80 protein-coding genes and 3 pseudogenes are annotated in these 99,671 nt (G+C 62.4%); 20 read left to right on the top strand and 63 right to left on the bottom strand.

Annotated features, from left to right (window positions below; all coding sequences use genetic code 11):
* Positions 1-604: 604 nt before the first annotated feature.
* Complete coding sequence (locus HDG32_RS30460; protein WP_184073014.1) at positions 605-1,027, bottom strand: hypothetical protein; 423 nt, start codon at positions 1,025-1,027, stop codon at positions 605-607.
* A gap of 189 nt (positions 1,028-1,216) precedes the next feature.
* On the opposite strand from HDG32_RS30460, the gene HDG32_RS30455 reads away from it, so the two are divergent.
* Together HDG32_RS30455 and HDG32_RS30450 are read left to right on the top strand one after the other, a co-directional pair.
* A complete protein-coding gene (locus HDG32_RS30455; RefSeq protein ID WP_184073012.1) occupies positions 1,217-1,495 on the top strand; it encodes a hypothetical protein in 279 nt (92 codons plus the stop codon).
* 235 nt (positions 1,496-1,730) lie between these two features.
* Positions 1,731-2,135 (top strand): helix-turn-helix domain-containing protein, encoded by a 405-nt coding sequence (locus tag HDG32_RS30450; protein ID WP_184073010.1) that lies wholly within the window; start codon positions 1,731-1,733, stop codon positions 2,133-2,135.
* 43 nt (positions 2,136-2,178) lie between these two features.
* Here the strand turns inward: HDG32_RS30450 and HDG32_RS30445 are convergent, their stop codons facing one another.
* Both HDG32_RS30445 and HDG32_RS30440 read right to left on the bottom strand, forming a co-directional pair.
* Positions 2,179-3,162 (bottom strand): pyridoxamine 5'-phosphate oxidase family protein, encoded by a 984-nt coding sequence (locus HDG32_RS30445; RefSeq protein ID WP_184073008.1) that lies wholly within the window; start codon positions 3,160-3,162, stop codon positions 2,179-2,181.
* Positions 3,163-3,205: 43 nt separating this feature from the next.
* Entirely contained in the window at positions 3,206-3,847 is a 642-nt protein-coding gene (locus HDG32_RS30440; RefSeq protein ID WP_184073006.1) for a glutathione S-transferase family protein, read from the bottom strand.
* Positions 3,848-3,956: 109 nt separating this feature from the next.
* On the opposite strand from HDG32_RS30440, the gene HDG32_RS30435 reads away from it, so the two are divergent.
* On the top strand, positions 3,957-4,871 hold the full coding sequence (locus HDG32_RS30435; RefSeq protein ID WP_184073004.1) for a LysR family transcriptional regulator: 915 nt from the start codon (positions 3,957-3,959) through the stop codon (positions 4,869-4,871).
* Positions 4,872-4,993: 122 nt separating this feature from the next.
* On the top strand, positions 4,994-5,284 hold the full coding sequence (locus HDG32_RS30430; RefSeq protein ID WP_260336650.1) for a formyltransferase family protein: 291 nt from the start codon (positions 4,994-4,996) through the stop codon (positions 5,282-5,284).
* 58 nt (positions 5,285-5,342) lie between these two features.
* Here HDG32_RS30430 and HDG32_RS30425 read toward each other — a convergent pair whose 3' ends face one another.
* The 10 genes from HDG32_RS30425 to HDG32_RS30380 form a co-directional block, all read right to left on the bottom strand.
* Complete coding sequence (locus tag HDG32_RS30425; protein WP_184038367.1) at positions 5,343-6,200, bottom strand: glycine betaine ABC transporter substrate-binding protein; 858 nt, start codon at positions 6,198-6,200, stop codon at positions 5,343-5,345.
* A 183-nt stretch (positions 6,201-6,383) separates the two neighbouring features.
* On the bottom strand, positions 6,384-7,574 hold the full coding sequence (locus tag HDG32_RS30420; RefSeq protein WP_184073002.1) for a hybrid-cluster NAD(P)-dependent oxidoreductase: 1,191 nt from the start codon (positions 7,572-7,574) through the stop codon (positions 6,384-6,386).
* Positions 7,575-7,608: 34 nt separating this feature from the next.
* Entirely contained in the window at positions 7,609-8,895 is a 1,287-nt protein-coding gene (locus tag HDG32_RS30415) for an SRPBCC family protein (RefSeq protein ID WP_184073000.1), read from the bottom strand.
* A gap of 73 nt (positions 8,896-8,968) precedes the next feature.
* A complete protein-coding gene (locus HDG32_RS30410; protein WP_184072998.1) occupies positions 8,969-9,748 on the bottom strand; it encodes an electron transfer flavoprotein subunit beta/FixA family protein in 780 nt (259 codons plus the stop codon).
* On the bottom strand, positions 9,745-10,929 hold the full coding sequence (locus HDG32_RS30405; protein WP_184073025.1) for an electron transfer flavoprotein subunit alpha/FixB family protein: 1,185 nt from the start codon (positions 10,927-10,929) through the stop codon (positions 9,745-9,747). Before HDG32_RS30405 ends, HDG32_RS30410 begins: the two co-directional genes overlap by 4 nt.
* A 7-nt stretch (positions 10,930-10,936) precedes the next feature.
* Complete coding sequence (locus HDG32_RS30400; RefSeq protein ID WP_184072996.1) at positions 10,937-12,862, bottom strand: (Fe-S)-binding protein; 1,926 nt, start codon at positions 12,860-12,862, stop codon at positions 10,937-10,939.
* Between the two features lie 2 nt (positions 12,863-12,864).
* Positions 12,865-14,928, bottom strand: a complete 2,064-nt coding sequence (locus HDG32_RS30395; protein WP_184072994.1) for an NADH:flavin oxidoreductase — start codon at positions 14,926-14,928, stop codon at positions 12,865-12,867.
* Positions 14,929-14,953: 25 nt separating this feature from the next.
* On the bottom strand, positions 14,954-15,493 hold the full coding sequence (locus tag HDG32_RS30390; protein ID WP_184072992.1) for a DUF5943 domain-containing protein: 540 nt from the start codon (positions 15,491-15,493) through the stop codon (positions 14,954-14,956).
* 45 nt (positions 15,494-15,538) lie between these two features.
* Positions 15,539-16,510: a dipeptidase gene (locus HDG32_RS30385; protein ID WP_184038348.1), complete on the bottom strand. Its 972-nt coding sequence runs from the start codon at positions 16,508-16,510 to the stop codon at positions 15,539-15,541.
* Positions 16,511-16,528: 18 nt separating this feature from the next.
* Positions 16,529-17,803, bottom strand: a complete 1,275-nt coding sequence (locus HDG32_RS30380) for a serine hydroxymethyltransferase (protein WP_184072990.1) — start codon at positions 17,801-17,803, stop codon at positions 16,529-16,531.
* Positions 17,804-18,221: 418 nt separating this feature from the next.
* On the opposite strand from HDG32_RS30380, the gene HDG32_RS30375 reads away from it, so the two are divergent.
* Positions 18,222-19,217 (top strand): GlxA family transcriptional regulator, encoded by a 996-nt coding sequence (locus HDG32_RS30375; RefSeq protein WP_184072988.1) that lies wholly within the window; start codon positions 18,222-18,224, stop codon positions 19,215-19,217.
* A gap of 151 nt (positions 19,218-19,368) precedes the next feature.
* On the opposite strand, the pseudogene HDG32_RS30370 reads toward HDG32_RS30375, so the two are convergent.
* A pseudogene (locus HDG32_RS30370) lies at positions 19,369-19,518 on the bottom strand (alcohol dehydrogenase catalytic domain-containing protein); the annotation flags it as partial.
* Positions 19,519-19,707: 189 nt separating this feature from the next.
* On the opposite strand from HDG32_RS30370, the gene ampC reads away from it, so the two are divergent.
* On the top strand, positions 19,708-20,889 hold the full coding sequence (gene ampC / locus HDG32_RS30365; RefSeq protein WP_184072986.1) for a class C beta-lactamase: 1,182 nt from the start codon (positions 19,708-19,710) through the stop codon (positions 20,887-20,889).
* Positions 20,890-20,901: 12 nt separating this feature from the next.
* On the opposite strand, the gene HDG32_RS30360 is transcribed toward ampC, so the two are convergent.
* The 6 genes from HDG32_RS30360 to HDG32_RS30335 are packed head-to-tail and all read right to left on the bottom strand — an operon-like array spanning position 20,902 to position 27,885.
* Complete coding sequence (locus HDG32_RS30360) at positions 20,902-21,165, bottom strand: hypothetical protein (RefSeq protein WP_184072984.1); 264 nt, start codon at positions 21,163-21,165, stop codon at positions 20,902-20,904.
* 31 nt (positions 21,166-21,196) lie between these two features.
* On the bottom strand, positions 21,197-21,853 hold the full coding sequence (locus HDG32_RS30355) for a sarcosine oxidase subunit gamma (RefSeq protein ID WP_184072982.1): 657 nt from the start codon (positions 21,851-21,853) through the stop codon (positions 21,197-21,199).
* A complete protein-coding gene (locus HDG32_RS30350; RefSeq protein ID WP_184072980.1) occupies positions 21,843-24,845 on the bottom strand; it encodes a sarcosine oxidase subunit alpha family protein in 3,003 nt (1,000 codons plus the stop codon). The genes HDG32_RS30355 and HDG32_RS30350 overlap by 11 nt, the downstream gene beginning before the upstream one ends.
* The gene (locus HDG32_RS30345) at positions 24,842-25,189 is read right to left on the bottom strand and encodes a sarcosine oxidase subunit delta (RefSeq protein ID WP_184072978.1); all 348 of its coding nucleotides are present in this window, start codon (positions 25,187-25,189) and stop codon (positions 24,842-24,844) included. Before HDG32_RS30345 ends, HDG32_RS30350 begins: the two co-directional genes overlap by 4 nt.
* 17 nt (positions 25,190-25,206) lie before the next feature.
* Positions 25,207-26,451 (bottom strand): sarcosine oxidase subunit beta family protein, encoded by a 1,245-nt coding sequence (locus HDG32_RS30340; RefSeq protein ID WP_184010042.1) that lies wholly within the window; start codon positions 26,449-26,451, stop codon positions 25,207-25,209.
* Between the two features lie 39 nt (positions 26,452-26,490).
* Entirely contained in the window at positions 26,491-27,885 is a 1,395-nt protein-coding gene (locus HDG32_RS30335; RefSeq protein ID WP_184072976.1) for an L-serine ammonia-lyase, read from the bottom strand.
* Between the two features lie 325 nt (positions 27,886-28,210).
* Here HDG32_RS30335 and HDG32_RS30330 point away from each other — a divergent pair, with 325 nt between their 5' ends.
* Positions 28,211-29,293, top strand: coding sequence for a GlxA family transcriptional regulator (locus HDG32_RS30330; RefSeq protein WP_184072974.1), 1,083 nt, complete (start codon positions 28,211-28,213; stop codon positions 29,291-29,293).
* 31 nt (positions 29,294-29,324) lie between these two features.
* Here HDG32_RS30330 and HDG32_RS30325 read toward each other — a convergent pair whose 3' ends face one another.
* The 5 genes from HDG32_RS30325 to HDG32_RS30305 form a co-directional block, all read right to left on the bottom strand.
* Positions 29,325-30,326, bottom strand: a complete 1,002-nt coding sequence (locus tag HDG32_RS30325; RefSeq protein ID WP_184072972.1) for a GlxA family transcriptional regulator — start codon at positions 30,324-30,326, stop codon at positions 29,325-29,327.
* A gap of 20 nt (positions 30,327-30,346) precedes the next feature.
* Positions 30,347-31,249: a choline ABC transporter permease subunit gene (gene choW / locus HDG32_RS30320; protein ID WP_184072970.1), complete on the bottom strand. Its 903-nt coding sequence runs from the start codon at positions 31,247-31,249 to the stop codon at positions 30,347-30,349.
* Positions 31,242-32,417, bottom strand: coding sequence for a glycine betaine/L-proline ABC transporter ATP-binding protein (locus HDG32_RS30315; protein ID WP_184072968.1), 1,176 nt, complete (start codon positions 32,415-32,417; stop codon positions 31,242-31,244). Before HDG32_RS30315 ends, choW begins: the two co-directional genes overlap by 8 nt.
* Before the next feature lie 272 nt (positions 32,418-32,689).
* The gene (locus HDG32_RS30310; RefSeq protein WP_184072966.1) at positions 32,690-33,817 is read right to left on the bottom strand and encodes a VIT1/CCC1 transporter family protein; all 1,128 of its coding nucleotides are present in this window, start codon (positions 33,815-33,817) and stop codon (positions 32,690-32,692) included.
* A 67-nt stretch (positions 33,818-33,884) separates the two neighbouring features.
* Positions 33,885-34,196, bottom strand: coding sequence for a hypothetical protein (locus tag HDG32_RS30305; RefSeq protein WP_184072964.1), 312 nt, complete (start codon positions 34,194-34,196; stop codon positions 33,885-33,887).
* Between the two features lie 527 nt (positions 34,197-34,723).
* On the opposite strand from HDG32_RS30305, the gene HDG32_RS30300 reads away from it, so the two are divergent.
* The 3 genes from HDG32_RS30300 to HDG32_RS30290 all read left to right on the top strand — a co-directional run bounded on the left by HDG32_RS30300 (position 34,724) and on the right by HDG32_RS30290 (position 36,971).
* Positions 34,724-35,929, top strand: a complete 1,206-nt coding sequence (locus HDG32_RS30300) for a DUF6402 family protein (RefSeq protein WP_184072962.1) — start codon at positions 34,724-34,726, stop codon at positions 35,927-35,929.
* The gene (locus HDG32_RS30295; protein WP_184072960.1) at positions 35,926-36,348 is read left to right on the top strand and encodes a hypothetical protein; all 423 of its coding nucleotides are present in this window, start codon (positions 35,926-35,928) and stop codon (positions 36,346-36,348) included. The genes HDG32_RS30300 and HDG32_RS30295 overlap by 4 nt, the downstream gene beginning before the upstream one ends.
* A 245-nt stretch (positions 36,349-36,593) precedes the next feature.
* On the top strand, positions 36,594-36,971 hold the full coding sequence (locus HDG32_RS30290; RefSeq protein ID WP_184072958.1) for a BON domain-containing protein: 378 nt from the start codon (positions 36,594-36,596) through the stop codon (positions 36,969-36,971).
* Positions 36,972-36,989: 18 nt separating this feature from the next.
* Here HDG32_RS30290 and HDG32_RS30285 read toward each other — a convergent pair whose 3' ends face one another.
* The 3 genes and pseudogenes from HDG32_RS30285 to HDG32_RS30275 all read right to left on the bottom strand — a co-directional run bounded on the left by HDG32_RS30285 (position 36,990) and on the right by HDG32_RS30275 (position 38,223).
* On the bottom strand, positions 36,990-37,559 hold the full coding sequence (locus HDG32_RS30285) for an XRE family transcriptional regulator (RefSeq protein ID WP_090805849.1): 570 nt from the start codon (positions 37,557-37,559) through the stop codon (positions 36,990-36,992).
* Positions 37,560-37,573: 14 nt separating this feature from the next.
* Positions 37,574-37,690: pseudogene (locus HDG32_RS36785) on the bottom strand (recombinase family protein); the annotation flags it as partial.
* A 242-nt stretch (positions 37,691-37,932) separates the two neighbouring features.
* On the bottom strand, positions 37,933-38,223 hold the full coding sequence (locus tag HDG32_RS30275) for a nucleotidyltransferase family protein (RefSeq protein WP_184010058.1): 291 nt from the start codon (positions 38,221-38,223) through the stop codon (positions 37,933-37,935).
* A 294-nt stretch (positions 38,224-38,517) separates the two neighbouring features.
* Here HDG32_RS30275 and HDG32_RS30270 point away from each other — a divergent pair, with 294 nt between their 5' ends.
* Positions 38,518-39,912, top strand: a complete 1,395-nt coding sequence (locus tag HDG32_RS30270; protein ID WP_184072956.1) for an LLM class flavin-dependent oxidoreductase — start codon at positions 38,518-38,520, stop codon at positions 39,910-39,912.
* A gap of 47 nt (positions 39,913-39,959) precedes the next feature.
* Entirely contained in the window at positions 39,960-40,523 is a 564-nt protein-coding gene (locus HDG32_RS30265) for a flavin reductase (RefSeq protein ID WP_184072953.1), read from the top strand.
* A gap of 222 nt (positions 40,524-40,745) precedes the next feature.
* Here HDG32_RS30265 and HDG32_RS30260 read toward each other — a convergent pair whose 3' ends face one another.
* The 6 genes and pseudogenes from HDG32_RS30260 to HDG32_RS30235 form a co-directional block, all read right to left on the bottom strand.
* Positions 40,746-41,894, bottom strand: a complete 1,149-nt coding sequence (locus HDG32_RS30260) for a DUF1501 domain-containing protein (protein WP_184072951.1) — start codon at positions 41,892-41,894, stop codon at positions 40,746-40,748.
* Positions 41,895-41,899: 5 nt separating this feature from the next.
* On the bottom strand, positions 41,900-43,396 hold the full coding sequence (locus HDG32_RS30255) for a DUF1800 family protein (RefSeq protein ID WP_184072949.1): 1,497 nt from the start codon (positions 43,394-43,396) through the stop codon (positions 41,900-41,902).
* Positions 43,397-43,478: 82 nt separating this feature from the next.
* Complete coding sequence (locus HDG32_RS30250) at positions 43,479-43,991, bottom strand: periplasmic heavy metal sensor (RefSeq protein WP_184072946.1); 513 nt, start codon at positions 43,989-43,991, stop codon at positions 43,479-43,481.
* On the bottom strand, positions 43,988-44,404 hold the full coding sequence (locus HDG32_RS30245; RefSeq protein ID WP_184072944.1) for a hypothetical protein: 417 nt from the start codon (positions 44,402-44,404) through the stop codon (positions 43,988-43,990). The genes HDG32_RS30250 and HDG32_RS30245 overlap by 4 nt, the downstream gene beginning before the upstream one ends.
* A pseudogene (locus HDG32_RS30240) lies at positions 44,401-44,991 on the bottom strand (RNA polymerase sigma factor); the annotation flags it as partial. The gene HDG32_RS30245 and the pseudogene HDG32_RS30240, both read right to left, overlap by 4 nt.
* A 244-nt stretch (positions 44,992-45,235) precedes the next feature.
* Positions 45,236-45,553 (bottom strand): YXWGXW repeat-containing protein, encoded by a 318-nt coding sequence (locus HDG32_RS30235; protein WP_184072939.1) that lies wholly within the window; start codon positions 45,551-45,553, stop codon positions 45,236-45,238.
* 289 nt (positions 45,554-45,842) lie between these two features.
* Between HDG32_RS30235 and HDG32_RS30230 the strand changes: the two genes are divergently transcribed.
* The 4 genes from HDG32_RS30230 to HDG32_RS30215 all read left to right on the top strand — a co-directional run bounded on the left by HDG32_RS30230 (position 45,843) and on the right by HDG32_RS30215 (position 50,428).
* Positions 45,843-47,570 (top strand): phospholipase C, encoded by a 1,728-nt coding sequence (locus HDG32_RS30230; protein ID WP_184072937.1) that lies wholly within the window; start codon positions 45,843-45,845, stop codon positions 47,568-47,570.
* Positions 47,571-47,732: 162 nt separating this feature from the next.
* Positions 47,733-49,178: a cytochrome-c peroxidase gene (locus tag HDG32_RS30225; RefSeq protein WP_184072935.1), complete on the top strand. Its 1,446-nt coding sequence runs from the start codon at positions 47,733-47,735 to the stop codon at positions 49,176-49,178.
* Positions 49,179-49,278: 100 nt separating this feature from the next.
* The gene (locus HDG32_RS30220; protein WP_184072933.1) at positions 49,279-49,965 is read left to right on the top strand and encodes an HAD family phosphatase; all 687 of its coding nucleotides are present in this window, start codon (positions 49,279-49,281) and stop codon (positions 49,963-49,965) included.
* Positions 49,966-50,173: 208 nt separating this feature from the next.
* Positions 50,174-50,428, top strand: coding sequence for a hypothetical protein (locus tag HDG32_RS30215; protein WP_184038248.1), 255 nt, complete (start codon positions 50,174-50,176; stop codon positions 50,426-50,428).
* Positions 50,429-50,523: 95 nt separating this feature from the next.
* On the opposite strand, the gene HDG32_RS30210 is transcribed toward HDG32_RS30215, so the two are convergent.
* From HDG32_RS30210 to HDG32_RS30170, 9 genes are all read right to left on the bottom strand, one after another.
* Positions 50,524-50,916, bottom strand: coding sequence for a carboxymuconolactone decarboxylase family protein (locus tag HDG32_RS30210; protein WP_184072931.1), 393 nt, complete (start codon positions 50,914-50,916; stop codon positions 50,524-50,526).
* A 94-nt stretch (positions 50,917-51,010) separates the two neighbouring features.
* A complete protein-coding gene (locus tag HDG32_RS30205; RefSeq protein ID WP_184072929.1) occupies positions 51,011-51,721 on the bottom strand; it encodes an N-acetyltransferase in 711 nt (236 codons plus the stop codon).
* A 99-nt stretch (positions 51,722-51,820) separates the two neighbouring features.
* The gene (locus tag HDG32_RS30200) at positions 51,821-53,296 is read right to left on the bottom strand and encodes a glycosyltransferase (protein ID WP_184072927.1); all 1,476 of its coding nucleotides are present in this window, start codon (positions 53,294-53,296) and stop codon (positions 51,821-51,823) included.
* Positions 53,297-53,309: 13 nt separating this feature from the next.
* Positions 53,310-54,395, bottom strand: coding sequence for a glycosyltransferase (locus HDG32_RS30195; RefSeq protein ID WP_184072925.1), 1,086 nt, complete (start codon positions 54,393-54,395; stop codon positions 53,310-53,312).
* A gap of 5 nt (positions 54,396-54,400) precedes the next feature.
* Complete coding sequence (locus HDG32_RS30190; RefSeq protein ID WP_184072923.1) at positions 54,401-55,714, bottom strand: glycosyltransferase family 4 protein; 1,314 nt, start codon at positions 55,712-55,714, stop codon at positions 54,401-54,403.
* Positions 55,711-56,682 carry a polysaccharide deacetylase gene (locus HDG32_RS30185; RefSeq protein WP_260334548.1) on the bottom strand — a complete coding sequence of 324 codons (972 nt, stop codon included), beginning with the start codon at positions 56,680-56,682 and terminating at the stop codon, positions 55,711-55,713. The genes HDG32_RS30190 and HDG32_RS30185 overlap by 4 nt, the downstream gene beginning before the upstream one ends.
* Before the next feature lie 5 nt (positions 56,683-56,687).
* Entirely contained in the window at positions 56,688-57,239 is a 552-nt protein-coding gene (locus tag HDG32_RS30180; RefSeq protein WP_184072921.1) for a hypothetical protein, read from the bottom strand.
* Complete coding sequence (locus HDG32_RS30175; protein WP_184072919.1) at positions 57,236-58,348, bottom strand: glycosyltransferase; 1,113 nt, start codon at positions 58,346-58,348, stop codon at positions 57,236-57,238. Before HDG32_RS30175 ends, HDG32_RS30180 begins: the two co-directional genes overlap by 4 nt.
* Positions 58,345-59,514 carry a nucleotide sugar dehydrogenase gene (locus tag HDG32_RS30170; RefSeq protein WP_184072917.1) on the bottom strand — a complete coding sequence of 390 codons (1,170 nt, stop codon included), beginning with the start codon at positions 59,512-59,514 and terminating at the stop codon, positions 58,345-58,347. The genes HDG32_RS30175 and HDG32_RS30170 overlap by 4 nt, the downstream gene beginning before the upstream one ends.
* 821 nt (positions 59,515-60,335) lie before the next feature.
* On the opposite strand from HDG32_RS30170, the gene HDG32_RS30165 reads away from it, so the two are divergent.
* Positions 60,336-61,013, top strand: a complete 678-nt coding sequence (locus tag HDG32_RS30165) for an acyltransferase (protein WP_184072915.1) — start codon at positions 60,336-60,338, stop codon at positions 61,011-61,013.
* A 113-nt stretch (positions 61,014-61,126) separates the two neighbouring features.
* Here HDG32_RS30165 and HDG32_RS30160 read toward each other — a convergent pair whose 3' ends face one another.
* The 20 genes from HDG32_RS30160 to HDG32_RS30065 all read right to left on the bottom strand — a co-directional run bounded on the left by HDG32_RS30160 (position 61,127) and on the right by HDG32_RS30065 (position 94,263).
* A complete protein-coding gene (locus HDG32_RS30160) occupies positions 61,127-62,209 on the bottom strand; it encodes an alginate lyase family protein (protein ID WP_184072913.1) in 1,083 nt (360 codons plus the stop codon).
* Positions 62,210-62,458: 249 nt separating this feature from the next.
* Positions 62,459-63,556 carry a UDP-galactopyranose mutase gene (gene glf, locus HDG32_RS30155; protein WP_184072911.1) on the bottom strand — a complete coding sequence of 366 codons (1,098 nt, stop codon included), beginning with the start codon at positions 63,554-63,556 and terminating at the stop codon, positions 62,459-62,461.
* Entirely contained in the window at positions 63,549-65,606 is a 2,058-nt protein-coding gene (locus tag HDG32_RS30150; protein ID WP_184072909.1) for a glycosyltransferase family 2 protein, read from the bottom strand. Before HDG32_RS30150 ends, glf begins: the two co-directional genes overlap by 8 nt.
* Positions 65,607-65,706: 100 nt before the next feature.
* Positions 65,707-68,043, bottom strand: a complete 2,337-nt coding sequence (locus tag HDG32_RS30145) for an FkbM family methyltransferase (protein WP_184072907.1) — start codon at positions 68,041-68,043, stop codon at positions 65,707-65,709.
* A complete protein-coding gene (wecC, locus tag HDG32_RS30140; protein ID WP_184073023.1) occupies positions 68,036-69,307 on the bottom strand; it encodes a UDP-N-acetyl-D-mannosamine dehydrogenase in 1,272 nt (423 codons plus the stop codon). Before wecC ends, HDG32_RS30145 begins: the two co-directional genes overlap by 8 nt.
* 161 nt (positions 69,308-69,468) lie before the next feature.
* Positions 69,469-70,641 carry a chain-length determining protein gene (locus HDG32_RS30135; RefSeq protein WP_260336649.1) on the bottom strand — a complete coding sequence of 391 codons (1,173 nt, stop codon included), beginning with the start codon at positions 70,639-70,641 and terminating at the stop codon, positions 69,469-69,471.
* Positions 70,638-71,300, bottom strand: coding sequence for an ABC transporter ATP-binding protein (locus HDG32_RS30130; RefSeq protein ID WP_184072905.1), 663 nt, complete (start codon positions 71,298-71,300; stop codon positions 70,638-70,640). Before HDG32_RS30130 ends, HDG32_RS30135 begins: the two co-directional genes overlap by 4 nt.
* The gene (locus HDG32_RS30125; RefSeq protein WP_184072903.1) at positions 71,297-72,115 is read right to left on the bottom strand and encodes an ABC transporter permease; all 819 of its coding nucleotides are present in this window, start codon (positions 72,113-72,115) and stop codon (positions 71,297-71,299) included. The genes HDG32_RS30130 and HDG32_RS30125 overlap by 4 nt, the downstream gene beginning before the upstream one ends.
* Before the next feature lie 6 nt (positions 72,116-72,121).
* Positions 72,122-73,291: a polysaccharide biosynthesis/export family protein gene (locus HDG32_RS30120; protein WP_184072901.1), complete on the bottom strand. Its 1,170-nt coding sequence runs from the start codon at positions 73,289-73,291 to the stop codon at positions 72,122-72,124.
* Between the two features lie 306 nt (positions 73,292-73,597).
* On the bottom strand, positions 73,598-74,929 hold the full coding sequence (locus HDG32_RS30115) for an aminotransferase class I/II-fold pyridoxal phosphate-dependent enzyme (RefSeq protein WP_184072899.1): 1,332 nt from the start codon (positions 74,927-74,929) through the stop codon (positions 73,598-73,600).
* Positions 74,930-74,966: 37 nt separating this feature from the next.
* Positions 74,967-75,893, bottom strand: coding sequence for a UDP-3-O-acyl N-acetylglycosamine deacetylase (locus HDG32_RS30110; protein WP_184073018.1), 927 nt, complete (start codon positions 75,891-75,893; stop codon positions 74,967-74,969).
* Positions 75,890-83,563, bottom strand: a complete 7,674-nt coding sequence (locus HDG32_RS30105) for a type I polyketide synthase (RefSeq protein ID WP_184073017.1) — start codon at positions 83,561-83,563, stop codon at positions 75,890-75,892. Before HDG32_RS30105 ends, HDG32_RS30110 begins: the two co-directional genes overlap by 4 nt.
* Before the next feature lie 2 nt (positions 83,564-83,565).
* On the bottom strand, positions 83,566-85,098 hold the full coding sequence (locus tag HDG32_RS30100) for an LTA synthase family protein (protein WP_184072897.1): 1,533 nt from the start codon (positions 85,096-85,098) through the stop codon (positions 83,566-83,568).
* Position 85,099: 1 nt separating this feature from the next.
* Entirely contained in the window at positions 85,100-85,885 is a 786-nt protein-coding gene (locus HDG32_RS30095; RefSeq protein ID WP_184073015.1) for an SDR family oxidoreductase, read from the bottom strand.
* A 1,497-nt stretch (positions 85,886-87,382) separates the two neighbouring features.
* Entirely contained in the window at positions 87,383-87,733 is a 351-nt protein-coding gene (locus HDG32_RS30090; RefSeq protein ID WP_184072895.1) for a hypothetical protein, read from the bottom strand.
* A 716-nt stretch (positions 87,734-88,449) separates the two neighbouring features.
* Entirely contained in the window at positions 88,450-88,791 is a 342-nt protein-coding gene (gene cyoD, locus HDG32_RS30085; RefSeq protein ID WP_184072893.1) for a cytochrome o ubiquinol oxidase subunit IV, read from the bottom strand.
* A complete protein-coding gene (cyoC, locus tag HDG32_RS30080) occupies positions 88,792-89,397 on the bottom strand; it encodes a cytochrome o ubiquinol oxidase subunit III (protein ID WP_018425052.1) in 606 nt (201 codons plus the stop codon).
* Positions 89,397-91,418 carry a cytochrome o ubiquinol oxidase subunit I gene (gene cyoB / locus HDG32_RS30075; protein WP_184072891.1) on the bottom strand — a complete coding sequence of 674 codons (2,022 nt, stop codon included), beginning with the start codon at positions 91,416-91,418 and terminating at the stop codon, positions 89,397-89,399. The genes cyoC and cyoB overlap by 1 nt, the downstream gene beginning before the upstream one ends.
* Before the next feature lie 3 nt (positions 91,419-91,421).
* A complete protein-coding gene (gene cyoA / locus HDG32_RS30070) occupies positions 91,422-92,315 on the bottom strand; it encodes a ubiquinol oxidase subunit II (RefSeq protein WP_184072889.1) in 894 nt (297 codons plus the stop codon).
* 391 nt (positions 92,316-92,706) lie between these two features.
* Positions 92,707-94,263 (bottom strand): NuoM family protein, encoded by a 1,557-nt coding sequence (locus tag HDG32_RS30065; RefSeq protein ID WP_184072887.1) that lies wholly within the window; start codon positions 94,261-94,263, stop codon positions 92,707-92,709.
* Between the two features lie 686 nt (positions 94,264-94,949).
* Here HDG32_RS30065 and HDG32_RS30060 point away from each other — a divergent pair.
* Genes HDG32_RS30060 through HDG32_RS30050 form a run of 3 tightly spaced genes read left to right on the top strand, consistent with a single transcriptional unit; the run spans position 94,950 to position 99,509 of the window.
* Positions 94,950-95,681 carry an ABC transporter ATP-binding protein gene (locus HDG32_RS30060; protein ID WP_184072885.1) on the top strand — a complete coding sequence of 244 codons (732 nt, stop codon included), beginning with the start codon at positions 94,950-94,952 and terminating at the stop codon, positions 95,679-95,681.
* The gene (locus HDG32_RS30055) at positions 95,671-98,250 is read left to right on the top strand and encodes an FtsX-like permease family protein (RefSeq protein WP_184072883.1); all 2,580 of its coding nucleotides are present in this window, start codon (positions 95,671-95,673) and stop codon (positions 98,248-98,250) included. The genes HDG32_RS30060 and HDG32_RS30055 overlap by 11 nt, the downstream gene beginning before the upstream one ends.
* 26 nt (positions 98,251-98,276) lie before the next feature.
* A complete protein-coding gene (locus HDG32_RS30050) occupies positions 98,277-99,509 on the top strand; it encodes a lipocalin-like domain-containing protein (RefSeq protein WP_409340060.1) in 1,233 nt (410 codons plus the stop codon).
* Positions 99,510-99,671: the final 162 nt, after the last annotated feature.

Below are 99,671 nucleotides of genomic sequence, written 5' to 3'. Positions count from 1 at the left end.
CCGGCGCTCCTTAAGGAATGCTGGCCACCAGCCTGAACCCGCAAACACGACATTTCAATTTAGCGGAAACGCGACATCTGAACTTTGGACTAACATCACAAATGTTGATAATTTATCTTATGTCAAATTGTGAATTCTTCGGAAAAGGCTTCCGCTACGCCCCGCACGGGCCACCGTAGATGCGCGTGCCGCGTGTCGGCCCTCCGCCACAAGCGATGCACACCGATGCCCGGTGGACGATCGCGAATCGTCCGAACCGAGGCTCTTTCGCCTGCCACAACTGACGCCGGGTGCAGCCCGATTCAGTGACCAACAAAACTGGCGCAGCAATTCAATTTCCAATTTTTATGGGTGGGCCCAATCAGAGCCCTCACGAATTAAGACGCGGCCATGCGTACAGATTAATTTGTGCGAGCCACATGCCGCAATTAGACAACTGTTAAATACAGCTTTGCGCACCATGAGAATAAGCTTTGTAGCGAAAGCCCATGCCGCTATCGCAGCTCGCGCGGATTTTTATCGTCGGCTATTGCCTTGTGGCTTAGAGACGTTTCGCATTTCTCTCAACCGGCGAGCGTGTCATCGTTGAGCGACTGTGAATGGGCTACGTGCATTTCGACGTGGCGTACGGGCGCAACGTGTTCGCCACCCTCCCACTTGCCTCGATCCGAGATGCATGTTCGAACACGCGCAGACGCTCGGCATCCGCAATCAGTCGCTTCTTCGTCATCGAGCGTCCCGCCGATCCGAAGCCCATCACCTTTTCGTACTCACGCGGCCTGCCGTGCCTGAAGCGATTAAAGAAGTCATCGCCCGGCAGGCCGTTGTCGAGGCTCATCAGGCAGCCATAGTCGAGCGACGCGCAATCGCTCAGTGAACGCGCCGCGTCCTCCAATGCGCGATAGCGGCTTTGCAACGGTTCGTTGCGACCGAAAAGCGCGTGCAGTTCCTGATAAGTCACGAGCCTTTTGCGTTTCGCGGCACGCAGTAGCATCGCGGCAATATCGCGGGTCCTATCCATGTTCATGTCGTTCTCCTTACCGCCTGCTTGCAAGCGCCCAATGGCAACCGATGAAAGCGCTGTCAGCTTTTATCGCGGTTATGCGTATCGAGTCGGAAACTGCCCGGCATAAAATATTTCCGGTATTGAACGACGCAGCTAAAATTAAGCGGGTGGTTACTGGATGCGGGCTTCACAACGCCACTCTGCGCGAATGTGCTGTTTACATATAATCCGCTGGAAAAACGCCGCGAAGGATTTTCAATCTTCAGCACCTTTTTCGCAGCTTTCCGGCGAATCGCCACCCTGCATCGAAAAATGCATTCCAATTACATTCGCAAAACAGGAATCCGTGCACTCAAACGGTTCAGTCTTCCGACCTGCCGCCCGCACTTAAAAGCGCCCGACGTCAAGCCGGATGCGGCCTGGCGGTATGCGGGCTGTCAGAGCGAGCCGAGCCGGATTGACGGCTTTGAATCACATCAATCAGGTTAGCAAACGTTAAATTCAATCGCAAGAGAGATATTTAAGATTTTAGAAAGAAAACATCGTGTAACCGCCTTACGGGAAGATTGCGTGATTTTCTATCAGAGGAAAGACGCGATTGATTTTTTATTCTTTTGGACACAGCGGGCGATTTTTCGATTATCTGTAGGTGGCGCGCCCTCCTCACTGTCTACCCCAGTAACCGATTGCAATCCGGTCAGCGACCCAACGGCGGAGTTCTCCGATGCATCGACCAAATGACGATTTGCCGACCGTCGCACGGCGTCTCACGGCGGGCCAGAAACTGCTCGACGGCGTCGCTGCGGCCGAGGTCGCGAGACAGATGGGCATGGCCAAGACCACCGTCGAGCGATATCGCAAGCTATTGGAGCAAGGTGGGCTCGAGGCGCTGAGAAACATGAGCGTCGGCGGCCGCCATTCCGCACTCGCGGTGGCGGATCTGGACTGGTTGGCCCAGGCGCTGAGGGCCTCGCCGCGGGACTACGGCTTCGACGCCGACGGCTGGAGCAATGCGCGCATGCGCGAGCTGATTAGCCGTCAGTTCGGCATTTCGTACTCGCGAGTCTATGTATGGCAACTGGCCACCAGACTCGGCGTGTCTTATCGGCTCGGCCGGAATGCGCAGTAAAACGGCGGCCGTACCCAGCTAAAGCACGCGCGTGCGCATCGGCTCAGGCGCTTTCTCGAATTTTTGGCAGAAACTGCGGCGCCAGTTCGACCTCCGACCATTGGAACGGCAACGCGCCGCGACCGCGCCGCACTTCGCTCACATGAAACCGCACGAGTCGCTGCGCGCCCGCAAATGCCGCGAGTTCGTCGCCGTCCCAGATGATCTCTGCTCGCACCGCCAGATAAAGCAGATCGCCGGTTGCGAAGTCGATAAACAGCAGACCCGCGCGCGGATCGTGCACGAGGTTGCCGATCGTGTTGAAAAAGCGGTTGCCGCTGTAGTCGGGCGTGGTCAGCGTAGTTGCGTCGTCCACGCGCACGAAGCCCGGCGCACCGCCGCGATGGGAAACGTCGATCCCCTTTCCCGGCCCCGCTTCCTCGCTCAGATTCGCGCTGGCGATAAAGAACGTGTCCGCGCTCGCGAGCAACTCGCGGTCGGCACTGCTCAGAGGCGTGGCGATCTCGGGCTGCGCGCGTGTCGCGGCCGCGTCCCGCTCGATGAAAGACGGCGCGCGGCTCTGGATATACTTCGGGCAATTGCCGAAGCTCTGCGTGACTTCGACCTGCAACGTGTCGCCTGCCACGGACCGGACGACGCCATTTGCCCGATTGCGCCGCCGCGTACGCGGCTCGATGCCCAGCGCAGCAAGCTGCGCGCCTTCGCGCCAACCCGCGGCGAGCGGATCGCCAGCCAATGTGCCACCTTCGATGCGCAATGTCCGCGCATCCGGTGCCGAGACGAAACCCGGCGCACCCGCACGCAGCGTCGCCCACGGCTGAGCGCTCGCATCGACGCCGCCAATCACGACGAACGGCTGCGCGGCAAAGAACTCGCGATGCTGCTCAGGCATGAATCGGCGAATGCCCCGACGTCCCATCGACTCGGCCACCTCCCGCACACCCGCGCGCTGCTGCGCATCCTGCTCGCCGGCATGAAACGGCGACGCGGCGCTTGCCCAGTTATTCAACGGGACGAACTCGGACATGATCGGACTCCTTTGCAAGATCTGACGCAGCCGTCAACGCGTATCACGCCGCCAGCAAGCCCGCCTTCGTCGAAGGCATCGCGATGAAACGCGGCAGTGCCTCCACGCGCTGCAGCCACGCGCGAATGTTCGGATACGGCTGCAACGACACGCCGCCCTCGGGCGCGTGAGCGATATACGTGTGCGCGGCGATATCGGCGATCGTGACGTGCGCGCCAGCCACGAACGGCTTACCGGCAAGCTCCTCGTCGATCACGTCGAACAGCTTGACGGCGATCTGCTTCGCACGTTGGTGGTCGAGCGGCGCGCCGAACACCGTCACGAGCCGCGCCGCGCACGGCCCGTAGGCGATCTGGCCAGCCGCGAGCGACAGCCAGCGCTGCACCGCCGCGGCGCCGCGCGGATCGTCCGGCAGCCACGATGCGTCGCCATAGCGCTTCGCCAGATAGACCAGAATCGCGTTCGAATCGAACAGCGTGAGCTCCCCGTCCTTAATCGTCGGCACCTGACCGAATGGGTTCAGCGCGAGGTACTCGGGCTTGCGGTTGTCGCCCGCCTTCATGTTCAGCTCGATGACCTCGAACGGCAGATCGAGCAGCGTCAGAAACAGCTTCACGCGATGACCGTGGCCTGAAAGCAGCGTCGTATACAGCTTGATAGGCTCGGCGGGTCTGGCAGCGGGCATGGATGGCTCCGGATACGTTGAATGACACGCCCAGCATAAGGCGTAGGCACTGTCGCGCGGAAGCCCGATAATCCGGGAAACACAGTCAAGCGAGAATGGACAATCGATCATGGCCGATGTGCGCAACGTGAACCTGAACCGCCTCGCGATCTTCGTCGCGGTCATCGACGCGGGCTCGCTGAGCGCCGCCGCGACGCGGCTCGGGCTCGCGAAGACGATGGTCAGCACGCACATGCAGAGGCTCGAGGCGGAGGTCGGCGCGAGCCTGCTGGTGCGTACCACCCGGCGGCTCGGCGTCACCGAGGCGGGCCGCGCGTTCTACGAGGCGAGCGTGAAGATTCTGCATGCCACCGAGGACGCGCTGAACGCGCTCGGCGGGGAAACCTCACCGGTGCGCGGCACGCTGCGCGTCAGTGCGCCGAACGACTACGGCACGCTCGTCGTCGCGCCCGCGCTGGTCGAATTGCGCCGCACGCATGCGCAGCTCGACGTCGAGCTGCTGAGCAGCGACCGCTACGTCGATCTGATCGCCGATGGCATCGATGTAGCGATCCGGCTTGGTCGCCTCGCGGATTCCAACTATCGCGCGGTGAAGCTCGGCAGCTTCGTCAAATGGCTCGTCGCGAGTCCGGAGTTCCTGCGGACGTGGGGCGTGCCGGGCACGCCGGCCGCGCTGGAGACGCTGCCCTATTGCGCGTTGTCGGTGCTGCCGCATCCGTTGACGCTCGATTTGCGGCACGTCGACGGCAAGATCGCGAGCGTGCGTTGCGCGTCCGCGTTGCGCGTCAACACGGCCGATGCCTGCCGCGCGGCGACGCTCGCGGGCGGCGGCATCGGTCTGTTGACGGATTTTTCGATCGCGGACGACGTCGCGGCGGGACGGCTGATCCGGCTGCTGCCCGAATGGGCGAGCGCACCGGCGAGCATTCAGGCCGTATTCCCGCCGACGAGTCACCCGCCGGCGAAGGTGCGCGCGTTGATCGATACGCTGAAGCGAAGGCTCGCGGCGGAGCCTGCGGATTAGCACGGCAGATCCTTCTGGCGCTCCATTCCAGCGCAACGGCGGTTAGCTTCTATCCGCGTTATCGCCCGATTTGCTCTACTGCGACGATGCGCGCCGCACCCCGCGGCCTCGCCTGATCGTCAATGTGGAGAGCTTATGTCCGCCATTTCCCGTCCTGCTCAAGGGGTTCTCAGCGTCGCGTGTCCGAGCGCGGCGTCAAGGTGATCGGCGCCACCGCGCATTTCGTCACCGACGATCTCGACGAAGGTCCGATCATCGAGCAGGGAGTCGAACCGGTCGATCACTCGTACAGCCCCGAACGGCTGCTGACGACCGGACGCGACGTCGAATGCATTACGCTCGCGCGCGCGGTCAAGGCTTTCGTCGAGCGGCGTGTGTTCATCAACGGCGAGCGCACCGTCGTGCTGCGGTAAACAGAAAAACGCCGCTGAAAAGCGGCGTTTTCGTGTGCTGCGCCGACGCCTGGCCGAGTTACTTCACCCAGCTATCCACCCGGTCCGCATGCGCGCTGACCCACGCGTCGGCCGCTGCAGCCGGCTTTTCGCCATTCTGCGTGGCCAGCATCACCGTGTCGATCTCGCCCGGCTTCCATTGGAACTTCTTCAGGAACGCGACCACTGTCGGCGCTTTTTTCTCGAGCTCGGGATTCACCACGCTATCCACGTGCTCGGCTTCACCGAATACCTTCTTCGGATCGTCGAGGAACTTCAGCTTGTACTTGGCGAACATCCAGTGCGGCTTCCATCCGGTCACGATGATCGGCTTGCTGGCCGCCTCCGAGCGCGCCAGTTCGGCGGTCATCGCGCTTCCGGAACTCGGCATCAGCTGATAGTCGAGCCCATAGGCCTTGATCGCCTCGCTGGTTTTCTGCATCACACCCGCGCCGGCGTCGATGCCGACGATGCGCGCGCCGAACTCCGCCTTCTTCGCCTGCAGATCGCCGACGCTCTTCACGTCCGCGTTGTCCGGCACGATCAGACCGATCTTCGCGTCGTTGAAGTTCGGCCCGAGGTCGACCACCTTGTCCTTGAAGTTGTTCCAGTAGGCGCCGTGCGTGACCGGCAGCCACGCGGACAGCGTCGCGTCGAGATCGCCGCGCGCCACGCCCTGCCACATCACGCCGGCCGCCACCGGCACCAGTTGCACCTGATAACCGAGGCGTTTTTCGATCACCTCGGCGGCCACGTTCGAGGTCGCCACGCTATCGTCCCAGCCCTCCACGTAACCGATCTTGATGGTCGGCTTCGAATCGGCCGACACGCCCGCACTGACCGCCGCCAGCATCACCCCCAACGCGCTTGCCACCACTATCTTTCCGATCAGTCTCATCGACGTTCTCCCGTTGATCCATTTGCCCATTGACGCGTTTGCCATCGAACCGCACATCGCGTATTCAGAATCGCCAACCAGAATTGCCGGGTAGCGTTGTTTTGCGACATGCAGTTGTCCGCATGCGACTTCCACGCAATTCCGCCCAGTGTTTGCCGTGTTGTTGTGGTGTTATCAGTCGTATTACTTGTCGAGGACGAGATCGGTCAGCGGCTTGCTACAGCACAGCAGCACCATGCCCTGATCGATCTCGCGCTGACGGATACCGCCCGCGTGCTTCATCGCCACTTCGCCGGACACGAGCTTCACCTTGCAGGTGCCGCACATGCCTTGCGTGCACGACGCCGGCAGCCGCACGCCCGCCTGCTTCGCCGCATCGAGCACATGCTGGCCGCCGCCGCACTCGATCTCGCGATGACTGCGCGTAAAGCTCACCTTGAAACGCGTGGCGGTTTCGGCCGGCGCGCACGCATCGCTCAGCGTGTGCGCGACATGCGCTTCGGCCAATTGCGCGGCCACTTCGCTGACGGTCTCGAACGAGAAGCTTTCCTCGTGATAGTGCTGGCGATCGAAGCCGCCTTCATCGAGCAGATTGCGCACCGCCTGCATATACGGCGCGGGGCCGCACGTGAAAATCTCGCGCTCCAGAAAATCCGGCGCAATCAGTTTCAGCAGCGGCAGCGTCAGAAAGCCGGTGATGCCGGGCCAATTGGTGCGCGTGCCCACGCGTTCGCAGACGAACGCGGTGCGGAAATGCGCCTGATTGGCGGCGATCAGATCGAGCTCGCGCGCGAAGATGATGTCGTCCGGCGTACGCGCGCTGTGTACGAAGACGATATCGCTGTCCTCGCCGAGTTCATGATGCGCGCGGCTCATCGACATCAGCGGCGTGATGCCCGAGCCCGCCGACAAAAACAGCAACTTGCGCGCCGGATGCCGCGCGCAGGTGAATTCGCCGGCTGGACCCAGCACGCGTACCTGCATACCCGCATGCAGATGGTCGTGCAGCCAGTTGGACACCGGGCCGCCCGGCACGCGCTTGACGGTGATCGAAATCGTATGCGGCCGTGTGGGCGCAGACGAGATCGTATAGCAGCGATTGACGCGCTCGCCGTCAATCTCCAACTCCAGCGTGATGAATTGCCCCGGCTCGAACACGAACGCCCGACCGGATGGCGCGCGGAAGAAGAAACTCTTCACGTCGTGCGTTTCGCTGCGGACCTGGCAGCACTCCAGCGTGTCGTCGGCGTCGCTGTTCCAGCGCGCCGGCAGCGCGTCCCAGAAGCGCGGCTGGCTGACGCGGCTCGGCGCGTCTGCTGGATTCTGCGAAGTCTGCTCGATGTCCGGTTGAAACATGGCCTGATCGCGCATCATGGTTGTCCCCCCGCTCCTCATTGCGGTCTTGCGCTCAGCGCACGAACGACACGACTTTCTCGTCGTGCACCGCCCGTGGGTTCGCGTCGTAATCCGCGAGACGGCCGATATACCACTCGCAGAACTTTTCGACGAGTCCTTCGGTGAACGGCGAATAAGGACCCGGCTCATACGCGCTGCTCGTCGCGCCGCGCTGCGAATATTCGACGAGCGCGCGATCCTGGTCGTTGGTCGCGCGCCACACGGCGGTCAGATTGTCGAGGTCGTAATCGATGCCTTCGCGCGCGTCCTTGTGCACGAGCCATTTGGTGCGCACCAGCGTCTTGCCGGCCGACAGCGGAAGCGCCGAGAAACTGACGATGTGGTCGCTCATGAAGTGATGCCACGAATTCGGCTGGGTCCAGAACGACAGGCCGCCGAGATCCGCATGCCTGAAACCGCCGAGCAGCTTCTTCGAGGCGACCTTCGCGTCGAGCGTCTGCGATTCGCCGTCGCGATCGAGCGGCAGACGTTGCGTACGAAACCCGGTGACCAGGTCGGCGAGCCGCTCGATTTCCGCCGACGGCAACTGCATCGCCTCCCACTGCGCGGTGCGGCGCGCGACCGTCGTCTCGAACGCGGCCATGCCCTCCTCGTTCGCCGGCGTGCGCTGATAACCGAAACCGTATTCGTACAGCGAGATGGTCAGCTCCGGATGGTTCGCCACGCAGTGATAGCACTCGCGATTGTTTTCCATCGTCAGCTTCCAGTTGCCCTCCTCGATGATGTCGATCGACGCGGCGATCTTGCAGCCGGCGAGATCGTGCGGCAACAGATACGGTTCCATCGCGGCGCGCATCACGGCGAAATCGGCGGGCGGCTGCTCGGCGAGGCAGATGAAAATCAGTCCGGCGAGATTTTCGACATACACCGCTTTCAGACTATGTTTGCAGCGCTCGAACTGCTCGCCCATGTGCTCGGCGAACATCAGGTCGCCATTGAGGCTATACGTCCAGCTGTGATACGGACAGACGATATTGCCGAGCGAGCCCTTGCCGGTATTGCACAGACGCGCGCCGCGGTGGCGGCATACGTTATGAAACGCACGCACCCGCATGTCGTCGTCGCGCACGATCAGGATCGAATCGTCGCCGATCTCGACCGTCACATAGTCGCCCGGCTCGGGCACGTCGGGCTCGACCGCGACCTGAATCCAGTGCTGGCGGAAAATCGCGTCGATGTCGAGCGCGAAGATGTGCTCGCTGGTATAGAACGGCGCTTCCAGCGTGTAGTTCTGCTTGCGGCGTTCGATCATTGCGCGAACGTCTGCGGAAACTTTCATTGTGTGCTCCGTTGCGTGTCACGTCTGGCGCCGCGCCAGGCCCTCCTGGTCGCATGCTGGGCCGAGCCGGAATTCAGTAATCCACCAGTTGATGCTCGCGCAAATACGCGAGTATCACTTGTGCTTTTTCGACGGAACTCCCTTCAATTACGACGCTGCCGCCGCGGCTCTCGGTCGTCGTCGCTGACAGCATGCGCGCGTGGCCCGAGCGCTTTTCGGCGGCGGCGAGGCGGACCGGTTTCGCTGTGGCGGGGCCGATCGTCCATGCGGACTGTTCGCGAGTGGTGCCGTGCCGCGCGTCGGCGACCGGCGCGACGGCGCGCTCGATCGTGCCTTCGCGCATGCGTGCATACGCGTACGAGGTCGCGACGTTCGCGAGCGGATGCACGGCAACCAATGCCGGCAGCCGCACTTCGACGCGCCGTCGCAGGCCCTTCGGCATGAACTGCCGGACCTGCGCTCGACCATCGCGCAGCGCCACATCGACGGCGGCGCCGATGAGCGGCACCGCCAGCGCATGCGCGACGCGATACGGCAGCATGCCGCTATCGAAACCGCCTTCGGCGCGCGTGCCGGTCAGCACCAGCTCGTAGCCACGCAAACGCCTGGCGAGTTGCGGCGCAGGATCGGCGGCGGGCGGCATCTCGAGCACTTCGACCGAACGCGCGCCGAGCGCCAGATACTCGTTCAACGCGGCGTTCGACGGATCGCCCGCGTGCAGCACGTCGAGCGTCGCGCCATGCGTTCTGACGAGCGACAGCGCCAGCGTCAACGCCGCCGCATCATTGCGGCTGTAGCGCGCGACGCCGCTGACCGGGTGACGTCCGACTGAAACCAGCACGGCGATCTTCATGCGAGCACTCCTTCGGCAAGCTTGCCCGGCCGCAGCAGCGCGGCCGAGGTGGCGCGGGCACCGCGCGCCGCGGTCGCCGCCTCGTTGAGCGCCGCGATGGTTTCCTGCGCGTCGGCGATCACGGTCAGATTCGCGCGCTTCGCGATCGGCGCGCTCGCGTCGAGATTCACCGCGATCACATGGCGGCAATCCTTGATGCCTTGCAGATGCTGCACCGCCCCCGAGATGCCGAACGCGATATACACGCTCGCCTCGACGGTCTTGCCGGTCGCGCCGATCTGCTTGTCGCGCGTGAACTTGCCGTCGTCGACGGCAACCCGGCTGGCACCGATCGCCGCGCCGAGGGTCGTCGCGAGTCGCTCGAACGTGGGCACGTCGCTGACGCCGTTGCCCGCCGACACGATGAAATCCGCCTCTTCCAGCGCGACCTGCGCCGCGTCGATTTCGTCGATGCCGAGATCGTGTATCGCTCGTTGCGCGACCGTGCTGTCCGCTTCGCGGTCGACGCGCCACGCGACCCGCTCGCCCGCGCCGACGAATGGCAGCTTCGGATCGACCGCATTCGGCTCGAGCAGCACGACCTCGGGCAGCGCGCGGCTGGCGAGCGCCGAATTCGCGCGAATATAGGTGCACACGTGCCTGGCATCGATCTCGACGACGTGCGTCGCGACGCTTGCATCGGCCGCCGCCGCATAGCGGCGGCCGAGGTCGCCGTCGCCGGTCGCGTTGTCGGGCAGCAAGACACGGGCTGGCGCATAGGCCGCGACGCAGGCCGCCAGCGCATTCAGTTCGTCGTCCGGCGCGTACGTGCGGCGATCGAACATCGGCAATTCGATCAGCTTGTCGGCGCCGAGCGCGGCGGCATCGCCGGTGAATTCGCCGAACACCAGCAGCACGACTTCGCTGTGCGTGTCCGCGATCAGCGCGGCGGCCGCGAGCGTCTGGCGCGCATGTTCATCGAGCGCGCCGCGGTCCGCGTGCGCCGCGACCAGCAGCACATGGCGCGGCGCGGCCGTCGTGCGGCGCGGCTTCGGCTGTTCGCGATGCCCGGCATGACGCGCATCAGACCGTGTGGCACTGTCGGCGTCCGCGATGCCAATGACGCCGAGCGTGATGCGCCTGAGTCCCTGTGCCGTCACCGTGAACGGCCGGCGCGGATCGATTCGTTTGAGCGTATTCATCATCGCGTTACTCCAGCGCCGCGGCGACCAGTTCGGCGACGTCCAGCACTTCCGGTCGCGGCCCCACCACCCCTTCGAGCATCGCGGTGCAATTCGGGCAGCCGACCGCGACGATCTCCGCGCCGCTCGCGCGCGCGTCGTCGATACGGATGTCGGGAATCCGCCGTTTGCCCGGGATATCGGTCAACGGTGCGCCGCCACCGCCACCGCAGCAGCGTCCACGCAGGCCGTGACGCTCCATCTCGACCACCTTGATGCCGATGCTCTTCAGCACCCGGCGCGGCGCTTCCGTCTCGCCGTTGTAGCGGCCCAGATAGCACGGGTCGTGATACGTGATGTTGCGCGCCGCGACGGCGGCGGCCGCGCGCGGCGACAGCTTGCCGCTCGCGATCAGTTCGTCGATCAGCGCCGTGTGATGCTGGACCTGATAGAACCCGCCGAGCGCGCGATACTCGTTGCGCAGGCTATGCAGCACATGCGGATCGGCGGTAACGATGCGCGCGAACGAGTACTGCGCGAGCGTCCCGATCAGCGTACGGGCCAGTTGCTGGAACGTCGCTTCGTCGCCGAGCCGCCGCGCGGTGTCGCCGGTATCGGTCTCGACACCGCCCAGCACCGCGTAATCGACGCCCGCGCGGTTCAGCACCTTGACGAGCGCGCGCAGCGTGCGCTGATAGCGCATGTCGAACGCGCCTTCGCCGGCGATCAGCAGCACGTCCACGTGACGGCCCGGCTGCGCGACCTGCACCTGCAGATCGACGGCCCAGTCGTAGCGCGCGCCGATGTCGTAGCCGTTGAGGCTGCCGGTTTCGCGCAGATTCGCGAGCGTCGCCGGCCCCTTGCCCGGCACGCTGCCTTCGACGAGCGTCTGATTGCGGCGCATGTCCACGATCGCGTCCACGTGCTCGATCAGCATCGGGCACTCCTGCACGCAGGCGCGGCAGGTCGTGCAGGACCACAGCGTGTCCGCTTCGATCAGCGTCGAGATCAGCGGCTTGGCGGGCGCGCCCGCGTGCTTGCCGACAGGAATGCCGGGCGTCGGGCTGCCTGCGTACTGCGCGTCGGTGCCGCCGACCATGCCGGTTACCAGATCCTGGATCAGCTTCTTCGGATTGAGCGGCTGACCGGCCGCGAACGCGGGGCACGCCGCTTCGCATTTGCCGCATTGCACGCAGGCGTCGAAGCTGAGCAACTGGTTCCAGCGGAATTCGACCGGCTTGCCGACGCCATATTCTTTCGCGTCGAGCAGCGGGGTTTTAAGCGCGGTGGGCGGCACGGCATCGCCAGCGTGACGCGCTGCGGTGGAATCGGCAAAGCGCTCCTGACGCGGATGAAACGCGAGATGCAGCAGTCCGGCCAACGCATGTTTCATCGGGCCGCCACGCGCCGCGCCGAACGTCATCGTGAACGCGCCCGCCGCGATCAACAGCGCGACGATCACCGCGAGCGCGCCGGACATCATCGTCGCCGGCAGCGCGATGAACAGCGCGAGACCGAGCGCGAACGCGCCCAGTAGCAACGGCAACTGATCCCACGGCCCGCGCGAGAGTCGCGCCGGCACCGTCTTCGCGCCATGCCGGCGACGCCACACGAACACCGTGCCGATCAGCATCGCCAGCGCGGCGAGAAAGATCAGTTTGTCCAGCCACGGCGAGTAGATCGCGAGACCGTAGTTGACGAACACGAGCGCCATCGCGAGGATGGCTCCGCCCGCCGTGGCAACGTGCGTGTGGGCGATATACGGATCGCGCGCGACCACGTGATGCAGGTCGACGAAGTAACGCTTCGGGATCGCTACCAGATTGGCCCAACCATAGGCACCCGCGACGGTCGCACGGCCCTCGCGCCAGTAGGCGGCGCGGCGCGCCAGCGCGAACGCGAGACCGGCCACCGACACCCACAGCAGGACGGTGATGACAAACACGGGGCTCATCGTCAGAAATCCTTGCAAAGGCGCAGCGCGTCGTAGATCGCGCCGTGAATGTTGTGCATCGAGATGCAGTCGCCGACCCGGAACAGCAGGAAGCGGCCGTCGCCGAGCTGCTCGTCGAGACACGGTTGCGGTTCGGACGCGAACAGCTTGTGTACGTCGACCTGGCCGCGATTGACCGATTCAGGCTTCAGCTTCCAGTAAAGCCGGTCGTTCGGCGTACTGCCGTTTTCGATCACCACCTGATCGACCGCGCGCTCCTCCTGCTCCTCGGTGTACTCGTTGCGGATCACGGCGATCTTCTTGCCGTCCTCCTCGTACACCCTGTCGAGCCAGTAATTGGGCGTATGGATCACGCCTTGCGCGTACAGACGGCGATAGAAGATCGGGAACGTGGTGCCGCCGACGTCGTCGGCGACCTTCACGTCGGGCGTGACGATCTCCACGTTGGCGCCGCGGCTCGCGATGAAATCGGCGACGCCCGCGCCCGCATGCGTGCTGACGCCGTCGTACACGAGCACGTTTCTGCCCGGCTCGACCTTGCCGGCCAGCACGTCCCACGAACTGACCGCGAGCCCCGCGTCGACGCCCCACGCCGCGACCTGCGACGTGAACGCCGAACCGCCGGTGGCGAGCACGACGATGTCGGGCTTCTCGGCCATGATGGTCCGCTCGTCGGCGGCGACACCGAGGCGGCGGTCCACGCCGAGGCGCTTCGTCTCCATGTCGAACCAGCGCACGATGCCCGCCATCTGCTCGCGCTGCGGCGCTTTCGCCGCCAGCATGATCTGGCCGCCCACGTGATCGTTCTTTTCGAACAGCACCACGTCGTGACCGCGCGACTTCGCGACGCGCGCCGCTTCGAGCCCCGCCGGCCCCGCGCCGACCACCACGACCTTGCGCTTCGGCCCGCGCGACCTGGCGATCACGTGCGGCATCGTCGCTTCGCGCGAGGTCGCCGCGTTCTGCACGCACAGCACATCGAGCCCGTTGTACTGACGGTCGATGCAGTAGTTCGCGCCGACGCACTGCTTGATTTCGTCCTCGCGGCCATCGCGGATCTTGATGACCATATGCGGATCGGCGATCTGTGCGCGCGTCATGCCGACCAGATCGACCATGCCGATCGCGAGCAGCCGCTCTGCCTGGCCGGCGTCGCGAATGCTTTGCGCGTGCATCACCGGCACCTTGACGACCTGCTTGATGCCGGCCGCGAGATGCACGAACGGCTCGGGCGGCAGCGCCATCGGCGGCATGCAGTTGGCGAGCGTATTGTGGGTGTCCGCGCCGGAACCGATCACCCCGAGATAGTCGATCAGACCGCTTTCGCTCATCGCCTGGGCAATCTCTTTCAGCTGCTCGTGATCGAGCCCATCTTCGTGGAATTCGTCGCCACACATGCGCAGGCCGACGCAGAAGTCGGCACCCACCGCCGCGCGCACCGCCTGCAACACTTCGACGCCGAAACGCAGGCGGTTTTCGAGCGAGCCGCCCCATTCGTCGGTACGGAAGTTGGTGCGCGGGCTCCAGAACTGATCGATCAGATGCTGATGCGCCGCCGAGATCTCGATGCCGTCCATGCCCGCATCCTTCACGCGCTTCGCGGCCGCCGCGAAGTCGCCGATGATGCGGCGGATCTCTTCGACCTCGATGATCTTCGCGTTGCCGCGATGCACCGGCTCGCGCACTCCCGACGGCGACATCAGATGCGGCCAGTGCTCGCCGTGAAACGCCGAGCGGCGTCCCATGTGGGTGGCCTGAATCATGATTTTCGCGCCATGCGCGTGCATCGCTTCCGCGAGCCGCGCGAGCGGATCGACGATCCGGTCGGTGGCGAGATTCACCGACTTCCACCAGCCTTGCGGGCTGTCGATCGACACCGGGCTCGAACCGCCGCACACGGCGAGTCCGACTCCGCCCTTCGCCTTTTCCTCGTAGTAGCGGATATAACGGTCGCCGGGCAGGCCACCCGGCTCCGCATAGACCTCTGCGTGCGCGGTACTGACGATGCGATTGCGCAGCGTCAGCTGGTTCAACGTGAGCGGCTTGAAAAGGTTCGGGTAACGCATCGCGATCGACCTCGGAATGCCCGGATTAGATTGACGCGAGCGGCGAGACTTCGAACACGCAGTGCTCGTGTCCCTCCGCCGCGCAGCGTGCCTCTTTCGACTGCGACGGCGGGCCCTTGCGCGCGCCGTCGGGCGCGGTATCGTTGACCCAGTCCATCGCGCCCGCGAACCAGCCGGCGAACATGTAGCAAAGCTTGCCGGTCTTGCCCGGTTGCGCGAGCACGAACGACGAGTGCCGCAATTCGATCCGCGCATGCGAGCTGGCCGGATCGGCTTCGATGATCCTGAAGATGCCCCAGCCGCGCTGCGACAGACGGTTCAGGTAGTGCTCGAATACCGCCATGCCGGCAAGACCATGTTGCTTCGCTTCCTTCTCGCACCAGAAATAGGCGGACTTGTGACCGGCCTTGTAGAGAATTCCGGCGTACGTGTCGCGGCCGAGCGCTTCCTCGACGGCGACGTGGTTGTTGGTGAAGAAGTGGCGCGGCACGTACAGCATCGGCAGCGCGTTGGTGGTCCAGACGCCGGTGTGCGGATCGACGTCGATAGGCAGTTGGGGTTGCATGTGGAGACTCCGTTTCGTGTCCGCTATGAAAACAAGGGCTAAAGCTCACACCTTCCAGACTTCGCCGAACACCCGTACCCAGTTTTCGCCCATGATCTTGCGGATGCGCGTCTCGCTCCAGCCGGCGCGTTCCATCGCGGCGGTCAGGTTCGGAAACTCGCCGATCGTGCGAATGCCTTCGGGATTCACGACCTTGCCGAAGTTCGTCAACTGGCGATAACGGCCCTTGTCGTGCGTGATCCAGTCGAAAAACTCGGTGCTGTAGCCCTGCGTGAAATCCGTGCCGATCCCCACCTGGTCCTCGCCGATCAGGTTCACCACGTACTCGATCGCCTCGATATAGTCCTCGACGGTCGCGTCCGGTCCGCGCTTCAGGAACGGCGCGAACATCGTCACGCCGACGAAGCCGCCCGCGTCCGCGATCTCCTTCAGTTGCTCGTCGGTCTTGTTGCGCGGATGCTCCTTGAGCCCGGACGGGCAGCAGTGCGAATAGCAGACCGGCTTCTTCGACGCCGCGATCGCCTCCGACGACGTCTTGCCGCCCACATGCGACAGATCGACCATGATGCCGACGCGGTTCATCTCCTGAATCACTTCGCGCCCGTAGCCGGACAGACCGCCGTCGCGTTCGTAGCAGCCGGTGCCGACCAGGTTCTGCGTGTTGTAGCAAAGCTGCACCACGTTGACGCCGAGATCCTTGAACGCTTCGATATAGCCGAGGTTGTCCTCGAACGCATGCGCGTTCTGGAAGCCGAAGATGATGCCGGTCCTGTTCTCTTGCTTGGCGCGGAAGATGTCGTCGGTGGTGCGCACCAGCGTGAGGATCTCGCTGTATTGGCGGATTTGCTGCTTCATTTCGGCGATGTTGTCGACGGTCTTCTGAAAACTCTCCCAGACCGACACCGTGCAGTTCACCGCGGTCACGCCGCCCTTGCGCATGTCCTCGAACACCGAGCGCTCGAACTTCGAAATGTTCAGCCCGTCGATGATGATGCTGTTCTCGTGCAGTTGACTCATCGTTTGCTCCACGCGTACTCAGTAAATGGGAAAGCGCTCGCACAGCGCGAAAATCTCGCGGCGCACGCGTTGTTCGGTTGCGGCATCGCCTTCGGGCGACACGCGGAGCGCATCGAGCACCTCGACGATCAGACGCCCGACCTCGCGAAACTCGCTGACGCCGAAGCCGCGTGTCGTCGCCGCCGGTGTGCCGAGGCGGATGCCGGAGGTGATGGTCGGCTTCTCCGTATCGAACGGAATGCCGTTCTTGTTGCAGGTGATGCCCGCGCGCTCCAGCGCCTGTTCGACCTGATTGCCCTTGAGCCCCTTCGGCCGCAGATCGACCAGCAGCAGATGGTTGTCGGTGCCGCCCGTCACCAGATCGACGCCGCCCGACGTGAGCACCTCGCCCAATGCCCGCGCGTTCGCGAGCACGCTGTCGATATAGGTTTTGAAGCCCGGCTGCAGCGCCTCGCCGAATGCGACTGCCTTGCCGGCGATCACGTGCATCAGCGGGCCGCCCTGCAAGCCGGGGAACACGGCAGAGTTGATCTTCTTTGCGATCTCCTCGTCGTTGGTCAGCACGAATCCGCCGCGCGGACCGCGCAAGGTCTTGTGGGTGGTCGACGTGACCACGTGCGCATGCGGGACCGGATTGTCATGGCGGCCGGCCGCGATCACGCCGGCGATATGCGCCATGTCCACCATCAGCTTCGCACCGGCGCCATCGGCGATCGCGCGCAGCCGCGCGAAGTCGAGCGCGCGCGGATAGGCGGAGAAGCCGGCGATCAGCAGCGTCGGCTTGTGCTGTTGCGCCAGTTCCTCGATCTGCTCGTAGTCGATCAGCATCGTGTCGCGCCGCACGCCGTACTGCACCGCGTTGAACCACTTGCCCGACATCGCGGGTTTCGCGCCGTGCGTCAGATGCCCGCCCGCGTCGAGCGACATGCCGAGCACCGTATCGCCCGGCCTGGTGAGCGCGAGCATCACCGCGCCGTTCGCCTGCGCGCCGGAATGCGGCTGCACGTTGGCGAACTTCGCGTCGAACAGCTGCTTGATACGATCGAGCGCGAGCGTCTCGATCGCGTCGACGTATTCGCAACCGCCGTAGTAACGTTTGCCCGGATACCCTTCCGCGTACTTGTTGGTCAGCACCGAGCCCTGCGCGTCGAGCACCGCGCGCGACACGATGTTTTCCGACGCGATCAGCTCGACTTGCGACTGCTGACGCTCGAGCTCTTTCAGAATGGCGCCGCGCACGGCGGAATCGCGCGCCGTTAGCGAGTCTTCGAAGAAGGGATTCGGGTTCGACATGGAAGGTCCGTGAGAACGTTGACGGGGAGGCTGCTGCGGGTTGCCGGCGGGATCGCGCTACCGCTTTGCCTTGGGTCTATTCTTGACGGTCACCCGGCGCGTCTATTTACGAATTCAGACGCGTTCTTTGCCTTTTCCGCCATGCGCAACCTTTTTCGACAAGTCGGCGCGATCCGCGCGCTCAGCGCTGCACTACAACGCAGTATTCCTGCGCCGATCGGGTGCGCTGCAAAGGCGTCGCCGCGCTGTTCCGGTGCCGCGCGGATGGTTTCATCAGTCGATTGCTTAGCTATTCCAGGCTTTGTGCGCAGTATCCAAGGGTTTAGCCTGATGGCACGGTAGTTGCCCTGATACTCAGAATTCGGATAGTCGCCCTCCCCACGACGACGCGGCATTTACATCAGGAATCACCGTTCCCATGTCCACCGATCGCACGGCATCGTTGTCGCATTTCGCATTCATGCCGGTACCCAACTTCACGATGATCGCCTTCTCGAACGCGATCGAAGTGCTACGCATGGCGAACTATCTGACGGGCCAGACGCTTTACCGCTGGTCGATCGTGAGTCCCGCCGGCGGGCCGGTCATGGCGAGCAACGGGTTATCCGTCGATACGGGGCCGGTCGAATGCGTCGGGCAACCCGACATCGTGTTCGTGGTTGGCGGCATCGACGTGCAGCGCTCCACCACCGCCGAGCATCTGTCCGCGCTGCGCCGTTTCGCGCGCATGGGCTGCGTGCTGGGCAGTCTTTGCACGGGCACCTATGCGCTCGCGCGCGCCGGCCTGCTGGCCGGTTATGCGTGTGCGATTCATTGGGAAAACATGTCGGCGCTGAAGGAAGAGTTTCCCGATACGCGCTTTCTGAAAGAGCTATTCGTGATCGATCGCGATCGCGTGACCTGTACCGGCGGCGTCGCGCCGCTCGACATGATGCTGAACCTGATCGCGCCGCGTGTTGGCACCGCTCGGGTCACGCAGATCGCCGAGCAGTTCATCGTCGAACACGTGCGCGACACCAGCGCGCAGCAGAAGATGCCGCTCGTCGCGCGGCTCGGCTCGGCCAACAAATCGCTGTTCGAAGTGATCTCGCTGATGGAGAACAACATCGAGGAGCCGCTGTCGCGCGAAGAACTGGCGCGGCTCGCCGGCATGTCGCAACGGCAGTTGCAACGGCTGTTCCGCGAACATCTGGGCATGACGCCGACGCACTACTATCTGACACTGCGCCTGCGGCGCGCGCGCGAGCTGCTGTTGCAGACCGACATGTCGATCATGCACATCACGATGGCCTGCGGCTTCCAGTCGGCATGCCACTTCTCGAAGAGCTATCGCGATGCGTTCGGCACCGCGCCGACGCGCGAGCGTCGCAAGCAGGTGCCTTCGCTATCCGGTGCGCCAGTGATGGCGGCTTGATCAAGGAACAGAAGCGCCGCGTGCCCGGCAGGCCACGCAGCGCTTTAGCGGCCAACCAGACTCAGGCCGCCTTCAATAGCCCACGCGGGTCGATCACAAATTTCTTCGGCGCGCCGCCGTCGAATTGCCGGTAGCCCTCGGGCGCATCGTCGAGCGACACCAGATCTCCGACCTGCAGCGTCTCGACGTCGCGCCCTACCTCGATCACTTCGCCGGTAATCTCGTGCCCGAGTACCAGGCCGACCTCGGCAGTCGTGCGGCCACGCACCATATGCTGATCGGAGCCGCAGATATTCGTGCTGGTTCGTGAGCGGCACGCCGCACACGCTGCGCGGCGCGCCGTTTCACCAGCGTTGCGGCCTACAACTTTTTCTTTACCCCCGCGCAACATATCCTCGTTTGCCAGCGGTTCGCAAAAGCCCGATAGTGCTGCCTCAGCCGAATCGCCGATCCACCGATTCACACTCCCCCGACCGAGGACCCGTTTGCCATGAAGACCCGAGCGCTCAAACTGATAACAACCGCCACGTTCGCGCTGTTCACGCTCTGCGCGATCTCACCCGTCGGCCACGCGGCCGAGCCCACCGCCGCGCAACTCCAACCCACCATCGATGCCGCGATCAGGCCGCTGATGGCGAAGTACCATATCGCCGGCATGGCGGTCGGCGTGATCGACGACGGCAAGCCCTACGTCTACAACTATGGCGTCGCATCGACGCAAACCGGCAAGCCGGTCACACGCGATACGCTGTTCGAACTCGGCTCGGTCAGCAAGACCTTCACGGCGACGCTCGCGTCGTATGCGCAGCTCGACGGCAAGCTGTCGTTGTCGGACGGCACGGAACGCTATCTGCCGACGCTGCGCGGCCGCCCGTTCGGCAAAGTCAGCCTGCTGAACCTCGGCACGCACACACCTGGCGGTCTGCCGCTACAGGTGCCGGACGACATCCATAACGACGCGCAATTGCTGCGGTACTTCCACGACTGGGAGCCCGCTCATGCGCCCGGCACGTTCCGCACCTACTCGAATCCCGGCATCGGCACGCTCGGCCTGATCACCGCGAAGACCATGGGACAGGATTTCACCGTGCTGATGCAGCAACGCGTGTTTCCGGCGCTCGGCATGAAGAGCACCTATATCGACGTGCCCGCGGCGAAAATGCCGGACTACGCGCAGGGCTATGCGAAAGACGGTGCGCCGATCCGCCTGACGGGCGGCGTGATTTCCGCCGAAGCCTATGGCGTCAAGTCGACCGCCGCCGACATGCTGCGTTTCGTGCAGGCAAACATGAATCTGATTCCGCTCGACAGCCAGCTCCAGCGTGCGATCACGGATACCCATACCGGCTACTTCCAGGCCGGGGTGCTGACTCAGGATCTGATCTGGGAGCAGTACCCGTATCCGGTCGCGTTGCCGACCTTGCTGGCCGGCAATTCGCCGGAGATGGTCCTCAACGGCACGCCGTCGACCGCAATCAAACCGCCGCTGCCGCCGCAGCAGAACGTCTGGATCAACAAGACCGGATCGACCAACGGCTTCGGTGCGTATGTCGCGTTCGTGCCGCAAAAACGCATCGGTATCGTAATGCTCGCCAATCGCAATTTCCCGAACGAAGCGCGCGTGAGCGCCGCGCATCAGATCCTCACGGCGCTGGATGGCGGCAAGCCCTGATACGGCGTGGACTTACGGGCGCAGCCGCGCACGCGCTGCGCCGGCGATCCGCGCGAGCGCATCCGCGCTCAGACGGGCCGCGATTTTCTCGACGTACGCATGATGCCGCGCTTCGAGCGGCGCACCGAGCTCCCGCGCGAGCAGATAGCGGATCAGCGCAATGCGCCGATGACGCAGCGCGATACTTTGATCGAGCAGCGCGAGCGCGGCGCCGGCATCGCGCTCATCGCACGCGTGTGCCGTGAGAAGCGAGGTGGCCGCGCGTGCCGACGTCATGGCGAAATCAGCAAAGCGAACCGCGCGTCGCTCAGCACATCAACGGCTCGGCGGCGTCGAGCATGATCCTGACGAAGTAATCCGCGAAACTGCGACGCACGACGATGTCGAAACTGTCGGCGGCCGTGGGCAGCAACGTGATCGACGCCTTGAAGTAATGGCTCTGCGCGCACTGCCCCACCCCGAACAGTTTCGGATGCAGATCGAGTGGACAGCCGCGCGCGAGCACGTCGCGCGTGCGCGTGCCGCTGATTTCAAGGACCGTATAGCCGCTGCCTACATCGACCGCCGATGCGAACACGCCCGCGAACGCCGCGCCGAGCTTCGCCTGCAACGGCGCCGTGCGCGTCGCATCGTGCGCGGTCTCCGAACGCACGAGCCATTCGTCCGGGCCGAGCCAGACCATGTCGTAGCCGTTGCCGCGCGCGACGGTGTTCGGCTTCTCCGGCGGCTTGCAGCCGATCACCTGTTCCACCGCGCGAATGAACGCCGCGTCGCGCGTATCGCCGCGCACGTTCACGAGTTCGAGAAATGGCCGCTCGCCGAGCCGGAACGCGGCAGTCGCGTTGGCCTGATGCTGTTTCAGCAGCCCATCCACACCGACCAGCGGCGACTCCTGCCACGCGCCGTTTTGCCGCCCGAGCGTGCGGTCCACGATGGACACCGTCCCGCCTGTTTCATTCCACATGTTGACGTGCTCCTTCGCTGTCGTAGAACACCGGACTCGCGATCTTCGCCGCGATCTGTTTGCCGCTTGCGAGCGGAATCGTGACGGTCGTGCCGATCTTGTCGAGACCGCCCTTGACGACCGCCATCGCGATCGAGCGTTGCAGAATCGGGCTGTAATAGCTCGACGTGACGTGCCCGAGCATCGGCGCGGTGTCGCCCTGGAACGGACCGGCGACGATCTGCGAGCCCTCGGGTATCACGAACGACGCATCCTCCGCGAGCAGCCCGACCAGTTGCTTGCGTCCCGCCTTCGCGGTGTCCGAGCGGGCGAGCGAGCGCTTGCCGAGAAAGTCCTTCGAGTTCGCGACGAGCCCGCCCATGCCGAGGTCGTGCGGCGTCATCGAGCCGTCCGTATCCTGGCCGACGATGATGTAGCCCTTCTCCGCGCGCAGCACGTGCATCGTCTCGGTGCCGTACGGCGTGATGTTGAACTCCGCGCCCGCGGCCATCAACGCTTCCCACACCGCGCGTCCGACGTTGGCCGGCACGTTCACCTCATACGCGAGTTCGCCCGAGAAGCTGATGCGCATCACGCGCGCCGCCGCGCCCGCGACGGTGCCTTCACGATACGTCATGAACGGAAACGCCGCGTTCGCGAAGTCGATGTCGTCGCAGACCTTTTGCAGCACCTTGCGGCTCATCGGGCCGACTACCGCAAAAGTAGCCCAGTGATCGGTGACCGACGCGAGCCGCACGCGCAGGTCGGTCCATTCGGTTTGCAGCCAGCGTTCGAGCCACGTGAGCACACGCGCCGCGCCGCCGGTGGTGGTCGTCATCATGTAGTGCTGCTCGGCGAGGCGCACGGTCACGCCGTCGTCGAAGATCATGCCGTTTTCGTCGAGCATCAGGCCGTAGCGGCACTTGCCGACTTCGAGCCTGGTCCACGGATTCGTGTACACCCAGTTCAACAGTTTCGCGGAATCGGGGCCCTGAATATCGATCTTGCCCAGCGTCGACGCATCGAGAATGCCGACGCTCGTGCGCACCGCGAGCGCTTCGCGCGCAACCGCCGCGTGCAGATCCTCGCCCGCCTTCGGGTAGTACCACGGACGCTTCCAGTTGCCGACGTCCTCGAACGCCGCGCCGTGTTCCACGTGCCATTCGTGCACCGCCGTCTTGCGCACCGGATCGAGCAATTCGCCCAATTCCCGGCCGGCGAAAGTGCCGAACGTGACCGGCGTGTAGTTCGGCCGGAACGTCGTCGTGCCGGTCTCGGGAATGGTCTTACCGAGCGCCTGGGCGAGAATCGCCATGCCGTTGATGTTGCCGAGCTTGCCCTGGTCGGTGCCGAAGCCCATCGCGGTGTAGCGCTTCACGTGTTCGACGGATTCGAAGCCTTCGCGCGCCGCGAGGAAGATATCGGCCGCCGCGACGTCGTTCTGGAAATCGACGAACTGCTTGGGCCCGCGCGTGGCCAACTCGCGTCCGCCGACGAGCCACAGCGGTTCCAGCTTCGTTTCGCTCAGTTCGGCGACCTGCACCGGCTTTGGCCGCGCGACGATGTGCCCGGCCGCGCGCGCCGCTTCGACGCCGGCGTCGAGCGCGAAGCGGATGCCCTGGCCGAGCGTGAAGTCGCCCGCGCAGGCGCCGACGCTGGTCTCAGGCTGGACCGCCTTGCCCGGCACGAAGCAGGCCTTGTCGTCATGCCAATGGGCCTTGCCGCCCGACTGCGCGAACAGATGCAGCACCGGGCTCCAGCCACCCGACATCGCGAGCAGATCGCACGGCAGTTGGCCCTGCTGAGCGGTGATCTGCCCTTTCGCATACGAGGCGAGCGACACCGACGCGACGCGCAGCTTGCCATGCGCCGCCGTGACCACCGTGCCGTTCAGCACCTTGATGCCATGGCGGCGCGCGAGCGCCGGCAGCGTGCCCTTCGATGCGCCCGCGCGCGGATCGATGACGCTCACCTGCGCGCCGGCCGCTTTCAGGTCGAGCGCGCATTGATAGCCGTCGTCGTTGTTCGTGAACACGATCGCATTGCGACCCGGCAGTACCGCATACCGATGCAGATAGCTCGACACCGCCGACGCGAGCATCACGCCAGGCAGATCGTTGTTGCCGAACACGATCGGCCGTTCATGCGCGCCGGTCGCGAGAATCACGCGTTTCGCGCGGATCTTCCACAGCAGTTCGCGCGTGCCCTTGCGCTGCGACACGGGCAGATGATCGGTTAGGCGCTGCGTGACCGTGACGAGATTGTGGTCCTGATAGCCGAACGCGGTGCTGCGGCTCAGGATCTTCACATCGGGCAACTGCCGCAATTCGTCCTCGATTTTCCGCACCCACTGCAGCGCGGGCTTGCCGTCGATCTCCGCGCCGCAGGACAGCAGCGAGCCGCCCAGCTCGGGCTGATCGTCGACGAGCGTCACGCGCGCGCCGGACAAGGCCGCCGCGTGCGCGGCCGCGAGCCCGGCCGGGCCGCCGCCGACCACCAGCACGTTGCAATGCGCGAAGCACTTGTCGTAGCGGTCCGCGTCGCGCTGTCGCGGCGCGGTGCCGAGGCCGGCCGCGTCGCGAATCGCTTCCTCGTACTTCGGCCAGAGTTTGCGCGGCCACATGAAGGTCTTGTAGTAGAAGCCCGCCGGAATGAAGCGCGCGATCTTCTGGTTGATCGCCATGCGGTCCTTCTCGATGCTCGGTTTCGCGTTCACGCTGCTCGCGACGAGCCCCTGGTACAACTCGACCTCGGTGGCGCGCGCGTTCGGCACCGTGTAGGCGCCGGTCTCCAGTTGCACGACCGCGTTCGGCTCCTCGACGCCCGCGGTCACGATGCCGCGCGGCCGATGATATTTCCAGCTGCGCGCGACGAAATGCATGCCGTTCGCGAGCAAGGCGGACGCGAGCGTATCGCCTTGATAACCCTGATACTCGACGCCGTTGAACGTGAAGCTCAGCGCGATCGCGCGATTGATGCGCCCGCCGGTCGGGAGTCGGTCTTTCTGGCTCATGATGCTTTGCCCTCTTGTGCCTTTACCTGTGCCTTTACCTGTGCGTTTGCTGCCTGTGTATCGGTACTGTCCAGCGCCAGCAACGGACGCTCGAACGTCTGATAGCCCTGGAACGCATAGCTGACGGTGTCGCGCTGCGCCTTGAACCAGCGGCGGCAGCCCTGCGTGTGGAACCATTGCTCGCGATGCACGCCGCGCGGGTTCTTGCGCATGAAAAGGTAGTCGCCCCATTCCTTGTCGGTGAGCTTGTCCGTGTCGAGCGGGCGGGCGATGTCCGCTTCGCCGCCGCACGAGAATTCGGTTTCGGCGCGGGGACCGCACCAGGGGCATTCGATCAGCAGCATCTGTGTCTCCTTGTCGACTAGTGGGCCACGGCGGCAGCGCCATGCTCATCGATCAGATGACCGGTATAGAACCGGTCCAGCGAAAACGGTGCGTTCAACGGATGGGGTTCGTCCTTCGCGATCGTGTGCGCATAGACCCATCCCGAGCCGGGCGTCGCCTTGAAGCCGCCCGTCCCCCAACCGCAGTTGAAATACAGTCCCTTCACATCGGTCTTGCTGATGATCGGGCACGCGTCCGGCGACACGTCGACGATGCCGCCCCACTGCCGGTTCATCCGCACGCGCGAAAACACCGGGAACATCTCGACGATCGCCTCGAGCGTGCCCTCGATGATCTGGAAGCTGCCGCGCTGCCCAAACCCGGTGTACTGATCGACGCCCGCGCCGATCACGAGATCGCCCTTGTCGGACTGGCTGATATACGCGTGGACCGCATTCGACATCACGACCGTGTTGACGACCGGCTTGATCGGCTCCGACACCAGCGCCTGCAACGGATGGCTTTCGAGCGGCAGCCGCACGCCGGCCATATCGGCGAGCGTCGACGTGTTGCCGGCCGCGACCACCGCGACCTTCTTCGCCTTGATGAAACCCTTCGTCGTGTCGACGCCCGTCACCTGGCTGCCGTCGCGGCGAATGCCGACGACCTGGCAGTTCTGCACGATATCGACGCCGGCCTGATCGGCGCCGCGCGCGAAGCCCCACGCCACCGCATCGTGCCGGGCCACGCCGCCGCGCCGCTGGATCGATGCGCCGAGCACCGGGTAGCGGCTGTTCAGATTGATGGTCGGCTCCAGTTCCTTGATCTGCGCCGGCGTGAGAAATTCGGCGTCGACGCCGTTCAGGCGGTTCGCGTTGACGCGGCGTTCGGTGTCGCGCACGTCCTGCAGCGTATGCGCGAGATTCATCACGCCGCGCTGGCTGAACATCACGTTGTAGTTCAGATCCTGCGCGAGCCCTTCCCACAGCTTCATCGCCTTCTCGTAGAGCGCGGCGGATTCGTCCCACAGGTAGTTCGACCGCACGATCGTCGTATTGCGCGCGGTGTTGCCGCCGCCGATCCAGCCCTTCTCGAGCACCGCGACATTGCGCACGCCATGCTCCTTCGCGAGGTAGTACGCGGTCGCGAGACCGTGCCCGCCGCCGCCCACGATCACGACGTCGTATTCACGTTTAGGCTCGGGGCTGCGCCATTGCCGCTCCCAGTTCTCGTGATACGACATCCCGTTGCGTAGCAGGCTGAATATCGAGTAGCGGCTCATCGTCGGTCCTTTGCGGTTTTGCAGATGCGGTGTAGCGGTTCAACACTCGATGACGTTCACGGCCAGTCCGCCGCGCGACGTCTCCTTGTATTTCGTCTTCATGTCGGCGCCGGTTTCGCGCATGGTGCGGATCACACTGTCGAGCGACACCACGTGCTTGCCGTCGCCCTTCATCGCGAGGCGGGCCGCGTTGATCGCCTTGATCGCGCCCATCGCGTTGCGCTCGATGCACGGAATCTGCACCAGCCCGCCGACCGGATCGCAGGTCATGCCGAGGTTGTGTTCCATGCCGATTTCGGCGGCGTTCTCGACCTGGGTGGGCGTGCCGCCCATCACGGCCGCGAGCGCGGCGGCGGCCATCGAGCAGGCCACGCCCACTTCGCCCTGGCAGCCCACCTCGGCGCCGGAGATCGACGCCGTTTCCTTGTAGATGATGCCGATCGCCGCGGCGGTCAGCAGGAAGTCGACGATGCCGGCGTCGTTCGCCGCATGCATGAATTTCACGTAGTAGTGCAGCACTGCCGGGATCACGCCGGCCGCGCCGTTGGTCGGCGCGGTGACGACCCGGCCGCCCGCGGCGTTCTCCTCGTTGACGGCCATCGCGTACAGGTTGACCCAGTCGAGCATCGACAGCGGGTCGCGCAGCGATTCCTCCGAGCGTGCGCGCAAGCGCTCGCACAGCTCGGCCGCGCGACGCTTCACGTGCATCGGGCCGGGCAACTCGCCGCGCGCCTTGCAACCGCGCTCGACACATGCGGCCATCGTGCGCCAGATCGCCAGCAGGCCCTCGCGCACTTCGGGCTCGGGCCGGGTCGCGCATTCGTTGCGCAACGTCACTTCGGCGATGGACAGGCCGCTTTCGCGGCACACGCGCATCAGATCGTCGCCGGTGCGAAACGGATACGGCACCTCTGCGTTGGCGCGCCGGCCGTTCACGCGGTCGCCGTCGCGATTGACGACGAAGCCGCCGCCGATCGAGAAGTATTCTTTTTCGACGAGCAGTTGACCGTTCTCGTCGAAGGCCTGGAAGCGCATGCCGTTCGGATGCACGACGCCCGAGCCCCGCGCGCCCGGCATCAGCTTGCGCAAGAAGCCGACATGTTCGCGCTCGTCGAACGCGACCGCATGCTTGCCGAGCAGCACGAGCTGTCGGGTCTCGCGGATCGCGCGCAGCCGCGGCTCGATCAGCTCAGGATCGAGCCGGTCGGGCAGATTGCCTTCGAGGCCGAGCAGCACCGCCTTGTCGGTGCCGTGGCCCTTGCCGGTCGCGCCGAGCGAGCCGAACAGCTCGGCTCTGACGCGCCGCACGAAGCCGAGCAGATTCGCGTCCTCGATGTGCGATGCGAAGCGGCATGCAGCGATCATCGGCCCGACCGTGTGCGAGCTGGATGGACCGATGCCGATCTTGAACAGATCGAAGACGCTGACGTTCATGGCGTGCCTTGTGCGTTGTGTCTTGCGTGTTGCGATGGCCGGAAGCGCTTCGACTCGACTCATGCGCCCGGATGGAATGTGCGTCTATTGCACCGCACGCCGGGCCGGATCGATAGAATAAAAACGGCATCGCAATGGGATGGCGTCGTCAGGTGAGCCGCCACGCGGGTCTCCCGGCGCATTTGCGATGACTTGGGACGCATTTGCGACAGGCGGCCCGATTGCGGCCGGCAATGCTGAAGGTCCGTGGTGCTATCCTCGGCTTCACCGTTTCGGTCAACGTCCGTTCCTCTTTCGCCGTTTTTTTCACCGACCCGCCGCGCGCATGAATTCCGCTGAAACGCTTGCCCCTCCCTCACTCGACACAGCCACGAAGCAGCGCATCCGCTTCGGCATCATCCTGCTGCCGAACTTCACGCTGACCGCATTCTCGGGTTTCGTCGACCTGCTGCGCCTGTCCGCCGACGAAGGCGACTTCAGCAAGCCGGTGCGCTGTTCGTGGAGCGTGATCGGGGAAACCCTGGCCCCGGTGCGCGCGAGTTGCGGCATCCAGATCACGCCGTGGGAAACCTTCGAGACCGCCGGGAAGTTCGACTACGTGGTGGTGGTCGGCGGACTGCTGCACTCGGGGCCGGCCGCGAGCGAGGCGACGCTCGCGTTTATCCGCCGCGCCGCAGCCCGCGACACGACGCTGGTCGGCATGTGCACCGGCGTGTTCTCGCTGATGCGCGCGGGCGTGCTCGACGGCCATCGGATCTGCGTGAGCTGGTTTCACTACTGGGATTTCATCGAGCGCTTTCCGTCGGTCGACGAACAGATGCTGGTCGCCGACCGGCTGTTCGTGATCGACCGGCGGCGCATCACCTGTTCCGGCGGCCGCGCGTCGATCGACGTCGCCGCCGCGATCCTGCTGCGTCATTTCGAAACCGCCACGGTGCAGAAGGCGCTGCGCATTCTGCTCGTCGACGACCTGCAGAAAGGCAACGCGCCGCAGCCTCATCCCCCCGGTCTCGCGCCGGCCTCGCATCCGAAGGTCAAGCGCGCGATCCTGCTGATGGAGCAGCACGTGGGCCGCGCGCTGCCGCTCGACGAACTGGCGGGCAAGCTCGATCTGTCGCCGCGTCAGCTCGAACGGCTGTTCAAGGCGCAGACCGGCAAGGCGCCGCAGGCCTACGCGAAGCAGGTGCGCCTGCGCACCGCCGCGTGGTTGTTGACGAGTTCGGACAAGACCGTCGCCGATATCGCGTCGAGCTGCGGCTTTTCGGACGCCTCGCACCTGGGACGGGAATTTCGCAAACAGTTCGGCGTGCCGCCGATGATGTATCGCGAGCAGCGCGGCACGGCGCAGCAAGCCGACGACGGCTCGTGCTACGACGAAACGTTTCCGGGCCGCGCGCAGGCGATCTGAATCCGCGCGGCATGCGAGGCCGCGGCACCTGCTACTCCGGCATGCGCCGCTCGACGCTCGGCGCATGTCCGAACTGCGCGCGATAGGCCTTGCTGAAATGACACGGAGAATGAAAACCGCACACCATGGTCACGCGCGCGATCGACGCGTCGGTATTGCGCAGCAGATCGCGCGCGCGGCGCAGCCGCAAGCTCAGGTAGTAATGCGTCGGCGACACGTTCAGGAATAGCTTGAACATCCGTTGCAAATGACGCTGCGACAGGTTGACGAGCCGGGCGAGTTCGTCGAGCGATAGCGGCTCCTCGATGTTCGCTTCCATCAGCCGCACCACTTCGATCAGTTCGGTGCGCGACAGGCCGACCCGCGCGTCGACCGGAATGTGCTGGTAATCGGTCGAGCCGCGAATCCGCTCGACGATGAATTGCTCGGACACCTGCGCGGCCACCGCGGCCCCCAGCCGCATGCCCACCAGATGCAGCATCAGATCGAGCGGCGCGGTTCCGCCGGTGCAGGTCAGCCGGTCGCGGTCGATCACGAACAGTTCGTCGTCGAAATGCACGTGCGGATAGCGCTGGTGCAACGGCGACATGTCCTCCCAATGCACGGTCGCGCGATAGCCGTCGAGCAGCCCGGCCGCGAGCAGCGCATACGGACCCGTGCAGATGCCGCCGAGCGGCACGCGGTGCGCGGCCGCCTCGCGCAGCAGCGCGATCACCGCGTCGTTCACATACTCGCGCACGTGCCAGCCCGCGCACACGAACAGCAGGTCCGGCATGCCGGCCTCGGCGAGCGTGGTGGTCGGTTTCACCGTGATGCCGTTGCTCGCGCGCGCCGGCTCGCCGTCCGGCGTGATCACCGACCACCGGTAGTGCTGCGCGCGGCCCACGTAGTTCGCCATGCGCAGCACCTCGACCGCGCTCGTGAACGCGATCATCGAGAAGTTCGGCAGCGTCAGGAAGCCGACGTGCGCGACGTGCGCGACGGCGCACAGCCGCGCATCGGCTTCGGCGGAGGCGATTGCGTCGCGCTTCATGGACGTATCGAATCAGGCCGTCAACCGTGTTGCGCCGCCGGCTCGCGGCGCACTTTCATCGCATTGCGCAAACCGGCGAACAGGGGGGCGCGTACCTTGCCCGGCGCCCGGCCGAAGCTCTCGGTGATGCGGTCCAGAATGATCGCCAGCATCACGACCGACATGCCGCTTTCGAAGCCGAGTCCGATATCGAGCCGCTGGATGCTCGCGAGCACGTCGTTACCGAGGCCGCCCGCACCGACCATCGACGCGATGATCACCATCGACAGCGCCATCATGATGGTCTGGTTCACGCCGGTCATGATCGACGGCAGCGCGTTCGGAAACTGCACCTTGTACAGCAGTTGCCACGGCGTGCAGCCGAACGCCTGTCCCGCTTCGACGATTTCGCGATTCACGTGCTTGATGCCGAGTGCGGTCAGACGCACCGCGGGCGGCATCGCGAAGATCACTGTCGACAGGATGCCCGGCACGCGGCCGAGACCGAACAGCATCGCGGCCGGAATCAGGTAGACGAACGCGGGCATGGTCTGCATCAGATCGAGCACCGGACGCACGATCATTTCGACGGCGCGGCTCTTCGCCATCCAGATGCCGAGCGGCACGCCGAGCACGAGACTGATCACCGTCGATGACAGCGTGAGGCCGAGCGTGATCACCATCTGATCCCAGAAGCCGGTGCCGTAGATCAGCAGCAGCGCCGCCAGCGTGAACAGCGCGAAGCGCCAGCCGACGCGCCACAAGCCGATGCCGACGAAAAACGCCATCAGCGCCCACATCGGCACGGCCTGCAAACCATGCTCGACCGCCGCGGCGAAACTCTCGATGACCTTGCCGATCGTGTCGAAGGTCTGCGCGTCGTGATCGAGCAGGTAGTGAACGCCGCGATCGACCCAGGCGCCAAGTGGAATGACTTCAGACATGGGAACCTCGATGGCGCGTGAGAACGTTCAGCACGTTCGTCTTGTTGACCGAACCGCAGTAGGAGCCGTCCGCTTCGACGACCGGCAGCGGCGCGCGGCTCGCCACCACGCGCGCGACCACGTCGTCGAGCGGCGTGCTGCGGCGGATGCATTCGACCTGGTTGAGTTTCGGCGACGCGCTGCCCGCCGCATCGCGGCACACGAAGCCGCGAATCCGGCGCTCGCTATCGAGCACGAACGCGTAGTCGGCGCTGCCGTTGAGCGTCGCGGCGACGCTCGACGCGTCGATCTGCGGCGCGTGCATCAGCGGCACGTCGTCGGTCTGCATCAGATCGCCGGCCGTCAGATAGCGGCTCGTGTCGATGCCTTCGAAGAACGCGCGCACGTAATCGTCGGTCGGGTTCTTGATGATTTCCCGCGGCGTGCCGATCTGCACCACGCGGCCGCCTTCCATGATCGCGATGCGCGTGCCGATGCGCATCGCCTCCTCGAGATCGTGCGACACGAACAGGATCGTGCGCTGCTGCTCGCGTTGCAGATCGAGCAGCACGTTCTGCATCTCCTTGCGCTTGAGCGGATCGAGCGCGGAGAACGCCTCGTCCATGATCATCAGCGACGGGTTGACCGCGAGCGCGCGCGCGAGCCCGACGCGCTGCTGCATGCCGCCCGACAACTCGGCCGGCAGTTTCTGCGCGAACGGTGCAAGGCCGACCTGTTCGAGCACCGTCAGCGCCCGCGTCTCGCGCTCCTTGCGGCCGACGCCCGCGACTTCGAGGCCGAACGCCGCGTTGGCCAGCACGTTGCGCTGCGGCATCAGCGCGAAGGACTGGAACACCATGCTCATGTCCTTGCGGCGCAACGCGGTCAGCTCGGCGCGCGGCACGCCCGCGACATCGCGGCCGTCGATCAGCACCTTGCCGGCGCTGGGCTCGACGAGCCGATTGATCAGGCGAATCAGCGTCGACTTGCCCGAGCCGGACAGGCCCATCAGCACGAAGATCTCGCCCTCGCGAACCTCGAACGACGCGTTGTGGACGCCGACGATCTGACCGGTGCGGGCAAACACCTCTTCTTTCGTGGCGCCGCCGGCCAGCATCGCGAGCGCCTGTTTCGGGTTGCTGCCGAACACCTTGCACAGCCCTTCGACCACGACCTTGGGGGAATTCATCGAGTGCTCTCCTCGCCTGCGGACGTCCGTCCGCGCTGTGCCTACATAGTTGCCAGAAAAAAGTGCGGCTAACCGACTAATTCCGACAACCACATGAGGAAATGCGACACCCGGCCATGCCGTGGACGCTCGGCGCGGCGAGCAAACCCTTGTGGGAGAAAGTTGTGGGAGAAAGGATTGACGCAGGTTGGCCCGCGCGCGGAGCTTGTCGCAACAGAGCAAGCGGCGCTCCCGGACGGCGGCGAGCGCGAGGCGCCTGAGAGGCGCCGGGTTCAGGAAATCGACACGCCCAGCAAGCGCCCGACGCCGAACGTGAACCCTGCCGCGATGAGCCCGATGACGATCTGGCGCAGCGCCGAAAACCCCGCGCTGCGGCCGTTGAACAGCGACGTGAACACGCCGATCGACGCGAGCGCCAGCATGCTCAGCACGACGCACTGCACGATTGCGCTGACGCCGCGCGTCCACAGGAACGGCATCACCGGGAAAATCGCGCCGAGCGAGAACAAGCAGAACGACACACCCGCCGCCGACCACGGATTGCCGCCCAGTTCCGACGGATCGAGACCGAGCTCCTCGCGCGTGAGGGTGTCGAGCGCCTTGTCCTTGTCGCGCATCATCTGCGAGGCCACGCGTTTCGCCTCGCTCGCGTCGAGCCCTTTCGCGCGGTAGATCAGCGCGAGCTCGTGCTCCTCCGCTTCGGGCTGTTCTTCGATCTCCTCGGCTTCCTTGGCGATCTGTGTGCTCGCGAGTTCGCGCGCATTGGTGACCGACAGCCATTCGCCGAGCGCCATCGAACAGGCACCGGCGATCAGCCCGGCGAGGCCGGTCAACAGGATCGCCTTGTTGCCGGTGCCCGCGCCGGCGACGCCCATGATCAGGCAGAAGTTGGACACGAGGCCATCGTTCGCGCCGAGAACCGCCGCGCGCAGATCGTTGCCCGACGCGACGCCCTTGTGCCACGACTCGGCCGCGGCAATGCGCGCGCCGGACGACAGGTTGGCATTGCCGGTGCTCGCGAGGGTCTGCACGACGGCCGCGTGATGATGTTCGTCGGCCGACATGTGGCCCGCGTCGCGTTGGCCTTGATATTTGTTGCGGTCCGCGTATTCGGCTGCGGCGAGCGTCGGCAGCACGAAGTCCGCGCCGCACACGCGCACGAGCCCCTTCATCAGACGCGTCTTGACCGCATGGCCACGGCCCTTCGGTTCGATGCCATTGGCTCTGAGCTTGTCGGCCCACACTTGCGCGTGGCTGTGTTCGGATTGCGCGAGATCCTGATAGACCTGCTTGCGGGTCTCGTCTTTCTCGACCTGCGCGAGCGTCTCATAGAGGGCGGCGCTGTGCAGTTCGTCGGAGAGATTCGCCTTGTAGCGTTTCACTTCATGTTTCGTTGCCATGATCGCGCCTCGCAACTGCCCGGCGCCTCATCAACGATGAATGCCACGCCGGGCGTCCGCCTGTCCGTTACTGGCTGGCAGGCGCACCAACGCCGGCCTTCTTCTGGGCTGCCTGCAGCTTGTCCGGATAGTTCGGATCGTTCTGCGCCGGCTGGTAGCCCGCGTCTTCGAGTTTCTTCAACTCGGCGTTCTTTTTCGCGCGGGCCTGTTTGCGCTCTGCCTTGCGCTCGGCCTTGGTCGGCTTTGGGGTGGTCGTCGTCGCGCCTTCCTGGGCTGCGGCATCCGTCGAGCCCTGCGCGAGCGCGAGCGGAATCGTACCGGCCATCAGTGCGACGGCCGAAAACCCCAGCATGATTCGTTTAATGGCGAAGCTCTTCATCACTGATATCCCCTGAAAAAATTGGCAATAACGTACGAGTTGCGTCTGCGAATCGTGAACCACACGCCGGGTCGCGCAGCCTCCACGCGAACCCGTCAACGGGAGCTTACAGCCAAATAGCGGGAGGTGGGTCGGGAGCGTGGACTGCTGCGGGCGTCGCTTCATCGGTGGGTATTCATGGGTGACACTTGCTGTGCACCGTTTTAGGTCGTGCTGCATTGCAGAATTACAAAACGGTACGGCTTCTTTCTCTCGAACATCGTAATCGCCAAGTTCGGCTTGATTACAAGGACTGACGAGGTAAATGAAACGCGTTGTTGGGCTTTGACGCGGCGCTGCCATTTTGGCAGCGGCTCGGCCCTGCGGCCTCAATTTCAGAATACTCCGGCTTTTGCCGCGGATTGACTCGCGAACAATAGTGGCGCGGATCGGTTGCAACGCGGCCATGCTCAATTCCCGATAGTCGAATTCGAGCGTTTGGGGCTATCCAGTTCCGTTGATTTTTACATCACGAGCCGTAAGCGCCTATGAACCACGACGAAAAATTCTCTTACTACAAGATCGACAAGCTTTTTTGGCGTTGGAAGAAGCAAGACGGGGCCCGCATCGTGCATGAGGTCTCGCTCTCCACTGACAATCCACCGCCTCCGCTTCCGGCCCTGCCAGTCGCGAAGCCGAAAGCCGTGCCAAGCCCACCCAAGTCACCCAAATCTGATCCGACCGTAAAAATGATCAACGACCTTCTCAAGGTCGCCGATTCGGTTTCCCGGTTCAGCACATGGTTAAAGACGCCTGTGCCGCCCAAACCACCCAAAGCGGAGAAGATCGCCGCCCCGAAAAAGACGGTACCGCCATTCGATATCCAGGAAATCCCGCAGGCTCTGCGCAAGGAAATGATGCCCATTGGGGCAAAGTTAATGGAGCGATGGTTTGCCGGCCGCTTGAACTATTCCGCAATCCCCAGCGATGAGATCAAGGAAATCAATCAGGAAGGCAAACCGTATCCGCCTGACATGTACGACACAACCACGGTAAAGATGGACTGGATATTGGAGTTCGCTCGTGCCAGACGGAAATACGACTACCTGATCAACGATGCAATCCGTTCACCCGCGGCGCTTCAAGTGCTTCAAAAGAAGCTTCGTTTCTACAGGCACAGAAGCGAGCTATCTACGCACGATATCTGTCGGGATGATCCCCAACACCTGCATCAGTTTTTCCAGTTTCAACACGTCGAGGTTGACGGTACCTTTGCGGAAAAAATCAAGCTGCAACTGATGGCGGATGCTGTGCGAACAGGCGTCCCCGACGATTTGACCGCTGCGCTTGGATCGTTCGTAATCTATGCCGCTATTGCTCACGTCCGCCTGTCGAGGGACCCATTTGGTACGCAAAAAACCACTGCCGAAGTAACGGGTGCATGGATCTATGTGAAAGATAACTTCACGTTTACCGATGAGCCGGGGCAGCGGTCCCAGTATCTGGGGCATTGGAGCAGTAACGGCGTTATCGTGATGCCGCTCGATGGCGTAGCCGCGGCATCACGATATATTCCTTACGTGGAGTCGCCTGTTACGCTTGGCGATCCGGTTATCAAAGGACAGGTCTATTACCCGATCCACAACAGCGATTTCCGACAATGGGCGATCAGACATCAGCGCGGTGGTGATTTCATCATCTACTCGGACCGTCGCTTCGTTCACATCTTTCCGCCGATCGTGCTCTATCTATGAAACGCATCTCTACGCGTGTCGCATTGTTAGCGGGTCTCATTGCCGTGCTTTATCTCGGTCTGTTCGACCATACTCCGCAAGGAAGCGAGTGTCGCAAATCGGCACCTGCCCACGGCCTGTACACGGCAGAGCTTTGCCTGTTGCGATGGATTCCGGGCCGCAGTGGAAGCCCTGAATATGTCGGCAGGCTATTCGATGCAAAAACTGGGAAGCTGCTTGCACAGCGCACGTTCAGCACGCCTGTCCCCGATCTTTTCTGGTCAACGGGTCTGCGATACTCGCTGAATCCGTATTCGCCGCCCCGTTATCTCGGTCCGTCCGTCGAATTTTCCCGCGGAGATGGCGGTGAAGGAGATTCGAGTATTTCGTTACCTCCGTCGTTCTGGGACAAACTAGCCGCCGCGCGCCCGCGCTTATAGTCGGCTGCGTCGTATGCCGGTGCCTGTGTCTCACCGTGCTGGATTCAAGCCGCACGCACTTCCTTCCGCGATTCAGTTTTTTGGCATGTCCGCGCCGTCAGGAGTATCTTTTAACCGCGCCGGAAGCGCCAACACCACCACTCCTCTACAAGACAGACGCTTCCCAGGGTCCAGACCAGCTCGACAAAGCGCGAAGTTTCTAACATGCAACGAAGCGACATCAACTTATCGAGGATGGTGAATCCGTGAAAACAGTCAATCTTTTGAAGGCGCTCGGTATGGCATTGTGCGTGGCAACCGCATCCAGCGCCTATGCGCAGGCAAGCGACGCGCAAGCGCCCGCCGCCACGGCACCTGCGCCGGCCACGACCGCCCAATCGACGCGTGCAGCAGATCGCAAGCTCGGCCGCGACGTGCGGCGCGCGCTCGGTAAAGCGCCGGGCTTCAATGTATCGAACGTGTTCGTGCGGGCGCGCGGCGGCGCGGTGACGTTGACTGGCTCGGTGCCTCAGGGCGACATGATCCAGCAGGCTGGCGATGTTGCGAAAGGCGTGCCGGGCGTGACCTCGGTGACCAACAGACTCACCCTGAACCTGCCATCCCGCGGGAGTGGCGGGAGCTGAGCACAAGCTGGACGCAACTCAGCGCCGCACCAACCCCACCACGTATCTGCACACCTCGGTGCCCGCATTGAAGAACTCGCATTCGACCGGCGCACCGAGTTGCAAACAATCCCCCGCTTCGAGCCGGTGCGTCAGCGCGCCCTCGCGAAACGTCAGCACCCCTTGCGTGACCCAGATCTGCTGATGCTGAAACACGAACGCATCCGACGGATAAGGCACCCTCACCCCAGTCGGCAATTCGATTTCGAGCAGTTCCAGCACGCCGCCGGTCGGCGGTGAAATACGCCGCCGCGTATAGCCGGTTTCGGGGTCCTCCCACAGCGGCTGGTCCGCATGACGCACGAGCCGCTCGCCGGTCTGCTCGGCGAGTGCGAGCAACGTGGACAGCGTCAGCCCGAACGCGCCCGACAGCCGCCCGAGCACCGTCGCGGTCGGACTCGCCTCGCCACGCTCGATCTTGCTGATCATCGCCTTCGATACACCCGAGCGCTCGGCCAGCTCGGCGAGCGACCAGTTGCGCGCCTCGCGCTCGGTCTTCACGCGCGCGGAGATCGCCTGGGTCAGATCGATGGCGGAAGTTTCGGACATGGCGGGGTCGTCGTTGCGCAAGTGGGTGGCACCTTATCCTCAAAGACCTTTCGACAACCGGCCTTGGTCAAGGCCTCTTGTTGCAACTCAAGGTTCTGATCCTGCGTCGAGACACGGGGGTAGCCGATGATCGTGGCGTGACAGTGCCGATTGACGAGTTCGTTGCCGCCGGCGGCCGAGATAGTTGCCTTCAGTTCCGTTAGCTCCATCCGCTCGGTCATTGCTTCATTCCATCGTCCTTGCGGTCTTCATCTTCGGCATCCTGGCACGCGGCAGGCAGTTGTTTCAGTAGCTCTGGTAGCGCCGTTTGCACTGCAAGCATCGGTTGCGGCTTGCTGCATGTGGTCGAGGTAGTCCGGCAAGCGGTTCTCGTTCATACCGGCTGCGCCTCCGCAAGCACCTTGGCCCGGAACTTCTGCGGCAGGTCGGCCGGGGTCAGCAGATCGACGTGGACGCCGAGTAGCGCTTCCAGTTCATCCTGCAACCCCCCAAGGTCGAACAGCGTCGCCCCTGGCAGCGCATCGACCAGCAGATCGAGGTCGCTGCCGTCCCGGTCGGTGCCGTGCAGCACCGAGCCGAACACGCGCGGGTTCGCTGCGCGGAAGCGACTCGTCGCTTCGCGCACTACGCTGCGCTTCATGTCGAGAACAACGGACGGTCGCATGGGCATCCTTTCTTATCGAAACTCATCGAGACGATAAGCGATTGAGTCGAGACTCGCAATGCCTTCACCTCCCGCGCCATGCCGGTTGCGTTGGCGGGCTTGCTGCCCCGGCACGCCCTACGCCAAGCTGATTACCTTTGACGCAGCAGCGCCAGGATCAGCGCAGACCAGTTCCGGCGGCTACGACCACCGCAACCGGCACAGCCAGCCAACCATGTCTTGCATAGTGATTTTTCGTCCACTATATTAAACGCAACGCCCTCGCCCGAACCCGCTCGTCAGCAGGAACACACCATGCCGAAGGAAATCGTTCTCAACGCGTTCGACATGAACTGCGTAGGCCACATCCAGCAAGGGCTGTGGACCCATCCGCGCGATCAGTCCACGCGCTACACGGATCTGCAGTACTGGACCGACTACGCGCGCAAGCTCGAAGCGGGCCTGTTCGACGGCATCTTTTTCGCGGACGTGGTTGGCGTGTACGACGTCTACGGCGGCAGCCCGGACGCGGCAATCGGCGGCGCCGTGCAGGTGCCGGTCAACGATCCGACGCTGCTGATTCCGGCGATGGCCGCGCTCACGCGGCATCTGTCGTTCGGCGTCACGTCGAATCTGTCGGTCGAGCAGCCGTTTCTGTTCGCGCGCCGCATGTCGACGCTCGATCATCTGACGCGCGGCCGGGTCGGCTGGAACATCGTGACCGGCTATCTGGACAGCGCATCGCGCGCGATCGGCCTGAGCGGACAGATGGCGCACGACGACCGCTACGATCTCGCCGACGAGTACATGGAGCTCGTGTACAAGCTGTGGGAATGCAGCTGGGAAGACGGCGCGGTGCTGCGCGACAAGGCGCGCGGCGTCTATGCGAACGCGTCGAAGGTCCACGTGATCCATCACCAAGGCAAGCAGTACCGCGTCGATGCGATGCATCTCGCGGAGCCGTCGCCGCAGCGCACGCCGGTGCTGTATCAGGCCGGTTCGTCTGCGCGCGGCAAACAGTTCGCGGCGGCACACGCGGAGTGCGTGTTCGTCAACGGCCAGGCGAAGCCGGCGGTCAAGACGATCGTCGACGACATCCGCGCGCACGCGGTCGCCGGCGGCCGCCGCGCCGACGACATCAAGGTACTGCTCGGCCAGACCGTGATCACGGGCCGCACCGATCAGGAAGCGCGGGAGAAATTCGAGGAGTACCGCCGCTATGTGAGCTCGGAGGCGGCGCTGGTGCATGCGGCCGCATCGCTTGGCATCGACTTCGCGCGCTACGACCTCGACGAGCCGATCGAAACGGGCAAGAGCCAGGCGATCGTGTCGAACGTCGAAGCGATGACGCGCGCGGCCGGTCCGCAATGGACGAAGCGCAAGCTGCTCGAACAGATGGTGCTCGGCAGCCGCCAGCAGCCGCTCGTCGGTTCGGCCGACAAGATCGCCGACGATCTGATCGCGTGGACCGAGCAAACCGGCGTCGATGGCTTCAATCTGTCGCGCACCGTCGTGCCCGAGTGCTTCGACGATTTCATCGAACTGGTCGTGCCGCTGCTGCAGGAACGTGGCGCGTACAAGCGCGCGTATCGTGACGGCACGCTGCGCGAAAAGCTGTTCGGCCATGCGCGGCTGCCTGAGAGCCACACGGCGGCGCGCTTCCGTTCGCCGGCTTGCGCGGCGGCGCCGGACGACGAGGCTCGCGGCTAACTCGACCACCGTTGTTTTGGCGAACCCGACTTCCAGCAGAGGCCCCCATGCTTGACAAGAGCACGTTCCGCGACGCGATGGCCGGGCTTGGCGCGGCCGTCAACATCATCAGCAGCGACGGCGAAGCCGGCCTTGCGGGCTGCACCGCCTCGGCGGTCTGCGGCGTCACCGACGAGCCGCCCACCCTGCTCGTTTGCATCAACCGCAGCAGCCGCAACAACGCGGCGTTTCGCAGCAACGGCAAGCTCTGCGTGAACGTGCTGAGCGCCGAGCAGCAGGCGCTTGCCGCGCACTTCGCCACGAGCGCGCTCGCGATCGAAGAGCGCTTCGCCGCCGCGCAATGGGACGACCTCGCAACCGGCGCGCCGGTGTTGCAGGACGCGCTCGCATCGCTCGACTGCGAGATCGAGTCGGTGACCGAAGTCGGCACGCACACGGTGTTCTTCTGCGCGGTGAAAGCCGCGCGCACGCAGGGCGCGGGCGATGCGCTGATCTACTACGGCCGCCGCTATCATCGCGTCGGCGAGCGCTCGGTTCACGCGACGCCCGCCGCTTCACCTGCCCCGCCCCAGCCTCGCCAACGGCCCGGCCGCGATCGTCCGGCCGAATAGCGCTGCCGCGGTGCGCTCCGGATCGAGCGCAATACTTTCGCTCGCTGCACCGACGATCAACGCGTCGAGCAAAGCAGTCAGCGTCGGCTCCCGCGACTCGCCATGCCGATGCGACGCGAACCCCCGTCCGCCGCGATCGCACGTCGCTCGCCCACGGAATCCTCGATCGCCCATCACGCCTCCGTGCCATGCGTCATTGCACGCCGTCGTTCGATCAACGCGTCACGCCCGCACGACGCCCGTCATCGGTCTGCCCGCCATGGTCCGGCCAAACAGCGCTGCCGCCGTCCGTGCGGGATCGAGCCCGAGACTTTCACTCGCGGTGCCGGCGATCAACGCATCGAGCGAGGCGGTCGGCTTCAGGTCGCGCGACTGATACAGCTGATGCGGCGCGAGGCCCGGCCAATCCGCCATCACGCGTCCGCCCTGCACCGACCCGCCCACCACCATCGCGACCGAGCCGGTGCCGTGATCGGTGCCGCCCGTGCCGTTCGCGGCGGCGGTCCTGCCGAACTCCGTCGCGACCAGCACCGTGGTCTTGCTCCACGATGAACCCATGCCGTCGCGCAACGCCGCGAGCATCGTGTCGAGTGCCTTCAGTTGATTCGCGAGCCGCGCGTTCTGCGCGCTGTGCGTGTCCCACCCGCCGGTCTCGATCATCGCGATGCGCGGACCGTCGTCGCGGGCCAGAAAACCGGCCGCGAGCTTGCCGAGGCTCGCCGGGTCCTGGCGCGCGCCAGCGTCGCCCGCAAGGCCGCGCGCCGCCATCGCCGATTCCCACAGCGCGCGCAGCTGCGCGTCGTGCTCGTACAGTTGCGATACGCGCGCGAGCAGATCATCGGGCGCCTGCGGCAAGGCCGACGGTGCATACGACGTCACCGCCGCGGGCCCGCGCAGCGCCATCGGCACGGTCGGCGCGAACGCGATCGCGTTTTCGCGGGTGGCGGGCAGTTGCGCGGCGAGCCGGTTGAGCCAGCCGTCCTTCGTCTGATACGGCGACGTGCCGCCGGTTTCCAGCACGTTCTGTCCGTCGAAATGCGAGCGGTCGCGATACGGTGAGGCGACCGCGTGCACGAACAACGCCTCGCGCTGCGCGTACAGCGTCGCCATCTGCGCGAGCGCCGGATGCAGCGCGAACGTGCCGTCCAGATGCGGCGCGTTCGACGCATCGATCGCGAGCGGCCCGCGCAGCGTCGCATACGCGGGGTCCGCGTACGGCACGACGATGTTCAGCCCGTCGGCCGCGCCACGCTGGATCACGAACACGAAGCGGCGGTCGGTCGCGACATGCGCGAACGCAATCCGCGGCGACACGAGCAGTGCGCCGGCACCGGCGGCGGCGACGCTCAGAAACTGACGGCGTGACAGCATGGCGTTCATCTCCGTTGAAAATCGGGCGATACGAGCAGCAGCGCGATCGCCGTCGATGCGCTTTCCGCGCGCGACACCGCCGTGGCCGTCGGCTCGCTGAGCGAGCCAGCCAGCAAGGTCTGGCCGAGCGAGCGCGCATCGAGCCGGTCACCCACGCGCGCGGCGAAACGTTGCGCGACTTCGACGCGGCGCACGAGCGCATCGGGCGCGGCCCAGCTCGCGGCGATATCGTCGTAGCCGGCGGGTGAACCGGGCCGCCACACCGGCTGGCCAAGCTGCGTGAGGATCGGCGCGCTCTGCAGATTGCCGGGCTCGTGCCAGCCGAGTCCGCGCATCGACGAGATGGTCCACTCCCACGGCGTCTTGAACTTCACCGCGGCCGGCGACCACGCTTGCGGCGTATCGATCAACGCGCGATAGACGGTCGGCAGATCGCCGTCGCTGCGCGTGAACGCATCGGCCAGACGTTCGCCGACGCCAGGTGGCGGATTGTCGGCGACGAAATGGCGCGCGAGCTTCGTGCCGATATGCTGCGCGGTGGCCGGCGCGTGCGCGAGGTCGTGCAGGATCGCGAGCGCCTGCTGTTCGCCGGCTTCGTCGTAGCGGCGTCCCATGATCGTGCGCGAGCCGGGCTCGTGCAGCGCGGGACGAAACACGAAGCTGCCGGGTTCGCCGTTCTGTTCCAGCGCGCGGCGGTTTGCATTGGCGCCCCCGTTCCCCGGATTGCCGACGAGACTCCAGCCGGTCAGCGCACGCGCGAACTCGGTCACGTCGTCCTGGCTATAGCCGCTGCGCACGCCGAGCGTATGCAGCTCCATGATCTCGCGCGCGAGGTTCTCGTTGAGTCCGCGTTTGTTGTCCGGATTGCGGCGCGCGGCGCGCAGCGCGGCCATGCTGTCGGGACCGACCGAGCGGGTCTGGTCGAGGAACAGCTGCATGGCCGGATGACGCTCGACGGCCACCAGCATGTCCTCGAAACGGCCGAGCACGTGCGGGCGAATCGCCTCCGCTTCGAACGACCCGGCGAGCGCCGCGACGCCGGGCTTTTCGGTCGACACCGCGAAGTGATTCGCCCAGAAATGCACGAGGCGTTCGATGAACGGCGTCTGCGTGGTCAGCGCGCTTGCGACGCGCGCATTGACCGACGAGCGGTACATGTCGAGTATCTCGACGCGCAGTGCTTTTCTTTCGGCTTGCCTGGCGGCTTGCGCGTCGGTCTGGCTGGGTGCTGCGGTGTTGTTCGCATTCTGGCTCGGGGTGGTCTCCTCAGCCGCCTTCTGTTTCGACTGCTGTTCCATCTGCATGCGCTGCTGCACGAGCTGCGTCGACAATGCGATCGAATCGGGTTGGTTCGCCCACGCGTCGGGCCGCGGCTGATATTGCTCGAACTGCGCGAGCAGCCAGCCTTTCGGATCGGCGGGCGGCGTGTCGTCGGCGCGCGCGCCGAGGCCGAAGCGGTTCAGTGCGATCGCCGCGGCATTCAGGTTCGGTGAGTTGGCCATACGCTCCTCGTCGGCAGGTAGGACACCTGCATGTCCGTTAAACGGCCGACACGCTGAAATCCGTCGCTATCGCGCGCATTTTTTATTCGCTCGATGCGGCATTCGCCGCCGGTTTTTTCGCGTTCGGCGCCGGCTGCGCTTCGCGCCATTGCCCGCGCAACTTCAAACTCTCGGCGAATTCGACGCGCTCCTCGGGCGTCAGCGTCGCCGCGAAATCGGCGACGCTCGCTTCGACCATCGCGCGCAGGCTGACGTCGGCCGCGCGCGTGCGCGCGAGCGCGGCATCGAGTGCGGCGCGATCGAACTGCGGCGCGGCCAGCAGACGCAGCACCTCACGACGCCCTTCGCGAGCCTCGCGCGCATACTGGCGGCCGTCGCGCCGCGCGCTCTTCAGGCCGTCGATAAACGCCTGCCGCTGCTGCGCCGACAGCGGCTCGGCGGCAAACCGCAGCGCGCGCCGGTCCTGCGCCGCCGCCGGCGGATTCGCACCGTGCGCGGCGAACCATTGATACGCGCCGCCGGCGATCGCGCCGAGCAGAAACACGTTGAGCACCACCGAGCCCAGCAGCGCAAATTTCCACGAGCGCCCGTTCATTCGCCGCTCCAATCGGCGGAGCTGCCGCCGAAGCTCGAAGTCAGATACGAGGATTCATGCACGACCGGCGCGTTCTCGGTCAGCACGAAGAACGACACCGCGAACGCCCCCGCCACGCCGCCGAGCAGCCCGACACCTGCCACCGCCGCGCCCGACCACCACAAACGCCAGCGCGCCGCTGGGCGTCGGGACGGCGCGCGGTCGATGATGCGACGCTGCAGTTCGAGGCTCGGCGGCTCGAGCTCGTCGGCGGCGAGCCACGCGTCGAGGCTGGCCGCATCGCTCAACGCTGCATCGGCTTCGTCGCGATGCGCGCGCGCCCACGCCTGGGCGGCTTCGCGTTCGCGCTCCGGCCAGCGGCGCGCGTCGGCACCGTAAGCTGCAACGATCTGATGGAATCTTTCGGGCGTCATGACTTGTCCTTGCTAAGGCCGCTGCCGGCCAGTTGAGCGCGCAAACCGCGGCGCGCGCGGCCCAGCAGACTCTCCAGCGCATCGACGCTGACGCCCATCAAGGCCGCAGCGTCGAGGTTCGACATCTCCTGGTAGTAGGTCAGCACGAGTGCCTCGCGCTGTCGCGCCGGCAGCGCGGCGAGCGCCGCGCGCACGCGCGCGTGGTCGGCACGTGCTTCGAGCCGCGCGTCGGGCGGCGCGGCGGGATCGGCCGAATCGGGCAGTTCGTCGCTCGGGTCTTCGCGCTGGCCGCGCAGACGGTCATAGCAAAGATTGAGCGCGACCCGATGCATCCACGTGTCGAACTTCGCTTCGCCTTCACGCCAGCGGGCCGCCTGTTTCCAGATTCGCACGAAGACCTCCTGCGCGACGTCCTCCGCTTCCATGCGATCGCCGAGCATGCGCGTGGCGAGCGCAAGTAGCCGCGGCAGCTTGCGCGCGACCAGCGAGCGGACCGCGCCGGGCTCCGCGCGGCCCACCCGCGCGATCAGCTCGGCGTCCGGATCGGGTGGTGCGTCGCTCAAGGCGTGCGGCTCGGTCGCGACATCACGCGCGCGCTTTCGCGTGAGGACCGCATCACGGGATCAACGTCGTTCACTTGCCGCCGCTCCTTCAGCTGTCGTGTCGTTATGTTGTCGTGCCGCTACGCCGCTATCCGGCCAGGTATCACGTACGCGGTCAATATACGACGACCGCCGGCCGGTAATAGGCCGGGCGTGCCGGATAGACCACACAGCCGGCGAGCGAGGCCGCCAGCAGAATCATCACGAGTGTTTTCATCGCAAGCCTCGTTCAAGCCCAATGTCCTTCGATCCAGCGCCAGTGCGGCCCACGTTGCGCCCAATGCCCGGGCACCCAGTGATAGCCGACGCGCACCGGCTGCCAGTGGCCCGGCACCCACACATAGCGGCCGTGCTCCCAGCGCCAGCGGCCCTGATCCCACACATAGCCGTTCCGTGGCGCGGGCACGACTTCGACGCGCGGCGGCGGCGGTGCCATCGGCGCGATCATCACTTGTGCGGAGGCGGGCGCGGCCGTCAGCGTGGCCGCGCAGCACAGCGCGGCGCTCAGCGTGGAACCGAGCAAGCGACTGATGCGGTTGGTGTTCATGTCGATTTCTCCCTTCAAGGCTGGAACAAGTCGGCGCCCAGGACGGCCCCGTTTCTACTTGAACGCGGCAGCGGAAGAAATCCGTCGCGCTTTTGGCAAAAAAGCACGAATACAGTCGGGCTCATGAAAGGCAATAGTCGGCGTATTGCCCGGAAATTTTCACCTTTTGATGGTCCAATGCCCGGGCTGCAATCACTGGCGTCGGCCGTTACGCTTCTAACAACAATTTCCAGCACCGTTCATACCTATCGATGGAAGGGCTGGACCGCGAATGTGGAGCCACCAAAGAATGTTCCGTAAAGCCCTTTTGCCCATTCCGTTTGCCGCCGCACTGTTCGTGCTGAGCGCATGCGGCAACAGCAGCATCAGCTCTCCTTCGACTGCATCCACGCCGGCCTCCGCACCGGCTGCTACCGTATCCGCCCAGGACGCGTTGGCAACGGCAACGCCAATCAAGCACCTCGTCGTGATCTTCGGTGAGAATCGTTCTTTCGATCACTACTTCGGCACCTATCCGAACGCGCAGAACCCGGCCGGTGAACAGGCGTTCACGGCGGCGGCGAACACGCCGGCCCAGATCAACAATCTGAATCAGAATTCGCTTCTGACGAGCAACCCGAACTTCCTGAACGCGGCGAACAACGCGGCCTCCGCAGGCAGCGGTATCAATCCGTTCCGCCTCGACCGCAGCCAGGCCAACACCAACGGCCAGTCGCACGACTACATGAAGGAACAGCTCGCCTACAACAATGGCGCGGCGGACCTGTTCCCCAAGTACACGGGTAACAACAGCGCCGGCAGCGGTTCGACGTTCGGCACGCCGGGTCTCGTGATGGGCTATTTCGACGGCAACACGGTCACCGCGCTGTGGAATTACGCGCAGAACTTCGCGATGAGCGACAACATGTACACCGACACGTACGGTCCGTCGACACCGGGCGCGCTCGAGGTGGTTTCCGGCCAGACCAACGGCGCTATTCCTGCGAACGGTGCCGCTCAAGGCGACAACGTGATTGCCGACGGCGCGGGCAGCTTCACGATGAACGGCGATTCCGACCCGACCGGGGACGTGTGCAACACCTCGACGTCGAGCGGCCAGGCCACGCTGAGCTCGAATAACAAAAACATCGGTGACCTCCTCAACGCGAAAGGGATTACGTGGGGCGGCTTCATGGGCGGCTTCGACCTGAGCGCCACCAACTCGAACGGCACCACGGCGTGCAAGCGCAGTACCTACTCGTCGGTCCTCGGCGCAACGAAGACGGACTACATACCTCACCACAACTGGTTCCAGTACTACGCTACGACGGCCAACCTGGCGCACACGCGCCCGACGTCGACCGCGCTGATTGGACAGGCCGACCCGCTCGATTCGACGGCTACGCCGGTGCACCATCAATACGACGTCAACGACTTCTTCACGGCCGTCTCGGCGGGCAACTTCCCGTCGGTCAGCTACCTGAAGGCACCGGCCGTCGGCGATGCGCACCCGGGCAACTCGGATCCGATCGACGAGCAGGCGTTCATCACGAAGGTCGTCAACTTCCTGCAACAACAGCCGGACTGGAAGAACACCGCCGTCATCATCACGTACGACGATTCGGATGGCTGGTACGACCACGCTTATGCGACGCCGACGACTTCGTCGTTTGACGCCACCGCCGACCAGCTGAACGGCGCGGGCACCTGCAACGCAACGGGCGCTAAGCAAGGCGTCGGCGTGACAGGCGCGGCTGTCAACGGCCGTTGCGGCCCGGGAACGCGTGTTCCGCTTCTGGTGATCTCGCCGTACGCACGCAGCAACTACGTTGACCACACGGCGGTCACTCAGGCTTCGGTTGTCAGGTTCATCGAAGACAACTGGCTCGGCGGCGCCCGCATCGGCAACGGATCGCACGATGCGACGACGGGGAGCATCGCGTCGCTGTTCGACTTCACCAACGGTGGCAAAACGCCGGCGTTGTACCTCGACACGAACCTTGGCACCAAGCTGTCGGCTCCTCCTGCAACGAACTAAGGAGCCACCGTTTATCCGTCCGTTCTGCCGCACAGGGAAGTACGCGGTGTGACGTTCAGGGAACGGAGCTGTTGATGCCCGTCAATCAGTGATGACGTCGAGCCAGCCGGTACGGTGGCTCGACGTGCTTGTTTGCAGTTCAGCTTGACTACCGCTATCGCCATGAATCGTCGTTCGAACGCCACCTTGTCTTCGCAACTACCCACCGGAAGCGGCCCGTCCCCTCGCGCTGCGAGCAGCACGTGGCGTCGCCTGATCCTCCGGATAGTGCTGGGCATCGTGCTGCTGGGCGCCGCTCTGGTTGGCTACGCGCTGATCTATCCCGAGCGTATGCCCGCGCCGATCGGCGATACGGTCGAGAATCTGACGGGCCTCAACGCCCATCCGGTCAAGCTCCAGCGTCCCCCCGTCGCGCCCCTTAGCGCGGTCGCGGTACTCGGCAGGGACCTGTTCAATGATCCGTCGCTTTCGGCGTCGGGCAAACAGTCGTGCGCGTCGTGCCACAGCGCCGCGCACGCTTTCTCGCCTCCCAACGACCTGACGGTACAACCAGGCGGCCTTCACATGACGGAAGCGGGCTATCGGCCGGTGCCATCGCTCGCGTACCTGTATCGCCAGGCGCCGTTCAGCATCGGTCCCGATCAGGGCGATACCGACGCCGCACCGGTCAGCCTCGATACGCAGGCATCGGCCGCGCTAGGCGTGCAGCGCGCCCAGAAAACCGCGGGCGCGGCGCCTGCCGCGCCGGCTATGGTGCCGCAAGGGGGACTCTTCTGGGACGGCCGGGCAAGCACGCTGCAGGACCAGGCGCTTGGGCCGCTGACCAACCCGGTCGAGATGGCGAACCCCGATCTGGCTTCGGTTGCCGACAAGCTAAGGCACTCGAAGCACATCGATACGCTCAGGCAACTTTTCGGTCCGCACGTCGTCAACGATCCCAATCTGCTCGTGTCGGAAGCCATGTTCGCGATCGGTCGGTATCAATTCGAAGACCCGGCGTTCCATCCATTCTCGAGCAAATACGACGCCTGGCTCGAAGGACGTGCACGCCTCACACAAGCCGAACTACGTGGCTTGCGTCTGTTCAACGATAAGGACAAGGCCAATTGCGCGGGTTGCCACCTGAGCCAGCCGACGTCGGACGGCCTTCCACCTCTTTTTACCGACACGCAGTATGAAGCGCTCGGCGTGCCGCGCAATCGCGAACTTGCGCAGAACAGGAATCCGAAGTTCTACGACATGGGCATTTGTGGGCCATTCCGGACCGACATGGCCAGCGAGACGCAGTATTGCGGCATGTTCCTGACGCCGACACTGCGCAATGCCGCCGAACGCAAGACGTTCTTCCACAATGGCGTGTATCACGACCTCAAGCAGGTGCTGGACTTCTACAACCTGCGCAATACGTCGCCGGACAGAATCTATCCGCGCGATGCGTCGGGCAAGGTGCAGAAGTACGACGATCTGCCGCCGCAATACCATGCGAACGTGGATGTCGCCGATGCGCCGTTCGACCGCAAGTTCGGCGACCAGCCCGCGATGACCGATCAAGACATCCAGGACATCATCGCGTTCATGAAGACGCTGAGCGACGGGTACAAGGACTGAGCAGCCGCGCTGGACGCCGCCGCGCTGCACCTTCCAGGCTGCGGCACGCGGCCCGGTGCGCTATCCTTGCCGGTCCGCGACCTTATCCCTACCCTCCCCGATGGCCGATTTTCCTTTCGACGCTGTGCTCTTCGACTGCGACGGCGTGCTCGTCGATTCCGAACCGATCACGAACCGCGTGCTCACCGAGATGCTCGGCGAGCTCGGCTGGCATTTGAGCGTCGAAGAGACGATGCGCATTTTCGTCGGCAAGATGGTCAGGGACGAAGCCGCGTTGATCGAGGCGCGCACCGGCTTCGCGATCACGGCCGGGTGGCTGGCGCAGTTCCGCGCGCGTCGCAACGTGGCGCTCGACAATGAGTTGCGCGCGATCGACGGCGCGCCTTTCGCGGTCCGCGCGCTGCAGCAGAGGTTGAATGGACGCATCGCGGTGGCGTCGGGCGCGGATCGCATCAAGATCGAATTGCAGCTCGTGAAGGCCGGCATCCTCGACTGCTTCGACGGACGCATCTTCAGCGGCCACGAAACGCCGCGCAGCAAGCCGTTTCCCGACGTCTACCTCGCCGCGGCCGCGGCACTCGGCGTCGAGCCGACACGCTGTGCGGTCATCGAGGATACGGTAACGGGCGCGACCGCGGGCGTCGCGGCCGGCGCGACGGTATTCGGCTATTGCTCGACGCACCTCGGCCATAGCAGCGCGACCGCGTTGCATGGCGCGGGCGCGGTGCACGTGTTCAGGGAGATGGTTGAGCTACCGGCGTTGCTCGCGGGATGGGGCACGCGCTGATCGACCGACGTGTTGGCGGTTGAACGACACCGGCTTGCCGCAAGTTGGCCAACGCCGATCAGTTTTCGACTGCGCAGATACGGTCGATCAGCGCTCGAGCCAGCACAGACGTTGAATCCCGCCGCATGGCATGGTGCGTGCAACTGGAACGCCCGAGCGCAAAGCATTTGCGCGCTCGCTACCCATCCAACGTTGCCGGAGATTCATCATGTCCAACTTGACCCTTGCCGACCTGTCGCGCTGCGACGACCTCGACCACGCAGCCGCACAGTCCGTGCGCGGCGGCCATTCGTGTTTCCCGCACGAATACCCGCCTTCGTGTTACGGCGAAAAACCGCCGGTTCGCGGCCCGTCGTACTACAACCCGCCCTCCTACAACCCCTGCCAGCCCGTGCATTACGGCTGCGGGCCGGTCTACACCCCGGTCTGCCATCCGGAGCCGGGCAAAATCGTGCCGCTGTAAGCACGAGGCCCAGCGCCGTTGCGTACGACGGCGCAATCATGCATGGGTTGCGGCCTGGGTTGGTACGATCGGGCCGCATCGCGCGCTTCATGCTCTTATTCGAAGGCCGGATCGATCGGCACGCGATAGCCGACCGCTAGCCGGTTCGTTTCGTTCGCCATCCCGACGATGGCCTGCAGCTCGCCGAACATCTCGTTGGTCATGCCGGCGCGGCGTGCCGCCGCCGTGTGGCTCGCGACGCAATAGCCGCAGTTGTTCGTCACGCTGACCGCGACGTATAACAGCTCCTTGACGAGCGGGTCGAGCGCGCCGGGCGCCATCACTTCCTTCAGGCTGTCCCACGTGCGCGCGAGGGTCGGCGGATGCTGCGCGATGTACTTCCAGAAGTTGTTCACGTCGTCGACCTGGCGGGTCGCTTTGATGTCGTCGTAGACGGCTTTGACTTCGGGTGATGCGTCCGTGTATTCGATTGCTTTGGGCTGGGTCATGCGGGCTCCTTGGCGTGTCGGTTGGGGGGGCGTCGGGGTATTGTGCACTTGCAGTGGCGGATGCGTGAGGCGAATGTGTACCCCACCGCGCCTCTCAATCCTTCCTGACCCACTCCATCCGCACCGACTCGAGTTCTCGCGGCAAACGCGGTGAGACAGGCGCCCGGCGCGGCAATTCGACGAAGCCGAGACGCCGGTAGAGCGCGTATGCGCGCTTATTGCTGATCAGCACATCGAGCACGAGTTGCTGCCGATCGCGTTCGCCACGCCCCGCGCGAGCCTGCAAATTCATCAGCTCACCCGCGCGCATCGCATCCGCAAACAGCGTGCTGAAAACACCCGTGCCGCGCAGGCGCTCATGCGTCGCGCAATGCGCGATCAACCTCTGCGACGACTTCGGCGCCGGCAATTCGCTTTCGAGCACGAGGCCGCGCAACAACATGCGAACCGTGCGGCGCAAGCCAAAGAACAGCAGTAGCATCAGCGCGACGTGCGGATCGTCGAACCATGTGTGGCGTCCGTCATGCAGCGCGAGCACCGCGACCGGCTGATCGTTTCCGGTCACGGCAACACGGTGGCGTCGATACGAAAAGCGCCCGAGCTTCGAGGCAAACGCAAACGCCAGAAATTCGATGCAAGCTTCGGCCGGCTCACCGAGAAAGAAACCGAATTCACGCACGCCAGATGCGAAGATCAGCGGCGCGCATGCTTCGGCATCGTCGGCGCGCGCGGCGCGAAAGCGCAGGAGGAGCGGTTCGTCGTCGCGAGCGGGCGCGTGCGCACGTGCGGGTTCTACGGCATACATAGCAGACTGCCCTTTCGTGGATTCGTTGATTCTTTGTGTTTAGCGCGGCAGGCGCGCGAGCGCGCACTGGTCTTTATAATTAGCCAGGCTGACAGGAAGTCAGTATCTTTTAAAAGTTCGCTTTTCCTTGCACGTCCAATAGAGCACCATGCCAAAACCGACGCACACAGTCACATTCAGTGGAATCAAAAAATAATTCCCTTTTTTGAATCCTAGCAGTACCGAAATCGCCGAATAGAGGAAGCTGAAGATCTCGCCCGCCAGCAACACGGTATTGATCCGCGGCATGATGGCGCGATAGCCATTCGTGCCTTTCGGCGTTCTGTGAAAGTCGCCATACACGCCGAACAGAGCACGCACGCCGCCGACGAAGTAGTACCAGGCCATCGGCAAAAACATCGCGATATAGCGGTAGGTGTCCCACAAATCTTTCACGGCGCTCCGCTTGTCATCGAAACGTGCCCCGCGGCGCGCACCGAGCGCATTTTCGAGCCCCCAGAGCACAGCCAGGCCGAAGAACGTAAACGCCCCCCAGCGCATGAATGCGGCATCGAAATGTACGAAACAGGTAAGCGGCAGGCTCAGCAAGATCAGTACATAGATTGACGCGAGCAGCACCGACGAAAACATCACGGAGATAGCGTGCATTCGCTTCATCAGAGGCATGCGTTGCACCACCATCTGCTTCACATGCTTGAAGCCGCTATGAATTAGTCCGCGCCCCCAACGCTCGCGTTGAATGCGAAATGCGCTAATGGTCTCGGGCAGCACCGACATCGACACCACGTCGCGCAAATAAGCGTATTTCCAGTCGCCGAATTGCGCGCGATAACCGAGATCGACGTCTTCCGTGACGGTCGACGCATTCCACCCGCCCAACGCATCGACGCACGCCTTGCGCCATACACACGAACTGCCGCTGAGCGATGCCATGTCGCCATCCTCGCTCAGGCCGACCGTCACGTATTGCTGATGGCCCATTTCCATCGCCTGGAAACGCGTCAGAAATGACACGTCGCGATTCTCGTAACCGATGCCCGTTTGCAGGAATCCCAGTTTTGGGTCCCGGAAACACGGAATCGTCTTCAGCAGAAAGTCGACGGGCGGCACGAAATCCGCGTCGAAAATAGCGAAGAACTCCCCGCGCGACTGCTGAATGCCGTTGACCAGATTGCCCGCTTTGTAGCCCTTGCGGTCGAGTCGCCTGAGCAGACGAATATCGACGCCTTGCGCCGCGTATTGCGCGACTTTCCCGCGCGCGAGTTGTGTGGTGCCGTCCGACGAATCGTCGAGCACCAGAATTTCGAGCAATTCCGCGGGATAGCTCAGACGGCAGGCGGCATCGATCAGCCGCTCCACCACCTCTGATTCATTGCAGATGGGCAACAGCACGCTCACCGACGGCCGGCAATCGGCGTTGGCTTCGGCAGCCGAATGCTCGAGTTCGGTCAATTTGCGCCGTTCCACCTTTCGCGAAATCAGAAAGACCCGCAATTCAAGGAGCACGTACAGCGCAAAATAGACGACCACGACGAGAAAAACTGCCTGGCAAAACCAGGAAAGCAATGCGAGCATCGTGACCGCTCCATCAAAGCTTCACGACGGCGCAGATTTCTTCCAATCGATGTGCCCAGGTATGGTTCTCTCGCACGTATTTCGCACCGGCTTCGGCGCGATCGAGGTCCGCACGCGAAGGTCCGTGACGCAGCCGCGCGAACAGATCTCGCGTTTCTTCATAGGTATTCACAACGTGACAGAAATCGCGGAAATGGCGATCGACGGCGCGGCTCGGGTTTGTCACCGCAATACCCCCGCAGGCTAGAATCTCGAGCAAGCGGCGCGAAAACATCGTTTCGGAACTCGTGACCGAATTCACGTTGATCGAAACCGCGTGCGACTTGTAGACGTTCGCCGTTTCCCGATGTGGCACCTTGCCATGCAGGCGCATCTGGCTTGTCTTCGGAAAGCGGAACTCGAAATGGCGCGACAGCCGGTCGTGATTCCGGTCGAACACATTGAGCGGCATCTCGTTGTGCTCGCAGATTTCGAACACCATGTCGAGAAAGCGGCGCCTCTCATTCAGAATGCGCCGGTAATAGCTGCCTGTAAAACAGACTTCGTTGCGCGTGAAATTGAAGCCCGTGAAGCTATGAAAAGCCGGCTGAAAGGGCATGATTAGCGTATTCACGGGCACGTGCGCCGGCACCTGCTGGCGATAGCGTGCGAGGCATTCTTCATCTGTGGTGAAGACGTAATCGAACGCCTTCGCCACGTCGATGAACGCTTCGAAGAACGGACCGTCGTCCTTATTCCAGAATACCGTGGGAACGCCTGCTTTCCTCGCGAAATCGACCAGACGGAAAATCGCGGTTGGCTTTGTGAGGCGCAACGTTTTCGGCTGCTTCGCCAGTTCGTAGCGCCAGCTACCGTCCACGCCGTGGAATGCGGATTCGGCGAGCACCAGATCCGGCTTCCAGTTAGTGATGACGTCGCGGTAATTCGAGGGCGTCATCACACGAACACGGCATTCGGCAGACAGACAGTCTGCCGTGAAATAGTCCGTGACGAGCGCAATCTTCAGACGGCCAAATGGCCCGTCTCGTTCGACATCTTCCGATACTTTCGGATAGTCGTAGACCAGCGAACCCAGTCTTCTAATGACCCTGCCAACCATTCCCCTCACCCCGCACTTTTTGGTAGCGCCTTGATGACAAAATCGCGCCAGCAACGCTGTGTGGTCGCGTATTCTTTTGCTTGTTCGCCGAGCGCGGCGAGCGCCGGGCGATCGGCCAATGCCGTTTCGATCACGCGCGCGAGATCCGCCGCGTCGCCAGCGTTGAAGAACCAGCCTGCCGGGTGTGCGCCCATTTCGTCGCGAAACACCGGCAGGTCGGGCACGATGACCGGTTTGCCCATCGCCATCGCTTCGACGAGCTTGATGGGAGGGACGATCTCGCAAACCTTGAACGGTTTGCGCGGGATGCACACGAGCGCGCAGCGGCTCAACGCCTCATGCGCCTGTTGCGGTGACGTCCGGCCCAAAAAGCGGATGTGTTCCGACAAGCCGAGGCGCTGCACTTGCGATTCGAGCGACAACCGCGCTTCACCATCGCCGATGAGGCTCACGGAAATCCGCACGCGGCGTGCGCGCAATTGCGCCACGGCGTCGATTAGGGTGTCGAGTCCCTCATAGGCCATCAACGAGCCCGCATAGCCGATCGTGTCATGCATTATTTCACGCGATGCGAGCGATACGAATCGCTCGGGTTCGACACAATTGGGCAGCAGGAACATGCGTTCCTTGTCGATGCCCCAGCGCGCGCGCGCGAAGCGTCCCAGTTGCTCTGAAATCACGAACACACGATCCGCGTGGCGCGCGACGAGCCCTTCGAGTTCGAGGCCTTGCTGGAAGCCCTGGCGACCTTCGTAGTGCGGCGCGCGCGAAATACGCGTGAGTTCCCACAGGCCGCGCATTTCATACTGAAACGGAATGCCCAATTGGCGCGCCGCCAGCAATGCCGGCAAGGCGTTCACATGATTCGACGCAGCGTGAATGACCGACACGCGATGTTGCTTCGCCCACTGCGCCACCACGCGCGCCGCCTGCATCGCATACAGCAGCACCGGCCGATTATTGGCTGGCCCCACGGCATGTAGATACCGTACTTCATCGACCTGGGTCTCTTCGCTCAACGCGTCGCGCAAACGGTCGATCCGATCAAATGGATAACCGGGCCGCGTCATCGCATGCACGCGCCCGCCCGCCGACGCCATTGCTCGAATGATCTCGTGCGTGCGCGTCGTATAGCCGCTCGTGTGATACGGCAACGCGCTCGCGGCCACATACAGAAGTCCCCCGGCACCGGCGTCGAATGACGCGGCGGGCGCACGCCGCTTCGCCTTGCGATCCAGCGTGCGGACCGTTAGCCAACGGCTCAATCCCAAATACGGCTCGCTAACGAATGTTTGCAGAGAATCGAATGTGCTGCTCATGCCCGCACGGTCCCCTGCTGCTTGAGTTCCGCGCGTGCGAGATCGACCGTTTGCGACACCCTGATCTTGCCGCGCGCGTGCAGGTCGAGAAATTCGGCGGTCGTGATCACGTCGTAGTCTTTTGTCAGACGGCGCAAGAGCTTGCGATAGCCCTCGACACGTTGATCGTCGCGATAAGTCGCGTAGCCCTTTTCATCCCAGTACAGCAGCGACCACGAATGCAGCAGGAAAATGGAAAACGTCGGGCTGCCGCTGAACGCATCGAGCAGCAATTTGCCCCACCAGGGACGGAAGCGGAAATACGGCGACTCCGGATACGTGAGGCGCGCCCACCATTCGTCTTTGCCGACCTTCGGCAAGATCTTTTTTTCCGTCATCGGTACTTCGATCACACCGTTCGACCATGCGTACGGCAGATTCGTCGGCTCGCTGAAAATGGCCTGTTTCGCGTGGACGGCGCACATCGAATTGTTGAACGACGCCTGCACGCCCGCGGCTTTCAAGGCGCGTATCGTGGACGCATTCCAGCGGAACGAACCTGCCCGATGCGCGAGAACCGGCTTGCCGGTTTGCTCCGAGATAAGCCCGCCAAAATGTTTGATGACGAACTCGGCGCGTGCGTCGTCGGTATATTGATTCATATACTGCGGACGGCGCGCGAGTCCATGCTCGGCCCAGAACGAATCGGGCAAATATTCCGGGTGCGTGTGCAGTTGCACGTCCTGACCCACGGAATCGAGCCAGCGCACCACTTCGCGCGTTTCTTCCAGATACGACCACGCGCCGCATTGATCGACGAAATAGACGTGCCTGGCGCCGAACTCGTCACCAATCTCGGCCATTTCACGAATTCCCGCGGTTCCACGCTCGTGTACGCCCCACATGAGCCGCTTGACGTGATCGTGCGGCGCGCGTTTGGGCAGCGCTTCGGCATCGACCGTCAACATGGCATAACGATTCTTTTGCATCTTTCTCAGCTCGATTTCAGCAATGCATGCCATTGCGCGTCGCTGGCCAAACCAGCGCTCAACGGCAGGACGATTGCGTCTCGATAGCGCCACGCGAGATACGCCTGCTTTCTCTGCTGTAGCGATGGGCCCTCGCCGCTTAATGACGGCACATATTCCACCAGCCAACCCAGCCGGGAATAAAAGGCGAAATCGGCGATATCCGTCACCAGAACCGGCGCCAGATCATCGCCGCCTTGAAGCTTATTCGACAAGCCCTCGCATGCGGCGCGCAACTGATGACGATCGGCGCCGAGCGCCCAGATCATCACTGTCTTTACATCGGCAGAAAGCGGCCTGTGCTTGAGGGTTGGCAGCCACGGATATGGCGTTACGTGCGGCGAAATCAGATTTGCCGACGCCAACAAATGCCGAATGCGCCGCCAAACACGCTCCTGCCATGACGAAGGCGGCTTTTTCCCGAGCAGGTCGTAACGGACGAGCAGATCCCATTCGGGTCTGGCCGCGAGCGCTTTCACCTCACGCCGCAATGCTTTGGCTTCTGCAATCACGCTCACTGCATGCGCTCCCGTCTTGCTGCCAAAGCGAGGATTTTTTCCGCTGCGACCACGGCGCCGTTCATCCGAATCGTTGCGCGTTCAGCGGGCGTATCGTTCAGCATATCGAGCAGTCTACCGACCGCAGCCTCGCGTTCGTCATCGGTCTCGCAGGCAGACACGACAGCCGGCATAACGTCGGCAACCATGTGGGCGCGACGCACCTGATCGTCGGCGAGCTGCGCATTTGGTACGAGCAGCGCGGGCACGCCCGCCTGCACGAGTTCGCAGCAGGTGTTGTAACCGGCGGCGCCGACAAAGGCGTCGAACGCACGCAAATAGCGCGCGAGCGGATAGACCGTCAGCGGCATCACGCCGGCCGGCAATTCGATGTCGCGCACGGAAATGGGCGCTAGCACCCAGACCACTTTGAAACCGGCCGCCTCGAACACACGAATCAGCCCGTGGCCGATTCCTGCCACATCCTTCAGATTGCCAGGGCCCAACGCGAACAGGACAAAACGGCAATCCTTCGGAAGGCTCAACGCCTCGCGCGCTGTAGCGCGGTCAAGCAACTCGTCGTCCTCGAGCACGCACACGGGCGGTACGAGCGCACGCGTGCCGTCGGCTTCGAGCGGCCGCTCGCTTTCCTGCGCGCCCAATTCGCCGGGCTGGATCACGAGATCGAAGCGCGACTCGTCCACGGAGACCGTCTTGCCGCCCTCCTTGAGCAAACCACGGTTCGACCAGACGAGCGCTGGCGAACCGAACGTCTCGCACGTCGCCAGAAACCCTTGAAACGGCCAAGTGCCGTCGAAGACGATTACGTCGGGACGAACGCGTTCGAGCATCATGCCGAAACGCACAGCCAGCTCGCTATTCCACGCAAACGTGGAACTCGTCGACCAGTATGGCGAAACGAAATAATCCGCCTCGAATCCCATCTCTTCGATGAGCTCGATGGCAGACGCCAGGGAAAAGAAAACCGGTCGGGCACGGCCGCGCAACCGCCGCGCATACGAAAGACAACGATTCAGATGGCCCATGCCTGAGCCATTCACGTTGAAGAACAGAATGCGGGGAAGCTGCGAGCCGGTCGAGTCGTTGCGAGCCGGTTGCGGATCGTTCATGCGTCGCCGCCGAACAGATCGCGCGTGTATACCTTGTCCGCCACGTCCGCCAGATCGGCCGTCATGCGATTTGCGACGATCACATCGGCCGAGCGCTTGAATTCAACCAGATCGTTGACCACTGACGAATTGAAAAAACTCGATTCGTGCATCGCCGGTTCGTAGACGATCACTTCCACGCCCTTCGCCTTGATGCGTTTCATCACGCCCTGAATGCTCGACGCGCGGAAATTGTCGGAACCCGCTTTCATCGCTAGCCGGTAGATGCCGACCACCTTCGGGCTACGTTGGAGCACGCTCTCGGCGATGAAGTCCTTGCGCGTTCCGTTCGATTCGACGATCGCGTGAATCAGGTTTTGCGGCACATCTCGGTAATTCGCGAGCAGTTGCTTCGTGTCTTTCGGCAGACAGTAGCCACCATAGCCGAAGCTCGGATTGTTGTAGTGAGCGCCGATCCGCGGGTCGAGACACACACCTTGAATGATCTGATTCGGATCGAGGCCGTGCTGCGCCGCGTAGGTGTCGAGTTCGTTGAAATACGCAACCCGCATCGCGAGATACGTATTGGCGAACAGCTTGATCGCCTCAGCTTCGGTGCTGCCGGTGAAGAGCGTCGGAATGTCCTGCTTGACCGCGCCTTGCTTCAGCACCTCGGCGAAAACTTCAGCGCGCTCCGAACGCTCGCCGACGACGATACGCGACGGGTAAAGATTGTCGTACAGCGCCTTGCCTTCGCGCAGGAATTCCGGCGAGAAGATCAGATTTTGCGTGCCCAGTGTTTCGCGCGTGCGCGCCGTGTAGCCCACCGGAATGGTCGACTTGATGACCATGACCGCTTGCGGATTGATTTCCTTCACATCGCGAACGACGCTTTCAATCGAGCGAGTGTTGAAATAGTTAGTTTCCGGATCGTAGTCGGTCGGCGTGGCGATGATCACATAGTCGGCGTTCGCATAGGCTTCAACCTTGTCGAGCGTGGCTCGGAAGTTGAGCGACTTGTGAGCGAGGAATTCCTCGATCTCCGCGTCCTCGATCGGCGATTCCTTGCGGTTGAGCATCGCCACTTTCTCAGGAACGATGTCCAGCGCGATGACCTTGTTATTCTGAGCGAGCAATACAGCAAGAGAAAGACCGACGTAGCCTGTGCCGGCGATTGCGATTTTCATTGGCTTACCTTATAAAACCTTTCGACGCGGGCTGGATTTGCATCGTTTCGCCAGATGCGACGCTCTCTTCACAACCAGCATATTTTATGTTTCCGCATACCTCTTGCGCCACGCGCAGAGTGCATTCCCTGTGCGAGGCTTGTACCTTGTTACCAGCCTCAATTCGGCGATCAAGGCTTTTCCGCACACTCCCGTCCATCATCCTTCGCTGCGCGATATCCCGGACAAGCGGCATTGCAGCGAACGACGTCTCGATATACCCCAAAATCCCACCTGCGCCAACTGGAAATTAATCGATCATTGGGAGCGTTGAAAACCGGGATAAGAAGTAAAATATTAAAAATCAATGCATCCAAACCCGTCAATCTCGAAGCAACCCCCACGACGCCCGCTCAAAACCGAGTCGCCATCTTATCATTTTGAGCGTTGGCAAAACGAGCCGCCGAGTCGAATTCCGTAGGTGGCGCACTACACAGACTCCACTGCATCAGGCTGGGTGGAACACCGGCGTACCGACGACAACGCATCGCCGATATGGGCCGATCTAACTTCATCAAAAAGTTGTCGATAAACAACACGCAGCAATCGAGATTTCGCCGATTGACGAAGACGCGCGCGCAACAGTTTCCGAAAGTCGGCTGAACCAACACACTACCTTTGGGAGCAGTGATCGTATAATTGCCTCGCGAAGAATCCGCCGGGATGCCCTCCCATCGGCTTCGGCAAGTCGTGGCTCGCATCGCTCTCGAAACGCGTCGTCGGCTTCTGATTGAAATTGCATGTCTGATCACCCGGAAATAAGCATACGCTTGGAGCTAGTAATGGATGTAGAAGTGGGGAAATGCGTCTATCGTCTTCGTTGTAACGACGGCAGCATCATCGAAAACCCCCGTATAGACGGACTCGAGGTCGAATTTCTGGGACGTCTCGGAGGCGTCGTCGAGATCGAAGAAGGGTCTATTTTCCGCAACACCCGGATTTCGGCGGGCGGCGCTGCACTGATCACCATTAAAAGAACTCACTCCAAAGGTATCAAAAATACCAGGATCGAAACCGCCTGCCCGTGTAAATTCAAGCAACTGTTCATCGATGAGGGTTGTTCCATCGAAGGGTCACGCTTTGCGTTGGTGAACGACGCAAATCTTTTCGTTTCCATTGGAAAAGATTGCATGATGAGTTCCAACATTCTTTTCCGTGGCGCGGACGGACACACGATCTTCAACGTTGCAACGGGCGAAGTATTGAATAAATCTACCCCTATTGTCGTAGGTGATCACGTCTGGATCGGCGCCGGAGCGACTTTTCTTAAGGGCGCTCAGATATCCAGCAACGTAATCGTGGGTTCGAACACGTTGCTTTCGCGAAAGTTCGAGGAGAAATTCGTCGCAATCGCCGGTACGCCAGCACGCGTGGTCAAAACGGGCGTCAACTGGGACCGCGCAAGAATCCCAGAGTACGAGTTGGCGAGGAGTCGCAATCTGCATCACGACAACAGATAAAAGCCCGAGCCGGCGACACGATAATTTGTTATCCGGCCAGCTCGATCTGTCAGATTGATGTGTGACTGTCGTTAGCGGACGCCTGAAGATCGTCGAGTCTTCGTCCACCGCGACTATTTGACTGCTCTCACGTAGTTCACTACGCTTTCCCAATTGACGAACTTTTTATGAGGTGAGCCGCACCAGACTTTAGCAGCAAAGTTCTCCGCTTCCGGATCAACACAACTCGCCTCTGCAAACACCGGTCCAGCGTTGCAAGTGCTCCAAATGTGCGGCGCATATTCATGCTGCCCTGCGGCCGCGCGCGCCTGGTCGAACTTGGCTTTCGAATGTTTAAATTCTGTGTGGGTTTCCTGCCCTAACGCAAAGGGCTTGATGAAGTCTACGGCGAGCTTGAGTGACGCGCCCGACTTTGCCTGATAGCTGTACCAATCGTGATTGCGTTGATGCGCGACACACGCCAGCGTCAGCAACGGCTGAACGCTAAACAGATGGTAATGCATTGCGTCTCGCAGATCGAAATCGATACTCTTCCCATCGGCCAGGAAACTGGTATTCATCTGCTGCCTAAACCCGTCTTCGACGGCACTCCAGAGATCATTATCTTGAAGCACAGTGGCAACGAGTCCAACCGTTTTAAGGCGATGGCTTTGCCAATTCCCTGTGCGATGTCTGGAGTCGTTCCAAGTGGTTACCGCCGTGTTCCTCATCCAGTTGTCTACCGTGACGCGATCGCGTGGAGAAAACTGACTCCGTAAAATGTCGTAACCTACGATTAGCGGCTCAAGGGTCGTTTCGTTAATAGGATCACCATCGGGCCGATTTTCACGAGCCCACGCGAGAATGAAATCACCCCCCTTTTGAGCATACTTCCCGTCTTGATCAACCAGCCACGCCCATGCTAAAGCCGAGATCTTGGGCATGTCCTTGAGCGCGACTTCCGTCTCCATCTTCGCCGAGTCCGAGTCAAGACGACCTTCGCCAACAATGACTGAGACAGGATGCGGAACGTCGTTGAGCGCGTCATTTGCAACCTTGACTACGCCCTTGTACAGAGTCTCGGCCTCCCGATCCTGCGCAATTAATTGCTTCAGCGTTTCAGCTTCAGCGCCGTTCAGACTGACCGGCCCTGCCCAGGCTGAGTTGGATGACAACGCATAAGCGCATAGCGCCAACATCAAGTTTCGTACAAGCATCAAGCGTCCTTATTCGAGGAATTCATCGGGAATCGGCTCGTCAAGCAGGGAGCGGCGCCGATGATCAAGCGAGAAATACATTCGCAATCGAGAGCGACTTCGGGTTTCGTTAATTACAAAAATTGACGACGTCAGATCGATCAAGTTTCCTCGAATGCTGACCATGATCACCTGCAGTCAATTTTTGACTTCGGGCGCAGCAAAACTGATATGCAGTGGAAAAGATGAATTCGCTGCACCGGTCTCCGCTCACACCATCGACTTGTACTTCGCAAACGCCGACCCGATCACCTGGTGCATGTCGTAGTACTTGTATTCAGAAAGCCGTCCGCCAAACACAACCTTGTCTTCTTTTTCCGCGAGCTCGCAATACTTCTCATAACGGTCTGAGTTGACCTCGTCGCCGACCGGGTAATACGGAACCTTTCCGTTTGCCCAAGTCGCGGGAATTTCCTTCGTCACTACCGTCTTCTCGCTCTTGTTACCCGGCGCGAAATGCTTGTGCTCGATTATGCGCGTCCAAGGCACCTCGGAATCGCCGTAATTGACGACTGCATTACCCTGATAGTTGTCGGTATCTTCTACCCAGGTCTCGAAATCAAGGGTCCGATATTCGAGTTCGCCGAACTGACAATCGAAATAGTCATCGATCTTGCCAGTGAAGACGACGGTCTTCGCTTTCGCATTCCATGCTTCGCGATCAGCAAGATAGTCGACGCCAAGCTTCACCTCGATCCCTTCGAGCATTTTCTCAAACATGGCCGTGTAGCCGTCTTCAGGCACGCCCTGGTACTTGTCATTGAAGTAGTTGTTATCCCACGTCAGGCGCACAGGCAATCGCTTGATGATCGACGCCGGCAAATCTTTCGGGTCGCGCTTCCACTGTTTTGCCGTATAGCCCCGAATCAGCTTTTCGTAGATATCCGTGCCGACTTGCGACAACGCCTGCTCCTCGAGATTGCGTGGCTCGCGGCCTTGAAGATCGAGTTTTTGCGACGCGATCTTCTCTTTCGCTTCTTGCGGCGTCTTCACACCCCACATGTGGTTAAAGGTGTACATATTGAAAGGAAGCGAATAGACCTTCCCATCAGATACGGAAATCGGCTGATTCCGGAAGTTATTGAAGCGTGAAAAGCGATTCACGAACGACCAGATCTGTTCGTCGTTACAGTGAAAAATATGCGGCCCATAGACGTGGACCTGAATTCCTTCCTTCTCTTCCGTGTGACAATTGCCCGCAATGTGCTCGCGCTTGTCGATAATCAGACAGGTCTTGCCGTCATCGGCGGCCAGACGTGCAAAGGTAGAGCCGAACATACCGGCGCCAACGATCAGATAGTCATACATTGTGGGTTTCCTCTTCTTGCCGGCTTGCCAGCAGATCTAATAGTTTTGCTTTCCTGGCCTCGTATTGAGACTGTAAATCCTCGGGAACTCGTTCCTTCACCCATTTCACGAGGTTGCTGGCGAACTCGTTCCAAACGTCGATCAGATAAGTGCCGTTCACGTGATTGACGATGCGATGATGAGTAAATTCCAACGCATCGAACGCAGCCAAACGCCGATGGTCCGAAACATTGGTGATTTGCGACCGTTGCTCGAACTTGCGGTGCGCGCAGACCTCACCTTCGCCGTAACCAATGTTGTTGGCTGCCAGCAGGCTTTCCCAATGGAAGGCAATGTCGTTATGAACCACCGTCGCGCCAAAAAAGATATTCGCGTCGTGAAGCAACTCCGTCTTGATAATCCGATTCCACGGATAGTTGATCAGCGAGGATGCGATGCGGCGCAGTTCATTGTTGTCCTTTGCGTGACGGAAGTTCTCCCACAACACTTTGTCCGCATTAAACATTTCGCGAACCTGGTTCTTCTCGTAGTATTCGATTCTGTATTTCATGAAATACAGGTCATTGCCGTGCCGTTTAGCTTCGATGACGGTCTTACCCAGCTCCTCGCCATCGACAACGTCGTCCGCGTCAAGGAAGAACGTATACAGCCCTGTGCACAAAGGGATCACAGCGTTGCGTGCGCGCCCCGCTCCGCGATTCTTCTGCTGGAAGAAATGCAGATTGTCGTGCTGCTCCTCTAGTTCGCGGCAAATCTCTGCGGTGCGGTCCTGCGAGCCGTCGTCGATCACGAGGACATTGGTCGAGATGCCCGGTACATTTAGTACGCAGTTGATCGTTTCTTCAACGAACGTCTCGCAGTTGTACGTGGGAATCACGATGGTCAGATCATGTTGCGCGTAACCTTTGTAAAACTCCTCGATACGGCTATTGAAGTTCGAACGAAGGTTCTTTGCCGGGAGCCGTTTCTGATTTTTCGATACGATCTGGGCAATGCGTTTGCCGATAATTGCCTTGACCTCTTCGCGCTCCTGACGCTGCGAAATCCAGATGCTGCGATAACAGAAATCATAGAACTCGTCGACGATCAGCTGATCTGCCGGCAATTCGACGTGATCGGCCAGAAAGCAACCAATCGTGTTGATATGACTGCACATGGCCGCGAGCTTGAAATCGGCTGCGCCCATCGTTTGACCTTCGCGCGCCATCCGATGGTAGCTGATAATGTCGTCGACCTTGACGAGCGTGCCATGCGACGCGAGCACAAACCAGTGAAGCGGATTGTCTTCGTAGAAATAATCGCCTTCCGGATACGCAATCTGATTGTTTTCCAGAAATGCCCGACGATAAAGCTTTCGCCACGGCACAGGGGAGGTGCGGAATACCTCCGGAAAAGACTTTGCCGTAAAAGCTTTATCGGTCGAAATCTTTTCGAACATCTGCAGATCGTACGCTTCCGAATAGTGCCGACTATGTTCGACGAAGGTCCGAAAACCACCAATGACGACGTCTGCCTTATGCCGCTCGGCAGCAGCGACCATGTTCTCGAACGCCGTCTCTGTAATCCAGTCGTCACTGTCGACAAAGCCGATATACGTCCCTGTCGCAGCACTGATACCGATATTGCTCGGAATGCCCGCACCGCCCAATGTGTTGTGATCGAGATGAATCACGCGGATGCGGCTATCCAGTTCCGCGTGCATCCTGATGATTTCCATACCATTATCGGTGGAAGCGTCATCGACAATAATCAGCTCGAAGTTGCTATAAGTCTGATAACGGACCGACAGAATACACGCATCAAGATACGGCCCCACATTAAAGACCGGCATGACAATCGAAATTTTGGGGCCGACGTGGCCCATTTCGCGATGCAGGTCTCGCACTGCCGGAATTGCGGGCGGATCAAAGCGAAGCTTTTTCTCAGCCCACGCAATATTAAATTCGGCGAATTTATACAGCGGATCGTTAGTCACGATTTTTTTGTATTCCCTGATTGCAGCGGCGAGATCGCCAGCGCGAACCAGGTCGTTTCCCTGCTTGATACTCATCACTACCCCGTTAGGACAGACGCTGCTGCATCAACCGAATTAAAGTTTCGTCGTGAAAGATCGACCGTTGGATACGATATTGCGAAAAATTCAACGTGGACTATTTTTCCGATCTTAACATGCTACCCGTTAGCTCATTGAGCCGGTTCTTCAGTTCCTGCAGCTCTTGCATCAATTTGAGCGGATGAGCATTTGCGAACCGTTCACTCATATATGCAATGTTCGCGCGACGCAACAATGGGGAATCGCGCATCCATTCTTCCTTCTGCTCATAAATGCGCAATACTCGATAACCAAATGCCTGCAGGAATTGATCAACTTCCGCGAAATAGGTCTGCTGCGTTCCTGAACGATTGAAACCGACCTCGATATAAATAATGTCGACGCTTTGACTCTCGAACAATTTGCGTGCACTCGCGAGCACGTCCATTTCCTTGCCTTCGACGTCGACCTTGAGCAGATTGATCTTGCCATCGGTAAAAATCGGAGCCTGACTATCAAGGCTCACGCAGCGTGCGGTAAACACGTCACCTGGACCAATTTCTGACACGAGGTCAGCCGATAAAGCTTTGGTCATGCTCTTTGCTGGGATGAAGCGATGCGCATCGCTCGATTCAGCAATTGCGAGGTTGTACGCGTGCACGACCGGACTATCGGAGCCAGCGATCTTGCTCATGAGTTGCGCGTAGCTGTTCGGATTAGGCTCGAACAAATGTGCTTCGTGAATTCGGAATTTCTTACTCGAACGCTTGATCTTCAGGAACACGTCGCCCACATAGGCGCCGACGTCGACGTAGATAATCGCCTTGCCGTTAAAGAACAACTCCAGATCGGCGAGCAAGTCGTCGATATCGGCATCGCCCTTATTTGCTTTGAGAACAATCGTCTGCTTCAACTTCTCTAGAGCGGCTTTTTCCTGTTCCAGCTTGACCGTGGCCTGCTTCAATGACGTCAACTCGCGCTCACGCTCTTCTGCTAAACGTGCTTGCGTCTCGCGTCCTTCGGTCAGCGATTGTTTTTCCTGCTCCAACAGCGCCTTTGTCTGTCTCAGCGCGTCGAGTTCTCGAAGGCGTTCTTCGGCGATGCGACGCTCGACTTCATGCTTGACTTCCAACGCTCGCAGTTCCTGTTCGACGGTCGCCTTTGCGGCCCGAAGAGATTCCAGTTCCCGTGCGCGTTCTTGCGCTTCGCGTGCCTGCGCTTCAAGCTGCTCATTGACGCGCTGCAGACTCTCGCGCTCGGCAAGACTCTGCTCCAGTTCTTCCTGAACCAGATGAAGACTTGCCAGCAGCGACTCGTTATCGCCGCTCTTCCGAGTCGACGCGTCAAGCGCGTCGCGCAATTCCGTTTCGCTTTGATCGCGCTCTGCGACTAGAACCACGTTCTCTTTCTGCAATTGTGAGTTTGCCTGCTTGAACGCTTCGAGTTCGCGATTGCGTTGGTCCAGCAGACGCGCCTGCGATTCGTAGCGCGCCGACAGCATAACTTTTTCCTGCTCCAACTTCGCCTTCGACTGCTTCAGCTCTACAACTTTGCGCGCCCGATCAGTTGCGAGCCTAGACTGTTGATCACGTTCGCGTGCGAGATCGCTCAACTGCTTGTCGGCAGCCGCACGGCGCTCCGCAAACGCGGTTTTCTGCTTCGCTTCACTGTCGCGCGCACGCTTTGCCTCATTGCGCAGTTGTTTGGCCTGACGAGCTTCAGACTCGCTGAACTGGGTGTCGACAGGCAGCAATTCGAGCATGGCCTCCGCTTCGACGACGTCGCCGGCCTCATGCAGCCGGAACGCCAACCACTTCAGACGAAACGCCTTCGGATCGAGGTCATAGGCACGGCGGGCCGCTTCCGCCGCATTTGCGCGATCGCCTTTTCCCACGTGTCGGGCGAGTGCCGTGTAGCCTTGGGCCTGCATCGCAGGAGCGATGGACTGTGCGCCCATCGCCTTTTCGACAGCGTTGAAACCGCCGCTTTGCCACGCCGCGATGATCTTACTGAAATCTTTGCCGCCCAGCGCTGCTGGCGGAGTCCGACGAGTCGATTGACGCCATATCTTGACGAGCTTGCCGGGCACCGAAAGAAGCGAACCGGGTGCATCCACGCCCTCGATCAGAATGTTGCCTAGCCGAGCATTCAATGCGTGATTCGATTCGCGCTCGTGAATCTTCTTCTGCGCGTCGACGAGCGCCCGCAGGCGTCGGTTTTCCGCGTACATTTCCGGCAGCTCATCGGCGACCCATCCGTTCGCGATTGTGGACGCATTCGCCACACCGGGATTCGAACTGGTCGTCAGTTTGGACGCGGCAGGTTGGGCCCTGGAATAATTGCGCTCCAGCTCCTCTTGCGCATGATGAAGTTGAACGAGCAACAACTCGTTCTCCTGCTGAAGTTCCGAGACGCGGGATTCGAACGCTTCTTTGATACCAGTATTGTTAGCCATGTTTCTTCTTCCAGACGCCGCGGGTATCGACGAGTTTTTGAAAACGGGGCAATTGCGGAGAAATGTTCTTGAACTGCGAGTGATCGACCAGCAGCACAAGAACGCTCGCGCGCTCCATCGCGGCGTTCAAATCCATTTGCGCAACGCGACGATCGGTCAGGCTCTGCGGCAGACTCTCCAGGTTCGGTTCGACGACAAAAACCTTGCCTGCGTGACGATCTGCCAACGCCTCTGCGATATGAAGGGCCGGGCTTTCCCGCAAATCGTCGATGTCCGGCTTGAACGTGAGACCGAAGCACGCGATGCTGATGTCTGTCGCCGTCATCCCGTCCGTTTTCAGTTCCGCGATTGCTTCATCGACTTTCTGAAGCACCCATTTAGGTTTCGTATCATTGACGGAGCGCGCGGTCGCGATCAGCTTGGCGGTTTCCGGCGCGCTGTTCACAATGAACCAAGGGTCGACGGCAATGCAATGACCGCCCACGCCACAACCCGGTTGCAGAATATTCACGCGCGGATGCCGGTTTGCAAGACGGATCAGTTCCCATACATCGATGCCCTGGTCGTCGCAAATCATCGACAGTTCGTTGGCGAAGGCAATATTCACATCGCGGAAACTGTTCTCGGCCAGCTTGCACATTTCAGCCGCGCGCACCTGCGTCACCACGCATTCGCCCTGCACGAACGACTTGTAAAGCGCGACTGCCGCCTCCGAGCATTTGTGCGTCATGCCGCCAATCACACGGTCGTTGGCAACGAGTTCGTGCACGATGCGCCCAGGCAGCACCCGCTCCGGACAGTAAGCAATGCGAATGTCAGAATCGTTACCGGCTTGCTGTGGAAACGTCAGGTCGGGACGCATCCCGGCCAGCCATTGCGCGAGCTTTTCCGTGGTTCCCACTGGCGACGTAGATTCCAGAATGACGAGATTGCCTTTTGCAAGCACTGGCGCGAGCGATTTCGCTGCGGCCTCGATGCAACTCACGTCGGGCTTCTGCTCGGACGTCAACGGCGTCGGCACCGCAATCACGAACGCATCGGCGGGCTCTGCTTGCATGGTCGCGCGCAAATAACCCGCGCCAACCGCCGCCTGAACCAGAATATCCAATTCGGGTTCGACGATATGAATATTTCCCCGATTGATGGTATCGACGACATATTCCGAAACGTCGACACCGACCACTCGCATTTTTCGCGACGCGAACAGCGTTGCAGTCGGCAAACCGATATAGCCTAGACCTATTATTGATATTGTGTTCAAGATACGTTCACCAGAATTTTCGCAAATGCGCTGCGATGCTGCGCCGTTACGCCGATTTTCTTGTCGATGTCCTGATTGTTGTTCAACAAATTGACCCGAGGCGCCCTTTTGGGTCGTCCCGGTCGTTTTCCGACGACAATCAGGGTTCTCACGCTTTGCCGATCTCAATCCACGTGATCGAGGATGATGCTTTCGAGCAGCTTGATTACGCCGATCAATGCCAGCGTGATAAGCAGTGTGATAAGCACGTTATAGAAGCGTTGCGGCTCCATCGGATAGGATGGCGTGGTCGGAGACTGGAGAATCGAAACCATTTTAAGTTTGCGCGCCGCGTCCATCCGCCCTTGCTCCAGTGAAGAAAGTGCAGTTTTATAGAGGTCTTGCGTGAAATTGACCTGCATTTGCAAACGCTGGAATTCTTCAACCGTGTAATTCAGTGTCCGGCTCTTAGGCGACGCCAGTTCGGCACGCTTCAGCGCAATCTGCTGCTCCAGAGCGGCAAGATTCTTCTTAAGCATCACGACGGTCGGCTGATTCGGGCTGAGGTTTGCAGGCAGCGAGGCAATCTGCGTCTGAAGGTCAGTCTTCTGTCCTTCCAATCTGTCGATAATGGTATCCATATTGCCCGCCGTGGACGCAGGCGCCGCCAGCCCCTTCTCGTTCTGGAAGTTCAAAACGTCACGAGACGCGTCGAGGAAACGATCGTGTGCGAAAGTGACCTGCTTCTGCAGAAAATCAACCTGCGACTGTGCGAGTTGATGTCCAAGCTCGTTCATATGCTGCTCGCCCAACTTGACCATCAGCGCAACGATCGCCTTTGCGGTTTTCGCGTCGTAGGCCTGAGCTTGAATGCGCAATACACCGCTGTAGTCGTCGTATTCAACGTCGACGCGGTTTAGCCAGTATTGGAAAAACCATTCTTCCGGCCCATTCTTAAACCACATACGTGAGATTGGGTCGCGGTGCCAATTGCTGTAGTGCGACCGCAGATCGAGAGCAGCGTCCAGTTGGTCAAGCATGTCCTGGGACAGCAAATACTCACGCAAAAGGAGCTGATCGGCGCTATTGGCAGTCCCCCCGGCGGCGCTGAGTGCAGAAATTGCGACGCTTGGCCCATTGACCTGGTCCGTTCGCTGGATAATCACGGTCGCTTGTGAAACATAGCGATCAGAAGCCACGAGTACCCAATATGGCACCGACACGATTGCGAAGATGATCATCAAGCGAATGATCAGCTTAAAGAGCCGGAAAGAGAAAAATGTGCTTTTTACTTTATCGTAGGCTGCAGTCCATCTACCGGACGAACGCCAATTTTCGATTGCTACTGTTTCTTTCATGGGAGAAGTTTCGTTTTGTAGGCGTTCAATCCTTGCTCCAGATCGTCGAACCAATATGCCTGGCCCTCGTCGATCCAGATCGCCGACTGACAAAATTGTTTGAGCGTCGCTTCGTCGTGAGAAACCATGATCACGCTTGCGCGACTCGTTCTGTTTTTGAAGGCTTCAGCAGTCTTTTTCCTGAATCGGGCGTCGCCGGCAGCCGTGACTTCGTCGGAAATAAATACGTCGAAGTCAAACGCGAGCGACAACGCAAACTGCAGACGCGACCGCATCCCGGACGAATATGTCGCGACGGGCTGATCGAACGCGTCACCCAACTCTGCAAAGCTCTGAATGAACTCTAGTCTGTCCGAAAGTTCGTCCTGATGTCCGTGCACGCGACAAACAAATTTTGCGTTCTGGCGTCCACTCAGTGTTCCTTCCAGCCCCCCCGCACCCATGGGCCACGAAACCTTGCATAGGCGTTGAACGCGACCCTTATTCGGAAAATCGATACCGCCGATGATTCGTAAGAGTGTCGATTTTCCTGCGCCATTGCGTCCAATCAGAGCGACACTCCTCGTTGTAGGAATGGTCATAGTGATGCCGCGCAGCACCCACTTTCCTGCCCCATGCTCAGACACGTAACGCTTATGAACATTTTCGATGAGAATCACCGCATCACCAGCTTTTTCGAAAAACGCCTGTATAGAGCCAAGCCAAGCAAATTGAGCCCCAGCGCCCATGCGTACAAATAGCCCAACCTAATCCCCTCCATGGTTCGGTACGACGGCATAAAGCCCTGCCTCATCAATTCGAGACCATTCACGATGGGATTTGCGGCAAAGATGTACTGATAGGGTTCCGGCACGAGGATCGACAATGGAAGCAGTGCGCCCGATATGTAATAGAGCGGCAAATAGATGATCTTGAAGATGTGGTCAAGTTCTCGCACGAAGCGCATGGCCACTGACGTGGCCAAACCGAAGCCCAGACCAAGCAACCAAAGCCCAATGACGCTCGCCATCACCATCAGCGGATCTTGGGGTAGCCAGACCGGATTGAGAAGGTCTGGCGTGATCGCATGGCCTGTGGCAATCACAATGCACATCAGGACAATAGCAACCGGCACCATCAGGAACAGTTCGAGAACTGCCCGGACGATGGCGACATCGAAAGGCTTCACTTGCCGATAAGCGAAGAAGGCCTTGTTCGAGTCAACTCCATGCAGCACCTGAGTCCACGTGCGACGCCAGAGCAGAAACCCGATGAAGCCGGCGATGATCCACATGTTGATTCCAATACCACCCACCTGTCGAATACGAAGCGTCTCGAATCCGAATGCGTGAAGCGATATGTAGATAATCGGTTCGAGTAGCAGCCAGAACCACGCCGCGCGCGCCTCAAAAAGGCGATCTAGCGCCTCCCTCAAAAACAGGGCGCGCCAGACAGCGAATGTGACCTCAAACGGCGTACGAATTTTTTCCGTCATAACCCGTTACTGCAAATCATGAGTAAACGTCACCGTCGGATCGGCAACCATGACGACATACGTCAGGAATTTGCGGAATTCGGCACCAGGCGAGTTCGAAACATAAACGACGTCGTGATTCTGAATCGGGAAATTCTGCGTGACGAAGAACGCCGCTGGATCGCGAAGGTTGATTTCGTACACGACCGGCACCTTGCCATTGCTTGCCTTCACCGAAGGATCGGTCTTGTCCACCAGCTTCGCGTCTTCGAAGCGGAATACAAAAATCGCGCGTGCGTCCGCGCGACTGTCGTTCAGCCCGCCTGAACGCGCGAGCGCCTGCGCGAGAGAAATGCCCTGTGCCTCGAACGGGACTTCGTCGTTCTTGCCCGTTGCGCCTAGCACCGAGAAGGTCTGCGGCTGGAACAACGCCGTCACCACGTCGCCCGGCTTGAGTATCACGTTCTGCTTCGGATCCCGAATCACGGCATCGAGCGCCATCGTCGCTGTCGTGTCACCGCGCGAAAGCTGCACTGCCATATGGCTGACGGGCTGCTTCAGACCGCCTGCAAACGCGATCGCATCCAGCAGACGCTCGCCCTTCGGCGTGATCGGCATCATCGTGCTCGTATTGACTTCGCCGACGATCGTGACATTCGACGCATTGTTCTTGGTCACGCCCACGAGCACTTGCGGCTGATTCGCCTTGCCTTTGAGATGGCTGACGATGCTCGACTCGATTTGTTCGGTCGTGCGGCCGGCCACGCCGATGCGGCCCGCGAACGGAATAGAGATGGTGCCGTCGGCCGCCACCATTTGCGTCGGCAGCGTGATGCTATTCGAAGTGCCGGCTCCAGCCGACGGCAGCGAAACCGGCGACATCGAGCCAAACAACATCGCAGGCGGCGCTTCCCAGATTGTGACTTCGATCACGTCGCCCAGGCCAATCACATAGTTATTGGCCGTCTTGCTCACAAAGACATCGGAGAACAGGCCGAGTTGCTTTCCAGCCGCGAGCTTGCGCGCGATCGCGTCGTCGACGTCGATGATCTGGATGCCTTCGACGTTGCCCGCTGCGCTCTGCTCCTGTATCTGCTGACGGCTCGGTCCCGACGCCGGCAGCCATCCTGGAAATGTCCCGCACCCCGAAAGCGTTAGCACAGCGGGAAGGCAAAGTACCAAAAGATTTTTCTTCATGAACCGTGAATTCTGGATCTGGCGTTGTCTTTCCGCCGGACTTGCCGCAAGGCTCACCACGCATGACCCTATCAGCCAGCGCCTCGCGTTACGCAAGCCCGCCCGGTTGAGCGCGCCTTTTAAAAACCATTCCGAAGTGTCGGCAGAGCGGTTGGTAATTTATGGAATTAATCCACGGTCTCACCGTCCGGCGACAATACAGCGGTCGTGCCGAGCACTTCCGCTGAACGCTCTTGCAACTATTGTTTCCATTCCGCGAGCTGCGCCGTGCCGACGAAAAAAGCATCAGCGAAGTAACGACAACTGTTACCGCCCCGCCAACCGCGCCACCGCCCTCACCGTCCGACTGATCTGCTCCGCCTCATGCGTCGAACAGATAAAAAAGCGCAACCGCGCCGCCTTCTCCTCAACAGCCGGATAAAAAATCGGCTGCACGTTAATGCCTTCCTCGAACAAAGCGTTCGCCCACTGCGCGGCCTTCAACGAGCTGCCCGTGATCACCGGCACGACCGCGTAGCCCTCGCTCGTGCCGACATTGAGACCAGCCGCACGCGCTTCGGCAAGAAACTGATGCCCCCGCTCCTGCAGTTGCGCGACCCGTTCGGGTTGCTCGATCAAACCTTCGAGCGCGGCAAGCGACGCCTCGGCGAGCGCCGGAGCAAGGCCCACGCTATATAAAAATCCCGGCGCCAGATGACGCAGCATGTCGGCGAGCGGCTGGCAACCGGCGATAAAACCGCCGCAACCCGCCAACGTCTTACTCATCGTGCCCATCCACAGATCGACGCGATCGGGGGCCACGCCGCACTGCTCGCGAATGCCCCGTCCCGTCGCGCCAAGCACCCCGAGCGAATGCGCTTCATCGACCAGCAGAAACGCACCGTGCCGCTCCTTCACCTCACAAAAGCGCTGCAGATCGGGAAAGTCGCCGTCCATGCTGTACAGCCCTTCGATCGCGATCAGCACATGACGATACTCGCGGCGCACGCGCGTGAGCTGCTCGTCGAGCGCCCGCCAATCGTTGTGCACGAAGCTCAGACGCTTCGCACCGCTCAGTTGCGCGCCCTGCACGATACTGTTGTGCGCGAGCGCATCGTGCACGATCAGATCGCCGGGCCCGAACAGCGCGCCGATCACGGTCACGTTCGTCGCATGCCCGCTCACGAACGCGACGCAATCGTCGGTTTCATAAAACGCTGCAATTGCGCGCTCGAGTTCGCGATGCACGGGCCGTTCGCCCGCGACAATGCGGCTCGCTGACGCCGACGTGCCATACCGGTCGATGGCGGCCTTCGCACGCGACGCCACGATGGGGTCGCCCGCGAACCCGAGATAGCTGTAGTTCGCGAAGTTCACATACTCGCGCCCACCTATCTGCGTAGTCGCACCCGCAATGCCGTCGTGCACGCGAAAAAACGGCGACTCGACGCGCAGCGTCTCACCCATCTCGCGCATCAGCTTGACCTGCTGGAATTGCGGCATCGCTTCGAAGCGGCTGCGCGCAGACAGTGTCTGCGCTGCCTGCGCCGCCTGGCCATCAGGCATGCCGGGCGCCGCAACCGCATCGGTCGCGCGCTCCAGTTGCCGCTTCAGCGCTTTGGCCGCCAATTGCTGGCGTAGTGTTTCCCCGAGTCCCATGTAATCCGATCTAACCTGTTTATGTAGCATGCCTGCGTTATGCGTGCGCCTCGACCCACTCGTATGCGCCCGGTGTGCCCAACAGCGCCGCGAGCAGCCGATAGTTCATTTCATGCGTTGGCCGCCGCGCGCTCACGTGACCGAGCAGCGGCGCACCGGCGAGCGCGAGGTCACCGACCAGATCGAGCACGCGATGGCGCACGAACTCGTCTGGTTGACGCAAGCCGCCTACTACACGCTTGCCGACAATCGCCGCCGTGCATGACATCCGTGCGCCGCGCAGAATGGGCCAGCCGCGCAGATAGCCCACGACGATCGCGGGCACGGCCCACTTGATCTGCCCATACGAGCGCGACGAAGCGATCTCATCGGCAAAGGCGCGCGGCGTGAGCCGGCCGTGCCATTCCATGTCGCCGAACCCCTTGAGGTCGTTGTTGTGCACGCTGAGCGCATAGTCGTCGGCGGCCTCGACGCGCATTTCACGGCGCGCGGCGCCCTCACCGTCGGCGACGCTCACAGTCTTGAGCACGCGCAAGAAGCGCTTCGGCTGCGGCAGCGCGGTGCGCCCGCATGCCAGGATCGCATCGATCCATGGCTGCGCGCTGCCGTCGAGAATCGGCACTTCTTCAGCGTCGAGTTCGACGATCGCGTGATCGATCTCGCACGCGAGCAACGACGCGAGCAGGTGCTCGACCGTGCGCACGCCGAGGCCATCCTTCGCGCGCAACATCGTGCAGAGCGGCTGCCCCCGGCGCAACGACGGATCGGCGGCCACCGTGCCGAGCGCTTGCCCCTTGTGCAGGCGCCGAAACACGATGCCGTGTCGTCCGCCCGCCGTCGCCGAGGTCTCGACGGGCAAAATGCGCACGTTCACGCGCCGCCCGGTGTGCAAGCCGTGCCCCGACAGTTCGAGCGGCCGCGCCAGCGTGCCTTCGCTCGGCCGCCAGCCCGCAGGCAGCTTCACTCCGCAAACGCCGGCGTCGACTGACATGACTCGTCTCCCTGTTGATCCTGATCGTCGTTGCCCGCGTTTCGATTACGTTCGAGCAGCGCGCGCGCCTCGTTCTCGTCGAGCGCGTGGCGCGCGGCCAGCGCCGCGAATTCCTCGTTCGCGCCATTCGCGGCCCCCTGCGTGCCGGGCTCGTTTTCGCCGCTCTCGTCGTCGAGCATGTCGACGATGCGCACGGCGAGCGTATGCACCGTCGCGCCTTCCGCAATCGCCATGATCGACAGCTTCACGCCGAACGACTCCTCGACCGCCATGCCGAGTTCCATCCCCATCAGCGAGTCCATGCCAAGATCGAGCACCGAGCGGTCGAGCGCGATGCGCTCCGGCGACATGTGCAGGATGCGCGCGATGTGACCGCGCAACGCGGTCTCGACCGCCGCGACCGCTTCGGCCTTCGGGAGAGCGCGCAGCTGTTCGAGCAGTGCGCCGTCCTCGCTCGTTGTCTCGCTAGCGCCGCCGCCTTGCAGCGCCATGTAGCGACGCGCCTGCGCGGCGGGCATGCCGCGCGCGATCGCCGCCCAGTCCAGACGCACCACAGCCTCGCCGACCGCACCGGTTGCGAGCGCGCGCTCGAGCGCCGTCATCGCCTCGTCAGAGGTGATCGACGCACCGCCGATGCGCGCCTGCAGCGCTTCACGCGTCGTGCTGTTGCGCGCGAGGAAGCCGACATCCTCGATCGGCCCCCACGCCATGAAGGTGGCGGCCAGCCCGGCCGCGCGGCGATGGGCGACAAGCGCTTCGAGGAAGCTATTGGCCGCCACATACGCGCCCTGGCCCGGATTGCCGAGATAAGTCGTGGCCGAGGAATACAGCACGAAGAAGTCGAGCGCGCAGCGCTGCGTCGCGCGGTGCAGATTCCATGCACCGGCAACTTTGGGTTCGAGCACGGCGAGCATGCGCGCGTCGTCGAAGTTGCGCAGCAGGCCGTCGTCGATGCGCATCGCGGAGTGCAGCACGCCCTTGAGCGGCGTTCCGCGCGCCTCGATGCGCTCGATCAGACCATCGAGCGCCGCCGCATCGGTCACGTCGCACGACACCACTGTCACGGTCGCGCCATGCTCGGCACGCCAGCGTTCGAGTTCCTGCTGCTTCGCCGAGTCGAGTGCGCCGCCGCGGCTCGCGAGCGTCACGTGACGCGCGCCGCGCGCGATCATCCAGCGCGCGCTTGCGTAACCGAGACCACCCGTTCCGCCGACGATCAGATACGCCGCCTGCGGGTCGAGGCGCAGCACGGGCTGCGCGACGCCGCGCGTGGGCGCCGGCGTACCCGACGGATAGGTGACGAGCACCTTGCCGATCTGGCGCGCCTGCTGCATGTAGCGGAACGCCTCCTCCGCGCGCGCGGCCGGGAAGGCACGATACGGCAACGGATGCAGCACGCCGTTCACGAAGAGCGCCATCACTTCCTCGAAGAGGCGCGTGGTGAGTGCGGGCAGCACGCCCATGAGCTGATCGGCGTCGATGCCAAAATAGCTGATGTTGTTGCGGAACGGCCGCAGGCCGATCTGGCTGTTCTCGTAGAAGTCGCGCTTGCCCAGTTCAAGGAAGCGGCCAAACGGACGCAGCGTGTCGATGCCGCGCACCATCGCCTCGCCCGCGAGCGAGTTGAGCACGATGTCGACGCCCTCGCCGTTCGTGCAGGCGCGCACCTCGTCGGCGAACGCCAGGCTGCGCGAGTCGAACACACGATCGGCGCCGAGCAGGCGCACGAACTCGCGCTTCTCGTCGGCGCCAGCGGTGGCGAACACTTCCGCGCCGAGATGGTGGGCGATCTGGATCGCCGCGATGCCGACACCGCCCGCACCGCCGTGAACGAGCACGCGCTCGCCCCGGCGCAGCCGTGCGAGCTCGCACAGTGCGTAGTACGCGGTGAAGAAGGTCGTGGGAATCGTAGCGGCTGCTTCGAACGAAATCGTTTCGGGCTTGCGCGCGATCGCGCTCGCACGCGTGACCACGCGCGTGGCGAACGAAGCCGGCGCGAAGCCGAGCACCGCGTCGCCGGGCGCCCAGCCTTCGACGCCCGCGCCGACGCGCATGATGCGGCCCGAGAGTTCCATACCGATCGTCGCGCCCGCGAAGCCGGTTTCGACCGCCTCGTCGGAGAGCAGGCCCATCGAATACATGACGTCGCGGAAGTTCAGACCGGTCGCCATCGGCGCGATCTCGACTTCGCCTGGACTCAGTTCGCGCTCGGGCAACGCGAACCATTCGAGGTTGCGTAGCGAGCCGGGCATATCGAACGCCAGCACTGCGGGCACGGGGTCGGCCACCTGTTTAGCCGTGGATTCGTCGCGCGGCGTCTGCCGTTCCGCTGTTTGCGCCGGCAGCATGCGTGGCACGTAGCGGCCCTGCGCCGTGAGCAGCACCTCTTCCTCGCCGTCATCGTGCGTGAGCGCGTGCGCCAACTGCGATACGGCCTCGCCATCCGCGCCCGCCACGTCGATAAGGCGCAGCGCAAGCGTCGGGTATTCGTTCGCCATCACGCGGCCGAGGCCCCATAGGCTCGCCTGCTCGGGCTGCGCCGCTGTGCCCGAGCCTTGACTGAACGGCGCGCCTCCGCGTGTCACCACGGACAGGCGCGCCAGCGCGGCCACGCCGGCTGCGTCGAATTCGCGTGCGAGCATGGCGAGCGCGAGCACGCCGTCCTGCTGCGCGCGCATGATGTCGGCGCCGCTGGCGTCGTCGAGCTGTACGAGCGGTGCCACGAACACGATCTGCGCTTGCGTGTTCTTGCGTTCGAGCCATGCGGCCGCTTCGTGCACGCTCGTCGCTTCAATCTGGCAGCCAAAGCGCTCGAGTTCTTCCGCGAGCGCAGACCCGAACGCGTCGTTGCCGCTCTGCACGATCAGCCACGGCTGCGCGTCGGTCGAACTGGGTTGCATCTGCTGAGCGGGCGCAGGCTTGCGCGCGACCATCAGCGTCGGCGCACCTTCGAGATCGAGCCCCTGCTCTGAGTGACGCACGACGTCCTGCAGACCGGCGCGTTCGCAAAGCGTGCGAAGCGCGGCCGGTGCGAGCGCGCCGTAGGCCTGTGCGGCGACCTCGTGGCCCGCCACGCCGAAGACGATGTCGGCGAAACGGCTGCGGCGCGCGTCGGCGAGCACGACTACCCCGCCCGGCGCGAGCCGTTCGGCAATTGCTTGCAGCGTGGAGAGTGGATCGGCCTGTTCGCCGATCATGCGATTGACGACGATCACGTCGAACGGCGCGGCGTCACGGTAATGCGTGAAAAGCGGTTCGTTCTCTCCGAGCTGCAGCGTCTGAACGTGCGCGTGCGCTTCCGCGTCGAGCGCGGCGAGCTGCTGGTGCGTGCCTGCAATCACGTGTTCGCACCGCGAAGCCGGCACGCCGATGTCGAGCGGCTGGAGCACTTCGACGCTCGTCGCGCCGATTTCCAGCATGCGCAGGCGACGAGTGCCCGGCCACGCTGCCAGCGCTTCTTTCGCGCAGGCGGCGAGCATCGCGCGGGCATGCGACCACGTGGGCGAAGCGTCGAAAAACTGCTCGACGAGGCTGCGCCCCGTCGGCGACAGCAACGCGGGCGCATCGGCATCGGATGCTCCATCGCGCAGCACGCGTGGCAGCGCCGCGCCCACGTGCGCGAGCAGTGTCAGTTCGGCGACGTGCGCGGGCGAAGCCCCCAGCACATCGCGCCACAGCGCATCATGCGAAGGCATCGCCGCGAAGGCGGCCGCGTCGTCGCGCACGAGACGCTCGCCCTCGAAGCGGGCGAGTCCGTCTTCCACGACGATCTGCGCAAGGCGCGCGAGCAGTGGCGTATTGGCGAGCGTGGGCAGCACGAGCTGCGCGAATGCGCCGATCGCTTCTAGCGCGTTCAACGCGTACAGGCCCGCGAGCACGTCGAGCAACGGCAGCGTTTCGGTCAAGTGACGCGTACGTTGCGCGCTGTCCTCATGCGAAGCGAGACGCGAGCTCGCACGTTCGACGAGCGCAGCCGGCGTGGGCAGCGCGGCGGCCGTGAAGCCCTCAGGCAGCGGACGCGCGTCAAGCGCGTAGGCAAAGCGCGCCGGTGCGGCGTGGCGTCGGCCCGTAAGGTCGACGCGGCGGAAACGGCACGCAGAAAGACGCGCGACGATTGCATTGTCGGCGTCGAGGAATTCAAACGACGCAACGATCGAATGCGGGCTGCGCCGCTGCACACGCGCCAGCACACGCCGTACCGAGTCGCCACGCAGAAAGTCGACGCGGCCGATCTGTACCGGCACGAAGGCCGCTCGCGCTTCGCCTGGCGCGGCGCCGGCCTGGCCCAGCACGGCGAAGAGCGGATGAAAACCGCTGTCCATCAGCGCGGGATGCAGCAGCCAGCCGGCCACCGCGTGCGCGCCGGCAAGCACCTGCGGCACTTCAAAGTCAGCGAGCGCGTCGTCGCCTTGCACCTGCACCTTGTGCACCCAGCGGAACGCCGGACCATAGCTCAGACCGATAGCGGTCGTGCTTGCATAGAGGGCGTCGCCGGACATCGCGGGGATAGCTTCGAGGCGCGCCAGCACCGATTCATCGGCCGTGCTCTGCGCGCCTAGCGTGCTGCCGCTTTCGAGCAGGCGGCCCGTCACGTTGAGATTCCACGGCCCGTCGCTCATGCGCTCGCGCGTCTCGATCGTAAACGACGCGGTGCGCGCGTCGATCACGAACCGGAACAGCTTCGCGTGCTGCGGCTGGAACACGACCGGCATGCGGATCTCGAGGTTCTCGAGCGCGACGTCCGACGTGCGGAAGAACACGCGCGCAGCGGCCAGCGCCATTTCCACGTAGCCCGCGCCCGGAAATGCAACGCCACCATCGACGACGTGATCGGCGAGCATTGGCACGCGCTGCGGATCGAGCTGGTTTTCCCATGCAAACGCATGCTCGTGCAGACGGTAGCCGAGCAGCGGATGATCGACGCGGCGATTCACGAGGTTGTAGCCCTCGATGGTGGCCGTCTGCCAGTGGCGTTCGCGCTGCCACGGGTAAGTCGGCAGCGCCACATGTGAGCCCTGAGACGCCACTGGCACGAAGCGGTCGACATCGACGCGCGCGCCGTGCGCGACCGCCGATAGCGTCGAATGCGCGAGCATCTGCGCGCCGTCGTGATGGCGCTTGAGTGTGGGCACGACCTCACCGGCGAGATTCAGGCTCGCGAGCGTCTGCTTGACGTAGTGGCGCAGAATCGAGTGCGGCGCGATTTCGATGAACACGCTTACGCCTGTATCGGCGAGACGCGTGAGCGCTTCGCCAAAACGCACCGGCTCGCGGATGTTGCGCCACCAGTAGCCTGCGTCGAGCGACGTGCCGGCAAGCGTGTCGCCGGTGACAGTCGAGACGTAGCGCTTCGTGCCTTCGCGCGGCGCCAGATCGGCGAGACCGGCGCGCACGACCGGCTCGATGGCGTCCATGCGGCTGCTGTGGAACGCGTAATCGAGATCGAGCAGCTGGAAGAAGCTGCCGTTCGCGGCGAGCGAAGCGCCGATCGCTTCGAGTTCTTCGGGCGATCCGGCCAGCGTGACGGCTTCGGGGCTGTTGGTGCCGGCCAGCTCGACCGTCTCCGCGAGACCGAGGTGTGCGATCAACTGCCGTGCCTCGGCTTCGCCAATGCCCGCCGCAGCCATCTTGCCGGTGCCGCGCGTCAGGCCCTGCGCGCTGCTGCGAACGCGGATCACGCGCACGGCCTGGGCAAGCGTCAGCGCGCCCGATGCCCACGCGGCCGCGATTTCACCAACGCTATGACCGACCGCCGCATCAAAGCCGAGGCCGCGCGCTTCGAGTGTGCGCGTGATGCCGACCTGAATCGCGAACAACAGCGGCTGCGCGTTCTCCGTCGCCGCGAGCCATTCGGCGCTCGCGCCCGCGCGTAGCACGTCGACGAGCGAGTCGCTGCCGTCGGCGCGCCAGAGCGCGTCGACTTCGTCGAGCGCCGCGCGGAACACTGTGTCTTCCGCATAGAGCTGCTTGCCCATGCCGGCCCACTGGCAGCCGTTGCCCGCGTAGACGAACGCCACCTTGGCGGCCGTCGCTACGGCCTGGCCGCGCGCAACATACGCCGGGAGCGCCTGATCGGACGACTCGGCGAGCATCAAGAGTGTGGCACAACCCGCTTTCAGGTCGGGAGGCGCAATGACCACGCGCTGTTCGAGCCATTCACGGCGGCGCGCGGCGCCGGCCGCGAGCGCGGCCCAATCGGCGCCGTTCTGCAAACACGCGAGATAGCGCGCGGCAAGTGCGGCGAGCGCATCCTGCGAGCGCGCCGTGAGAACGAGCGGCGGCAACGCTCCACGCGCGGCCGGCGTGCTGCCCATGACAGGCGCGGCGGGCGCGACGGGCGCGGCTACCCTCACCGCCTCCGCTAGCACGACGTGCGCGTTGGTGCCGCCGAAGCCGAACGAGTTGACGCCAATCGTCAGCGGCGCACCATCACGCCGCGAGAGTGGGGTGAAGCGGTCGACGACGCGTAGGCGTCCGCCCTCGAAATCGATGGCGGGATTGGGCGTTTCGAAATGGAGCGAGCGCGGCACCGCGCCGTGCTTCAGGCAGAGGATCGCCTTGAAGAGGCCGGCCATGCCCGAGGCGGTTTCGAGGTGCCCGACGTTGGTCTTGACCGAGCCGATCAGGAGCGGATCGTCGGCCGGACGGCCGCCCGCGACTGCCTCTATTAGCGCGCGCGCCTCGATCGGGTCGCCGACTGCGGTACCAGTGCCGTGAGCTTCCAGATAGGCGAGCGAGCGCGGATCAACGCCCGCGCGGTGGTAGACCGAGCGCAGCAGTTCAGCCTGCATGGCCGTCGTCGGCACACTGATACCGCCGTGCGAATGGCCGTTGGAATTCACGCCCGAACCGGCGATGACCGCGTGAATTGTGTCGCCGTCCGCAAGCGCGCGCTCGAGCGGCTTGAGCAGCACGAAGGCGCCGCCCTCGGCGCGCACATAGCCGTCGCCGGTCGCATCGAATGCGCGGCAGCGGCCTCGCGGCGACAGCATCGACGCCTTCGAGAAGCTCACGAAGCCAAACGGATGAAGCAGCAGATTGACGCCACCCGCGAGCGCCATTTCGGTTTCGCCTGACTGCAATGCCTGCACGGCCTGATGCAGCGCGACGATCGACGACGAGCAGGCAGTGTCCACCGACATGCTCGGACCGCGCAGATCGAACAGATAGGAAACGCGATTGGACGCAATGCTGAGCGTGTTGCCCGTGGCCGAGTATGGATCGATCCAGTTCAGGTCGTCCATGCTGCGGTTGCCGTAGTCCATGCTTGCGGCGCCGACGAACACGCCGCAGTCCCGGCCGCGCATCTCCGCTGGACGTACACCGGCGTCCTCGAACGCTTCCCACGCGAGTTCGAGCAGCAGACGCTGCTGCGGATCCATCTGGGTCGCCTCGCGCGGCGAAACGCCGAAGAAAGCGGCATCGAAACCGGCCACGTTGTCGAGAACACCCGCCGAGAACGTGTAGCTCTTCCCCGGCTCTTTCCTGGACGGATGCTGGTAGAACTTCGTGCCGAATCGATCGGGTGGCACGACGGTCACTGCGTCGCGCTCATCGCACAGCAGTTGCCAGAAGTCTTCGGGCCCGGTCACTCCGCCGGGAAAGCGACATGCCATCCCGATAATTGCTATTTTTCTTTCCATCATCATGCCGGCATCTGCTGCAATTCGTTTCGCGAATCGGTGTCGCCGCCGTCGGCAGGCATCATCGCGCGCTGTATCGTGGAACCGAGAGTCTCGACACCAACATCTCGGCGCTTGCCGGTGTCGCTTCCGAAATTGCGCCAAATAAAGTAATCACTGTTCGTCGGTTCCGTTTCGAGCGCATCGAACACGGAAGACATAGCAGGGACGTGATCGCCATAAAAACACAGGACCGTCGGCCTATTACGCCCGCGCAGATAGTCGGTCAACCTGCCGATCATCGCGTCCGCGTTTTCCACATGCCGAAGGTACGCGGTCAGGTCGAGCCAGCGTGCGTCGTCTCCTAGCGTGTGCCGCGATGAGGACTCCCCAGGGGAAACCGTCTCCAGATGCAAAGGGCCGTGATTTTCCATCGTGATCGCAAACGCAAACAGCGGTTTGTCGTCACTGGCCTGCAGGAGGGCGATGAGCTTGTCCGCTACCGCAAGATCCCCAACGTAAGGCCCCACACGAGACGCACCTTCGAAATGCTCAATGTCCAGAAAGCGGTCGAAGTGCATGTGCGCGAATGCCCGTCGACGGCCAAAGAAGTTCGCGTGGTACGGATGCAGGGCCACCGTGCGATATCCTCCGCGCCGGAAATAACCCGCCAGCGACGCGCACGCGCGGCGCACATACATATACGGATAAAAGCGCGCGTATCCAAGTTCGACCGACGTCAGGCCGGTGAGCATGGCGAATTCGCTGCGCATGGTATTCGCGCCCCAGGCCGGCACGGACAATTCGCCTTGCTCGAACGACTCGCGTTTTGCGCGATCGAAGTGCGCATAGGGCTCGCCAGACACGCATTCGCCGAGCCGGCGGGCGTCGAAATACGACTCGCTCTGAATGACGATGACGTCCGGATGAACGTCTGGGCGCCCGACCGAAAACGGGCTGTTAGCTTCGGCGCGAGTGAACGCGCGCCGTTGCGCACTGCTCAATCCGTTGATCAAATAGGCAACGGACGCCGAGAAAAAACCGAATCGGCGCTGGTCCGAAAAGGGTTGCAGCGTGAGCGGCAAGCGACGAGAAAGCGCGATGCACACTGGTAGACAAATCAATGCGACGACGGCCTCAGCCCATCTTTGCCGCAGCGCCACGGGACGTTCGGCAATGAACGCCCCCGCCGCTGCCCCTATTCCGACGAGCACGATGATGAGCTTGCCAAAACCAAGAAACGGCAAATAAAGACGCGGATGCGAGAAGACCTGGCTGAAAAGGCTCAGGTCGCTGAAGACCAGCGGTTCGCGCAGCGAGGCGTATTTGGCGTTGCAGACGACCGCGAGCAAGCCAATCAACACGAACGCGACGCCCATCGAAAATAACGGCCGCCCCGTCAGTGCGATGCAACCTGCCGTCACGGCAGCGAGCGCCGCCAGATGCAGCATCAGCGCGACAGGCGGCCTACGGAGCGACGATCTTGTGACAGAGATCGCTTCAACGGCGAAGGAGCATGCGACCATGGCGGCCGCGATCGTAATACCGTGCGGCACTTCACATATTCCGACGAGGGATCTGAAACAGGAGACCCAGGATTGCGTCACCGACAGCCGCTGGCAACAGGCGTAGTAACTTGAGGCCGAGCGTCAAACCGAAAGGGAAAGCGATTTCCACGCGGCGCCGAGTCAGGCGCTTCTTGATAAACAAGGCGGCCTTTTCGGCGCTCCATATGAAGGGCTTGTTGCCAGGAAAAACGTCGCTCATCCCAGTTCGCACGAAGCCGGGCATCACGACTGAAATTCCAATATGGTCGCGTGCGAGAACCGGACGCACGGAATCGCAGTACGCCACGAGCGCGGCCTTGCTCACGCAATAGGCCGGCGAGATTGCCATCCCCCTCAATCCGGCGAGCGAACTGACAATCGCGATCTGGCCGCGTCGCCGATTCCGCATGCGCTCGATGGAAGGCAGCACTGCGTGCAAAGCACCGTAGAGATTGGTATCGACGACTTCGGCAGTCCGACTAACGCCTTCCCAGTCGTCAGATGAGCGGAGTGTGCTGGCAACGCCAGCATTGGCAATCAGCAAGTCGATTGGATGTCGCGAGTCGAAATCGAAGATCCACGCCTGAAGCGCCGCTGCATCACGGACGTCCACGCTGCCAACCACGACCTCGGCGCCGCGCGCGCGACACGCCTCCGCAACGTCCTCGAGACGTTCAGCGTTTCTTCCGATTAACCCTAGCGTGATACCGGGCGCGCAATAGCTTAAGGCCAGCGCACGCCCGAGTCCGGCACTACCGCCAGTGATAACGACTACACGCGGCACACTCGTTCTCACTCTTCCCCCGATCTCAAGCAATATTGTTTTGCCACGGTCTGTGAATGGAGTTATTTGCTTCTTTGCCGTGGTCGCACGGAATGAAACGCGCAGACCTTCATTGAAAAACTTGCGAGGCCGGACAACCACTGTTTCCGCTAACGTCGATTTGAGCCAATCAAAACTTTGAAGTCGGAACGTCCGCTCTTGCAGCGCCGATCCTTTCACCGTCCTCTAGCGACGACACGGGAACATTCAATCCAGCGCAACACGGATAGTGCCGAGCGAAGAGATGTACTGAAAGAGACGAAAAGGCAAGCTTGTAAGCGCCGGCAGAATATTAGCGCAGGAAGATTCTTTCATACCATTACAGTTGACGAATATTTCTGTAAGAGTCGCGTCTTCACAACAGACGGAAAATTTCCAGTTGTTACAAGCCCAATCCATCGCCGCCCTCGCGTGAGCAATAAAAATTTCTTCTTGCTTGGGTCGCAAATATCTGCATCTTCAACTGTCCAGCTTTGCCGGTAGACATTGGCGGGCTTTTCCACTGAAGATCAATGCAGTAGTTCGCAAAGTGCAAAGATTATTTTTCAAAATGGCACCTGAATTTCCGTAAAAAAGCCAGCACCGCAAACGTTTGGTCATGCTCAAATGAAGCGAAAATAGTTCAATTGGGACAATTGTTAGAATAGGTTGGCGGCCTCAAATCTGAAGCGCAACACCTGTTTCGATCCGATTCATTCGCGATGCAACGCATTTCATGATTGGCCCAGCGGCACCCTTGTCGCAGTTCACATCGCTCACCGTAACGCTGGCATTCGCAACTGCGCGACCTACCGCGACCGGCTCGTGTTGAACGACAATACCAGCGCGTCCACCACGCTCGCCGCACTCTCGGTGGTTGATCGCGTCTCTCACACTGTTTGCAGAGGACGTCGATCGTTTGCGCAAGCGCGATCGATTCGGCTTACCTCGAGGCCGGTTTCCACTCGTGGAGCGACGATCTGCGTATCCGATCCCACGTGCGTTATCTTGATGATCATCCAGTGCTTATTGGCGCCGGAGTAATTGGGAGGTGCCCGTGCCGATGTTCGCGCTTGACCTCGACTGAGTTTCCCGCGTGGACTCCATCGGCGAGTTGGCCCCTGGAGGCGCAGGCGCGAATACAATTAAACTACAGCGTTAGCCCCAGTTATCGTTGGTTTCGTTCTGCGCGTGCGCGTCAAGACATGGCAAGACGAGGTCGCGATCAAATGCACTTCACGCAGAGAAGAGCTACAGGAATGCGATCGAGACACGCCCTCGTGGCGGCTTTCGTGGGGTGCCCACAGTTGCATGTGCGCACGAATCGACATGCACACTCAAAGCCGTCCCGCTTTCGGCTCGCGCAGGACAGCGTCACCGCCTCTGTTTTAATGGCTCATGGCAGGTACCCTCGCCCGACGCCCAGTACACCGCAATAGCTTCTTCTTTCGGCACGAATTTCTTTCTCAACAATACATATAGGACCCGCACCTAAAATAGCGAAAAAGGTCCTCTGTAACCATGCGTGGCCATGGCGATCAGCATCGCGGACAGCGCCGGCAGCAACAGATCTAGTACTTTGTAGGCGTCCCAGTGCCATGGGAGCCAGCCAATCGCCCAGGTATAAGCGTGCGACTCGAAAGCAAGCAATTCTTTCTTATCCAAGGTTTCGAGTTCACACTCGAGTTTTTTGCGCGACCAATACCAGACGATTACGGCAAGGGCTCCAATTCGGAAGTCGAACAGTAGCCCAACCGGTATCTGCACCAGCAACCCTTCCAGACAGTGAGACAGGGACATGCGCCACCTTGCCGCCGCGAACCAGTCAAGTAGAGACGTCATTGGAATATCCTCCTTGTTCCAACATGCCAATGTGTCAAATTGAATTGGCTTCATCTTAACTGCACGTTGAGTTTCCGGGTTATGCGGTATTCCGATGCTATCGCGTGCCAACTGCCGTCATGCCCCCCGCGCCGATAGCCCGCGGACGTATGTGATTTGACCAGGCTGTGCCGACACCCGAACTATGCCGCGCCAAGGTCGCGGATCAGATCGATCATGTCTTTTATGACCGTCGAGTCGGCATGCGGTCGCAACGGGTACCCCGGCCTCGTGCAACTCACAACTTCCATTCACCATTTGAGGTCTTCGCCGCGACCCTCGCATCAGCAAGTCAACCTCAAAGCTCTAAACATTAATCCCGCCGTTGCGCTTCACTCTTGAAACCGCCCAGGTAAAAGCGCACTCCTTCATCGCACAATCAACGCATCTACGCCATTTCGCCTTGCTCACTAAAGCTCCGCGATTTCGTACTTGCTCGCTCCGCTGGACAACGCCTTCCATACGGTTTTTGCTCATCGTCTCGCGATTCACGCTCCACGTCGGGTCTTGTCACTCGGTCACCCTCCTGCGGTTGCGCTTCACTTCGTCCGCCGTGACCAGCTTATGGCGAGACTTGCACCAGCAGGAATGCGCCGATTCCGGGCGTACATGACAAAAGCCCCGCAAGAACTTTCATTCTTACGGGGCTTCTCTTTTGACGCTAAAGCGTTATCCGCCTACCGCGACATCATATTCATGCTGACGTTATGCATCACCCACAACGTCCCGCCAACCACGATAACCGCGGTCAGCACGGTGAACGCAAACGCTGTCACATTCCAGCGCTGCGACGACGACGTGTTCATATGCAGGAAGAACACCAGATGCACGAGGATCTGCACGACCGCGAGACCCGCGATCGCGAGCAACGCGCTCTGGCCCGTCAACGTGCCGGTCATCACGATCGCGAAGGCCGCGACGGTCAGAATGACGGAGAGCACGAAGCCCGCCGTGTAGCTGCCGAAGCTGCCGTGACCGCCTTCCGAGTGTGCGCCATGGGCGCTATGACTATGGTCCATTTAGATCACGCTCGCAAGATAGACAAAGGTGAAAACGCCGATCCACACGACGTCGAGGAAGTGCCAGAAAAGGCTCAGGCACGTCAGACGGATCATGTCGCGTTCGGTCAGGTCGCGATGACGCATCACCTGCAGCGCCAGCACGACCATCCAGATCAGGCCGAACGTCACGTGCAGGCCGTGCGTGCCGACCAGCGTGAAGAACGACGACAGGAACGCGCTGCGGCTCGGACCCGCGCCTTCGGCGATCAGGTGCGAGAACTCGCGCATTTCCAGCACGAGGAACGCGAGGCCCAGCAGGAACGTCACGCCGAGCCAGCCGAGCAGCACGCCCTTGCGGTTCTTGTGCGCGCCGAGCATCGCGAAGCCGTACGTGATACTCGAGAGCAGCAGCATCGTCGTTTCAAGTGCGACGCCCGGAATCTCGAACAGGTCCTTGCCGCTCGGACCGCCCGCGAACTGGTGGCTCATCACCGCGAACACCGCGAACAGCGCCGCGAAGATGATGCAGTCGGTCATCAGGTACAGCCAGAAACCGAACACCGAGTGCGACGGCACATGGTCCGGCGCGAGTTGCGGCTCAACCGCAATTGTCTTCTGTAACATCAGTCCACCTCCAGCGCGACCTGCTTGCCGGCGCTTGCGCCGACACCGGCCACGGCACCAGCACCGCCGTTGCGATTCTCTTCAATCAGCGCGACAGTGTCGGCAGGAATGTAATAGCCGTCGTTGTCCATGAAGCTGTAGATGATCACGGTGGCGATCGCGCCGACCGCGCCAACGATCGCAAGCCACCAGATGTGCCACACACCGGCAAAACCGAGCACCAGCGAGAACAGACCCACCAACAGACCCGCGGACGTATTCGACGGCATGTGAATGTCGCGATACACCGGCACTTTCACACCGCCCTTGCGCGACTTCATTTCGGTAAACGCGTCGAGCGAGCGGACGTCCGGGATATGCGCGAAGTTATAGGCCGGCGGCGGCGAGCTCGTCGCCCATTCCAGCGTATGACCGTCCCACGGATCGCCCGTGAGATCGCGGTTTTCCGGCAGGTTGCGATCGCGGATGCTGACGACCAGTTGCAGCAACTGGCAAGCGATACCGATTGCGATCAGCACCGCGCCAAACGCGGCGGCGATCAGCCACGGATGCCATGCCGGGTTGTCGTAGTGGTTCAGACGACGCGTCATGCCCATGAAGCCGAGCACGTACAGCGGCGTGAACGCAACCCAGAAGCCAACCTGCCAGAACCAGAACGCGGCCTTGCCGATCTTCTCGTTCAACTTGAAGCCGAACGCCTTCGGGAACCAGTAGTTGAAGCCGGCCAGATAGCCGAACAGCACGCCACCGATAATCACGTTATGGAAGTGAGCGATCAGGAACAGGCTGTTGTGCAGCACGAAGTCCGCGCCCGGAATCGCCATCATCACGCCGGTCATACCGCCGATCGTGAAGGTCACCATGAAGCCGAGGGTCCACAGAATCGGCGTCGTGAATTGCAGACGACCCTTGTAGATCGTGAACAGCCAGTTGAACACTTTGACGCCGGTCGGGATCGCAATCACCATGGTCGCGATACCGAAGAACGCATTGACGTCGGCGCCCGAACCCATCGTGAAGAAGTGGTGCAGCCACACGAGGAACGACAGCACCATGATCGCGCACGTCGCCCACACCATCGTCTTGTAGCCGAACAACGGCTTTTTCGCGAAGGTCGCGACGACTTCCGAGAAGATACCGAACGCCGGCAGGATCAGGATGTACACCTCGGGGTGACCCCAGGCCCAGATCAGGTTCAGGTACAGCATCGCGTTGCCGCCGGCATCGTTTGTGAAGAAGTGCATGCCGAGGTATCGGTCCAGACCGAGCAGCGCGAGCGTGACGGTCAGGATCGGGAACGACGCCATGATCAGCACGTTCGTGCACAGCGCGGTCCACGTGAACACCGGCATCTTCATGAACGACATGCCGGGCGCGCGCATCTTCACGATCGTCACGAAGAAGTTCACACCGGTCAGCAAGGTGCCGATACCGGAGAGCTGCAAGCTCCACAGGTAATAGTCGACGCCGACACCGGGGCTGAACTGCAGTTCGGACAGCGGCGGATAAGCGAGCCAGCCCGTCTGCCCGAATTCACCGATCACCAGCGAAATGTTGATCAGGATCGCGCTGACGGCCGTCATCCAGAAACTCAGCGAGTTGATGAACGGGAACGCGACGTCGCGCGCGCCGATCTGCAGCGGCACGACGAGGTTCATCAGACCGACCATGAACGTCATCGCCATGAAGAAGATCATGATGACGCCGTGCGCGGTGAAGACCTGATCATAGTGATGCGGCGGCAGAAAGCCAGGGCTCAGGTACGACAGCGCCAGCTGCATACGCATCATGATCGCGTCGGCGAAGCCGCGCAGCAGCATGATGAACGCAACGACGATGTACATGACGCCGATCTTCTTATGATCGACGGACGTCAGCCATTCGCTCCACAGGTAGCGCCATTTGCCGAAATACGTGATTCCGCCGAGCACGGCCAGCGCGGCGAGCACCATGCCGCCGCCCGCCGTAACGATGATGGGCTCGTGATACGGAATCGCATCGAGCGTTAGTTTTCCGAACATGCGTTACCCCTTCGGCGCACAGTTGGCGTCCTTCAAGTTGTCGATGACGTTGCCGTTGTTGTAGCGGGCAATGATGTTGTTGAAGAGCTTCGGATCGACGGTCGAGAAGTACCGCACCGGGTCCTTTTCGCTCGGCTCCGACACCGCGTGATAGCGGTCCATGTCGAGGCGGTCCGACGAAGCGCGCACCTTCTCAACCCACGCGTTGAAGTCTTCAGGCGACGTCGCGAGCGTGCGGAACTTCATGTCCGAGAAGCCCTTGCCGCTGAAGTTTGCCGCGAGGCCCGCGTAGTCGCCGGCGTGATCCGCGATCAGATGCAGGCGCGTCTGCATGCCCGCCATGGCGTAGATCTGGCCGCCCAGCTGCGGGATGAAGAACGAGTTCATCACCGTGTCCGACGTGATCCGGAAGTTCACCGGCGTGCCGACCGGGATCGCGAGCTGGTTCACCGATGCGATGCCGAGGTCCGGATAAATGAACAGCCACTTCCAGTCGAGTGCGACGACTTCGACGTTGATCGGCTTGACCTGCGACTCGAGCGGACGATACGGATCGAGCTCATGCGTGCTCTTCCAGGTCAACACGGCGAGGAACAGAATGATCAGCGTCGGAATCGTCCAGACAGCGACTTCGATTGCGGTGCTATGCGTCCAACCCGGACGGTACTCGGCGTTCCGGTTCGACGCGCGATAACGCCACGCGAAAAACAGAGTCAACGCAATGACGGGCACCACGACGATCAGCATGGCCCACGTCGAAGTCGCGATCAGATCACGCTCCGCGAGTCCCACACTGCCCTTCGGATTCAGAATATCGAGGTTGCTGCAACCCGAAAGCAGCAACATGAGGCTGGCGGAAATGAAACTTGCCGGCCTTCCTAGCGTCCGTCCTTTCATATCCACTGCCTCGTTTTTTTGGCTTCAACGAACGTCATTCGACGGCTCTCCATTAATAAGCGCTCGCATAATAGGGGGGCATCGGATGCTAATAAACACTCGATTTAGCAACGAACTATTGCGTCGCGACGCAGTGCGACACGTTGCCGCATTTCCCCGCGCACCCTATTCACCAGCGTCGTTTGCGACGCTTCGAAACGAAGCATCGAAAAGCTGACGCATCGCAAAAGTCCCCTGAAACAAGCGCTAAAAATCGCTGGACGCGCAGCGGTTTTCGACGTACTGCAACACGCATGCATTCACAAAGGGATTGATAACGACGCGCAAAAGCGCAAAAGCGTCGCCGCATCCTGACGCGCGGGTGCGACACCGACTCTTGCGCTCTGTTCTTTTAACCCGGAGTCTGCGTGGCGACGGGAGCCGGTCCGGGCGCCGCTGCCTGCAGATGCTCGCCGCCCTCCGTCGGCACCGAGTCCGAAGGCAGCGCCGAGCGTTCCGATTGCGCGAGTAGCGTGCCGACCGACGGATCGATCGCATCGGTGAACGGCTTCGGGTCGAGACCGATCGCGAGCACCAGCAGCGCCAACGCACCGAGCAGCGCGAACTCGCGCTTGCCGAGGTCCTTCAGCTTCGCCACGCGCGCGTTGGCGATCGCACCGAAGATCACGCGCTTGTACATCCACAGCGTGTAGGCCGCGCTCAGGATCAGGGTGGTCGCGGCGATCGCACCGATCCAGAAGTTGAAGCGGATCGCGCCCATCAGCACCATGAATTCGCCGACGAAACCCGACGTGCCCGGCAGACCGATGTTGGCCATCGAGAACAGCATCACGAAAGCGGCAAAGCGCGGCATCGTGTTGGCGACGCCGCCGTATTCGGCGATCGACGCGGATTTCGTACGGTCGTAGAGCATGCCGGTGCACAACAGCATCGCGCCGGACACCACGCCGTACGAGATCATCTGCACGATTGCGCCGGACTGGCCGAAGCGGTTGAAGACGAACAGACCGAGCGTGACGAGGCCCATATGCGAGACCGTCGAATACGCGAGCAGGCGGCGCATGTCGGTCTGCACGAGTGCGAGCAGGCTCGAATAGATCACCGCGACGAGCGACAGCGTGATCATCATCGGCGCGAAGAAATGGCTCGCTTGCGGCGCGATCGGCAGCGCGAAACGCAGCAGACCGTAACCGCCGATCTTCAGCATGCCGATCATCACCGCGGCGCCCGTCGGGCCGTCGAGGTGCACGTCGGGCAGCCACGTGTGCAGCGGCCACATCGGCACCTTCACGCCGAACGCGGCAAGGAAGCCGAGGAAGATCAGCGCCTGCGGCACCATGTCGAGGTGCGCTTCGCGCCACACGGCGAGGTCGAAGCTATGCGTCTGGCTATACAGGTAGAGCAGCGACATCAGCATCATCAGCGAGCCGAGGAACGACACGAAGAAGAACTTCACCGCCGCATACGTGCGGTTCTTGTGACCGTAGGTGCCGATCAGCAGATACAGCGGGATCAGCGTCGCCTCGAACGCAATGAAGAACATCATGCCGTCGAGGGACGTGAACACACCCTGCATGAAGCCCGACAGCATCAGGAACGCGCCGAAGTACTGAGCGGTGCGCTGCGTGATCGACTCCCACGATGCGATCACGATGATGATCGTCGTCAGCGCGGTCAGCGCGACCAGCCACAGCGAAATCCCGTCGATTCCCACATGCCATGCGATATCGAACGTCGGCGACCAGCGGACGTTCTCGACGAACTGCATCGAGGTCACGTCGTTACGGAAACTCGCCACGAGCGGGATCACCGGCAAGAAACCCGCCACCGCGCCGATCAGCGCGAGCCAGCGCGTGCGATCACGCGCCGCGTCCGACCCGGCGCGCAGAACGACGAACCCGGCGACGATGGGGATCCAGATGAGAAGACTTAGGAGAGGCAATGGCATGTGCTCTGTCAAAACTTGAAGTACAAAACGCCGCGTCAACGCCCCCTGAAACAAGCAGACATTGAAATGGAAATGTAAGTTGGAGTTCGCTGAAATTGACACGTGGAGGGGATTCCCGCTACACGTTTACCCGCAGCCAACTTACCAAGGGTGGGAGATTACCAAGATAAGAATAATTTTGCATCGCAACAGCCGCGAAATCCGCGCCACAATACATTGTTGCGACGTGGGCGCTTGCAAAATGGGGCGAAATGTGCGCTTGCACATTGTTACAAAGGCGTCGATAGGCCTTGGCAGTTTCGCAGCAAAAGCTGGCAATTAGCCGGAGGTTGACCGCTGTTAGACATTCGCTGTTTATGGGGCTGGTTCGACTGGAACGGATCGTGCTGTCGAGTGCCTTTTGACGGTCGGGGACGAGCGGCAACCAAACAAAAATTTGCCTCGTCGGCGATAAAAAAATTTTTGTGCGGGCGGTCTAAACCGACCGGCGAGGAGGTCGCGAGCGGTGCCGCGCGCCTCGATCAAGGTGCGCTGAAAATGTTCCACTCCAGGCGCACGAATCTTCCGTTTTCCTTACACAGGCCAGCGCCGCGCCATGGTAACTGCTGCAGAAACTCGCGCGGCGAGGCACACTCAATTCGCGCAGCGGGCTCCCCTCGCCCGACTCCTTTTCCGGACCTCCTCGCATGGCGCTTCGTGACGACGTCGTATCCGCACTCGAATGCCGCGGCCTGAGCAAGCGGTACGGCACCGGCCGCATCGTGCTCGCGCAGCTCGACTTCACACTCGCTGCGGGCGAGTTCGTCGCGATCATGGGCGACTCGGGCGTCGGCAAGTCGACATTGCTCAACCTGATCGCCGGGCTCGACCGCGCCGATAGCGGCAGCGTGCTAATCGACGGACGCCCGGTCGAACAACTCGACGACAACGCCGCGACGCGACTGCGGCGCCAGAAGCTCGGCTTCGTGTTCCAGGCGTTTCACGTGCTGCCGCATCTGACGCTCGCGCAGAACGTCGCGCTGCCACTGCTGCTCAATGATCTACCGACGGCCGCCGCGCTCGACATGCTCGCGGCGGTCGGCCTCGGCGGACGCGGCGACGACTTTCCGCGCGATCTCTCCGGCGGCGAGTTGCAGCGTGTAGCCATTGCACGCGCACTCGTGCATCGTCCGACGCTGCTTCTCGCCGACGAACCGACCGGCAACCTCGACCCTGCCACCGCGCGCGACGTGCTCGGCCTGTTCCGCGCGCAAAGCAAGGCGACCGGCGCGGCGACGATCATGGTCACGCATTCGGAGGCCGCGGCCGCCGTGGCGGACCGCGTGTTGATCCTCAGCGAGGGCGGCTTGCATGGCGCGCGCGATAAGGCCGCGAACGTCGCGCACGCCGCGGCCCGCTCGACCCACGATGGCCGTTGACCTTCGTCCACTGCCGCGCGCGCCGGGATATCGTGTTCTCGCGCGCTGGCTGATGGTCGCGGAATGGCGCAGTCATCGCGGACGCGCACTCGTCGCCGTCGCGACGATCGCGCTAGGCGTCGCGCTCGGCTACGCGGTGCAATTGATCAACAGCGCCGCCTTCAACGAATTCTCGGCGGCCGCGCGCAGTCTGTCAGGCGAAGCGGATCTGCAGGTGCGCGGCGCGCAGCCTTTCGTCGACGAGTCCCTCTATCCGCGACTCGCCAACGAACCGGGCGTGGTGCTGGCGAGTCCCGTGCTCGCGCTCGACGTCGCGGTGCCGGGCCGCACCGGTGCACTGCCCGTTCTCGGCATCGATGTTTTCAAGGCGAGGTCGATCACGCCCGATCTGATCGGCGTGCCCTCGCCCGATCGCCCGTTCGACACGCTCGCCTCCGATGCGATATTTCTGTCGACGGCCGCGCAGCAATGGCTGAACGTCAGGACCGGCGACCACGTCACGCTACGCAGCGGTACGTCGGATCTGCATCTGCGCGTCGCGGGTGGGCTCGTGCGCACGCGGCCGGGTCAACGGCTCGCGGTGATGGACATCGCCGCCGCGCAATGGCGATTCGGCAAGGTGGGCAAGCTGACGCGCGTTGACGTGCAACTCGCACGCGGCGTCGATCGGCAACGCTTCAAACGCGATCTGCAACAGCAGCTCGGCAGCACATGGGTAGTCGCCGAGACGCGCGACACTGAGAGCCGCACCGATCGCCTGTCGCGTGCTTACCGGATCAACATGAACGTGCTCGCGCTGGTCGCGCTGTTCACGGGCGCGTTCCTCGTGTTTTCGACTCAGGCACTCGGTGTCGTGCGACGCCGATCGCAATTCGCGATGCTGCGCGTGCTCGGGCTCACGCGCGCTCAGCTATTGCGGCAGATCCTGCTTGAAGGCGCGCTGCTCGGGTTGCTCGGCTCGTTGTGTGGACTTGCGCTCGGCTACGCGATGGCCAGCGGTGCGCTGCGCTTCTTCGGCAGCGATCTCGGCGGCGGCTATTTTCCGGGCGTGCAACCGCGAGTCGGTTTCGAGCCGCTCGCGAGCGCGGTGTTTCTCGCGCTCGGGGTCGCGGTGTCGGTGTTGGGCAGCGTAGCGCCCGCTATCGACGCGGCGCGCGCACGGCCTGCCCCGGCACTCAAGGCCGGTGCCGAGGAAAGCGCATTGGCGCGGCTCGCCACGCCGTGGCCGGCGTTCGGCTGTTTGCTGGCGGCCGCCGCGCTGACGCGCGTGCCGCCGTGGTTCGATGCACCGATCGCCGGTTATCTGGCGGTCGCGTTGCTGCTCGTCGGCGGCATTGCGCTGATGCCGCGCGTGATCGCGCTGATATTCGGCGCGGCAGGCCCCGCGCGCGGCACGCGACGCCGCGCGGGCGCGACGGGCACGCTCGCGATTGCGCGTCTCGCGAACGCGCCGGGGCAGGCGTCGATCGCGATGGGCGGCGTGCTGTCGAGCTTCGCGCTGATCGTCGCGATGGCGATCATGGTGGCCAGCTTCCGCGTGTCTGTCGACGACTGGATCACGCATCTGCTGTCCGCCGATCTGTATGTGCGCGTAGCGTCGGGCGGCAATAGCGGCGACAGTGGCGGCTTGCGGCCCGACGAACAGACGCGCATCGCGACGGTGCCCGGCATCGGCAACGCCGCGTTCGCGCGCATCACACATCTGACGCTCGATCCCGCGCGCCCGGACGTCGCGCTGCTCGCCCGCGAAATCGACGCGAACGATCCGGGCGCGACTCTGCAGATGACCGGCGCGGTGCTGCCGCCGTCCGCGCTTCGCGCCGGCGACATACCTATTTGGGTCTCCGAAGCAATGATCGACCTGTATGGATATGAGTTAGGTCAACGTGTGCGGTTGTCGCTCGGCGAGCATGGCCAGACGTTCGTCGTAGCCGGCGTCTGGCGCGACTACGCGCGGCAGAGCGGCGCGATCCAGATACGGCTTGCCGATTATCGGCGGCTGACCGGCGACTCCACCGCAACCGATGTCGCCGTGACCGTCGAGCCGGGCGTGACTGTCGAACGCGTCGTCGCAAGTTTGAAGGCGCTGCCGTTCGGCGCTTCGCTCGAGGTGTCGCAACCGGGCGAGATCCGTGCGCGCACGCTGGTGATCTTCGATCGCAGTTTCGCGGTCACGTATCTGCTCGAGGCGGTGGCGATCGTGATCGGATTGTTCGGCGTCGCAGCGACTTTTTCCGCGCAGACGCTCGCGCGCGCCCGTGAGTTCGGGATGTTGCGCCACGTCGGGGTGACGCGCGCGCAGATTCTCGCGATCCTCGCTTCGGAGGGCGGTCTGCTCACCACATGCGGCATTGCGCTCGGTTTCGCGCTTGGTTTCGCGATCAGCCTGATTCTCGTGTTCGTCGTCAATCCACAGTCGTTTCACTGGAGCATGTCGCTGCATGTACCGTGGTTCGTGCTGGGCACAGTCGCGTTGGTAATGCTGGTGCTGTCGTGTACGACGGCGGTGGTCGCGGGACGCGGCGCGGTGTCGGTGGATGCAGTGCGCGCGGTGAAGGAGGACTGGTGATGCCAGTTGCGCGGCGTGCGTGGAAAATGCGGTTGATCTGGGATAGCGCGGCCACTCGCGAGGTTTGCTCTGCGCTTGATGGCTGCGCGACGTGCATCGCGCGCCGACACGGCGGGTCACCTCCGCGGCGCCTTCAGCTTTTTTTCCGAGGGCTACTTTGGATTGGCGTAGCCGCTGTGTCGCCCTCTTTTGGCGCTAGTAGCGACTCCACTGGATCCACCCCGGTCGCCTTCGCGGCAGTCACGCCAGACCATCCGATCTCGTTTCCGCGGGACAGCGGTGCTCATCCGGCTTTCCGCACCGAATGGTGGTACGCGACAGGCTGGCTCACGACGCCCGACAACCGACCGCTCGGATTCCAGATCACGTTCTTTCGTACGTCGACTGGTCACGATGCCGCCGATCCCAGCGATTTCGCCCCGTCGCAACTGATCATCGCGCACGCTGCGCTGAGCGATCCGGCCATCGGACACCTCGTTCACGATCAACGCATCGCTCGGCAGGGCCTCGGGCTCGCCTACGCGAAGACCGCCAACACCGACGTCAAACTCGACGCCTGGAAAATGATTCGCGCCGCGGACGGCCACTACGACGTCACCGCCGATGCAAGTGGATTCTCGCTACACCTCCAACTCACGCCAACGCAGCCTCCGCTGATTCAGGGCGAGCGCGGTTACTCGCGCAAAGGACCGCGGCCCGAACAGGCGAGCTATTACTACAGCGAACCGCAACTCCGCGTGACGGGCACTGTGGTGCGCCCAGCCGGAGGTGGAAACGACACGACGCGCGATGCAGCAGTGACGGGGACCGCATGGCTCGATCACGAGTGGTCGAGCACGTTGCTCGACGCCAATGCGGTCGGATGGGATTGGCTCGGCGCCAATTTGACGGACGGCTCGGCGCTAATGGCGTTCAAGATCCGCAGCCGCGACGGACATGCAATATGGGCCCACGCGACGCTTCGCAGACCCGATGGTCAAGTAACGAATTTCGACCCCGGTGAAGTCGACTTCACGCCGCGTCGCATGTGGCGCTCGCCGCACACGAATACTTCGTATCCGGTCTCGATGACGGTTAGAGCGGGAACGCTGACATGGCAACTCGATCCGCTGATGGACGATCAGGAACTCGACTCACGACAGTCGACCGGTGCCGTGTATTGGGAAGGCGCGGTACGGGTGAGTCAACAGAATGCGGATGTAGGGCGAGCCTATCTGGAACTGACGGGTTACGCGGATGCATTGCGGATCGGAAAGTAGTGAAGCGCGCAAAGTCGGCCGCGTAAACGCAGAAACCCCACCGCGGCGGGTGGGGTTTCTGACTGGAGGGGAGCCTGACGATTACCTACTTTCACACGGGCAATCCGCACTATCATCGGCGTGGAGTCGTTTCACGGTCCTGTTCGGGATGGGAAGGGGTGG

Origin of the sequence: Paraburkholderia sp. CI2, assembly GCF_014201055.1 — a bacterium.
Lineage (GTDB): Bacteria > Pseudomonadota > Gammaproteobacteria > Burkholderiales > Burkholderiaceae > Paraburkholderia > Paraburkholderia tuberum.
This window is presented reverse-complemented; position numbering and strand designations above follow the sequence as displayed.

Excerpts from the sequence above, each read along its gene's own strand:
- HDG32_RS30460 (WP_184073014.1), bottom strand. The coding sequence starts at position 1,027 with ATGAACATGGATAGGACCCGCGATATTGCCGCGATGCTACTGCGTGCC.
- HDG32_RS30450 (WP_184073010.1), top strand. The coding sequence starts at position 1,731 with ATGCATCGACCAAATGACGATTTGCCGACCGTCGCACGGCGTCTCACG.
- HDG32_RS30445 (WP_184073008.1), bottom strand. The coding sequence starts at position 3,162 with ATGTCCGAGTTCGTCCCGTTGAATAACTGGGCAAGCGCCGCGTCGCCG.
- HDG32_RS30440 (WP_184073006.1), bottom strand. The coding sequence starts at position 3,847 with ATGCCCGCTGCCAGACCCGCCGAGCCTATCAAGCTGTATACGACGCTG.
- HDG32_RS30435 (WP_184073004.1), top strand. The coding sequence starts at position 3,957 with ATGGCCGATGTGCGCAACGTGAACCTGAACCGCCTCGCGATCTTCGTC.
- HDG32_RS30430 (WP_260336650.1), top strand. The coding sequence starts at position 4,994 with ATGTGGAGAGCTTATGTCCGCCATTTCCCGTCCTGCTCAAGGGGTTCT.
- HDG32_RS30425 (WP_184038367.1), bottom strand. The coding sequence starts at position 6,200 with ATGAGACTGATCGGAAAGATAGTGGTGGCAAGCGCGTTGGGGGTGATG.
- HDG32_RS30420 (WP_184073002.1), bottom strand. The coding sequence starts at position 7,574 with ATGATGCGCGATCAGGCCATGTTTCAACCGGACATCGAGCAGACTTCG.
- HDG32_RS30415 (WP_184073000.1), bottom strand. The coding sequence starts at position 8,895 with ATGAAAGTTTCCGCAGACGTTCGCGCAATGATCGAACGCCGCAAGCAG.
- HDG32_RS30410 (WP_184072998.1), bottom strand. The coding sequence starts at position 9,748 with ATGAAGATCGCCGTGCTGGTTTCAGTCGGACGTCACCCGGTCAGCGGC.
- HDG32_RS30405 (WP_184073025.1), bottom strand. The coding sequence starts at position 10,929 with ATGAATACGCTCAAACGAATCGATCCGCGCCGGCCGTTCACGGTGACG.
- HDG32_RS30400 (WP_184072996.1), bottom strand. The coding sequence starts at position 12,862 with ATGAGCCCCGTGTTTGTCATCACCGTCCTGCTGTGGGTGTCGGTGGCC.
- HDG32_RS30395 (WP_184072994.1), bottom strand. The coding sequence starts at position 14,928 with ATGCGTTACCCGAACCTTTTCAAGCCGCTCACGTTGAACCAGCTGACG.
- HDG32_RS30390 (WP_184072992.1), bottom strand. The coding sequence starts at position 15,493 with ATGCAACCCCAACTGCCTATCGACGTCGATCCGCACACCGGCGTCTGG.
- HDG32_RS30385 (WP_184038348.1), bottom strand. The coding sequence starts at position 16,510 with ATGAGTCAACTGCACGAGAACAGCATCATCATCGACGGGCTGAACATT.
- HDG32_RS30380 (WP_184072990.1), bottom strand. The coding sequence starts at position 17,803 with ATGTCGAACCCGAATCCCTTCTTCGAAGACTCGCTAACGGCGCGCGAT.
- HDG32_RS30375 (WP_184072988.1), top strand. The coding sequence starts at position 18,222 with ATGTCCACCGATCGCACGGCATCGTTGTCGCATTTCGCATTCATGCCG.
- ampC (WP_184072986.1), top strand. The coding sequence starts at position 19,708 with ATGAAGACCCGAGCGCTCAAACTGATAACAACCGCCACGTTCGCGCTG.
- HDG32_RS30360 (WP_184072984.1), bottom strand. The coding sequence starts at position 21,165 with ATGACGTCGGCACGCGCGGCCACCTCGCTTCTCACGGCACACGCGTGC.
- HDG32_RS30355 (WP_184072982.1), bottom strand. The coding sequence starts at position 21,853 with ATGTGGAATGAAACAGGCGGGACGGTGTCCATCGTGGACCGCACGCTC.
- HDG32_RS30350 (WP_184072980.1), bottom strand. The coding sequence starts at position 24,845 with ATGAGCCAGAAAGACCGACTCCCGACCGGCGGGCGCATCAATCGCGCG.
- HDG32_RS30345 (WP_184072978.1), bottom strand. The coding sequence starts at position 25,189 with ATGCTGCTGATCGAATGCCCCTGGTGCGGTCCCCGCGCCGAAACCGAA.
- HDG32_RS30340 (WP_184010042.1), bottom strand. The coding sequence starts at position 26,451 with ATGAGCCGCTACTCGATATTCAGCCTGCTACGCAACGGGATGTCGTAT.
- HDG32_RS30335 (WP_184072976.1), bottom strand. The coding sequence starts at position 27,885 with ATGAACGTCAGCGTCTTCGATCTGTTCAAGATCGGCATCGGTCCATCC.
- HDG32_RS30330 (WP_184072974.1), top strand. The coding sequence starts at position 28,211 with ATGAATTCCGCTGAAACGCTTGCCCCTCCCTCACTCGACACAGCCACG.
- HDG32_RS30325 (WP_184072972.1), bottom strand. The coding sequence starts at position 30,326 with ATGAAGCGCGACGCAATCGCCTCCGCCGAAGCCGATGCGCGGCTGTGC.
- choW (WP_184072970.1), bottom strand. The coding sequence starts at position 31,249 with ATGTCTGAAGTCATTCCACTTGGCGCCTGGGTCGATCGCGGCGTTCAC.
- HDG32_RS30315 (WP_184072968.1), bottom strand. The coding sequence starts at position 32,417 with ATGAATTCCCCCAAGGTCGTGGTCGAAGGGCTGTGCAAGGTGTTCGGC.
- HDG32_RS30310 (WP_184072966.1), bottom strand. The coding sequence starts at position 33,817 with ATGGCAACGAAACATGAAGTGAAACGCTACAAGGCGAATCTCTCCGAC.
- HDG32_RS30305 (WP_184072964.1), bottom strand. The coding sequence starts at position 34,196 with ATGAAGAGCTTCGCCATTAAACGAATCATGCTGGGGTTTTCGGCCGTC.
- HDG32_RS30300 (WP_184072962.1), top strand. The coding sequence starts at position 34,724 with ATGAACCACGACGAAAAATTCTCTTACTACAAGATCGACAAGCTTTTT.
- HDG32_RS30295 (WP_184072960.1), top strand. The coding sequence starts at position 35,926 with ATGAAACGCATCTCTACGCGTGTCGCATTGTTAGCGGGTCTCATTGCC.
- HDG32_RS30285 (WP_090805849.1), bottom strand. The coding sequence starts at position 37,559 with ATGTCCGAAACTTCCGCCATCGATCTGACCCAGGCGATCTCCGCGCGC.
- HDG32_RS30275 (WP_184010058.1), bottom strand. The coding sequence starts at position 38,223 with ATGCGACCGTCCGTTGTTCTCGACATGAAGCGCAGCGTAGTGCGCGAA.
- HDG32_RS30270 (WP_184072956.1), top strand. The coding sequence starts at position 38,518 with ATGCCGAAGGAAATCGTTCTCAACGCGTTCGACATGAACTGCGTAGGC.
- HDG32_RS30265 (WP_184072953.1), top strand. The coding sequence starts at position 39,960 with ATGCTTGACAAGAGCACGTTCCGCGACGCGATGGCCGGGCTTGGCGCG.
- HDG32_RS30260 (WP_184072951.1), bottom strand. The coding sequence starts at position 41,894 with ATGCTGTCACGCCGTCAGTTTCTGAGCGTCGCCGCCGCCGGTGCCGGC.
- HDG32_RS30255 (WP_184072949.1), bottom strand. The coding sequence starts at position 43,396 with ATGGCCAACTCACCGAACCTGAATGCCGCGGCGATCGCACTGAACCGC.
- HDG32_RS30250 (WP_184072946.1), bottom strand. The coding sequence starts at position 43,991 with ATGAACGGGCGCTCGTGGAAATTTGCGCTGCTGGGCTCGGTGGTGCTC.
- HDG32_RS30245 (WP_184072944.1), bottom strand. The coding sequence starts at position 44,404 with ATGACGCCCGAAAGATTCCATCAGATCGTTGCAGCTTACGGTGCCGAC.
- HDG32_RS30235 (WP_184072939.1), bottom strand. The coding sequence starts at position 45,553 with ATGAACACCAACCGCATCAGTCGCTTGCTCGGTTCCACGCTGAGCGCC.
- HDG32_RS30230 (WP_184072937.1), top strand. The coding sequence starts at position 45,843 with ATGTTCCGTAAAGCCCTTTTGCCCATTCCGTTTGCCGCCGCACTGTTC.
- HDG32_RS30225 (WP_184072935.1), top strand. The coding sequence starts at position 47,733 with ATGAATCGTCGTTCGAACGCCACCTTGTCTTCGCAACTACCCACCGGA.
- HDG32_RS30220 (WP_184072933.1), top strand. The coding sequence starts at position 49,279 with ATGGCCGATTTTCCTTTCGACGCTGTGCTCTTCGACTGCGACGGCGTG.
- HDG32_RS30215 (WP_184038248.1), top strand. The coding sequence starts at position 50,174 with ATGTCCAACTTGACCCTTGCCGACCTGTCGCGCTGCGACGACCTCGAC.
- HDG32_RS30210 (WP_184072931.1), bottom strand. The coding sequence starts at position 50,916 with ATGACCCAGCCCAAAGCAATCGAATACACGGACGCATCACCCGAAGTC.
- HDG32_RS30205 (WP_184072929.1), bottom strand. The coding sequence starts at position 51,721 with ATGTATGCCGTAGAACCCGCACGTGCGCACGCGCCCGCTCGCGACGAC.
- HDG32_RS30200 (WP_184072927.1), bottom strand. The coding sequence starts at position 53,296 with ATGCTCGCATTGCTTTCCTGGTTTTGCCAGGCAGTTTTTCTCGTCGTG.
- HDG32_RS30195 (WP_184072925.1), bottom strand. The coding sequence starts at position 54,395 with ATGGTTGGCAGGGTCATTAGAAGACTGGGTTCGCTGGTCTACGACTAT.
- HDG32_RS30190 (WP_184072923.1), bottom strand. The coding sequence starts at position 55,714 with ATGAGCAGCACATTCGATTCTCTGCAAACATTCGTTAGCGAGCCGTAT.
- HDG32_RS30185 (WP_260334548.1), bottom strand. The coding sequence starts at position 56,682 with ATGCAAAAGAATCGTTATGCCATGTTGACGGTCGATGCCGAAGCGCTG.
- HDG32_RS30175 (WP_184072919.1), bottom strand. The coding sequence starts at position 58,348 with ATGAACGATCCGCAACCGGCTCGCAACGACTCGACCGGCTCGCAGCTT.
- HDG32_RS30170 (WP_184072917.1), bottom strand. The coding sequence starts at position 59,514 with ATGAAAATCGCAATCGCCGGCACAGGCTACGTCGGTCTTTCTCTTGCT.
- HDG32_RS30165 (WP_184072915.1), top strand. The coding sequence starts at position 60,336 with ATGGATGTAGAAGTGGGGAAATGCGTCTATCGTCTTCGTTGTAACGAC.
- HDG32_RS30160 (WP_184072913.1), bottom strand. The coding sequence starts at position 62,209 with ATGCTTGTACGAAACTTGATGTTGGCGCTATGCGCTTATGCGTTGTCA.
- glf (WP_184072911.1), bottom strand. The coding sequence starts at position 63,556 with ATGTATGACTATCTGATCGTTGGCGCCGGTATGTTCGGCTCTACCTTT.
- HDG32_RS30150 (WP_184072909.1), bottom strand. The coding sequence starts at position 65,606 with ATGAGTATCAAGCAGGGAAACGACCTGGTTCGCGCTGGCGATCTCGCC.
- HDG32_RS30145 (WP_184072907.1), bottom strand. The coding sequence starts at position 68,043 with ATGGCTAACAATACTGGTATCAAAGAAGCGTTCGAATCCCGCGTCTCG.
- HDG32_RS30135 (WP_260336649.1), bottom strand. The coding sequence starts at position 70,641 with ATGAAAGAAACAGTAGCAATCGAAAATTGGCGTTCGTCCGGTAGATGG.
- HDG32_RS30125 (WP_184072903.1), bottom strand. The coding sequence starts at position 72,115 with ATGACGGAAAAAATTCGTACGCCGTTTGAGGTCACATTCGCTGTCTGG.
- HDG32_RS30120 (WP_184072901.1), bottom strand. The coding sequence starts at position 73,291 with ATGAAGAAAAATCTTTTGGTACTTTGCCTTCCCGCTGTGCTAACGCTT.
- HDG32_RS30115 (WP_184072899.1), bottom strand. The coding sequence starts at position 74,929 with ATGGGACTCGGGGAAACACTACGCCAGCAATTGGCGGCCAAAGCGCTG.
- HDG32_RS30105 (WP_184073017.1), bottom strand. The coding sequence starts at position 83,563 with ATGGAAAGAAAAATAGCAATTATCGGGATGGCATGTCGCTTTCCCGGC.
- HDG32_RS30090 (WP_184072895.1), bottom strand. The coding sequence starts at position 87,733 with ATGACGTCTCTACTTGACTGGTTCGCGGCGGCAAGGTGGCGCATGTCC.
- cyoD (WP_184072893.1), bottom strand. The coding sequence starts at position 88,791 with ATGGACCATAGTCATAGCGCCCATGGCGCACACTCGGAAGGCGGTCAC.
- cyoC (WP_018425052.1), bottom strand. The coding sequence starts at position 89,397 with ATGTTACAGAAGACAATTGCGGTTGAGCCGCAACTCGCGCCGGACCAT.
- cyoB (WP_184072891.1), bottom strand. The coding sequence starts at position 91,418 with ATGTTCGGAAAACTAACGCTCGATGCGATTCCGTATCACGAGCCCATC.
- cyoA (WP_184072889.1), bottom strand. The coding sequence starts at position 92,315 with ATGAAAGGACGGACGCTAGGAAGGCCGGCAAGTTTCATTTCCGCCAGC.
- HDG32_RS30065 (WP_184072887.1), bottom strand. The coding sequence starts at position 94,263 with ATGCCATTGCCTCTCCTAAGTCTTCTCATCTGGATCCCCATCGTCGCC.
- HDG32_RS30060 (WP_184072885.1), top strand. The coding sequence starts at position 94,950 with ATGGCGCTTCGTGACGACGTCGTATCCGCACTCGAATGCCGCGGCCTG.
- HDG32_RS30055 (WP_184072883.1), top strand. The coding sequence starts at position 95,671 with ATGGCCGTTGACCTTCGTCCACTGCCGCGCGCGCCGGGATATCGTGTT.
- HDG32_RS30050 (WP_409340060.1), top strand. The coding sequence starts at position 98,277 with ATGCGGTTGATCTGGGATAGCGCGGCCACTCGCGAGGTTTGCTCTGCG.